Here is a 112,047-nt window from a genome sequence, read left to right as displayed (position 1 = left end):
ACACCAGCCGGCTGCTCAGGCGGTGCACGATCTCGTCGTTGGGCACGTCGAAGTTGACCACGGCGTCCACCTGCCGCCCCAGCGCGCGCAGGGCATCGCGCATCCCTTCGGCCTGCGGCACGGTGCGCACCACCCCGTCGAGGATCACGCCCTTGGCGTAGGCGGGGGCCGACAGCGCCTGTCCCACGATGCCCAGGATCACGGCGTCGGGCACCAGCGCGCCCTTGTCCATGTAACCCTTGGCCTCGAGGCCGAGGGGCGTACCCGCCTGGGCGGCCGCGCGGAGCACGTCGCCGGTGGCGAGGGTGGGCACGCCCAGCGATTGGGCGAGCCGGGGGGCTTGCGTGCCCTTCCCGGAACCGGGCTTACCAAACAGGACGATGTTCATGACTCGAAGAATGGCACAGAACACGCGCGGGGGGAATGGAACGCAAAACCCCGGCACGAGGTTGCTCGTGCCGGGGTTCGCGACTGCAGGATCTGGGGCGCACCGGCCGCGGCCTTAGAACCCGCCGCCCAGGTTCGACGCGCCGCCGCGGGATTTGACGCGGCCCTTCTTCATGAAGCCGTCGTATTTCCGCAGGAGCAGGTGCTGTTGCATCTGCTGCAGCGTGTCGAGCGCCACGCCGACCACGATCAGCAGCGACGTGCCGCCGAACACGAACGGGACGTTGACGAGTTGCGTGAGCCAGATCGGGAACAGCGCGATCGCGGTGAGGAACAGCGCGCCGGGCAGCGTGATCCGCGACACGACCGCGTCGATGTACTCCGCCGTCTTGGCGCCCGGCTTCACGCCGGGAATGAACCCGCCCTGCTTCTTCAGGTTCTCCGCCAGGTCCACCGGATTGAAGATGATGGACGTGTAGAAGTACGTGAAGAACATGATCAGGATGCCCGACGCGGCGTAGTACCAGCCCGAGCCCGGCGCGAACAGGTCCGCCATGTCCTTGAGGCGCTGGTTGCCCATGAACTGCGCGATCGCGGCCGGCACGACGATGACCGACTGGGCGAACACGATCGGCATCACGCCGGCCGCGTTGATGCGGAGCGGGATGTAACTTCGCGACGCCTCGCGCATGCGCCCGCGCGCCATCGTGCGCTGCGGAATCTGGATGAGCACCTTGCGGGCGCCGATCGTGACCAGCACCACGCCGGCCACCACGGCCACCATGATCACCGTGACCACGAGCAGCGAGAACGCGCCCACCGCGCCCGTAGTGAGGTAGGTGTACGTCTGGCCGATGCCCGGCCAGATGCGTTGGACGATCGAGAAGAAGATCATCAAGCTGGCGCCGTTGCCGATGCCGTTCTCGGTGATCTGCTCGCCCAGCCACATCACGAAGATGGCGCCCGTGGTGAGGAAGAACGTCATCTGCAGGCGGAAGAGCAGGCCCGGGGCCGCCACCACGCCCGGCAGCCCTTCGGCGAACATCGCGAACCCGTACCCCTGCACCGCGGCCAGGGCCACCGTGCCGTAGCGGGTCCACTCGTTCACTTTCTTCCGGCCCTCTTCGTCCTTCTGCATCTTCTCCACCTGCGGCACCACGGCGCCGGCAATCTGGAAGAAGATGCTCGACGAGATGTACGGCATGATGCCGAGGGCGAACACGGTGGCCCGCGACAGCTGGCCGCCGGTGAACAGGTCGTACAGGCCGAGCAGGCTGCCGCCACCGCCGGACTGATTCTTGAAGAAGTCCATCAGCCCCACCGGATTCACGCCGGGGGACGTCACGTGCGCGCCGATCCGGTAGATCAGCAGGCACAGCAGCGTGAACAGGATCTTCTCCTTCAGCTCGGGGGTGCGGAACAACCCCTGAACCGCCGCGACCGGGTTCGTCTGCGCCATGTTACTCCTCGACGCGGCCCCCGGCCGCGACAATCTTTTCGCGGGCGCCGGCGCTGACCTTGAGTCCGCGCACCGTCACCGCCTGCGTGATCTCGCCATTCGCCAGGATCTTGCCGGGGCCCTTCTTGGCCCGGATCAGACCGGCGACGACGAGCGTCTCGGTGGTGATCTCGGTGCCCGCCGGCAGCTGCGCCAGGTCGTTCAGCCGCACGATCTGCGACTCGACGCGGAACGGATTGGTGAACCCGCGCTTGGGCAGGCGCCGCGTGAGCGGCATCTGGCCGCCCTCGAACTGCGGCTTGCCGCCGCCCGGGCCGTGATGGCCGGCGCGCGCCTTCATGCCCTTGTGGCCCTTGCCCGATGTCTTGCCCGTGCCCGAGCCCGGACCGCGGCCCAGCCGCTTGCGGTCCCGATGCGCGGCCGGTGCGCCCGCCAGATTGTGCAGGCCGATCTTTTCCGAGTTGCTCACCTGATCACCCCTCCACCGGCGTCACTTCGATGAGATGACGCACCTTCTTGATTTGACCGCGCAGCGACGGGGAATCCTGGTGCACGACGGCATCCTGGTGGTGCTTGAGCCCGAGTGCTTCGAGCGTCAGGCGCATGCGCCAGGAATGGCCGATCTCGCTCCGCACCTGGCGGATGCGCACCTTCCCCTTCGTCATGTCGTTCTTCGCAGTGTGCTTCGGCCCCTTGGTGGGGTGCCACACGAACGTCCGCGGCATTAGACGGCCTCCTTCATCCGGGCCCGCGAACGGTACCCGAGGCTCGCCGGCTCCACACCGCGCTCGCGCGCGATCTGTTCCACGGTCGTCAGATGCTGCAGCCCGTCCATCGCCGCCCGCACCATGTTGTGCGGATTCGTCGAGCCGAGGCTCTTCGTGAGAATGTCGGACACGCCCGCGCACTCCATGACCGCGCGCACGGCGCCACCGGCGATCACGCCGGCACCGGGCGCGGCCGGCTTCATCAACACGCGGCCGGCACCGAAGTGACCCGTCACCGCATGCGGAATCGTCGCTCCCGTGAGCGGAATCTGCACCATGTTCCGGCGCGCCGCCTCGACGGCCTTGCGCACGGCCTCGGAGACTTCGTTGGCCTTGCCCGACGCGAAGCCGACCTTGCCCTGTCCATCGCCCACCGCGACCAGCGCGTTGAACGAGAACCGCCGGCCGCCCTTCACGACCTTGGCCACGCGATTGATCGCGATCACGTTCTCGATGAGATCGCTGCCCTCGCCGCGGTCGCCGCGGGCATCGCCGCCACGACCGCCGCCCCGCGCATCGCGACCACCACCTTCACGATTGCCGCCGGGACCGCGGCCACCGCCGGGTCCACGCGCGCCGCCGCCAGGGCCGCCGCGTCCGCGACCACCGCCGCCGCCGCCGGGCCCACCGCGTCCACCGGGGCCACCACCGCCGCCCGGGCCGCCACGGCCACGACCGCCGCCGCCGCCACCACCGCCGCCACCGCCGCCACCGCCGCGGCGCGGGGCCGGACTCGACTGGCCCGGCTGGGTATTCGTCTCGGGACTCTGATTCTGTTCCATGTTAAAACTCCAGACCGCCCTCGCGGGCGCCGTCGGCCACCGCTTTCACGCGGCCGTGGTACTTGTATCCGGCGCGGTCGAAGACCACGCGCGTGATTCCCGCCGCTTTCGCCTTCTCGGCGATCGTCTTGCCGACCGCCGCCGACCGCTCGGACTTCTTGCCCTCGCTCACCGCCTGGCTGGTCACCGTGACCAGCGTGCGGTTGGACGCATCGTCCACGAGCTGCGCATAGATGTGCTTGAGCGAGCGGAACACCACGAGCCGCGGCCGCTCGGCCGTGCCCGTGACCGTCTTGCGGACCCGAAGGTGCCGGCGGACGCGCTTCTCGGAGCGCGTCTTTGGAATGATTGCCATTACTTGCCTCCCGCCTTGCCGGCCTTCCGCCGAACCTGTTCGCCCGCGTACTTGATGCCCTTGCCCTTGTAGGGCTCGGGGGGACGCAGGTTGCGCAGTTCCGCCGCCACCTGGCCCACGATCTCCTTGTCCGCGCCGTCGATCAGGATCTGCGTGGGCTGCGGCGCGGTGAGCTTGATGCCCTTGGGAGCCTTGTACTCGATCTGGTGCGAGAATCCGAGCGCCAGCTGCAGGCCGTACGGGCGCACTTCGGCCTTGTAGCCGACGCCCGTGATCTCGAGCTGCTTCTGATAGCCCTTGGTCACGCCCTCGACCATGTTGAACACCAGCGTCCGCGACAGGCCGTGCAGCGCCTTGTGGCGCTCCTCGTCCGACGGGCGGGTGACCTTGAGCACATCCCCTTCCAACGTGATGCCGATGTCCCGGTGCAGCGTGCGCGACAGCTCGCCCTTGGGTCCCTTGACCTGAACCGACGAGCCGTTGAGCGTCACGGTGACGCCCTTGGGCACCGGGATCGGCAGTCTTCCGATACGCGACATGGTGCCCCCTACCAGACGAAAGCGAGGAGCTCGCCGCCGGTGCGCTTGGCGCGCGCCTGGCGGTCGGACATCAGCCCCTGCGAAGTGGAGAGGATGGCAACGCCCAGCCCGTTGCGCACCCGCGGGATCTCCGTCACGCCCACGTACCGGCGGAGGCCGGGCGTGGACACGCGCTGGAGATTGCGGATCACGGATTGGCCGCCCGCGTATTTCAACCGCACGCGCAGCAGCTTCTTGCCGTCCTCGGTCTCGATCGTCTGGTAATCCTGAATGAAGTTCTCCTCCTTCAGGATCCGCGCGACCTCGGTCTTCATCTTGGATACCGGCATATCGACGCGGCGGTGCTTCGATCCGCAGGCGTTGCGGATCCGCGTCAGCATGTCGGCGATCGGATCAGTCATGCTCATGGTGTTCGTCCTGTTCTTCCGTCGTATCCACTCGCGCGGACGTGCGGAAATTGAAATGTGAACGTTGCAGCAACAACCATAACGGTAGGACGGTAGGACTGAGTGACGGTTGGACGGTAGACTGCGTTTGCGGTGTTCCCGTCCTACCGTCCTACGGTCCTACGGTCCCATCGTCCTACCAGCTCGCCTTCCGCACGCCCGGGATCATCCCGTTCAGCGCCAGCTCGCGGAAGCAGATACGGCACAGGCCGAACCGCCGCAGGAACGCCCGCGACCGGCCGCAGCGCCCGCAGCGATTGTGCTGCCGCACCGCGAACTTCGGCTTCCGCTTGCTCTTCTCGATCATGGCCTTTCGAGCCATCGCAATCTCTCCAGGTTTGGACGGCGCCTAGAGCAGGCGCCCGCCCTTCTTGTCTTCGCCCTTGAAGGGCATGCCCAGTTCTTTCAGGAGGCCCAGCGCATGGTCGTCGCGCCCGGCGGTGGTCACGAACGTGATGTCCATGCCGTGGATCTGCTCGACGTCGTCGTAGTTGATCTCCGGGAAGATCATCTGCTCCTTGACGCCCAGCGAGTAGTTGCCGCGCCCGTCGAACGACCGCGTGGTGAGGCCACGGAAGTCGCGCACGCGCGGGATCGCCACCGAGACGAACCGGTCGAGGAATTCCCACATGCGCGCGCCGCGCAGCGTCACCGCCGCCCCGATCTCCTGGCCCTGCCGCAGCCCGAAGTTGGCGATCGACTTCTTGGCGCGCTTGCGCACCGGCAGCTGCCCGGTGATCGTCGCCAGTTCGTCCACCACCACGTCGAGCGCCTTGGGCTGCTTGATCGCCTCGCCCAGGCCGACGTTGAGCACGATCTTGGTGAGCGTGGGCACCTGATGCGGATTGGTGAATCCGAACTGCGCCATCAGCTTGGGCCGCACGGTGTCCCGATAATAGATGCGAAGCCGCGGCGGCGGCACCGGCAGTCCGGCGCCCGCGTGGGCCACGCGCGCCTTGGCCTCGCGCCCGCCGCCCTTCTTGCCGCTCTTCGCCTGCTTTTCCTTGGTTGCCATGGTCTATCGTCCTCGCTCAGCGCTTCGGATGTGGAATGGCATCCCCGCTCTTCACGCTGATGCGTTCCTTGGTGCCGTCGTCGTCCACGCGCACCCGCGTCCGCGTCGGATCGCCCGACTTGGGATCGAGGAGCATGACGTTCGACGCGTGAACCGGCGCCGAGATCTCCACGATGCCGCTCTGCTCGTCGGCGTTCCGGGCCCGCCGGTGACGCTTCACGATGTTGATGCCCTCGATCAGCACGCGCCCCGTCTTGGGGTACACGCGGAGCACCTTGCCTTCCTTGCCCTTGTCGTCGCCGCGCACCACCTGCACGGTGTCGCCCTTGACGACGCCGATCGGCGAGCGCTCGCGGTTGTCGGCGTGCCGCTTGCGGTTCACCGCGCGCGGCCGGTCCGTCTTCCGATACTGGTTGTGGCGCATGTTACAAGACCTCCGGCGCGAGCGACACGATCTTCATGTACCGCTTCTCGCGCAGCTCGCGCGCCACGGGACCGAAGATGCGGGTGGCCCGCGGTTCGCCCTGGTCGTTGATGATCACGACCGCGTTCTCGTCGAAGCGGATGTAGCTGCCGTCCTTGCGCCGCGTCTCCTTGACGGTACGCACCACGACCGCGCGCGCCACCTCCGCCTTCTTCACCGTGCCGTTCGGCAACGCGTCCTTCACGGCGACGATCACGACGTCGCCCAGGCCGGCGTATCGCCGGCGCGTGCCGCCCAGGACGCGGATCACGAGGGCCCGCTTGGCCCCCGAGTTATCCGCGACCCGGACCATGGATTCCTGTTGAATCATTGCCCGATCCTCTTAGCGCGCGCGCTCGACGATCTCGACCACACGCCACCGCTTGTCCTTTGACAAGGGCCGGGTCTCCATGATACGCACCGTGTCGCCCAGCTTCGCCGAGTTCTCCTCGTCGTGAGCCTTCACGTTCGTGGTGCGCGTTACCATCTTGCCGTAGACGGGGTGGGCCACGCGGCGCTCGAGCGCGACGACCACCGTCTTCTGCATCTTGTCGCTCACCACCAGGCCCACGCGCGTCTTTCGGGACGCGCGCACGATCCTCGCGGCGGTATTGGGATTCGTCATGTCAGCCATTCCGTTGGTCGCTCCCCACTAGCGCGCAGCATCAGGCTGCCGCCGTTCACGCAGGATAGTCTTGAGCCGCGCAATGTCTCGCCGGATTGCGCGAAGCCGGAGGGGTTCCTCCAGGGACTCCGATGCACTCCGGAACTTGAGGCGAAACCGCTCCTCCTCGAGGGCGGCGATCCGCGCCGTCATGTCCTCCGGCGTCAGCTCGCGAATCTCATCAGCTTGCATCGGTATGCGCCTCCTCGCGGATCACGAACTTCGTCCTGATCGGCATCTTCGCCGCGGCCAGCGCCATCGCCTTCTGCGCGATGTCCGGCGAGATGCCCTCCAACTCGAACATCACCCGGCCCGGCTTCACCACCGCCACCCACGATTCCGGCGACCCCTTGCCCTTGCCCATGCGGGTCTCGGCCGGCTTCTTGGTGATCGGCTTGTCCGGGAAGATCCGGATCCACACCTTGCCGCCACGCTTGATGTGCCGCGTGAGCGCCACACGGGCGGCCTCGATCTGCCGATTGGTGATCCAGCCCGGCTCCAGCGCCTGGAGCCCGTAGGTTCCAAACGCCACCGTGCTCCCACGCTGGGCCAGCCCCTTGGTGCGGCCCTTGAACATCTTGCGGAATTTTACGCGCTTCGGACTCAGCATTAGTCGTCGCCTCCTTTACATGCCGGAGGAGTAGGTGGTGCCACGACGGTCTTCCACGATCTCGCCCTTGAAGATCCACACCTTCACCCCGATCGTGCCGAAGGTGGTCTTCGCGGTCGACGTCGCGTAGTCGATGTCCGCGCGCAGCGTATGCAACGGCACCCGCCCTTCGTGATACCCCTCGACCCGCGCGATCTCCGCGCCGCCGAGCCGGCCGCCGCACTTGATCTTGATCCCCAGCGCCCCCATCCGCATCGCGCTCTGCACGGCCCGCTTCATGGCGCGCCGGAACGAGATGCGCTGCGCCAACTGACTGGCGATGTTGTCCGCTACCAGCTGCGCCTCGAGCTCGGGCCGCTTGATCTCCTCGACGTTGATCCCCACTTCCTTGCCCGTCAGGTGCGCCAGCTCGTCGCGCAGCTTGTCCACCTCGGCGCCCTTCTTCCCGATCACCACGCCGGGACGGCCCGTGTGCAACGTCACCACGACCTTGCCCGGCTTGCGCTCGATCACGATATCGGCGATCGCCGCGTGCCCGAGGCGCGCCTTGAGATACTTGCGCAGCAGCTCGTCTTCACGCAGCAACGCCGGCAACTCGCGACCCGCGTAGTAGCGCGACCGCCACTGCTTGGAGATGCCGAGGCGAAAGCCGATCGGATGTGTTTTCTGTCCCATTAGCGACCTTCCCTCTCGCCCACCACGATTTCCACGTGGCTGGTGCGCTTCTGAATTGGAGTGGCCCGCCCCATCGCCGCCGGCATGAACCGCTTGAGCTTCGGCCCCTCGTTGATCACCGCCCGCGTGATCACGAGCGTGTCCACGTCGAGCGACGTCCCTGCCGCCCGCGCCGCCTGCTCCGCGTTCGCCACCGCCGAGCGCAACACCTTCCCGATCTGATGCGCCGCGTGCTTCTTCGAGAACTGGAGCAGCCCCAGCGCCTCGTTCACGCTCTTGCCGCGGATCTGGTCGATCACCAGCCGCATCTTGTAGGGCGACTGCCGCGCCGTCCGCTGCACCGCCCGCGCCTGAGTGGCCATGTTACTTGCCTCCCTTGGCCGCCGGTGCCGCCGGTGCGGACGCCGCCGCCGGAGCCGGCGCCTTCTTGTCGGCCGCCTTCGCCCCGGTGTGCCCGCGGAACAACCGCGTCGGCGAGAACTCGCCCAGCCGGTGGCCCACCATGTTCTCGGTCACGTACACCGGCACGAACTTGTTGCCGTTGTGCACCGCGAACGTGTGCCCCACGAATTCCGGCAGCACCGTGCTCGCCCGCGACCAGGTCTTGATCACGCGCTTCTCACTCTTGGCGTTCAGGGCATCGACCTTCTTGGCCAGCGCTTCCTGAACGAACGGTCCCTTCTTTACGCTTCTTCCCATTAGTCTCGGCCCCGGGTTACTGCGTCGCCTTGCCGCGCTTCCGGCCGCGGACGATCAGCCGCTGCGACGACTTCTTCTTGTCGCGCGTCTTCACGCCCTCCGGCTTGCCCCACGGACTCACCACGTTCCGGCCGCCGCGCGTGCGGCCACCGTGCGGATGGTCCACCGGGTTCATCACTTCACCGCGCACCTTGGGACGACGTCCCTTCCAGCGCGTCTTGCCCGCCTTGCCCCACGACACCAGCTCGTGCTCGGCGTTGCCCACTTCGCCGATCGTCGCCATGCACCGCGCGTGCACCAACCGCGTCTCGGTGGAGGCCAGCCGCAGGGTCACGTACTCGCCTTCCTTGGCCACGACCTGGGCCGACGTTCCCGCCGACCGGCAGATCTGCCCGCCCTTGCCGATCTTGAGCTCGATGTTGTGCACCGCGGTGCCCAGCGGCACCTCGGCCAACGGCATCGCATTGCCCACCCGGATGTCGGAGCCCGGCCCGGCGACCACCGTGTCGCCCACCGCCAACCCCTTGGGGTGCAGCATGTAGCGCTTCTCGCCGTCGCCGTACTCCACCAGCGCGATGCGCGCCGAACGGTTCGGGTCGTACTCGATCTCGCGCACCACCGCCGGCATCCCGGCCCGGTTGCGCTTGAAGTCGATGATGCGATACATGCGCTTGTGGCCACCGCCACGGCGCCGCATCGAGATGTGCCCGTGATTGTCGCGCCCACCCGACTTCTTGAGCGGCTCGAGCAGCGACTTCTCGGGCGTCGTCCGCGTGATGTCCGAGAAATCGGAAACCGAGCGGAACCGCGTGCCCTTCGTCACCGGCTTGAACTGACGGATACCCATCGGGTCAGCCCTCGAAGATCTCGATCGTGTCCCCTTCGCGGAGCTTCACGATCGCTTTTTTCCAGTTCGGGCGGCGTCCGGCCGTCGTCCCGACGCGGCGAGTCTTGCCGCGCTGGTTGGACGTCCATACACCGGTCACCTTCACGCCGAACAACTTTTCGATCGCCGTCCGGATCTGCGGCTTGCTCGCCTTCGAATGCACTTCGAAGGTGTACTCGCCGCGCTCCTGGAACGCCGATGACGTCTGCTCCGTGATCACGGGGCGAACGATGGTCTCATGCGTAGTCGGCATCGCTTACTTCCCCTTCTTCTTGGGAGCCGATGGCTTCTTGGTCGCGGCCTTCTTCGCCGCGGGCTTCGCCGCCGCCTTCTTCGCCGCCGGCTTCGCCTTCACGGGCGCCTTCTTGGCCGCCGCCTTCTTGGCCGGCGCCTTGGCCGCCTTGGCGGGCTTGGCCTTCGCGGCCGGCTTCGCCGTCTTCACCCGCGGCTCGGCGGCCGTCTCGGCCACCGGCGCCAGCGTCTGGCCCAGCGCCCCCGCCTCCACCAGCACCACGTCCGACCACAGCAGGTGGTACGTGGACACGTCGGCGTACGGCAGCACGTGCACCGTCGGCAGGTTGCGCCCGCTCAGGAAGACGTTCGGCTTCACGCCGTCGGTGAGGATCAGCACCTTGCGATCCGTCACGTCCAGCCGGTCGAGCAGCGCCTTGAGGCGGCTCGTCTTCGGCGCGTCGTAGTCGAACCGGTCGATCACCAGCAACGCGTTCTCGCGCGCCCGCGCGTTGAACGCGCTCTTGCGGGCGAGGGCACGCACCTGGCGCGGCACGTACTGGGCGTAGCTGCGGGGAATCGGTCCGAACACCGTGCCGCCGCCCACCCACTGCGGGGCGCGCGTCGAGCCCTGGCGGGCCCGCCCGGTGCCCTTCTGCTTCCACGGCTTCTGGTTGCCGCCGATCACGTACTTGCGGATCTTCGTCGACGCGTTGCCCTGGCGCTGGTTGGCGAGAAACGCCTTCACCGCCTGGTGCATCACCGGCATGTTCACGGTGCCGTCGAACAGCGCCTCGGGGAGCGCGATCTTCTCGCGCGCCGTCCCCTGGGCCGTGTACGCGGCCGCTTCGAATGTCGTCTGCTCAGCCATGCCTCACCCCTGCTTCCGCACGACCACGATGCCGTTCCTGGGACCGGCCACCGAGCCACGGATGTAGATCAGATTGCGCTCGGCGTCGATGCGCTCGACCCGAAGGTGCGTCTGCGTATGCCGCTCGGCGCCGAAGTGGCCGGGCATCTTCTTTCCCTTGATCACGCGCGACGGATCGGTGCCGGGTCCGATGGAGCCCGGACGCCGGTGCTTGGTGTTGCCGTGCGTGTTGGGGCCACCGCCGAAACTCCAGCGCTTCACCACGCCCTGGAACCCGCGCCCCTTGGTCGTCCCCGTCACCTTCACGGTGTCGCCGGACTTGAAGAGGTCCACCGTGATCACGTCGCCCACCGCGTACGTCGGCACCTCGGCACCCTTGGTGCGCGCGTCGTCCAGACGCACGCTCCGCAGCACCGCCGGCGGCGCCTCGAGCCCCGCCTTCTTGGCGTGGCCGATCGCCGACCCGTTGGCGCGGCGGCCGCGCGGCTTGCCCTCGCCCTTGGCCGACGCGCGCGCCAGGCGCTGCCGTCCCATGCCCAGCTGCACCGCGGCGAAGCCCGCCGTGGCCGCGTCCGTGACGGCGACCACCGGATTCGGTTCCGCCTCGATCACCGTCACCGGGATCTGTTGGCCCTGTTCATTGAAGATCTGGGTCATGCCCAGCTTCTTCCCGATAATTCCGATCATGACACTCCTCTGCGTAGTCGCTGGCTGGACGCCAGTTGGACTGTGGAACGACAGCGCCCTGCCACCCGCGGACCGCCGGCTGCTTGCCGTCCGCTGCCGCTCCTGCGATGGAAAACGACCTGCGTTACTGCACCTTGATTTCGACGTCCACGCCGGCCGGCAGATCGAGCTTGGTCAGCGCATCCACCGTCTGGGCGCGGGAATCGAGGATGTCGATCACCCGCTTGTGCGTCTTGAGCGAGAACTGCTCCCGCGACTTCTTGTCCACGTGCGGCGACCGCAGGACGGTCCACAGCTGCGACTTGGTCGGCAGCGGGATCGGCCCCGACACCTGCGCCCCCGTCTTCTCCGCCGTCCGGACGATGTCCGCGGCGGCCTGATCGATGACCGCGTGATCGAACGCCTTGAGACGGATGCGAATTCTGCCAGTCATACTTTGCTCGTGAGTGAGTATTTCCGAACTATTCCTGCTGCGCCTGATCGCCTGCTCGATTCGACCCGCGGTAGAACGGTAGGACGGTAGGACGGAACGTGGTCCACAGTCATTCTGTCCTACCGTCCTACTCTCCTACCGTCCTACTTCAGAATCTTCGTGACCACGCCCGCGCCCACCGTACGGCCGCCTTCGCGGATCGCGAACCGGAGCTGCTCTTCCATGGCGATCGGCGTGATCAGCTCGATCGTCATCTGGATGTTGTCGCCCGGCATCACCATCTCGGTGCCGGCCGGCAACTCGATCGCGCCCGTCACGTCGGTCGTGCGGAAGTAGAACTGCGGGCGGTAGCCCTTGAAGAACGGGGTGTGGCGGCCGCCCTCTTCCTTGGTGAGGACGTACACCTCGGCCTCGAACTTCGTGTGCGGCGTGATCGTGCCGGGCTTGGCCAGCACCATGCCGCGCTCGATGTCCTTCTTGTCGACGCCACGGAGCAGGAGGCCGACGTTGTCGCCCGCCTGGCCGTCGTCGAGCAGCTTGCGGAACATCTCGACGCCGGTCACGACGCTCCGCTTGTCGGTGCCGAAGCCGACCATCTCGATCTCCTCGCCGACCTTGATCTTGCCGCGGTCGATGCGGCCCGTGGCCACCGTGCCGCGGCCGGTGATCGAGAACACGTCCTCGACCGGCATCAGGAACGGCTTGTCCACTTCGCGCACCGGCTCCGGAATGAACGTGTCGAGGGCGGTGTACAGCTCCTCGATCTTGGCGATCCAGACCGGATCGCCCTCGATGGCCTTGATCGCGGATCCGCGGATCACCGGCGCATCGTCACCCGGGTAGTCGTACTTGCTGAGCAGCTCGCGCACTTCGAGCTCGACGAGGTCGAGGAGCTCGGGGTCGTCCACGAGGTCGCACTTGTTGAGGAACACGACCACCGAGGGCACGTTCACCTGGCGGGCGAGCAGGATGTGCTCGCGCGTCTGCGGCATCGGGCCGTCCACCGCGCTCACGACGAGGATCGCGCCGTCCATCTGCGCCGCGCCCGTGATCATGTTCTTCACGTAGTCGGCGTGTCCGGGGCAATCCACGTGCGCGTAGTGGCGCTTCGCGGTCTCGTATTCCACGTGCGACGTGGCGATCGTCAGGATCTTGGTCGCGTCGCGACGGCCCTGCGACTCCGACGCCTTCGCGACCTCGTCGTACGCGATGTACTTGGTGCTGTAGCCCTTGTCCGCAGAGATCTTGGTGAGCGCCGCGGTGAGGGTCGTCTTGCCGTGATCCACGTGACCGATCGTTCCGACGTTCACGTGCGGCTTGGTACGCTCGAACTTTGCCTTGGCCATGGTACTGTTCCCGATGAGTTGATCTGCTGCGTCCTTGACAATGAAAGGATGGGACGTTGTGTCCCGCCTTCCGCTCCCGACGTACGACTTACGACTTCACCTTGCTGATGATCTCTTCCGCCTTCGACTTCGGTACTTCCTCGTAGTGGGCGAACTCCATCGAGTAGACGGCCCGCCCCTGCGACATCGAGCGCAGCTTCGTGGAATAGCCGAACATCTCGGAGAGCGGCACCGTCGAGGCGATCACCTGGGCCTCGCCCCGCTGCGTCATCCCCCCGATCTTGCCGCGCCGCGCTGACAGATCGCCGAGCACGTCGCCCATGTACGCTTCCGGGCTCACCACCTCGACGTTCATCATCGGCTCCAGGAGCACGGGCTGCGCCTTCTTCGCCGCCTCCTTGAACGCCATCGACCCCGCGATCTTGAACGCCATCTCGCTCGAGTCGACGTCGTGGTACGACCCGTACACCAGCGCCACCTTCACGTCCACCATCGGATAGCCGGCCAGCACGCCGTTCTCCAGCGCTTCCTTGATGCCCTGCTCCACCGGCCCGATGTATTCGCGCGGGATCACGCCGCCCACGATCTTGTCCTCGAACACGAAGCCCGCGCCCGGCTCGGACGGCTCCATGTTGATCACCACGTGGCCGTACTGGCCCTTGCCGCCCGACTGACGGATGAACTTGCCCTCGACCTTCTCCACGCGCTTGCGGATGGTCTCGCGATACGCCACCTGCGGGCGGCCGATGTTCGCGTCCACCTTGAACTCGCGCATCATCCGGTCGACGATGATCTCCAGGTGCAGCTCGCCCATGCCCGAGATGATCGTCTGCGACGTCTCGGAATCGGTGTGCACGCGGAACGTCGGATCCTCCTCGGCCAGCTTCTGCAGCGCGATCGCCAGCTTGTCCTGGTCCGCCTTGGTCTTCGGCTCGATGGCGACGTCGATCACCGGGTTCGGGAACTTCATCGCCTCGAGGATGATCGGATGGTCATCGTCGCACAGCGTGTCGCCGGTGCGCGTGTCCCGGAGCCCGATCGCCGCCGCGATGTCGCCGGCCAGCACTTCCTCGATCTCCTCGCGCTTGTTGGCGTGCATCTGCAACAGCCGCCCCACGCGCTCGCGCTTGTCCTTGGTCGAGTTGTACACGTACGACCCCGACTTCAGCACGCCCGAATAGACCCGGAAGAACGTCAGCTTTCCGACGAACGGATCGGTCGCGATCTTGAACGCCAGCGCCGCGAACGGCGCCTGGTCGTTGGTCAGCCGCGTCTCGAAATGCTCGTCGTGATGGGGCACGTGGCCCTGGATGGGCGGCACGTCCTCCGGCGACGGCAGGTAGTCGATCACCGCGTCGAGCAGCGCCTGCACGCCCTTGTTCTTGAACGAGGCGCCGCAGAGCACGGGCACGAACTGCATCGCGATCGTCGCCTTGCGGATCGCCCGCCGGATCTCGGGCACCGTCAACTCGGCGCCGCCCAGATACTTCTCCAGCAGCTCGTCGTCGTGCGCCACCGCGGCCTCGATCAGCTCGTGCCGCGCCTCTTCCATGCGCTCCGTGAACTCGGGCGGCACGTCCACCACGGCGAACGTCTTGCCCAGCGACTCCTCGTCGAACACGTACTGCTTGCGCTCGAGCACGTCGATGTGCCCCGTGAACAGCTCGCCCGAACCCACCGGCAGCTGGAGCGGATGCGCGTTCCGGGACAGCCGGTCACGCACCATTGTCAAACAGCGGTCGAAGTCCGCCCCCACGCGGTCCATCTTGTTGGCGAAGATCAGCCGCGGCACGTTGTACCGGTCGGCCTGACGCCACACCGTCTCCGTCTGCGGCTCCACCCCGGCCACCGAATCGAGCAACGTCACCGCGCCATCCAACACCCGCAGCGACCGCTCCACCTCGACCGTGAAATCCACGTGGCCCGGCGTGTCGATGATGTTGATGCGGTACAGCGTCTCGTTGCGGCTCCAGAACGCCGTCGTCGCCGCCGACGTGATCGTGATCCCGCGCTCCTGCTCCTGCTCCATCCAGTCCATCGTCGCGGTGCCTTCATGCACCTCGCCGATCTTGTACGCCTTGCCCGTGTAGTACAGAATGCGCTCGGTCGTCGTCGTCTTCCCGGCATCGATGTGCGCCATGATGCCGATGTTGCGATAGTGATCGAGCGGAGTGACGCGTGCCATAGTTCGGTAAGTCTCTTCCTTCAAGCCGCGCCGGCCCGCGCGCAGCGATTATGAATGCGTGGATATCGCGAATGACCAACTCTCACCAGCAAAAACGCGGGTGGACCGGGCGCTCCAGAGGAGCCGGTATCCATCCGCTGCCGCCGGGTGTGCTCGCCACTGCAGCGCGAGCCGGGACCCTAAGCGCGCCGAGCCGACAGGGCCCGACGTCAGATTGTCCTGCGTTGCTTTTCGGGAGCCGCGACGCCACGGGCGCCTTGGCCGGTCTGTAGTACCCTCGCTCCCAGCGGCGAGCCCATAAGGGTCGGCGCGCAGTCCGCCGACGAAATACCTGCCGCGAGGCGTCCAAAACCAAATCCCCGTAGCCCCTTGAATTTATTGGCAGTTGGACCGTTGTCAACGCCCCACGACCGACAACTTTCGGGCGCCGCGCCCACCCGGCCCCGGTCCCCGCGCCCCACCCCACCACAACGCCCTCTCGCCGGCGCGTTTCGACCCATAGATTGCCTCATCCCCCCGCTCTCCTGAGGATGCACCGCATGCTCCCCTGTCGCTCCGCGCGACGCACTCCCTCCGCCCCGCGCCGCATCCGCGCCATCGCGGCTCGCGTCGCCATGGCGTCGGGCTGCGCCCTGGCGTTCGCCCTGCCCGCCGCCGCGCGTGCCCAGAGCGCCGTGCAGACGGGATCGGTGGAGTCGCCGCCGGGCGGACAGATCTTCCCCATCCTCGGCGCGCGGTTCGGCGTGCCGCAGCGCGTCTCGGTCACCGCCGGCGTGGGCCTCGAGGTGGGAGGCGTGCCCGGGCAGCGCGACGCGTCGCAGGAAGTCCTCCTCGCGCTCGCCCCGGGACTGGGCGCCGAGCGCGCCTCGCTCACCTACGTCTATTCCACCGGCCGGTACGGCGGCGGCGTGGCCGTGGGCCCCAGCGTCCTGCGCACGGTGCGCCATCCGTGGAACGCCCCGGCCAACGCCACCTACGTGGGCATCGATCTCGCCGTGCTGCCGATCATCGCCATCGGCCCGCGCGTGGGCCTGTTCCGTCGCGTGAGCACGCCGGCCAGCGACACCCCGTGGCTCATGACGTTGGACTTCGGCTTCGGATTCTGACCCGAACGCACCGCGCCCCGTCCGGCGGAGCCGGACGGGGCGCGGGAGTGGTGGGCCGTCGCGACGCGAGCCGCGACGCCGCCGTCTACCAGCGATAGTGCGCGAACGCCTTGTTCGCGTCGGCCATGCGGTGCGTGTCTTCCTTCTTCTTCACCGCGTTGCCCTCGCCCTTCGCCGCCGCGATCACTTCGGCGGCCAACTTCTCGGCCATCGACTTCTCGCCGCGCTCGCGCGAGTAGAGGATGAGCCAGCGCATGGCGAGCGCCGTGCGGCGCTCGGGGCGCACCTCGACCGGCACCTGGTACGTGGCGCCGCCCACCCGGCGGCTCTTCACCTCGACCACCGGCTTCACGTTGGTCAGCGCCTGCTTGAACACGGTCACGCCGGGCTGGCTGGTCTTGGCCTCGACCACGTCCATCGCGCCGTAGAAGATCCGCTCGGCCGTGGCCTTCTTGCCGGCGAGCATCATCACGTTGATGAACTTGGAAACGGTCTGGCTGTCATAGCGCGCATCGGGCAGGACGCTGCGCTTCACGGCACTCTTGCGACGGCTCATGGCTTATTTCCCCGCCTTCGGCTTCTTGGTGCCGTACTTGGAACGGCTCTGGTTGCGGCCGTTCACGCCCGAAGCGTCGAGCGAGCCGCGCACGATGTGATAACGGACACCCGGCAGATCCTTCACGCGGCCGCCGCGCACGAGCACGATCGAGTGCTCCTGCAGGTTGTGGCCTTCGCCGGGAATGTAGGCGATGATTTCGAAGCCGTTGGTGAGGCGCACCTTCGCCACCTTGCGCAGCGCCGAGTTCGGCTTCTTGGGCGTCGTCGTGTAGACGCGCGTGCAAACCCCGCGGCGGAACGGATTCGACTTGAGCGCCGGGGACTTCTCTTTCTTGGCCACGTCGCGGCGACTGCGCCGGACGAGCTGATTGATGGTCGGCATGAAGGAGGACTGTTCGTGAATCTGCTTCTACGTGAATCGCCAGGAATAGGCGGCACGGAACAGAACGCGAAAGCTAGCCCGGGCGCTCGGGCAGGTCAAGGCAGCCAAGTGCCTGGCAGGCCATCGGTTTCCTCATAACGGCAGGCGGCCCGCCCGGAATCCATCCGGACGGGCCGCTGTCACTTCGCATCCTGCCCGCGCTGGTCAGAGCTCGTCGGGCACGCCGGGGCGCGCCAACGGCAGCTCCTCCTCTTCGGTCATCGCGAACACGCCCGGCAGAGTCTCCGCCATGGTCGGGAGCGGGCCGAATCCTTCCGGCTGCTCGACGTCCATCTCCACCTTCTGGTACCGGTACATGCCGGTGCCGGCGGGGATGAGGTGCCCGATGATGATGTTCTCCTTGAGGCCGAGCAGGTCGTCCTTCGCCCCGCGAATGGCGGCGTCGGTGAGCACGCGCGTGGTCTCCTGGAAGCTGGCCGCCGAGATGAACGACTGCGTGGTGAGGCTGGCCTTGGTGATCCCGAGCAGCAGCGGCTCGGCCACCGCGGGCTCGGCCTTCTTCTTCTTGGACCGGTCGTTCTCGCCGCGGAACACCTGCTTGTCCACGTGCTCGCCCTCGAGGAACTGGGTGTCGCCCGGGGTGAGGACGCGAACCTTCTGCAGCATCTGGCGCACGATCACGCCGATGTGCTTGTCGTTGATCTTCACGCCCTGCAGGCGGTACACCTCCTGCACTTCATTGAGCAGGTATTCCTGCACGGCGCGCGGACCCTTGATGCGCAGGATGTCGTGCGGGTTCACGGGGCCTTCGGACAGGCGATCGCCGGCGCGCACGCGGTCGCCCTCGTGCACCCGGAGGTGCTTGCCCGCGGGGACCTCGTACAGATGCGCTTCCTGCGTGTCGTCCACCACCCAGACGCCGCGATCGATGCGCACCGGCTGGACGTAGATCTCGCGCTTGCCGCGCTTGATCTCGCCGAACCGGACGAAGCCGTCGACCTCGGAGATGGTGGCGGGATCCTTGGGCCGCCGGGCCTCGAACAGCTCGGCCACGCGCGGCAGACCGCCGGTGATGTCGCGGGTCTTGTACGCCTCGCGGCCGACCTTGGCGAGGATCGTGCCGGCGAACATCTTCTGCCCGTCCTCCACCGTGAGCTGGGCGCCCACGGGGATGACGTAGTCGCGGATGCGCTTCTCCTTCCCGCCCTTCTCCTGCACGATCTCGATGTGCGGGTGGAGCTTCTTCTCGCGATCCTCGATGATCACGCGCTGGCGCAGGCCGGTGAGCTCGTCGAGCTCCTCGGCCACGGATTCGTCGTCGATGATGTCGACGAACTTCACCGTGCCCTCGCAATCGGCGATGATCGGGTTGGTGTACGGGTCCCAGCTGAAGATCACCTGGTCGCGCTTCACCTCGTCGCCGTCGTTGACCATGAGGATGGCGCCGAGCGGCACCTGCAGCCGCGCGCCGATGCCGGTGCTCTTGTCGCCGGCCGGCCGGATGATGATCTCGCCTTCGTACGAGGTGACGATGCGATGTCCCTCGGGATTCGTGACCGCGGTGAGCCGGTCGCCGTATTCGGCGATGCCCGCCACCTTGGACTTGCGCGCCGTCTGCTCGGCGATGCGCGACGCCGCGCCGCCGATGTGGAAGGTGCGCAGGGTGAGCTGCGTACCCGGCTCGCCGATGGACTGGGCGGCGATGATGCCCACGGCCTCGCCCAGGTCCACCATCTTCATGGTGGCCAGGTTGCGGCCGTAGCACATGCGGCACAGCCCGCGCTTGGCTTCGCAGGTGAGCACCGACCGGATGCGGATCATCTCGATGCCGGACTCCTCGATGCTCTGCGCCGTCTCCTCGTCGATCAGGGTGCCCGCCTCGACCAGCAGCGTGCGGCGCCCGGTCTCGTCGATCTCGTGCGGATCTTCCACGTCCTCGGCGGCCACGTTGCCGACGATGCGCTCCGAGAGCGGCTCGATCACGTCCTCGCCTTCCTTGAGCGCCGAGATCTCGAGGCCCTGGATGGTGCCGCAATCCTCCTCGGCGATCGTCACGTCCTGCGCGACGTCCACGAGGCGGCGGGTGAGGTATCCGGCGTCGGCCGTCTTGAGCGCCGTGTCGGCCAGACCCTTGCGGGCGCCGTGCGTCGAGATGAAGTACTCGAGCACGGACAGGCCTTCACGGAAGTTGGACTTGATGGGGCTCTCGATGATCTCGCCGATGCCGCCGGTGAGCTTCTTCTGCGGCTTCGCCATCAGGCCGCGCATGCCGGCCAGCTGGCGGATCTGATCGCGCGAACCACGGGATCCCGAGTCGAACATCATGTACACGGGATTGAACCCTTCCTTGGATTCCCGCATGGCGCGCACCATCGCCTCGGCCACATCGGAATTGGCGTGCGTCCAGGTGTCGATCACCTTGTTGTAGCGCTCGCCGTTCGTGATGTTGCCGGTCTGATAGGCACGCTGGAACCGCTCCACGCGCTCTTCCGCTTCCTGGAGGAGTTCCTTCTTGGCGGCCGGGATCTGCAGGTCTTCGATGCCGATCGAGACGCCGCCGCGGGTGGCGTTGAAGAAGCCGAATTCCTTGAGGCGATCGAGGAACTGGACCGTGGCGGCGAGTCCCGCCTTGCGGTAGCTCTCGAACACGAGTTCGGAGAGCGCCTTCTTCTTCATGTCGAAGTTCTTGTAGCCGAGCTCGGGCGGCACGATGGCGTTGAACAGCACGCGGCCGGCCGTGGTCTTCTCCCAGTGGCCGCCGGCGCCCTCGGCGATCCAGTACAGCACCGGGGTGTGGGTGTTCATGCGATGGACCGCGATCTCGGTCTCGACCTCACCCGCCGACGTGACGTGGGCGAGGTTCGTGGCCTTCTCGAAGTTCACCGGCGCCTTGGTGGCAAAGTAGCAGCCGAGCACGATGTCCTGGCTGGGCTCGGCCACCGGGCGGCCGTCGGACGGCTTGAGGATGTTGTTGCTCGACAGCATGAGCAGACGCGCCTCGAGCTGGGCCTCGAACGACAGCGGCACGTGCACGGCCATCTGGTCGCCGTCGAAGTCGGCGTTGAACGCCGCGCAGACGAGCGGATGGATGCGGATGGCCTTGCCTTCGACGAGCACCGGCTCGAACGCCTGGATGCCCAGGCGGTGTAGCGTGGGCGCGCGGTTGAGCAGCACCGGATGGTCGCGGATGATCTCCTCGAGGATCTCGTACACCTCGGGGCTCTCCCGCTCCACGATCTTCTTGGCGCGCTTGACCGTCTCGGCGATGCCCTTCTCCACGAGCTTGTGGATGATGAACGGCTTGAACAGTTCGAGCGCCATCAGCTTGGGCAGGCCGCACTGGTGGAGCTTGAGCTCGGGGCCGACGACGATCACCGAACGGCCCGAGTAGTCCACGCGCTTGCCGAGCAGGTTCTGACGGAACCGGCCCTGCTTGCCCTTGAGCATGTCGGACAGCGACTTGAGCGGGCGCTTGCCGCGGCCGCGGATGGCCTTGGACCGGCGGCCGTTGTCGAACAGCGCGTCCACGGCCTCCTGCAGCATGCGCTTCTCGTTGCGCAGGATGACTTCCGGCGCGCGATGCGAGATGAGCTTCTGCAGGCGGTTGTTGCGGTTGATGACGCGCCGGTAGAGATCGTTGAGATCGGACGTGGCGAAGCGCCCGCCGTCGAGCGGCACGAGCGGCCGCAGGTCGGGGGGAATGACCGGCACGACGTCGAGGATCATCCACTCCGGCTTGTTGCGCACGTCGCCGGCGTCGCCCGAATTCCGGAACGCGTCGACGATCTTGAGCCGCTTGAGCAGCATCTTCTTGCGATGCTGCGACGACTCGTCCACGACCTGCGAGCGGAGCTGGTCGGCCAGCTTGTCGACGTCGAGGCGGCGCAGCAGCTCGCGGGCCGCGGGCGCGCCGATGTCGGCCATGAAGGCGGTGTCCTTCTCCTCCTTGGCCTTCTGGCGCAGCGCCAGGAACTCCTCTTCGTCGAGCAGCTGGTTGACCTGGACGTCCTGGTCTCCCGGCTCGATGACGACGTAGTTGGAGTAATAGATGATCTTCTCGAGGTCACGGAGCGTGATGTCGAGGAGGTTGCCCATCGGGCTGGGCAGCGTCTTGAAGAACCAGATGTGGGCCACCGGCACGGCCAGCTCGATGTGGCCCATGCGCTCGCGCCGCACCTTGCTGAGCGTGACCTCCACGCCGCAGCGGTCGCAGATCACGCCGCGATACCGGATGCGCTTGTACTTGCCGCAATGGCATTCCCAGTCCTTGACGGGACCGAAGATGCGCTCGCAGAACAGCCCGTCCTTCTCCGGCTTGAACGACCGGTAGTTGATGGTCTCGGGCTTGGTCACCTCACCCCACGACCACCAGGTCCGGAGCCCCTGCATCTCGAGCCGTTCGCGCTCCTTGGGATCCTTGGGGCCGCGAATCTCCTCGGGCGAGGCGATACGGATATGGATGAAATCGAACGCCGATGCGCGGGTCTCGCGCACGCTGCGGAAATCAATCATCGCTTATTCCTCGCTACCGTCGTTGGACCCACCGCCGTTGCCGGCGAACGCGTCCACACTCTGACCCATCGTCACGCGAATGCCGAGGGCCTGCAATTCCTTCACGAGCACATTGAACGATTCGGGCGTGCCGGGCTCGGGCAGGTTCTGCCCCTTCACGATCGCCTCGTACACCCGGCTGCGGCCGTTCACGTCGTCGGACTTGACCGTCAGGATCTCCTGCAGCACGTGCGCGGCGCCGTACGCCTCCAGCGCCCACACTTCCATCTCGCCGAACCGCTGGCCGCCGAACTGCGCCTTGCCGGCGAGCGGCTGCTGCGTGACCAGCGAGTACGGTCCGATGCTCCGGGCGTGGATCTTGTCGTCCACGAGGTGCGACAGCTTGAGCATGTAGATCTCGCCCACCGTGACCGGCGACGCGAACGTCTCGCCGCTGCGGCCGTCGCGCAGGCGCACCTTGCCGAACGGCGTGAGACCGGCCAGCCGCATCAACTCCACGGCGGCGGCGTCGACGTCGGCTTCGGACTTCTTGCCGAGCATGCTGGCCAGGGCCGGCAGCTCGAGTTCGAGCAGGCGGTCGACCGGATCCTGCGCCTTGCGCTTCTCGAGGTCCTTGAGGGCGGACTTGAACGCCGCCTTCTTGGGCGCCGTGAGGTCCTCGTGCTCGGCCTCGTGGAACGCCACCTGATGGCCGATCTCCACCGTCTCCCGCTCGGCGAGCTCGGCGGCGGCGGCGGCCAGGAAGTCGCGCACCCGGTGGTGCACGTCGCGCGTGCCCTGCGACATCGCCCGTCCGCCCAGATCGTTCACGCTCGCTTCCTGCAGCAGCGAGAAGTGCGCCTCGGCCTGCGTGCGATCGGGCTTGACGTCGTTGAGGATGATCTTGACCTCGACATCGGAGATCGCCGGCGTCGCGGCGCGCAGCGACAGCGCGTCGCGTGACCAGGCGAGTCCGGACAGCTTGAGCAGCAGTCCGATCTCGTGCTCATTGGCGCCCTGGAACACCGGGGTCTTGGCGTAGAAGCCCAGGATGCGGGCCGCCCAGCCGAGGTGGGTCTCGAGGATCTGGCCCACGTTCATGCGGCTCGGCACGCCGAGCGGATTGAGCACGATGTCCACCGGCCGGCCGTCGGGAAGGAACGGCATGTCCTCCTCGGGCACGATGCGGGCGACGATGCCCTTGTTGCCGTGGCGTCCGGCCATCTTGTCGCCCACCGAGACCTTGCGCTTCTCGGCCAGGTAGACCTTGACCAGCTGGATGACGCCCGGCGGCAGTTCGTCGGGCTGCAGGATGCGGTCGATGCGCTCCTCGGCCTTCTCCTCGATCTTGGCCTTCTCGTCGGTGGACAGGTCGATCACCGCGCGCACGCGCTCGTTGACCTTCTTGTTCTCGACGCGGAAGGTCTTGAGGTCGACGTTCGACAGCTTCATCTCGCGCAACGCGCTGGCGGTGAGCTTGGTGCCGGCGGGCATGGCTTCCTCGACCGTGCCCGACCTGAGCGCCAGGGCCACCGTCTGCCCATCGAGCAGTTCGATCAACTCGACGTCGCGCACCTCGTTCACGCGCAGCTTCTCCTCGGCCTCGAGCCGGCGCACGTCGCCGATGCGCTCGCCGCGGTCCTTCTCCACCACCTGGTCTTCGATGCGCGAGAAGATCTTCACGTCGATGACCACACCTTCCATGCCCGGCGGCACCTTGAGGGACGAATCCTTCACGTCCTTGGCTTTCTCGCCGAAGATGGCCGTGAGCAGCTTCTCTTCGGGCGACAGCTCGGTCTCGCCCTTGGGCGTGATCTTGCCGACGAGGATGTCTCCCGGCTTGACGTGGGCCCCGATGCGGACGATGCCGCGCTCGTCGAGATCGGTGAGCGCTTCCTCGGCCACGTTCGGGATTTCCCGCGTGATCTCTTCCTGGCCGCGCTTGGTGTCGCGGACGTGCAGTTCGAGCTCCGAGATGTGGATGGACGAATAGACGTCGTCCTTGACCACGCGCTCGGAGAGCACGATGGCGTCTTCGAAGTTGTGCCCGTAGTACGGCATGAACGCCACGGTGACGTTGGATCCGAGCGCGAGCTGGCCGCGTTCGGTGCCGGCGCCGTCGGCCAGGACGTCGCCCACCTTGACCTTCTGCCCCTGCTTGACGAGGGGGCGCTGGTTGATGGCGGTGTCCTGGTTGGTGCGCCAGTACTTCTTGATCCGGTAGCGGTCGTGCTGGGTGAGACGGGCCAGCGGCCGGTCGTCGTCCAGCTTGCGGCGCTCGGTGGGGCCGGCGTCGACGATGATCTCGTCGGCGGTGACCCGGGTGACCGTGCCGGCGCGCTTGGCGATGACCACGGCGCCGGAGTCGACGGCCACCGTTTCCTCGAGCCCGGTGCCGACGAGCGGCGTGCGGGGGTTGAGGAGCGGGACCGCCTGGCGCTGCATGTTCGAGCCCATGAGGGCGCGGTTGGCGTCGTCGTGCTCGAGGAACGGGATGAGCGCGGCGGCGATGGACACGAGCTGTTCCGGCGCCACGTCCATGTAGTCGATGCGGTCGGGCGGCGTGAGCGGCACGTCGCCCTGCATGCGGCAGAGCACGAGCGAGTCGACGAACGTGCCGTCGGGGTTGAGGCGCGCGTTGGCCTGGGCGATGATCGCGTCCTCTTCCTTGTTGGCGTCGAGCCACGCGATGTCGCCGGTGACGCGGCCGTTCTTGACCACCATGTACGGCGTCTCGACGAATCCGAGGTCGTTCACCCGCGCGTAGCAGGCGAGCGACGTGATGAGGCCGATGTTCGGGCCTTCCGGCGTCTCGATGGGGCACATGCGGCCGTACTGCGAGTAGTGCACGTCGCGGACCTCGAACCCGGCGCGCTCGCGCGTGAGGCCGCCCGGTCCGAGCGCCGACAGGCGGCGCTTGTGGGTGAGCTCGGCCAGCGGGTTGGTCTGGTCCATGAACTGCGAGAGCTGCGACGAGCCGAAGAACGCCTGGATCACCGCCGAGACGGTGCGGGCGTTGACGAGGTCGTCGAGCGAGATCTTCTCGGGGTCGGTGTTGATCGACATGCGCTCCTTGACCAGGCGCGCCATGCGGGACAGGCCGACGGAGAACTGGTTGGCGATCAACTCGCCCACCGAGCGGATGCGGCGGTTGCCCAGGTGGTCGATGTCGTCCACGTGGCCGCGGCCCTCGTGGAGTTCCACGAGGTAGCGGACGATGGCCACGAAGTCTTCCTTCGTGAGCACGGTGTGGTTGGCGGGCGTGTTGAGGCCGAGCCGCTGGTTGATCTTGTAGCGGCCCACGCGTCCGAGGTCGTAGCGCTTGGGCGAGAAGAACAACCGCTCGAGCGCCTGCTTGGCCGTCTCCACGTCGGGCGCGTCGCCCGGACGGAGGAGCGAGTAGATCTGGCCCAGCGACTCCTTCTCGCTGTGCGTGGGATCCTTGGCCAGCGTGTTCTTGATGAGCGTGGACTCGGCGCGGCCCGACGCGACGAACACGTAGACCTTGTTGATCTCGCCGCGGCGGATCTTCTTGATCAGGGTGTCGGAGAGCGCCTGGCCCACCTCGGCGATCACCTCGCCGTCCCCGTCGACGACGTCGACGGCGAGCACGCGGCGCACGGGGCGTTCCCCGCGCTCGATGGCTTCCTGCTCGTCGCGGAGGTCGACGGCCATGTAGGACGCGAACACCTTGACGTGCTTGATGTTCTGGCGGCGGAGCCGGTTGTGCACCTCTTCGGTGAGCTCATCGCCCTCGCGCACGAGGAGGATGTTCTCGGCGCGCTCGCGCTCGGCGCGGGCCTTCTTGGTGCGCGCCTTGGGGGCGTCCTCGGCGGTCGCCTCGCCGGGCAGTTCGATGTCCTCGGCGATGATGGCGCCGATCACTTCACGCACGTCGGTGCGGCTCTCGCGCTTCTTGGTGAGGTCGAGGTCGCGGACGGCGAAGAAGAGCCGGAGGATGTCGGAGTTGGAGCCGTACCCGAAGGCGCGCAACAGCGCCGTGGCGGGGAACTTCTTTTTCTTGTCGATGTGGACGTAGATCACGTCGTGGATATCGACGGTGAACTCCACCCACGATCCGCGGAACGGGATGATGCGGGCCGAGATGAGGCGCTGGCCGTTGGGGTGCGTCGATTCCTCGAACACGACGCCCGGCGACCGGTGCAACTGGCTCACGATCACGCGTTCGGCGCCGTTGATGACGAACGTGCCGAGCGGGGTGAGCAGGGGCAACTCGCCGAGATAGACCTCCTTCTCGATGATGTTGCGGGGCCGCTTGGTGTTGTCGGGGAGCGTCTCGTTGATGACGAGCTGCAGCGTGGCCTTGAGCGGCGCCGAGTACGTCATGTCCCGTTCGATGCATTCCTCGACCGAGTATTTGGGCTCGCCGAGGTTGTAGCGAACGAATTCGAGGGAGAAATTCTCGTGCACATCGGCGATCGGGAACAGGTCTTTGAACACCCGTTCGAGGCCGATGTCCTCGCGGTCGTGCGAGGCCGCATCCAGCTGGAGCAGGGCGTCGAAGGCCCGCGTCTGGATGTCGAGGAGATGGGGCATATCCATCCCCTGCTCGAGTTTTCCGAAGGAAATCTGCTTGATCAATTCAGGCATGGCTCACCCGCGCGCAAACGAAAAACGACCGGAACCCCGGGACGCGCGAAAGGGCGCGGCCGGGGCAGGCCGTGAAACCGCGAAACGACGTATTGTGGTGCTGGTGGAGTACGAATTCACTAATGGCAGACCGGCGAAGGGAAAGAGGGGAGGGCCCGGGCGCAGCGGATTCGCCGCGCCCGCACCGACACGCCTCACTTCACTTCGACGGCTGCGCCCTGCTCTTCCAGCTTGGCCTTGACGGCGGCCGCTTCATCCTTGGACACGCCGGTCTTCACGGTCTGGGGCGCGCCGTCCACCAGGTCCTTGGCCTCCTTGAGGCCGAGTCCGGTGAGCTCACGCACGACCTTGATGACCTGGATCTTCTTGGCGCCCGCTTCCTTGAGGACGACATCGAACTCGGTCTGCTCTTCGACGGCCGCAGCCGCCGCACCGGCGCCGCCGGCGGCCGGCGCGCCGCCCACCGGGGCGGCGGCGATCGTCACGTTGAACTTCGTCTTGAAGGCCTCGATCAGCTCGGACAGGTCGAAGACCGACATGTTGCCGATCGCCTCGAGGATATCGTCCTTGCTCAGCGTTGCATTTGCCATGGTAGTGCTCTCCTCAGTAGTTCCCAGGGTACCCTGGGGCGTTAGTCAGGCGATACGCCTGGGAATCCTCAGGCGCCCTCGCGCTGCGTCTTCAGCGCGTCGAGCGCACCAGCGAACGAGTACAGCAGACCGTTCAGCGCGCCCACGAAGGCGGCGAGCGGTGACTGGAGGCCAGCGCCCAACTCGGCGAGCATCTGCTCGCGCGACGGCATGGCCGCCAACTTCTTGACCTGCGCCGAATCGAGGGCGCGGCCGTCCATCAGGCCGCCCTTCACGATCGGTCGCTGGTCGTTCTCCTTGGCGAAGTCGGTGAGCACCCTCGCCGCGGCGAGCGGGTCGTTGCCGACGACGAGCCCGGTGGGCCCGCGCAGCGGCTGGCTGACGAGCCCGGCTTCGTTCACGGCGCGGAGGGCCAGCGAGTTCTTGATGACGACGTACTCCACCTTGGCCCTGCGCAGGCGCCGGCGCAGTTCCGTCATCCGCTTCACGTTGAGCCCCGTGAAGTCGGTGTAGTAGAGGGAGGTGGCCCCCTCCAGCTTCGCTCGCAACTCGGCGACGAGCTGTTCCTTGTCGGATCGTTTCATCGCGCGTTACCGGTAGGGAGTGGTGTCGACGGTCACGCCCGGGCCCATCGTGCTGGACACGGCGACGTTGCGGACGTACACGCCCTTGGAAGCGGTGGGCTTGGCGCGCACGATCTGATCCATGAACGCCGAGAAGTTCTGCTCCAGCGCGTCGAGGCCGAACGACACCTTGCCGATGGCGGCGTGCACGTTGCCCGCCTTGTCGACGCGGAACTCGATCTTGCCGGCCTTGGTCTCGCGCACCGCCGCCCCGATGTTGAACGTGACCGTGCCCGCCTTGGGGTTGGGCATCAGGCCGCGCGGGCCGAGGATGCGGCCCAGCTGGCCCAACTGGCCCATCTGGTCGGGCGTGGCGATGAGCACGTCGAAATCGAGCCAGCCGTCCTTGATCTTCTGGACGAACTCCGCCCCCACGTGATCGGCGCCCGCGTCCTGCGCTTCCTTGGCCTTGTCGCCGACGGCGATCACCAGCACGCGCACCGCCTTGCCGGTGCCGGCCGGGAGCACGACGGTGCCGCGCACGACCTGATCGGCGTGCCGCGGATCGACGCCGAGGCGCACCGCGACCTCCACCGTCTCATCGAACTTGGCATACGCGCCCGTCTTCACGAGCTCCAGCGCCTGACGCGCCTGATACGACGTATTGATGTCGCGGCGCTTGGCCGCGGTCTGGTACTTCTTGCCGTGAGCCTGCATCAGTCGGACACCTCGAGACCCATCGAGCGCGCCGCCCCGGCGACCATCGCCATCGCGGACTCGATCGAGTCACAGTTGAGGTCCGGCATCTTGATCTCGGCGATCTTGCGGAGCTGGGCGCGGGTCACCGTGCCCACCTTGTTCCGGTTGGGCTGGCCCGAACCCTTCTCGAGGCCCAGTTCCTTCTTCAGCAGCACCGCCGCCGGCGGCGTCTTGAGAATGAAGGTGAACGACTTGTCCGCAAAGATCGTGACTTCGACCGGCAGGATGATGCCGTCCTGGTTCTGAGTTCTCGAATTGAACTCTTTGCAGAACGCCATGATGTTGATGCCCTGGGGGCCGAGCGCCGTACCGACCGGTGGCGCAGGGTTTGCGCGGCCGGCCGGGATCTGCAGCTTCACGAACCCGATGACTTTCTTGGCCATAGGACTCCTGTACGTTTGCCGCGACTCAGCGCGCGGCGAACTCCCACTGTTGTTTCAGACGTCGGAGTGGTGGCCGACGAACTGCAATGCTGCGTGACACGAGCTACTGCCCTGCCGCCGACCGCCGATGGCGCGCGGCCAGCGAACCGTCAGTACGCCTTCAACTGCAGGTAATCCAGCTCCACCGACGTGGGGCGTCCGAACAGCGACACCGAGACCCGCACCTTGCCCTTGTCGGGGATCACCTCTTCGACCGTGCCGTTGAAATCGGTGAACGGTCCTTCGGTGATCGCCACCGCCTGCCCGACGAGGAACGGAATCTCCTCCACCGGCTCCTGCGCTTCGACTTCCTCGGCGATGCCGAGCAACCGGTTGACCTCGTCCGGCCGCAGCGGCTGCGGAAGGCGATCCTGTCCCACGAACTTGATCACGCCCTGGATCGAGTTGATGACATGCAGGGTTTCCTGATTCATGTCCATCTCGACCAGCACGTATCCCGGGAACAGCTTGCGTTCCACATTGACCTTCTTGCCGTTCTTGATCTCCACCACTTCCTGCGTCGGCACCAGCGCCTGGCGGATCATCCGATCCACGGAGGGACGCGAATCCTGATCGATCTTGCGCTGGACCAGCGACCGGACCTTGTTCTCGTGCCCGGACGTGGTCTGGATGGCGTACCAGCGAAGCTCCATGCTCAATGGCCCAGGAACAACGACGGCAACAGCCGCACGAGCAGGCCGTTCAGGATGAAATCCAGGATCGTGATCACCATGCCGATGGCGAGCACGAAGATCACGATGGCCACGGTGGCCGACCGCACCTGCGGGAAATCCGGCCACGTGACCTTCTTCATCTCACCCACGACGGCATGGTAGTACGCGATGGTGCTGCGGATGGCGCCAACCTTCGGCTCACCCACTTCGTGCGGCACGTCGGCCATGATTACTTGGTTTCCTTGTGCACCTGGTGCTTATCGCAACGCGGACAGTACTTCTTCCACTCGACGCGCTCCGGATGGGTGCGCCGATTCTTCATGGTGAAGTAGTTCCGGTTCTTGCACTCGCTGCACGCGAGGATGATTTTTTCGCGAGGCATCTCAAGTTCTCGTGTTGACCGCGCCCAGCCGAGCCGGCCGCGGGTCCTGCACCCTGCACTGCGATCGTCCCAGAGCTCGCGATCGGGATTGAACCGATGACCTCACCCTTACCAAGGGTGTGCTCTACCGACTGAGCTACGCGAGCAATGCCTGTCCCACGCCCGCGCGAACGCGGGTCCCACCGAAACCACGAGCCGCCACGACTGCTGCGGCGGCCCGCCGAGCTCGTTTACCGCATCAGTTGTTCCGCCGCCCGAGGGCGACTCCCAGAGCGGGAGACGGGGCTCGAACCCGCGACATCAAGCTTGGAAGGCTTGCGCTCTACCAGCTGAGCTACTCCCGCGTTTCCCTTCTCCCGCATCGCCTCGCGCCCTCGGCGCTGATCGATGGTGGGGGAAGGATTCGAACCTTCGAAGGCATAAGCCGGCAGATTTACAGTCTGCTCCCGTTGGCCGCTTGGGTACCCCACCGCGCTACGCGCCCACACTCGCCCGCGCGCCAGACCTCGCGCACGACGTTCGATCCCAGAGCTGACGGCGAGAATCGAACTCGCAACCGCCTGATTACAAATCAGGTGCTCTGCCAATTGAGCTACGTCAGCAACCGGCCGTTTTGCGCGAGACTCGTACAATACCAGAGCGTGGCACAAGTGTCAAGCCGCGCTCCCGCGCTGACTTAGCCGGGCCGGCAGCAAACAGACGGCAACCGCCCCCAGCCGCCTCGGCTCACCCCTCCCGGCCGGCCGGAACAGGGGCCAAAATCCCCTCCCAAAATCCGCAAACACCTGATTCTGGGGTGGCTACCCCACACGCTTCCACTTGGTGCCCGACGGCGTATCCTCGATCGCGATTCCCCGCTCCGTGAGCTCCGAGCGGATCCGGTCGGCTTCCGCAAAGTCCCGCCGCGCACGGGCTTCCCGCCGCGCCACCAGTTGCCCCTCCACCCACGCCACCAGCGCCGGATCGTCCACGGTGCGGTCGGGAATGAGGTCGAGCACGCCGTTCATCCGGGCAAATGCCGCGCGGGCCACGCCCAGCGCCGCCGAGTCCGATCCGCGACGGTCGAGCTCGGCGTTGGCCGCGCTGATGAACGTGAACAGCGCCCCAACGGCCCGCGGCGCGTTGAGATCGTCGAACAGCGCCGCCTCGAACGCCGCCACGGCGTCGCCCGCCGCCGCGGCCAACGCCGGCGTGCCGCCCGCGGCCTGGGCCAACCGCTCCGCGAAATCGCCCACCCGCCGCACCGCTTCGCCGCTCGCGTCGAGCGCGTCGTCGGACAGGTTCAGCTCCTTGCGGTAGTGCGCGCTGAACACGAAGTGGCGGATGGCCGCCGCCGACACGTGCGCCTCGCGAAGCCCCTGCACGGTGCTCACGTTCCCCACCCGCTTGGCCATCTTCGTGCCGTCGGTGAGCAGGAACGCCCCATGGCACCAGAACCGCGCGAACGGCTTGCCGGTGGCGGCCTCGGACTGCGCGATCTCGTCCTCGTGGTGCGGGAACACGAGATCGACCCCGCCGGTGTGGATGTCGAGCGTGTCCCCCAGCAGATCCATGGCCATCGCCGAGCATTCCAGATGCCAGCCCGGGCGCCCGCGGCCCCACGGGGACTCCCACGCCGCGCCCACCCGCTCGTCCTCGTCCTTGGCCGCCTTCCACAGCGCGAAGTCCTGGGCGTTCTCCTTGGCGTAGTCGTCCTGCGCCACGCGCGCGCCGGCCTTGATCTCGCGCGTGTCGAGGCGCGACAGGCGGCCGTACTGCGGAAACCGGGCGATGGCGAAGTACACCGATCCGTCGTCGGCTTGATAAGCGACGCCCGCCTTCACCAGCCGTTGGACGAGCGCGATCATCTGCGGGATGAACTCGGTGGCTCTGGGATACGCCTCGGCGGGTTCGATGCGCAGGTACTCGCGGTCGGCCTGGAAGACGGTCGTGATCGGCCCCGTGATCTCGCCGATCGTCACGCCCTGCTCCGACGCGCGCTTGATGATCTTGTCGTCGACGTCCGTGAGATTCATCACCTGGCGCACCTTCCACCCGCGCAGCCTGAGCGCGCGGCGCAGCAGGTCGTTGAACAGGAACGTGCGGAAGTTGCCCAGATGCGCGGGGTTGTAGACGGTGGGTCCGCAGCTGTAGAAGCGTACGGTGTCCCCGTCGGCGGGCGCGAACGGCTCCACCTGTCGAGTGAGCGTGTTGTAGAGGCGGAATTCCGGCGCCGGCATGACCATCGTCACAATGTAGTGGAGGGCGCCAGCGGGATCGGCACGGTGGGCACCTGGTCGCGCGCGAACGCGGCCTGCACGCGGCGCCGCAGTTCGCCGGCCGTGGCGTCGAGATCCCCCGGCTTGACGCGCGTGGTGATGCCGAGCGTCACGGTGCCGGGGCCGAACTTCTCGATGCCGGTGACCGTGGGCGGGTCGAGCAACCGGGTCGCCCAGGCCGCGTCGCCGGCCAGCCCACCAGCCACGGCGCCCAGCGTCTTGGCCGCGGCTTCGGCGGCATGCCAGGGCACGTCCACGCTCACCGAGGCGCGGCGCCAGGCGCGCGACAGGTTGGTGACCTGCAGGATCTGGCCGTTGGGAATGATGTGCAGCGCGCCGGTGGCGGCGCGCACGTACACCAGACGCAGCGTGAGGTCCTCCACCGTGCCTTCCACGCCGCCGATGCGCACGGCGTCGCCGAGCCCGAACTGGTGCTCGAACTGGAGGAAGAACCCGGTGACGTAATCGCGCACGAGGCTCTGCGAACCGAACGAGATCGCGAGGCCGAGCACGCCCGACACGGCGAGCAGCGGGTTGGTGTCGACCCCGAAGGCGTGCAGCGCCATGATGCCGCCGACGACCACGACGAGGGTGCGCCCCGAATTGCGCAGCAGGAGGGCGAGCGTGCGGGCGCGCTGCTCGCGGGCCGGCCCCCATTCCTCGCCGCGCGCCGAGCGCGCCATCGTCTCGATGCGCGCGGCGACGACGCGCACGGCGATCCAGGCCACGGCGCAGGCCACGAGGATGACGCCGAGCTGCTTGGCCGACTCGGCGAGTTCGCCAAGCGTATACGGAACGTGCACGGGCCCCTGCAGGGCGACGACAGCCGGGAAAAGCACCCGGAGAAGCTAGGCGTTCTCCCGCGGCATGGTCAACGGACCTCCGGGCTGGCCGGCGCTTCGGCCACGCGCGCCGACGCCGGACGATGGCCGGCCTCGCCCATGGAATGCAGCACGCCGTCGCGGAGTTCGACGACGCGGTCCGCGAGCGCGGCTAGGGCGATGCCGTCGCGGCCGGCGAGGAGCACGGCGCCCCCGGCCGCCGCGTGTGCGCGCAGGCGATCGCGGACGGCGGCGCGGGACCCGGCGGCGAGGGCGTCGCAGGTGCCGTCGAGGAGGAGCAGGGCGTGTTGCGTGGCGAGTCCGATGGCGAGCGCCAGGCGCGCCCGCTCGTCGGTGGTGAGCGCCACCTGCGCCGTGTCGGCGGCCGCCGCCAACCCGAGCGCGCCGATCATCTCGGCCAAGCGGCAGGGATCGACGGCGGAATCGCTGGACGCCCGCTCGATCACGTCGCGCACGGTATCGAACGGATACGCGGCCGGCGACAGGGACACGACGCGGGGGCGCTGCGCGGCCGGCCCCCAGTGCAGGGCGCCGGCGTCGGGGCGCGCGAGTCCGGCCACGCAGCGGACCAGCGTGGTCTTGCCGGCGCCCCGCGCTCCGGCGATGCCGACGATGTCGGCCGGTGCGAGCTCGAGGTTCACGCCGCACAACACGCGCGCCACGGCCGAGCAGCCGGGTGTGCCTGCGGCATACTGCTTTCGGAGTCCTCGCGCGGAGAAGTGCATGGGCGGCGGTGTTGGCGGTGGGCGCGACGTGCGGTTGGCCCGGGGACTGTGCACCCTGGAGCCGGCCGGACCGCCATCGGAATGGCGCACCGAGGCGCAAAACGTCCGCGCGCGCGCCCGACCGCGGCGCCGTCGGCTCAGCGCGGACGCGTGCGGTGAAAGGCGTCGATGGCGTCGACCACCGGCGCCGGATCGAACCGCACCGGATCGGTGGTGGGGAGGCCGGTGTCGCGGGCCGTGCGCTCCACCGCCGCGCGCGCGGCGGCGTCGTCCATGTCGTACGTGTTGAGGGCGACGGCGATCACGGGAGCGGGGCGCAGCACCACGCGCTCGTGGAGCCGGATGAATTCGGGCAGCGGCGGAATGGCCATCCACTCGTTGTGGCGGATGGCGGTGCGCGACGGTTGCGCGCACATCACCTGCGCGTGGGGAAGCGCGCCGTGCAGGAGTCCGTACGTCACCCCGGAGTAGCTGGGATGGATGATCGAGCCCTGCCCTTCGACGAGCACGATGTCGGCGTCCCTGGCGGCGTCGAGCACGAGGCGTTCGGCGGCGCCGGCGATGAAGTCGGCGATCACGGCGTCCACCGAGATGCCCCGGCCGTCGACGAGGATGCCGGTCTGTCCGGTGCCGGCGAACGCGACGCGGTGGCCCTTGGCGCGGAGTCCGTCGAGGAGTTGGAGGGCCGCCGTCATCTTGCCGATGTTGCAGTCGGTGCCCACGGTGAGGACGACCGTGGCGGCCACGTCGCGCACGCGGCCGCGGGCCACCTCGAGATCGCGCGGCGGACGCCGCAGGTCGTGGATCGTGGCGCCGGACGACGTGGCGTGGGCGGTGAATTCCGGGTCGTCGCCGAGCAGGGTGTGGAGTCCGCTCCATACGTCGAGCCCGTCGTCGAGCACGCGGCGAATGATGCCGCGCCACTCGGGCGGGAGCTGGCCGCCCTGCGGGGCGATGCCGATGAGCAGCGCATTGGGGCGATGGGCGAGGCCCTCGTCCACCGAGCCGACCACGGGGATGGCGCCGCCGAAGCCGAGCACCTGCTGCGCGGTCTTGCCGCGCTGGGTGGAGTCGAGGACCGCGGCCACGCGGTCGGGGGTGTAGCGGATGCAGGCGTTCGCGGTCTTGGAGCGAACCGGATTGAACGCACCTTCGGCGAGGATCAGGAAGCGCGGACGGGGGGTCATGCGGCGTGGCGGAGCGCGGTCAGGGGGAAGCGGGCGGGAATCGCTCGGAGGTCAGGAGCGACGGGGCCGGCGTCGCCTCGGGATCGACCACCAGCCCGCCGTCGTAGATGCCGTGAATGAGGATCCGACGCATGAGCACCATGACGATGGCGAGCGTGGGCACGGCGATCAGCAATCCGACCGGCCCGAGGAGTTCGCCGATCACGAGCACGCCGAGGATGCACAGCACCGGCGGGAGATCGACTTTCTCGGACATCACCAACGGCGAAACGAGATTGCCTTCGATGAGGTGGATGACCACGCCCAGTCCGAGCACGAGCAGCGCGCGGGTGCCGCCGTCGGGCGTATTGAGCACGAACAACGCCGGCAGCGTGGTGGAGAGGAGCGTGCCGAAGAACGGCACGATCGCGGCCAGCCCAGTGAACACACCGAAGGTGAGGGCATAGGGAACGTTGAGGGCGTAGAGGCCGATGCCGGTGAGGATGCCGAGCACCGTCATCGTGAAGAGCTGGGCAACGATGAAGGCGCGGAGCGTATCGCCGAGCTCGCCGAGCAGGTGGCGGACGAACCGGCGCCGCACCGGCGGGAAGAGCGACACGGTCAGGTCGCAGTAGACCTCCGGGTGCACGGCGAGATAGATGGCCATCACGCCCACGGAGAAGATGCTGATGGCCACGTGGACGCCGGCGAACAGCTTGGGCACGACGTCCTGGAGGGTGTTGGTGAGCTGGTCGTAGAGCGCGAGCACGATGCTGTGCTGGCCCGGCTGGATGGTGTCGGCCAGGGCGGGAATGCGCGCGATGGTGGTTTCGAGGGTGGTCTGCCACGTGCTGATGTACTGGGGCAGCAGCTTGAGCAGTTCCTGCGTCTGCGTGACCACAGGGGGCACGAGCATGTTGGCGAGCAGGACGAGGGCCCCGATACTGACCAGGAGGGCCGCGGGGAACGCCAGGCGGGCCGGCAGACGCAGGTGCCGCCGCAAGGCACCGGCGAGCGCATTGAGATAGAGCGCGATGAGGATGCCCAGGAACAGCAGCATCAAGACATCGGCGACGGACCCGACCAGCCACAGGATGAGGACGGTGAGGACCGTCGCCGCGAGCGCGGGCGCGTATCTGAAACGCCGCTGGGTCTCGGCGCTCAAGTCGTCTTCTTCTCTTCCGGAAGCTCCTCGATTTCCGCCGCGACGGTCTCATCGCCGCCGGCGCCGATCTGTTTGGCCTGGCCACCCGATGCGGCGGGGAGCATGCCCATCTTCTGCTTGAGGGCGAACAGTTGCTGGTCGACGCTGCCGGCCACCGCGCCGCGCTCGAGTTGCTTGAAGTCGCGCTGCAGCGTGTCGCCGGAGAACTCGTCGTCGATCTCGGCGGCGGCCTTGAGTTGCCGCTCGTTGGTCTCGATGCGCTCCTCCATGCGATTGAACGCTTCGAACGCCGACTTCTCGGAGAGCGACGACATCGTCTCGGCAATGCGCTTCTGCGCCTGGGCGCGGCGCTGGCGCGCCACGAGCAGGTTCTTCTTGCGCTTGGCCTCTTCGATCTTGTCGTTGAGGTCGCGGAGCGAGTTCTTGAGCTTCTCGGTTTCCTGGCGATGCGCGTCCCAGGTCTGCTCCAACTGCTGGCCGTTGTTCTGGTGCTCGGCCTGGCGCACGAGGGCCTGCTTGGCCAGATCGTCGCGGTTCTCCTGCACGGCGAGCATGGCCCGGCGTTCCCAATCCTGGGCCTGCTTGTATTCGGTGTCGGCCTGATCGCGCAGACGCTTCTCGTCGGCGATGGCCGTGGCCACCTGCTGCTTGGCCTTGGCGAGCTGCGAGCGCATGTCCGCGAGAATCTGCGTGAGCATCTTCTCGGGATCTTCCGCCTTCGAGATCAGATCGTTGATGTTCGAGCGGAGGAGCGACGACAGTCGATCGAAAATACCCATGGGTCAGTGTGCCTCGCGGTACGAGCCCAGCTCGCGCATGTGCGACGCCAGCGCCAGGGTCATGCTCTCATAGCTCGCCAGAAATTCGTCGTAGTCCAGGTGTTCCAACTCGAGGGCTTCGGTGAGGACGACCGAATCGCCCTGGATGCCGTACGAGCCATGGAGCAGATCGCTGGCGTTCATCTCCAGCAGCCGGCGACTCAGCGTGGCGAGCGCCCCATGCTGGGTTGGCAGGGTCATCACCTTCACCCGCAGCAGGACCACCGGCGGGGAGTAGTGGACGACCACGTCAAAGTCCTGGGAGCCACCGGGCTTGACGACCCAGAGACCGGATTCGATCTCCTCGTGCGTCGCCCCGTCCACGCTCAGGCGGTCGAGAAAGCCTTCGATTTCGTCCTTGGTGACCATCGGCGCTATCCGTGTGATACTCTGGTAAGACCTTACGGAACCATCGCGGCGGCGTTTCAAGCACCCTGGGGTCAAGCTACCGCTGCGCCGGGGGGCGGGCAACGGCCCAGGGGGATCTGTTCTATAGAACGCGCCAGCCCCGGGGGCGCAATCGCGCGCGGGCGCGGTCGGGGTCGAGGGTGGCGAGGAAGCTGGGGCTCTCCCAGCTCGCCACGAGCGACGACCCACCGGGCGGACCCACCCGGGGGCCCCAGAATCCCGCCCCCACGGCCAGGATCCGATACCCGTGGTGCTCCAGCATGCGCGACACCGCGCTCGGATACCGCTCGTGGTCCTCGTACACCACGTCGCGCACCCGGTGCTCGGCGAGCAGCGACTGGCCGCCGCGCAGTACGGCGGGCTCGTGTCCCTCCACGTCCAACTTCATGACGCCCACCCTGGCGCCATCGAGGACGAATGTATCGAGGCGCGCGAGGTGGATGCGGCGGCGTTCGCCGCGGCCGGTGCTGCCCGGCCCGGCCACCTCGGCGACGCCGCGATTCCATTCATAGGACGGCGGGAGGAGGAGTTCGCCTTCGCCGTCGTGATCGGAGAGGGCGGCGGCCGAGATGTCGATGGCGGCCACGCCGGCGGCCGACCGCCAGAGTTCCACGTTGTGCGCGAGCTCGGCGCGAACCTCGTCGTTGGGTTCGAACGCCAACACGCGACCGGCCGCGCCCGTGCGCCGGGCGAGCAGCGCCGTCATCTGTCCGATGTTGGCGCCGACGTCGAGCGCCAGTTCCCCCGGATCGGCCAGCCGCCAGAGCACCTCGGCAACGCCGAGGTCGAACACGCCCAGCTGCTGCAGCGACAACCCGATCGCGTCGCCCGCGAAGCAGCGGATGGACATGCCCCAGGGCAGCCGCACCGTGACGCGGTCCACCGATTCGCGGCGCAGGCGCCAGGCGATCCGCCGCGCCAATTGGGTGGGACGGAAGAAGTAGTGCGGCTTGATCGTCCCGCGCGCCATTTCGGCGAATCGCATGTCAGGCGCCGGACCGCTTGATCTGCACCAGCCGTTCGCGCGCCAGGCGGCGCCCGGTCGGCGTGGCGGCCAGGCCGCCGCCCGCGGTTTCCCGATAGCGCACATCCATCTCGCGGCCGATCTCGCCCATCACGTCGATGACCTCGTCCGACGGGATGGCGAATTCGATGCCGGCCAGCGCCATCTCGATCGCGGCCAGCGCGATGGCGGCGCCGGTGGCGTTGCGGAACACGCACGGGAGTTCGACGAGACCGCCGAGCGGATCGCAGATGAGGCCGAGGGTGGCCTGCTGCGCGAGGGCGACGGCGTGGCCCACCTGGGCGGGGGAACCGCCGAGCATCTCGGTGGCGGCGCCGGCGGCCATTCCGGCGGCGGCGCCCGTCTCGGCCTGGCACCCGCCCTCGGCGCCGGAGAGCGAGGCCCGTTCCGCCACCACGGCGCCGATGAGGCCAGCGGTAGCGAGCGCGTCCACGAGTTGTTCGTCGGTGATCGGGCGGGCGGCGGCGAGTCCGGTGAGCACCGCCGGGAGGATGCCGGCGCCGCCGGCGGTGGGCGCCGCGACGATGACGCCCATGGCCGCGTTCACTTCCTGCACGGCGAGGGCGCGGGCGAGCACGTCGCGGAATGGCGTGCCCGACAGCGGACCGGCGGGCCCGGTGCGCAGCTTGGCCGCGTCTCCGCCCACGAGGCCCGACGCGGAGCGCAGGTCGCCGGCCATGCCGCGCGCCACGGCGTCGCGCATGACGTGGAGCGCGCGGCGCAGGGCGTCGCGGATCTCCTGCACGGGGCGTCCCTGATCGCGGGCTTCGGTTTCGAGGGCGAGTTGGGCCAGCGTCTTGCCCTGCGCCTCGGCGTCGCGAATGGCTTCCACGAGAGAGCGATACATGTCAGCCGCTCACTTTCTCGAGCCGGTGCGCCCAGCGCACCCAGGGGAGCGCGCGGATGTGCTCGCGCACGCGCTCGTCGGGCGGCTCGTCCACTTCGATGACCATGAGCGCGTCGCCGCCGCGGTGTTTCCGGCTGAGCCGGAGGGTGGCGATGTTGAGGCCGTCGTCGGCGAGGATGGTGGCGATGCGGGCCACGGAGCCCTTCACGTCCTCGGCCACGAGGACGATGGTGTAGTGGTTGCCGAGCACTTCCACGGGAAAGCCGTCGATCTCGGTGACGTGGATGCGGCCGGCGCCGAGCGACGACCCGAGCATGACGTGTGTGCGCTCGCCGCGTTCGACCGTGATGCGCACCGTATTGGGGTGGGCGTCGTCGGCGATGGTGGTCTTCTCGAAGCGGTACTCGAGGCCGTCGCGCTCGGCGATCTCGAGCGCGTCGCGCAACCGCTCGTCGTCGGGGCGGAAGCCGAGGAGGCCGCCGGCGATGGCCTTGTCGGTACCGTGGCCCTCGCCGGTGCGCGCGAACGAGCCGTGCAACTCGATGCGGGCGCGGTCGGGGGTGCCGCCCACGAGGCAGCGCGCGACGATGCCCAGGCGGCAGGCGCCCGCGGTGTGCGAGGACGACGGGCCCACCATGACCGGACCGATGATGTCGAGCAGAGAGACCATGGAAGTGGGCGGAGAGGGTCGGAGAGCGGGCACGGTGGGCGCGCCGCGCCCGATGGGCGCCGGCGCGAGGTTCACCGCGAGCGGCGTTTCTTTTCAGTACCCCGGTTACGCGACAAAAGGGTCCGCAGGTACTGGCCGGTGTACGAGGCGTCGACCCGCGCCACGTCTTCGGGCGTGCCCGCGGCCACGATCTCGCCGCCGCGGGTGCCGCCTTCGGGCCCGAGATCGAGAATCCAGTCGGCCGTCTTGATGACGTCCAGGTTGTGCTCGATGACGAGCACCGTGTTGCCGCGGTCCACGAGTCGATGGAGCACGTCGAGCAGGAGGCGGACGTCTTCGAAGTGGAGGCCGGTGGTGGGTTCGTCGAGGATGTACAGCGTGCGGCCGGTGTCGCGCTTGGAGAGCTCGGTGGAGAGCTTGACGCGCTGCGCCTCGCCGCCCGACAGGGTGGTGGCGCTCTGGCCCAGGTGCACATAGCCCAGGCCGACGTCGAACAGCGTCTGGAGCTTCTGGTGGATGCGGGGCTGGTTCTCGAAGAAGGCGAGGGCGTCCTCGACCGTGAGTTCGAGCACCTCGGAGACGCTGAGGCCGCGGAACCGCACTTCGAGGGTTTCGCGATTGTACCGCTTGCCCTTGCACACCTCGCACGGCACGTAGACATCGGGCAGGAAGTGCATCTCGATCTTCACGAGGCCGTCGCCCTGGCACGCTTCGCAGCGGCCGCCCTTGACGTTGAACGAGAACCGGCCCGGCCCATAGCCGCGGATCTTGGCCTCGGGCATCTCGGCGAAGAGTTCGCGAATGGGCGTGAACAGCCCGGTGTAGGTGGCCGGATTGGAGCGGGGCGTGCGACCGATGGGGCTCTGGTCGATGTCGATGACCTTGTCCACGTGCTCGAGCCCGGCGATGCGGCCGTGGCGTCCCGGAATGGTGCGGGCGCGGTAGAAGTGGCGGGCCAGGGCGCGATGCAGGATGTCTTCGATGAGCGTGGACTTGCCGGACCCCGACACCCCGGTGACGGCGACGAACAGCCCGAGCGGGATCTCGGCGGTGACGTGGCGGAGGTTGTGCTCCTCGGCGTCCTCGATGCGGATGAGCCGGTCGCGATTCACCGGGCGGCGCGACGCCGGCGTCTCGATGCGCATCTCGCCGCTCAGATACTTGCCGGTGAGCGAGCCGGGGGTGGCGATGACCTCGTCCACCGTACCCTCGGCGATGACGCGGCCGCCGTGCTTGCCGGCGCCGGGCCCGAGGTCGATGACGTGGTCGGCGGCGCGCATGGTCTCCTCGTCGTGCTCCACGACGATGACCGTATTGCCGAGGTCGCGCAGCTGCTCCAGCGTGGCGAGCAGGCGCGCGTTGTCGCGCTGGTGCAGGCCGATGCTCGGCTCGTCGAGAATGTAGAGCACGCCCACGAGGCGCGAGCCGATCTGGGTGGCGAGGCGGATACGCTGGGCTTCGCCGCCGGAGAGCGACTCGGCCGACCGGCTGAGCGTGAGGTAGTCGAGGCCGACGTCGACGAGGAAGCGCAGCCGCTCGCGCACTTCCTTGAGGATGGGGCCGGCGATGCCGGGGTCGAGGCCGGGCGTGCCGGGCGCGCGCAGCGGCAGCTGTTCGAAGAAGGCGCGCGCGGCGGCGATCGGCATCTCGACCACCTGGCCGATATGGCGGTCGCCCACGGACACGGCCAGCGACTCGGGCTTGAGGCGGTAGCCGGCGCACGCTTCGCAGGGCACCGAGAGCATGTACTCCTGCAGTTCCAGGCGCACGGCGTCGGAGCTGGTGTCCTCGTAGCGGCGCTCGACGTTGGCCAGGACGCCTTCCCAGGCGAGGTCCGCGCGGCGCGTGCCGCGCTTGCCGGTGTCGCCGTGGAGGAGGACGTCGCGCACCGGCTCGGGGATGTCGCCCCACGGCGCGTTGAGGTCGAAGTGATACTGGCGCGCGAGGGCCGGGAGGATGACGCGGCGGAGCTGTCCGGTGGGCTCGCCCCACGGCAGGATCACGCCCTCGAGAATGGAGATGCGGGCGTCGCCGAGCACGAGCGGCTCGGCCACGCGCCGGCGGGTGCCGAGGCCGCCGCACTCGGTGCAGGCGCCGAAGGGCGAGTTGAACGAGAACTGGCGCGGTTCGAGGTCGGGGAGCGAGAGGCCGCACACCGGGCAGCCGTAGCGCTCGGAGAAGATCTCGGCGGATTTGCGCGAGGCGTCGTGCACTTCGACGAGGCCGTCGGCGAGCTTGAGCGCGGTCTCGATGGAATCGGTGATGCGGGCGCGGTCGTCGGGGCGGACGGCGGTGCGGTCGACGACCACGGAGATCGTGTGATTCTGGCGGCGGTTGAGCTTGGGCGGGGCCGCCAATTCGATGAGTTCGCCGTCCACGTAGGCGCGGATGAAGCCCTGCTTGCGGACGGCCTCGAAGAGGTCGCGGAACTCGCCTTTGCGCCCCTGGACGAGGGGGGCGCGGATCTCGATGCGGGCGTCGGCCGGCCAGGTGAGGACGATCTCGGTGATCTGCGCGGCGCTCTGGCGCTCCACCGGGCGGGCGCAGTTGGGGCAGTGCGGCGTGCCGGCGCGGGCGTAGAGCAGGCGCAGGTAATCGTAGATCTCGGTGACCGTGCCGACGGTGGAGCGCGGATTGTGGCCGGCGCTCTTCTGCTCGATGGAGATGGCCGGCGACAGGCCCTCGATGGAATCGACGTCGGGCTTTTCCATGAGGCCGAGGAACTGCCGGGCGTACGCGGAGAGCGACTCCACGTACCGACGCTGGCCTTCGGCGTAGATCGTGTCGAACGCGAGCGAGGACTTGCCGGATCCGGAGAGCCCGGTGATCACGGTCAGACGGTCGCGGGGGATCACGACGTCGATGTTCTTGAGGTTGTGCTCCCGCGCCCCGCGGATGATCAACGCATCTTCAGCCATAGCCTGGGAAAGCTGGCCGGTCGGGCGGGAGGAGACAAGCCGGGGGGTTCGGGCGTTATCTTACGGGAACTTCTCTCCCGCCCGCCATGCCTCACACCGATGCCATCGTCGTCCTGACCACCGTCGCCTCCGACGAGGAGGGAGTGCGTCTGGTGCGCGCCCTCCTCGAACGCCGGCTGATCGCCTGCGGCACGCTCCTGCCCGGCGCCCGTTCCCTCTACCGCTGGCAGGGCAAGATCGCCGACGAGCACGAGGTCGTGCTGCTGCTCAAGACCCGATCGGCGCGCCTCGAGACCCTGCAGATGGCGTTTGGCGAGTTGCACCCCTACAAGGTGCCGGAACTGCTCGCCCTCCCCGTTTCCGCCGGATTGGCGAAATATCTGGAATGGATCAGCAGCGAAACCACGCTCGCGCTTGCGTGACGCGATGAGCCGCACGCACGATCGACTGGACCCGCCGGAGTCGGGCCGCCCCGGGGACCGCGGCGCCGGCCGGCCGCCGGTGGAACGCGAGGTGCCCGCGGGGCCCGTGGTGCCGAACGCCGACGCGCCGGGCGCGGCGGCGAATGCGGAGCGGGTCGACGGGCCGGCGCGGCGCGCCGCGCTGGACGAGGTGCGTGAGCGCCTGCAGCGCCGCGACGTGACGGGGGCGATCGCCCGCCTGGACAAGATGCTGGGCGAGACGCCCGACGACGTGGAGCTGCTGTGCGAGCGCGCCACGCTGCATGCGTCGGAGTCGCGGTTCGAGCGGGCGGGGGCGGATCTGCGGCGGGCGGGGCACGTGGCCGAGCACGACGTCCGCGTGTTGCTGGCCAGCGGGCTGCTGGCGTGCAAGCGGGCCCGGTGGCGCGACGCCATCGAGCCGTTGCGCGAGGCGGCCGCGCTCTCGCCGGCCGACGCCGCGGTGCAGTATTACCTGGGCGAGGCGTACAATCACGTGGACGACCTGCTCCCGGCGCTCACCGCCTACGAGCGCGCGGTGGAGTTGGAGCCGGCCAACTGGCGGGCCATGAAGGGCGTGGGCATGGTGCTCGACCGCCTGGGGCGGCGCGACGAGGCCACCGAAGCGCACCGCCGCGCCCGCGAGGCGCGCACCCCGTGATCGAGGTGCGGATCGACGATCTCGCGTTCTACGAAGGCGAGGCGATCGCCTGGCCCGTGGACGCCTCGCTCGGCGCCACCACGCCGCTGTTGCGCCGCGTGGAGCAGGCCGGCGGCGACGCGCTGGCCAAGCGCGCGCCGCTCGTCCAGCCGCTGCCGGTCGGGGCGGCGGTGGTCACGACGGCCGGCGATCTGGGCGTGGAACTGCTCATCCACGCGGTGGTCGGGAGCCACGAGGAGCGGATCACGCGGGACACCGTGCGCCGGGCGCTGGTGAGCGCGATGCAGCGGGCGGTGGATTTCCAGATCGGCGAACTGGCGGTGGCGCCGTTCGGCATCGGCGCCGGCAATCTGGACGTCGAGGACAGCGCCGACGTGATGGTGGGCGTGTTGCAGCAGCACGTGGCGCGGGCGCCGTACCCGCGATCGATCGTCGTGATCGTGGAGAATCCGGTGGAAGAGGCGGCGTGGCGGGCGGCGCTCGCCCTGACGCGGGGGACGCGGTGAGCCGGCGCGGTTGGGTGGGCGCGGCGATCCTGGTGCTGTGGGCCGCCGGCATGGGGGTGCTGATCCGGCGGGAGTACTTCCAGCCGAACGTGGAGCGGCTGGCCGAGGCGGCCACGCGCGTGACGCCGGGCGCGGTGTTCTTCGCGGTGATGCAGGGCGCGCGCCAGGTGGGGTTCGCGTCGTCGACCATCGACACGGTGCCGGGTGGGATCACGTCCACCGATTATCTGGTGGCCGATCTGACCGCGGGCGGCGCGGTGCACCGCCTGCAGGCGCGCACGACGGTGGAGGTGTCGCGCGCGCTGCGCGTGCGCCGGTTCGAGGTGGACGTGCAGTCGGATTCGGCGCCCTTCCATGCCGGGGGGCGGGTGGACGGCGACTCGGTGGTGGTGTACGCGCTGTCGTCGGGGGGCGCGCCGGCCACCGACTCGCAACGGGTGGCGATCGGGGGGCCGATCCTGCTGCCCACGCTCGTGCCGCTGGCGATCGCGCTGGGTGAGGAACCCAAGGTGGGCAAGTCGTACGTGCTGCCGGTGTTCGATCCGACCACGATGGCGCCCAAGGACGCGCGGATCAGCGTGCGCGCCGAAACGACGTTCGTGGTGAGCGACAGCGCGGTGCTCGATTCGACGACGATGCGGTGGCGTGGCGTGCAGCCCGATACGCTCCGCGCCTGGCGGTTGTCCAGCGAGGGCACGAACGGCATCGGCGGCTGGATCGACGATCAGGGGCGCGTGGTGGCGACGACGCAGCTCGGCCTGCGGCTGGAGCGGCGGCCGTACGCGGTGGCATTCGAGAACTGGCGTCTGGACGCCGAAGCGGGCGGCCAGGCGGCGCCCAACGCCGACCGGGACATTCTCGAGACGACGGCGATCGCGGCCAACGCGCGGGTGACGCGTGAGCTGCCGCGGCTCCGGGTGCGGCTGTCGGGCGCCGACCTCGCCGGCTTCGATCTGTCGGGCGGGCGGCAGACCCTGCACGGCGACACGCTGACGATCGTGCGCGAGGATCCGGACAGCCTCGCGCCGCGGTTCCTGCTGGGCACGACGCCGTCGTCGGCGTTGGGGCGGGAGATGCAACCGGCGCCGCTCATCGAGTCGGCCAATCCGCAGATCCACGCGCTGGCGCTGCGGATCCGCGGCGCCGACCGCGACGCGCGCTCGGTGGCCCGGCGCATCAACGCGTGGGTGTACGATTCCCTGGAGAAGAAGATCAGTCTGGGCGTGCCCGACGCGCTGCAGGTGTTGAAGACCCGCAGCGGGGACTGCAACGAGCACACGCAGCTGTACGTGGCGCTGGCGCGGGCGGCGGGCATCCCGGCGCGGGTCGCGGCGGGATTGGCCTACGTGAACGGCAAGTTCTACTATCACGCGTGGCCCGAGGTTTACCTCGGACGGTGGGTAGCCGTCGATCCTACATTCGGGGAATTCCCGGCCGATGCGGCGCACCTGCGGTTCGTGGTCGGCGGGTTCACGCGGCAGGCGGAACTGATCCATCTCATCGGGGTGTTGCGCATCGAGGTCCTGCCCGCCGGCACGCCGGCACGGTGATCGGGCACGCGCGCCCTCCGCTCCTCCACTCTCACACCCGGCCATGATCCGACTCAAGAGCCTCACCAAGCGGTACGGCAGCTTCACGGCGGTGGACGCGATCGATCTCGACGTGCCGCGCGGCGAACTGTTCGGCTTCCTGGGCCCCAACGGCGCCGGCAAGACGACCACGCTGCGCATGATCGCCGGCATCCTGCGGCCCACGGGCGGCACGGTGGAGATCGGCGGCGTGGACATCGACAAGGATCCGATGGCCGCGAAGATGAAGTTGGGGTTCATCCCCGACCGGCCGTTCATCTACGAGAAGCTCACGGGCGCGGAGTTCCTGCGATTCGTGGCGGGGCTGTACGATCAGGAGGGCCCCGAGGTGGAGCACCGGGCGCGCGAGTTGCTGGCGCTGTTCGATCTCGCCGAGTGGCAGGACGAGCTGGTGGAGAGCTACAGCCATGGCATGCGCCAGAAGCTGATCATCTCCAGCGCGTTCGTGCATCGCGCCGAAGTGATCGTGGTCGACGAGCCGATGGTGGGCCTCGATCCGAAGGCGGCGCGCATCCTCAAGGACCTGTTCCGCGAGTACGTCAACCGCGGCCACACGATCATGATGTCCACGCACACGCTCGAGGTGGCGGAGACGCTGTGCGACCGGATCGCGATCATCCAGAGCGGCAGGATCCGGGCGTGCGGGACGATGGCGGAGCTGCGGCAGGGCGCCGAGGGCGGCGCGTCGGGGCTGGAGGACATCTTCCTCAAGCTCACGGGCGAGAACGCGGCGCGCGAGCTGATCGAGGTGTTGAATGCCTGAGGCCGGCGCCGACGCGCTGGCGGCCACCGGCGTCGCCGACCCCTCGCTGTTCCACCTGCTGGAGCCCAAGTGGCTCACGGCGCGGGCGCGCCTGCTGGCCGACGAACGGGGACGGGGCGCGCGGTTCGCCGTGCTGGCGGTGTTCGGGGCGCTGTTCTGGGCGTTCGTGTATTTCCTGCTCTACCGGCTGTTGAACTACTTCCGCGGCGTGGAGGAGATCGGTCCGCTGCTCGCCGGCAAGCTGCTCGGTCTGATCCTGATCGGGTTCTTCTCGATCCTCGTGTTGTCGAACATCATCACGGCGCTGTCGAGCTTCTTCCTGGCGCGCGATCTCGACCTGCTCGTCTCGGGGCCCGTGGACTGGCTCAAGCTGTATCTCGCCAAGCTGCTCGAGACCACGGTCCACTCGAGCTGGATGGTGACGCTGCTGGCGATCCCGATGTTCGCCGCGTACGGGCGCGTGTACGAGGGCGGGTGGTGGTTCCCGCTGGTGAGCGCCAGCGTGTTCCTGCCGTTCCTCATCATTCCGGCGGTGGTCGGTTCGGCGGTGACGCTGCTGCTCGTCAACATCTTTCCGGCGCGCCGCACGCGCGACATCCTGAGCGTGATCGCGGTGCTGGCGGCGGGCGGCATCGTCCTCCTGTTCCGGCTGGTGCGGCCGGAGCGGCTGGCGCGCCCGGAAGGCTTCCGGTCGCTCGTGGACTTCGTGACCGTGCTCCGCACGCCGACGTCGCCGATGCTGCCCAGCGAGTGGGCGGCGCGCGGCGTGATGAGTTGGCTGCAGTACCGGTTGGACTACCTGCCGTTCTACCTGCTGTGGTCGTCGGCGGCGGCGGCGGTGGTGATCGGCGCGCTGCTGCACCGCGCGTTCTACCTCAAGGGGTTCAGCAAGGCGCAGGAGAGCGGCGCGCACTGGGTGCGGGGGACGGCGTTGCGGCGCTTCGGCGCGCTGGTGTTCCGTCCGCTGTCGGTGCTCAAGCGCGAACTGGTGCTCAAGGAGCTCCGGGTCTTCTTCCGCGACACGACCCAGTGGTCGCAGCTCATCCTGCTCGGCGTGCTGGTGGTGGTCTACGTGTTCAACATCAAGTACCTGCCGCTGCACGGCGACGGCATGACGTTCTTCCTCATCAACATCGTGCCGTTCCTGAACCTCGTCCTGGCGGGATTCGTGCTCGCGTCGATCGCCGCGCGATTCATCTTCCCGGCGGTGAGCCTCGAGGGGCGCACGCTATGGCTGCTGCGGTCCAGCCCGATGGAAGTGCGCGACCTGCTGTGGGCCAAGTTCTGGGTGGGCACGCTGCCGCTGCTCATCCTCGCGCTGGCGATCGTCTCGGTGACCGACTACCTGCTGGCGGTGAGCGACTTCATGTTCGCCGTCTCGGTGCTCACGATCACGCTGATGACGTTCGCGGTGGCCGGATTGGCCCTGGGGTTCGGCACCATGTTCCCGCAGTTCGACACCGAGAACGCGGCCCAGATCCCGACGTCATTCGGCGGCCTGCTGTTCATGATGGCGTCGGTGGCGATGATCGGCGGGGTGGTGATCCTCGAGGCCCGGCCGGTCTACTCGTATCTCTCTGCCAGCATGTACCATACGGACCCCGATCCGGTGGAGATGTGGCTCGGATTCGGCGCCGCCGCGCTGTTGTGCGTCGGATGCACATTGGTGCCCATTCGAATCGCGTTGACGAGGCTGTCCGCCGTCGAGCGCTGAGCCCTTCGCGGAATCTTTGCGTGAGCGACCGCCTGCGGACGCGGTGACGCCCGCGCGCCGCCCCGGGTCATTTACGTCACAAGACCGCAGCGGTGTGTCACGCTTCGGTAACCCAGGCTTCGCCCCATCCGGGCGAACGCAGGACCCAGCCCCCCATTTCGGAGGAAGTACATGATCCGCATGCGTTGGTTCGCTCTCGCACTCGCGTGCTGCATGGCTACGACCGTGCACGCGCAATCCACCCAGGACACCGCCAAGCCCAAGGCCGCGATGACCAAGGCCGGCAAGAAGAAGGCCGGCGAGAAGATGGAGAAGAAGGGCGAGAAGATGGAGAACAAGGGCGCCGCGACGTCCAAGGCCGGCGAGAAGCTGGAGAAGAAGGGTGCCGTGGCCTCCAAGGCCGGCGAGAAGGCCGAGGTCAAGGGCGCCGCGATGTCCAAGGCCGGCGAGAAGATGGAGAAGAAGGGCGCCAAGATGAAGAAGAAGGCCAAGAAGGGCGACACCGCAGGGACGAAGAAGGGCAGCTGACGTCGCCCGTGTGAACGAAGCCCCGGCATGCATCGCGCATGCCGGGGCTTTCTCGTTTCCGCATACCCGCGCTGCTCAGCCGGGAAGCGGCGCGCCGCAATTGGAGCAGAAGCGCGCGTCCGCTTCGGGGCGCGGGCCGCAGCGGGGGCACGCCGCGTGCGTGGCGCGATACGCGCGCAGCGCCGCTTCCACGGCATCGTCGTCGCGCGGCACCGCGCGTTCGCGCGCACCACCTTCGTCATCCGTCTTCGCCATCGGCAATCCCTCGCGCTCCGGTTCGTCCGGAGGGAAAAATAGCGGGTACAGCACGATGCCCAACGCCGCGAGCGCGAGGAGCGTGCCCAGGAGCAGCGCGGCGTTCATCGGCGGCTCCGGCCGGCGGGGTCCGCGGCCGTCTCGCGCGCCGGTTCGGCGCGCGGCCACATCACGATCAACCCGCCCAGCGCGATCATCACACCCGCCGCCCACACCCACGCCACGAGCGGGTTGAACGCGATATCCAGCCGGGCCGTGTCGCCGCTCGTGCCGGCGAGCACCACGTACGTGTCGAGCAGCGGCGACGTCCGGATGCCGGCCGACGGCATCGGGTCGGCCAGCGGCTGTCCCTGCGCATCGAGGTACTGGCGGCGCTCGCTCACGATCAGCCCGCGCGGCACGCCGTCGCGCGAACTCTCCACCGACACCGCCGACACGTTGCGGTCGTCGGCGCCGTAGCGCGACACGCCCTGACTCACGAACCGCCACACGTGGCCGTAGGGATCGCCGAGCGTGGCCGCCTCGCCCGCGCGCACGGTGACGGTGTGGCGCGACCGGAGGAACATCCCCGCGAACGCCGTCAGGGCGAGGGCCAGGCCGACGTGCGCCACGTATCCCCCATAGCGCCGGCGGTCGCCGGCGACCACGCGCGCCAACGCCCCACCCGCGCCCTCCCCGTGCTCGGCGCGCCGCGCGCGCGTGGCGGCCGCGAGATCCTGCGCGATCGCGCCGATGACGAGGCCGCCCGCGCACGCGGCGGCCAGCGATCCGGCGCCGCGCGCGCCCAGCACGGCGAGCGTGAGCACGGCCAGTATCGCCGCCGCCACCGGGCCGCGCAGCATGCGCGGCAGCGACGCCGCCGTGGTTCCGCCCCAGCGCAGCAGCGTGGCGAGCGCCATGGCCGCCACCGCCAGCAGCCCGAGCGCGAAGCCGGCGCCGTTCAGGAACCGCGCGCCGCCCGGAAGCGGTGAACCGCGCAGCCAGCCGAATGCGAGCGGCACCAACGTGCCCACGAGCAGCACCGCCGCGATCGCCGCGAGCAGCGCGCTGCCCCACGCCAGTCCTGCCTCGCGACCCAGCCGCGCGCCTATCGTCGCGTCGGGCGCCCCCTGGTGCAGCCGCGCCGCCACCAGGTACGCCGTCCCCCCGACGACGACCAATCCCACGCCGAGCCAGCCGACGAGCGACGAGCGGCTCACGCCGAGCATCGCGCCGCCGGTGCCGCGCCACGCCATGAACGCCCCGAGCAACGACAGCAGGAACGTGGCCGCCACGAGCACCACGCTCCACGCGCGGAGGGCGCCGCGCTTCTCGTACACGGCGAGCGCGTGCAGCACCGCCGAGGCGGCGAGCCAGGTGAGCAGCGACGCGTTCTCGGCCGGCCGCCAACTCCAGTAGCCGCTCTGCGTGGGGTCGCCGTACGTCCAGCGCATCCCGAGCACGATCGCAATCGTGAGCAAGAACCACGCGGCGAGCGTCCACCGCCGCGTGAGGCGCGCCCACGCGGCGTCGAAGCGCCGCGCCACGAGCGCGGCGACGGAGAATGCGAACGGGATCGCCGTCGCCACATAGCCCAGGAAGAGCAGCGGCGGTTGGATGAACAGGCGCGGATCGCGCAGCACCGGATCGAGCCCGCGCCCGTCGGTGGGCATCCACCCGAGCCGGTCGTAGGGGTTGGTGTCGAGGCAGACGATGAGCAACAGGAAGAGCAGCACGGCGCCCATCGTCCCGGTGGCCCACGGCATGAGGTCGCGGTCGCGCCCGCGGTGCGTGAACACGGCGACCGACGCGCAGCCGGCGAGCAGCAGCGACCAGAACAGCATCGCGCCCCCCTGCCCGCTCCACAGCGCCGCCACGGTGTACGCGCGCGGCAGGCTGAAGTTGGTCTGCAGCGCCACGAAGGCGAACGAGAAGTCGTGCGCCAGCAGCGCCGTCCACACGCCGGCGGCGGCCAGCAGCAGCGCGGCGAACGCCACGTAGACGGCCCGCTCGCCGCTGGCCGCGAGATCGCGCCGGCGCAGCGCGCCGCCGGCGAACGAGACGACGGCGCCCCATGCCGCCATCAGCAGCGCGATCCAGAGCGAGAGTTCGCCGATCAGGGTCATGCGATCATGGTCCGTGCCGGAAGGCGACGGCGACGGTGGTTCCACCGACGACGTCCCAGGTGAGATCCTTGAGCGAGAACTCGCCGCCGCCGCGGCGATCCATCCATTCCTTGGTCACGCCCGCCGCCATCGTGGCCACGCTCGCGGCCGCCAGGCTCTGCTGCCGCGTGGCGCGGACGCCGCGCATCATCGCGTAGCCGGTGAGTTCGATGGCGGCCGACGCCAGGAGGTGCTTGGCCTTATCGGCGGCGAACCAGCGGTCGCCGCCGCCGTGGTCGCCGGGCCCCACCCAGAGCGTCCAGACGAGCAGGATGCCGCGCATCAGACTTCCTCCTCGTCGCGCGCCCACGCGACCGCGGCGCGCACGGCCCGCGTCCAGCCGCGGCGCCATGCCGCCACCTCGGCGCGCGCCCGCGACGGATGGAACGTGGCCGCCGACTGGCTGGCGTGGAACTGCGCGGCGTCGGCCCACACGCCGGCCGCGATGCCGGCCAGGCCGGCGGCGCCGAACGCGGTGGTCTCCACGTTGGCGGGCCGTTCCACGGGCACGCCCAGCACATCGGCCTGGAACTGCATGAGCCAGTCGTTCTGGGCGGCCCCGCCGTCCACGCGCAGGCGCGCGAACGCGCCGCCCGACACGGCGAGCATCATGTCGAGCACGTCGGCCGTGCCGTAGGCCATGGCTTCGAGCGCGGCCCGCGCCACGTGGGCGCGCGTGGTGCCGCGCGTGAGCCCGACGATCGTGCCGCGCGCGTGCGGCTCCCACGCCGGCGCCCCGAGTCCGACGAGCGCCGGCACGAAGTACACGCCCTCGTTCGAACCGAGGGACGACGCGAGCGCTTCGGTCTCGCTCGCCTGCGCCACGATGCCCAGTCCATCGCGCAGCCACTGCACCGCGGCGCCGGCGATGAAGATGGCCGCCTCCACCGCATACGCGGGGGCGCCGCTGGCGTCGCATCCGATGGTGGTGAGCAGCCCCTCGGGCGCCGCGGGCCGGGCCGTTCCCGCGTTCACGAGCAGGAACGCGCCGGTGCCATACGTGTTCTTGCCGGTGCCGGCCGTCCAGCATCCCTGCCCGAACAGCGCCGCCTGCTGGTCGCCGGCCACGCCGAGGATCGGGATCTCGACGCCGAAGCACTCGGCGCGCGCGACGCCGAACGCGCCGCTCGACCGGCGCACCTCGGGCAGCAGGGCGCGCGGCACGCCGAACAGCGCGCACAGCTCGTCGCTCCAGGCGCGCGCGTCGATGTCGTAGAGCATCGTCCGCGACGCGTTGGTGTGGTCGGTGGCGTGCACGCGGCCGCCGGTGAGCCGCCACACGAGCCAGCTGTCCACCGTGCCGGCGGCCAGTTCGTCCGGCCGGTACCGCTCGAGCAGCCGTTCCTCGCGCAGCAGCCATTCGAGTTTGGTGGCCGAGAAGTACGGATCGAGCACGAGCCCCGTCCGTTCGCGGATCCACGCCGCCCGCGGCGCCAGCTCGGCGCAGCGCGCCGCCGTGCGGCGGTCCTGCCAGACGATGGCCGGGTGCACCGGCCGGCCCGTGGCCCGCTCCCAGATGATCACCGTCTCGCGCTGGTTGGTGATGCCGATCGCGTCGGGGGTGATGCCGGCCTGGGCGATGGCCTCGCGCCCGGCGGCGAGGGTGTGCGTGAACAGCTCCTCGGGATCGTGCTCCACCCAGCCGGGGCGCGGGAAGTGCTGCGTGATCTCGCGGTATCCGCGACCCGCGATGCGGCCGTCGGCGGCGATCACGAGACAGGTGACGCCGGTGGTGCCCTCATCGATGGCCAGGACGTGTCTCATGGCGCGGCGAAGTGAAACGGGGGACGGTGCACGCCGCGATCGCTGATGATCGCGGTGATCAGCGAGGCGGGGGTGACGTCGAACGCCGGATTGTACACCGGCACGCCGGCCGGCGCCGTGGCGACGCCGAATCCACGGCGCACCTCGTCGCCGTCGCGCTGCTCGATGGCGATCGCGTCGCCGGTGGGCGTGGCGGCGTCGAAGGTGGACGCCGGCGCCGCCACGTAGAACGGGATGCCGTGGTGGCGGGCGGCCAGCGCCAGCGCATAGGTGCCGATCTTGTTGGCTACGTCGCCGTTGGCGGCGATGCGGTCGGCACCCACGATGCAGAGGTCGACGTCGCCGCGGCGCATGACCGACGGGGCCGCGGCGTCGGTGATCAGCACGAGGTCGATGCCTGCGCGCTGCAGTTCCCACGCCGTGAGACGGCTGCCCTGGAGCAGCGGACGGGTCTCGTCCACGTACACGCGCACGCGGTCGCCGCGCTCGGCGGCGAGATACACGCCGGCCAGCGCCGTGCCGATGCCGCCCGTGGCCAGCGCGCCGGCGTTGCAGTGCGTGATCACGCGGGCGTCGCGCGGGAAGAGCGCCAGCGCGTGCTCGCCGATGCGCCGGCACATGGCGCGGTCCTCATCGAGGATCGCGGTGGCCTCACGCTCCAGCGCCTCGCGCAGCGGCGTCCCGTGCAGCGGCCCCTGTGCCACGCGGAGGACGCGGTCGAGCGCCCACGCGAGATTCACCGCCGTGGGCCGCGTGCCGCGCAGCGCGGCGGCCGCCGCGCCGGCGCGTGTCCGGCGCATCTCCGGCGGCGCGTCGACGTCCGGCGTCACGGCCACCGCGAGCGCCATCGCCGCGGCGATGCCGATGGCCGGCGCCCCGCGCACGGCCAGCGTGCGGATGGCGTCGCAGGCCTCGTCGAGCGTGCGGAGGTCGCACTCGACCTGGCGCTCCGGGAGCGCCCGTTGATCGATGATGCGGACGCTCCGGCGGTCGGGGCCCCACCGCACGGCCTCCAGAATTTCCATGCCGGGAATGTAGGCGGGCGGCGGCGGACCCGCAGCGCCGGCGTTAGATTCGACAGCGTCCTCTTCCCAGCCGCCATGTCCGATTCCGTGCTCACCTTCGACGTCGCGGACCGCATCGCGACGATCACGTTCACGCGCCCCGACAAGCTCAACGCCATCAACGACGCGACGATGGCCGCGCTCGGCGAAGCCGTCGATCAGGTGCGGGCCCGCGACGACGTGGCGGGCGCGATCCTCACCGGGGCCGGGCGCGCGTTCGTGGCCGGCGCCGACATCGCCGAGCTGCAGCGCAAGAGCGCCGTCGAGGCGCACGCGCTGTCGCGCCGCGGGCAGGCGATCTTCCGCCACATCGAACTGCTCGGCAAGCCCGTGATCGCCGCCGTGAACGGATTCGCGCTCGGCGGGGGATGCGAGTTGGCCATGGCGTGTCACGTGCGCGTGGCGTCGGAGCACGCCAAGTTCGGGCAGCCCGAAGTGAAGCTGGGAATCCTTCCCGGCTACGGCGGCACCCAGCGGCTGCCGCGCCTCGTGGGCACCGGGCGCGCGCTGCAACTGCTGCTCACCGGCGAGACGATCGACGCCGCCGAGGCGCTGCGCATCGGCCTCGTGAACGCCGTCGTGCCGGCGGGCGAGCTGCTGGCCGCCGCGCGCGCGATGCTCCTGCAGATGCTGGCCAACGGTCCGTTGGCCGTGGCCCACTGCATCGACGCCGTGCAGCGCGGCGCCGAGTTGCCGCTGGACGAGGCGCTGGCCCTCGAAGCGGCGGAGTTCGGCCTCCTCGCCGCGTCCTCGGACATGCACGAGGGAGCGGCCGCGTTCCTCGAGAAGCGGCCGCCGCGGTTCACCGGCCGGTGACCGTCCCGGCCGTCCGCCTGACGGCGCTCGCGCTGCGCGATTTTCGCAACTTCCCGCGGCTCGATCTCACGCTGCCCGACGAGGGCATGGTCGTGGTGGGCGAGAACGGCCACGGCAAGACCAACCTCCTCGAAGCGATCTACTACCTGCAACTCCTGCGCAGCGTGCGCGGGGCGCGGGACGTGGACCTCGTGCGATTCGGCGCCGCCGGGTTCCATCTCGACGGCGCGATTGCGAACGGGCGGACGATCAGCGTGGGATTCGAGCGCCAGTCGCGCCGCAAGCGCGTGACGGTGGACGGCGCGTCGGTCGCGCGCCTGAGCGACGGGATCGGGACGCTGCCGTCGGTGATGTTCTCGCCGGCCGACGTGGACCTGGTGGGCGGCGCGCCGGTGGCGCGCCGGCGGTATCTCGACATCCTGCTCGCGCTGGCGTCGCGGCCGTACCTGGCGGCGTTGCAGACCTATCGCGGCGCGCTCGTCCGGCGCAACGCGGCGCTGCGCGACGCGGCGCGCACGGGGCGCGCCGACGCGCGGGTGAGCGTGTGGGATACGCCGCTGGCGCAGGCGGGCGGCGTGCTCTGGCGGCAACGGCGCGCCTGGGTGGCGGCGGTGGCCGACCGCTACGCGGCCCTCTGCGCCGAGATCGGCGAGAGCGGACTGGGCGCGCTGCGCTACGCGACGTCGCTGGACGGCGGCAGCGATCCGGAGGCGGCGATCGCCGCCGCGCTCGAGGCCCGGCGCGCGCTCGACGTGCGGCGCGGGATGACGCAGGCCGGTCCGCACCGCGACGATCTGACGCTCACGCTCGACGGACGCGACCTGCGGACGTTCGGGTCGGCGGGCCAGCAGCGGTCGGCGGCGATCGCGCTGCGGATGCTGGAGTGGGAGACGCTGCGCGACGCGTGCGGCGCCGCGCCGCTGCTGCTGCTGGACGATCCGTTCGCGGAGTTGGACGCGCGGCGCGCGGCGCGGATCCTGGCGCTGCTCTCCGGCGCCGGGATCGGACAGACCGTGCTCACCGTGCCGCGCGAGACCGACATTCCGCGCGAGTTCACGCGGCTGGCGCGGACGCGGGTGGAAGCGGGGACGATGCGGTGCTGGGAGGCGGCGTGACGGAACGCAAGCGCGGCAAGCCGACGCGGCTGAGCGAGCTGTTGCCGGGCGTGCTCGACGAGAGCGGGCTCAAGGCGCGGCTGGAACAGGCGGTGGTGATCACCGACTGGGCGTCGATCGTGGGCAAGGACATCGCGAAGGTGGCGCAGCCGATTTCGATCTCGCGGCAGGGGGTGTTGACGGTGGCGGTCACCAACGCCGCGTGGATGACGGAGTTGGCGATGATGGAGCTGGAACTGCTGCGCGTGATCAACGAGAAATCGGGCCGAGCGAAGGTGGACCGGATCCGGTGGCGGCTGGTGCGCTAAGCAGTTGTGCCACGACGACTTAAAAGCGATGTTTTGAGTTGCGATCGGGGCCGAAATTCGTTAGATTTCGCGGATTGGAGAGCGGCCGGAGTTTCGGCCTTTGTTCGGGACACAATTCAGCGCGAAACCGAGGGGCCATGAGCACATCAGCGGACCAGTCCGGAGCGCGGTACGACGCCGGCCAGATTCAGGTTCTCAAGGGGCTGGAGGCGGTTCGCAAACGTCCCGGGATGTACATCGGTTCGACCTCGGAGCGCGGCCTGCACCATCTGGTCTACGAGGTGGTGGACAACTCGATCGACGAAGCGCTGGCGGGCTACGCGGACGACATCGCGGTGGCCATCCACGCCGACAACTCGATCACCGTGTCGGACAACGGGCGCGGCATTCCGGTGGACATCCATCCCATCGAGAAGATTCCCGGCGTCGAGTTGGCGATGACGGTGCTGCACGCCGGCGGCAAGTTCGACAAGAGTTCGTACAAGGTGTCGGGCGGCCTGCACGGCGTGGGCGTGTCGGTGGTGAACGCGCTGAGCGAAGATCTGAAGGTGTGGGTGAAGCGCGACGGGAAGGAGCACTACATGGACTTCCGGCGCGGCGACACGCACACCCAGCTCAAGGTGCTGCGCGACGTGCCCAAGAATGAGACGGGCACCACGGTGTGGTTCAAGCCCGACCCGCAGATCTTCACCGAACTGGTCTACCGCTACGAGACGCTGGCCCTGCGGCTGCGCGAGCTGTCGTTCCTGAACAAGGGCGTGGTGATCGCGCTCAAGGACGAGCGGCCGGGCCAGGAGCGCGCCGAGACCTTCCACGCCAAGGGCGGCCTCAAGGAATTCGTGCAGCACCTGAACGCGGCGCGCAAGAACCTGCACCCCGAGGTGCTGTACCTGGACACGAGCAAGGACGACATCGGGATCGAACTCGCGCTCCAGTACAACGACGGGTACAACGACACCACGTTCTCGTTCGTCAACAACATCAACACGCACGAGGGCGGCACGCACCTCACGGGGTTCAAGGCCGCGCTCACGCGGGTGATCAATTCGTACGCGCAGAAGGGCAACTTCCTCAAGAAGGCCGACTTCTCGCTGTCCGGCGAGGACGCGCGCGAGGGGCTCACCGCCGTGCTCTCGGTCAAGGTCCGCGAGCCGCAGTTCGAGGGCCAGACCAAGACCAAGCTCGGCAACTCCGAAGTGGAGAGCGCGGTGAAGACGGAGGTGGGCGAGTGGTTGTCCAACTACCTCGAGGAGCACCCGCGCACGGCCAACATCATCGTCGAGAAGGCGGTGTCGGCGGCCCGGGCGCGCGAGGCGGCGCGCAAGGCGCGCGACCTCACGCGCCGCAAGTCGGCGCTCGACGTGGGCAACCTGCCCGGCAAGCTCGCCGACTGCTCGCTCACCGACCCCGCGCTCTGCGAGCTCTACCTCGTGGAGGGCGACTCGGCCGGCGGCTCGGCCAAGCAGGGGCGCAAGCGCGAGTTCCAGGCCATCCTGCCGTTGCGCGGCAAGATCATCAACGTGGAGAAGGCGCGCATCGACAAGGTGCTGTCCAACGAGGAGATCCGGACCATCATCACCGCGGTGGGCGCCGGCATCAAGGAAGAGTTCACCCTCGAATCGGCGCGCTACCACAAGATCATCATCATGACCGACGCCGACGTGGACGGCGCGCACATCCGCACCCTGCTCCTCACCTTCTTCTACCGGCAGATGCCGGAGCTGATCGAGGCCGGGTTCGTGTACATCGCGCAGCCGCCGCTGTATCGCGTGGCCAAGGGCAAGGAGGAGTACTACGCGTTCGACGAGAAGGAGCGCGACGACCTCATCAAGCGGCTGGGCAACGGCGAGGGCAAGACGTCGGTGAACGTGCAGCGCTACAAGGGCCTGGGCGAGATGAACGCCGACCAGCTGTTCGACACGACGATGGATCCCGAGAAGCGCACGCTGCTCAAGGTCAACATCGAGGATTCGGTGCTGGCCGACCAGATGTTCCAGACGCTCATGGGCGACGAGGTCGAGCCGCGGCGCCTGTTCATCGAAGCGAACGCGAAGTTCGTGCGGAATCTGGATATCTGACCCTGGGACGGTAGGACGGTAGGACCGAGCGCGCGGGAGCCCTCAGGCGCCCGCGCGCTTCATTTCGCCGCCTCCGCCTGCCCCGTCACCGCGATCCCGCCCACCCGCAGCTCCAACGCCCGCTGCTCCAGCTTCTCCACCGGCAACGCGAGCAGCAGATCGATGCGCCGGCCCAGCACCAGCAACGTGTCGCGGAACGCGCGCGCGCGCGCAACGTCATCCGCCACGTCGGCGGGATCGGGCATCCCCCAGTGCGCGAACGCCGGATGCCCCGGAAATACCGGGCACGTCTCCTTGGCGTTGTCGCACACGGTGATCACGAGATCCCACGGCTCGTGCTGCACCTCGTCGATGGTCTTGGGCCGACGCCCCGTCCAGTCGATGCCGTGCTCGGCCAGGATCTGCACCGCGCCCGGATTCACCTGCGCCGCCGGTCTCGTCCCGGCGCTCCCCACACGGAATCGTCCGCGCCCCCTGGTGGTGAGCAGCGCCTCGGCGATCTGGCTGCGCGCCGAATTGCCCGTGCACAGAAAGAGCACGGCGAGCGGTCGCCCGGTGGTCATGCAACCTCCTGGATGAAGAAGCGCCGCCGCGCCCACAGCGACACGTACACCAGCCCGATGAGCGCCGGCACTTCGATGAGCGGCCCGACCACCGCGGCCAGCGCTTCGCCCGAACCGATGCCGAACGTGGCCACCGCCACCGCGATCGCGAGTTCGAAGTTGTTGCCGGCCGCGGTGAACGACAGCGCCGCCGTCTCCTCGTAGTTGAATCCGAGCTTCACCGCCAGCACGAACGCGAGCCCGAACATCACCGCGAAGTACACGACGAGCGGCGCCGCGATGCGCAGCACGTCCAACGGCAGACGCACGATGCGGTCGCCCTGCATGGCGAACATCAGCACGATCGTGTACAGCAGCCCGACGAGCGCCGTGGGCCCGATGCGCGGCATGAACACGCCGTCGTACCAGGCGGCGCCGCGGCGGGCCACCAGCACGCGCCGCGTGAGATACCCGGCCGCCAGCGGCACGCCCAGGAACAGCGCCACGCTCTTGGCGATCGCGCCCATCGATACGTGCAACGCCGCGGTATCGGCGCCGAACCACCGCGGCACCACGGCCAGGAACAGGTAGCCGAGCAGCGAGTAGGTGAGGATCTGGAACACCGAGTTGAGCGCGACCAGCACCGCCGCCAGCTCCCCCGACCCGCAGGCGAGCGCGTTCCAGATCAGCACCATCGCGATGCAGCGCGCCAGCCCGATCATGATCAACCCGTTGCGATAGTGCGGCAGATCGGGCAGGAGCGCCCAGGCCAGCGCGAACATCACGAGCGGCCCCACCACCCAGTTGAGCACGAGCGAGGTGCCGAGCAGCCGCCGGTCGGCCACGTGCCGGCCGATCGATTCGTAGCGCACCTTGGCGAGCACCGGATACATCATCCAGAGCAGCCCGACGCCGATCGGCACCGACACCCCGGCCACCTGCACGCGATCGAGCAGCGCGCCAAGGCCGGGAAACATCCGCCCGAGCAGCAGCCCGGCGCCCATCGCCGCGAAGATCCAGACCGGCAGCAAGCGGTCGAGCGTGGACAGGCGCCGGACGGTCACGCCGCCGGCTTCCGCGCCCGCACGAACGCCGCGCCCACGCGCCCCGCCACCTCGGCCGCGATCCGATCCACATCGAGGCCGGCGTTGGCGAGAAACGCCCGCGCGTCGTCGGCGGAATACGTGCGCGTCATCTCCACGCTCGGCGATTCGAACCCCGCGTCGCGCAGCAGCCCCACGAACTCCGTGTCCTCGAGCGCGCCGGCCACGCACCCCACCCACAACTCCATGCTGCGCTTCACGTCGGCGGGGAGCTGCCCCTGCACCACGACGTCGGACACGGCGAACCGCCCGCCGGGCTTGAGCACGCGGAACGCCTCGCGGATCACGCGCGCCTTGTCGCCCGAGAGATTGATCACGCAGTTGGAGATGATCACGTCCACCGAATTGCCGGGCAGCGGGATCTCCTCGATGCGGCCGCGCAGGAACTCGACGTTCGTCACGCCGGCCTCGGCGGCGTTGCGCCGCGCCAGGTCGAGCATCTCGTCGGTCATGTCGAGGCCGTACGCCTTGCCCGTGGGGCCCACGCGGCGGGCCGAGAGGAGGACGTCGATGCCGCCGCCCGATCCGAGGTCGAGCACCACCTCGCCCGCGTGCAGCTCGGCGAGCGCCGTGGGATTGCCGCACCCGAGCGAGGCGAGCACCGCGGCCTCGGGCAGCTCGTCCGTCTCGCCGAGCACGTAGAGGCCGGCTGTGATCGGATCCACGGTGCCGTCGAACGCGGCGCCCCCGCAGCACGAGTTCACGGGACCACAGCACGACGCCGCGGCGCCCGCATCGGCCGCGCGGTCGAGCACGCGCTTGGCGGCGGCGCCGTACTTCTCGCGCACGGTGGTCCGCAGGTCGTCGCCGGTGGGCGGCTCGGCGATCGTGGCCGTCTCGGGGCGGCAGCCGCAGTCGGGGCCGCAGCAGGCCGCGTCGTCCTGGGCGGCGCGTGGGGCAAGGGGCAGCGTGGGCATCGGTCCTCCTGGCATCAAAAACGGTTGATGAATATGAAACGGCCGGTGGCCGGGATCATGCGAGGGAATCAGGTACAGCAGCGTCCGCGGCGGAGCGTGGGGAGCCCGCCCTGCCTGGGCTCGAGCGACACCGCCAGGTCATGCACCTCGGCCACGGCGGCCGACGCGATGGCGTAGTACGCCCATCGGCCGTCGCGGCGGTCGGTGACCAGCCCCGCGTCCTTGAGCACGCGGAGGTGGAACGACAGCCGCGACTGCGCGGCCCCGAGTTCGTCCTGCAACTCGCACACGCACCGCTCGCCGCCGCGCAGCATCTCCATCACCGCGAGACGCGTGGGGTCGGAGAGCGCGTGGAAGAGTTGCGACGCGCGGTCGAGATCGTGGGCGACGGCCGTTGGCATGGCGATAATTATATCAACGGTTTTTGATTCGTCAAGTGGCCGAGCGGCCGCAGCCGGATGTGTGCGGTCAGCGGGCGCCGAGCGGCTGGGGCGCGTCGCCTTCGCGGGCGATGAGCAGGAACTGCCGGCCGATGACGTGATGCACGAACATGATGGCCAGCGTGACGCCGCCCAAGGCCAGCCAGGTCACGTGGGTCATGGTCACGTCCATGCCGCCGGTGGTCGTGTCGCGGCTCACGAACGCGACCATCACATAGATCGCCGCGATTCCGCCGCAGGCGATGTACGCCCCCAGTCCCAGCAGGCGGGCGATGAACTTCGGCATCGGCAACGTCTCCGTATTGAGCGTGTGGATCTGCCCCTAATCTGCCATACCCCGTGCGCAGCGTCGAGTGCCGTCAGTACCGGGCCACCACGACGTGCGGCGTGCCGGCGGCATCCCGCGCCACGTAGGCGCGATACCAGGTGCGGTCGCCGAACCGCGCGCGGAGCGCGGCATTGCGCTCGCCCAGGTCCACGGCGTAGATGACGTCGCCGGCGAGCCGGCCGTCGGGTCCGATGGGTTCGAGCAGCAGGCCGACGCCGAACGGCAGCGCGCCGTAGCGCGCGTCGGCGCCGAGTTCCTCCTTGCACGCCGGGGTGAGCGATTGGGGGGAGGAGATGTGGATGCTGGGATCCACGGCGTGGATGGCGTCGGCGCCCGGCGCATAGGTGGCGATGCGCTGCGTGGCCGCGGCCACGCGCGCGGCGGTCGGCGCGGCGGAGTCGGCCTCGGCGGCGCGGACGGCCTCGAGCACGGAGCACGCATCGTCGCGCGTCATCACCTGCGCGGCGGCGCTGCGCGTGAAGCCCACGCCCCACAGGCGGCGCACGAGCCGCCCGCTGAACGGTTCGTGCACGAAGACCAGCGCGTGGTGGGCGTTGGCGGCGCGCGTTGCGGCGGCGAGATCCAGCTTGAACGTGGTGCGCGCCTCGCGGACCTGGCCGGCGAGTCCGAGCGCGCCGTAGGGCAGCATGGGCACGAGCCAGCCCACGCCGATGCAGGCCAGCGCGGCGAGCGGCGCGGCATGGCGCCAGTAGCCGCCGTACCGATCGGCGACGATGAACGGCGCCCGGGCGAGGAGCACGACGAGCATCGGCAGCGCCGTGTAGAGAAAACGCGGCCCGAGGAACTCGCCGTCGTGCCAGTACAGGGCGTAGGCGAGCACCTGGGCGCCGAACAGCCCGAGCAGCAACGCATCCCACCGCGTGGTGCGCCGCAGGCTGACGAGCGCGATGATCGCCACGACGAGCGCCGGCACCGGCCATCCCATCACGAAGTTGTTCGTCTCGCTCACGTACTTGGCCGCCAGGGCGAGGGCGCGGAGCGGCGTATGCGCCACGCCCTGCGGATCGACGTGGAAGCCCAGCCGGTGCCCCGGCCCCCACAGGACTTCATACGCAAAATGGAACATCCCGTGGGTGGTGACCCAGTTGCCGTAGAGCAGCGGCGCCACGCCGACGGCGCCGGCCAGCGCCTGCACGCCGAGATCCCGCCACCGGGCCGGCGTCCGCCGGATGATCGCCAGCTGGAACACGCCGATCACCACCGACACCACCACGGCGTCGAGCGGACGGATGGTGGCCATGAATCCGAGCGCGAGGCCGATCAGCGCCGCCAGGCCGGCCGACCGGCGGCGCGACGCCGCGCGCTCCCACTCGGTGAGCAGGGCGAGCGAGAGCGCGGCGAGGAAGAGCACCGGCACGTGGTTCATGTAACTGGCCGACATCAGCAGCGCGACCGGCGTGAGCGCGAACAGCACGGCCGCGGCGCGGCCCTCGGTCTCGCCGTAGGCGCGGCGCGCGAAGTGATACAGCGCCACCGCGGTCAGCCCGCCGAGCAGCGGATCGAGCAGCCAGGGCGCGTGCATCAGGTACCCGAGCGTGAGCACCAGCGGGCCGCCGATCGGGTACTCCGAATACCACGCGCCACGATCGATGACGTTGTCCACCGAGAAGAACTGGGCATTGGGGTCGGCGGGCAGGACGAACCGGCCGTGCGCGAGGATGCGGGCGTGCCAGAGCTGGGCGATCTCGTCGGCCGTGGTGGGGGCGAAGTGATACGCGTAATGCGAGAGCGCGAGGGCGAAGCCGATGAACGCCGCGCCCACGAGCACGGCGAACGCGAGCGGCGACGGCCGCCGCAGCAGGGCCATCAGGCGCGCCGGCAGCGCGCGCAGCCAGGGCAGCGGCAGCGCGGCGAGGGCGAGCACGGGCCCCACCAGGAGCAGGGTGGCGCCCAGCCAGTAGCGCACCATCTCGCCCCAGTAGGCGCCGTTGTTGGGGATGATCATCGGCAGTGGGAACAGCCCGACGATCAACAGGAAGGCCGCGGCGGCGATCGCCAGCGGCGGCACCTCCACGCGGTCGCGGGTCTCGCGCGGCGTCATGGGTGGCCCGCCTTGAGTTCCGCCACGTACACGTCGCCGTCGCGCGCGTGCATGGCCGGCGCGATGGGGCCGAACCGGGCCGTGTCCACCATCCCGACGGCGACGGCCCACGGCACGGACTGTCCATAGTTCTCGTTCAACACGATGATCTCACGGGTGGTGGCGCTGTCGGGCGTGGACAGGAGGCTGGTGTCGGCGCCGGCGCGCAACATGTAATACTGCAGCGGCGCGTTGGACGGGATCCACGCCAGCACGCGGTCGCCCCGCTGCGCCCGCGTGGCGAGGGCCTGGGCCACGTCGTGCGCGCCCTGGAACACGCCGGTGTCGAGCGACCGGGCCACGGCGTGCGTCTCGATGCCCCACGCCACGGCGGCCAGGGCGGCCGCCGCCGAGATCGCCGGCACGTGCGATGCCGCACGCGACAGCCAGGGCAGGCGCAGCACGCGATCGCCCGCCACGCCCACGAGCAGCGCGGCCACCGGCACCAGCCAGAGCCAGGTGCGCGGAAAGGGCGCGCGGTGCGTGGCGATGAGCAGCGCGGCGCTCCACACGTACGCGGCCAGCAGCACCGACACGCCCTCGCGCGTGATGCGCATGGACCCCGCGGCGCCGGCCGCGGCGGCCAGCGCGAGGAGCACGGCCACGGGAAGCGGGAATGGCTGCCCCCAACTGGCGAGGGCGTCCGCGATTCCGGGAAGCAGTTCCCGATAGAAATGCGGCCACGACGACGCGGCCACGAACTTGTTGGCGGTGAGCGCCGCCAGGCCATTGGCGCCGAGGATCGGCGCGTAGGCGACGAGCGCCACCAGCCCCGCGCCGGCGAGCGCCGCGGCCAGCCCCGCCAGCGTGGGCCCCGCGGCCGCGCCGCGCTCCACGACGAGCGCGAGCGCCAGCCAGAGCGCCACCGCGCCCAGCGGATACAGCATCACGGGGATCGTCGCCAGGCCCGCGCCCCCGACCAGCGCGAACGCGATCCACCGCCGCCGCGTGGCGCCCGCGTCGCGGATGCGCGCCGCGATGAGCAGCAGCCCCAGATACGCCGCGACCACGAACGCATACCCGCGCGCGTTGGCCGAATACAGGATGAGCGGCGTCGAGCCGGCCGCGAGCGCGGCGCCGATGAGGCCCGACGCTCTGGTGAACAGCGCGCGCCCCACCGCGTACGTGAGCGGCACGATCGCCACGCCGGCCACGAACGCCGGCAGCCGCAGCGCCCAGGCGGCCCCGCCGCCGAGCAGGGACGTCAGCTTGGCGGCCACGGTATAGAGCAGATGGTTGTTGGGAAACTGATACGAGCTGATCGCGGTGCCCCACGGCCGGCCGATGAAATAGAGAAACGTGACCGACTCGTCGTAGCGCATGGGTTGGCCGAGCGATGCCGCGCGCGCCACCGCGGCGGCGAGCACGATCAGCACCAGGGCGCCGCGGGCGGCGGCGTCCTCGCCCTCCCACCACGCGCGCAGCGCGGCGATCATCGCGACGCGTACCGCTCGACGCCCGCCTGGCTCACGCGGTGCGAGATCAGCGGCAGCGGCGGCTCGGCGTCGTCGGCGATGACGATCGCCCCGGCGAGGCACGCGCGGCCGGCCGCCACGCCGCGGGCGTCGCGCGCGAATACGGTGGCCAGCGCCTCGCCGGCCTCCACCCAGTCGCCGGGCTTGGCGGTGATCACGAACCCCACCGTCGGATCGATCACGTCGGCCACCGTCGTGCGGCCACCGCCCAGCGTGGTCACGCCGTACCCGATGGCGCGCGGCTCGATGCGGGCCACGAATCCCCGTCGCGGCGCCGCGAACAGTTCGCACTCGCGGGCCTGCGGCAGCAGCGCCGGATCGTCCACCACGGCGGGATTGCCGCCCTGCGCCTCGATGATCCGCTGGAACTGCCGGGCGGCCTGCCCGCCCGCGATCGCGCCCTCGAGGCGGCGCCGCGCGTCGGCGCCGTCGGCGGCGGCGCCGGCCAGCAGCAACATCTCGGCGCCCAACGCATACGTCACGTCCATGAGGTCCGGCGGTCCCTCGCCGCGCAGCGCGTGGATGGCCTCCTCGGTCTCCAGCGCGTTGCCGCAGGCGCGGCCCAGCGGCCGGTCCATCGCCGTCAGCAGCGCCACCACCGGGCACCCGTGATCCGCGCCCAGCGACACCATGGTGCCGGCCAGTTCCAGCTCGGCATCCAGCTCGGGCAGGAATGCCCCCGACCCGCGCTTCACGTCGAGGACCAGGCCGGTGAGCCCTTCGGCGAGCTTCTTGCTCATGATGCTCGCCGAGATGAGCGGGATGGACTCCACCGTGGCCGTGGCATCGCGCAGCGCGTACATCTTGCGATCGGCCGGCGCGATCTCCTCCGTCTGGCCGATCAGCGCGCACCCGATGGCCTCCAGCTCGGCGCGGGCTTCGGCCAGCGACAGGCGGGTGCGGAATCCGGGAATGGCCTCGAGCTTGTCGAGCGTGCCGCCCGTATGGCCCAGTCCGCGCCCCGACATCATCGGCACGGCAACCCCCAGGCACGAGACCAGCGGAGCCAGGATCAGCGACACCTTGTCGCCGACGCCGCCGGTGGAGTGCTTGTCGATGCGGGCCTTGCCCAGGTGGCCGAGTTCGAGCCGGCCGCCGCTGCCCAGCATGGCGTCGGTGAGGGCCGCCGTCTCGCCGCGATCGAGGCCGCGGATGAAGCACGCCATGAGGAACGCCGACATCTGATAGTCGGTGATCTGCCCCGCCGCGTACGCGCGGATGAAGGCGGTCCATTCGTCGGGCGCGAGGCGGCCGCCGTCGCGTTTGCGTTCGATGAGCTGTCGTGCGTCCATTGACCGTTCTACGGGGTATTCCTAACGTTGACGTGAGACGCGGGACACCGTTCGCCACGAGGCGGGCGGAGATCGGAGTCCCGCGTCCGACCCCCTCAGGAGTGGTCCTCATGAGAATCCACATCGCGGCCATCGCCGCCGTGCTCTGCGTCGCCCGCGTCGCGTCGGCCCAGTCGGCGGCCGTCGAGATCGCCCGCGGCGACAGTGCCTTTGCCTCGCTCAACGCGACGAGCGCGTTGGCGCACTATCAGGAAGCGATCACGCTGGACTCCACCAATGCCGAAGCGCTGTGGAAGGCGTCGCGGGAAGCCGTCGATCTGGGGGAGGCCGCCGGTTTCTCGAACCAGAACCAGGCCCGCGACAGCCTGTTCAAACTCGGTGAACAATACGCCACGCGCGCCGTGCAAGCGAACCCCAATCTGTCGGTGACCCACTTCACGCTGGCCCGCGCGCTCGGGCGGGCGGCCCTCACCCAGGGCCCGAGCGGCCGGGTGAAATACGCCAAGCAGGTGCGGGAGCAGGCGCTCGAGGCCCTGAAGCTCGACTCGCTCGACGACGGCGCGTGGGACGTGATGGGGGTGTGGAACGCCGAGATCATGCGGCTCAGCGGGTTCACGCGGTTCATCGCCAAGAACCTGCTCGGCGGCCAGGTGTTCGGCCAGGCCAACTGGGCAAACGCCCAAAATGATCTGGAGCACGCCGTGGCGCTGCAGCCCAACCGCATCGTGCACCACCTCAACCTGGCCGGGGTGTACGCCGACGTGGGCGACAAGGCCAGGGCCCGTGCCCAGTACGATCTGGCGCTCAAGCTGCCGGCCACCGAGTACAACGACAGCCACTACAAGCACCAGGCCGAACAGGCGCTGGCCAAGCTCCAGTAACACGGACGGCATCTCATGGATTCGAGCATCGACAACGCCCCCGCGGCCGCGCGCGACGACGGGAACGAGCCGGCGGCGCAGGAAGTCGAACGTCTGCGCAGCCGCATCGCCGACCTGCAGCGCGAACGCGACCACCTGATCGCCGTCGTGGACATCCTGCAGGAGATCTCCTCGTCGCTCCACTTCGTGGACATCCTGCAGGCCATCGCCCGCAAGCTCGGCGAGGCGTTCGGGCTCGACCGCTGCGCGATCTTCCTGTCGGGCAACAAGGACGAGGTGCGGCTGGTGGCCAGCTACGAGGACCCGACCATCCGCAACCTCGTCGTGGATCTCAAGCGCTATCCGGAGTTGCAGCGGGCGTTCGAGTCGGGGGAGACGGTGTTCATCCCCGACGCGGCCAGCGACCCGATGTTCCGGGCCGTGAAGCCGGCGCTGGATACGCGCAACGTGCGGTCGATCATCGTCGTGCCCATCCAATGGCAGGGCGCGGTGATCGGCGCGATCTTCCTCCGCACCGAGCGCGACGCGCAGCCGTTCAGCGACGCCGACGTCCACTTCTGCCAGGTGGTGGCGTCGCTCACCGCCAAGGCGCTGCGCAACGCGCATCGGTTCGAGGCGGCCATGCGCACGCAGAAGGACACGTCGCAATCGGAGCGCCGGGCGGAGGTGCAACGCATGGCCCTGCTCGCCTTCCTCCGCCGGCTGCTCGACCGGCACGCGGCCGGCGAGGCCGAGGTGTGGTCGGGCGCCGCCCTGTCGCGCGCGTCCGACGACGAGATCGATCGCCTGGTCTCGGTGGCCATGCAGGTGCTCGACGAAGAGGCCAAGGGGTGAGTGGCGTCCCGGCGGAAGCCGCGGCGCGCGCCGCGACCCTCCGCGAGCAGCTCGAGCGCGCGAGTTACGAGTACTACGTCCTCGATCGGCCCTCGATCGAGGACCGGGCGTTTGACGCCCTGTTCCGCGAGTTGCAGGCCCTGGAGGCCGCGCATCCCGCGCTGCGCACGCCCGACTCGCCCACGCAGCGCGTGGGCACCGCGCCGCAGAGCCAGTTCCGCAAGCACGCGCACCTGGTGCCGATGATCTCGCTGGGCAACGCGTTCACCGAAGCCGAGCTCGCGGCATGGGAGGAGCGCATCGCGCGGGTGGTGGCCGACGACGTGCGGCGCGGCGGGTACACCTGCGAACTCAAGATCGACGGCGCCGCGGTGTCGCTCACCTACCGCGACGGCGTGCTCGTCACCGGCGCCACCCGCGGCAACGGCGCGGTGGGCGAGGACGTGACGCCCAATCTGCGCACCGTGCACGACATCCCGCTGCGACTGCGCGGCGACCGGCATCCGGCGCTGGTCGAGGTGCGCGGCGAGGTGTACATGCCGTTCAGCGGGTTCGAGCGCATGAACGAGGAGCGCGTGCGCGCCGGCGAGCCGGTGTTCGCCAACCCGCGCAACTCCGCCGCCGGCGCGCTGCGGCAGCTCGACCCGGCCGTGTCGGCGCAGCGGCCGCTGCGCTTCTTCGGCTACTCGGCGGCGCTCCCCGACGGCGCCGCGCTCCCGGTGGCGACGCAGTGGGAACTGCTCGACCTGCTCGAGACGTGGGGCTTTCCGGTGGCGCCGCGCCGCGCCCGCGGCGCGACGCTCGACGACGTGCACGCCTGGGCCCGGCACGTGGAGCACGAGGTGCGCGCCGAACTGGACTTCGCGATCGACGGCGGGGTGGTGAAGGTCGACGCGCTCGCCCTGCAGGAGGAGCTGGGGGTGATCGGCGGGCGCGAGCCGCGCTGGGCGATCGCCCGCAAGTTCGCGCCCGACATCGCCGAGACGCGCCTCGTCCGCATCGGCGTGAACGTGGGACGCACCGGCTCGCTCAATCCGTATGCCGAGCTCGAACCGGTGGAGATCGGCGGCACGACGGTGCGCATGGCCACGCTGCACAACTTCGACCGCATCCGCGACAAGGATCTGCGGGAGGGCGACCGCGTGCAGGTCAAGCGCGCCGGCGACGTGATTCCCCAGGTGATCGGGCCGATCCCGGAGCAACGCGACCCCGACCATCCGCCGGTTCCGTTCGTGCCCCCGGCGGCGTGCCCGGTGTGCGCCACGCCGGTGCGCCGCGACGAGGAGGAGGTGGCCATCTACTGCCCCAACGTCGGCTGTCCGGGCCGGCGGCTGGAAGGGCTCGCGCACTTCGCGTCGCGCGAGGCGATGGACATCCGCGGCCTGTCGTACGCGCGCCTGGAGCAACTCGTGCGCGCCGGACTGGTGCGCGACGCCGCCGACCTCTACACGTTGCGGGCCGATCATCTCACGGCGCTGGAGCGGTTCGCCGCGAAGAGCGCCGAGGGGTTGGTGGCGGCGATCGACGCATCGCGCGCCCAGCCCCTGTCGCGGCTCCTGTTCGGGCTCGGCATCCGCCACGTGGGCGCGGGGGCGGCACAGCTCCTGGCCCGGCACTTCGGCACGCTCGGCGCCCTGCAGGACGCCGCCCGGCGCGAGGCCGGCGCCGAGGAGATCGTGGCCGTGCGCGGCATCGGCCAGACGATCGCCGATTCGGTGGTGGCGTACCTGCGGGATCCCGCGGCCGACCACCTGCTGGAGCGGCTGGCCGCGGCCGGGGTCAATCCGAGCGAACCCACGCCCGCCGGCTCGGGGAGTGCCCTCGCGGGGCAGACGTTCGTCATCACAGGAACGCTCCCCACGCTCTCGCGCAGCCAGGCCCGGGAACTGATCGAGGCCAATGGCGGACGCGTGACGGAGAGCGTCTCGAAGAAGACCACCGCGGTGGTGGCCGGCGACGAGGCGGGCGGGAAGCTCGAGAGGGCGGTGGCCCTTGGTGTGGAAGCGATCGATGAAGCGGAGCTGTTGCGACGCGTAGCCCCGTAACCGGAGACCAACGATGACCCAATCCATCCCGCTTGCCGGCAGTGGCATGATCGCGCTCACGCGCGACGCACTGGCCGCGTTGCGCGCCGCGCTGTTCCGCGACCTGGGGGCCGACGCCGCCAACTATCTCCAGGAGGCGGGCTATGCCGGCGGCGGCGCGCTGTTCTCGGCATTCGGCGAATGGAGCGTGCGCAACGGCTACGGACCGGCCGCGTCCATCGCCGCCGACGACTTCCAGCGCTGCGCCAGCGAGTTCTTCCGCGACCTGGGCTGGGGCTCGATCGCCCTCGGCACGCTGCACGGCGCCGTGGGCACGCTCGACAGCGCCGACTGGGGCGAGGCCGACCCGCAGGCGGCCATGGAATTTCCGGGGTGCCATCTGACCACCGGCATGTTCGCCGACTTCTTCGGCCGGCTGGCCGACACGCCGATGGCGGTCATGGAAGTGGAGTGCCGCTCGATGGGCGCCCCGCGCTGCCGGTTCCTGCTCGGGAGCACCGACGCCCTGCACCACGTGTACGAGGAGATGAGCCGCGGCGTCGCCTATGAAGACGCCGTCGCCGCCTCGGTGTAGCTAGCCCAGCTCTTCGAGCGCCTCGGCGTACCGCGGGTTGGGCACGAGCTCGCCGTCCACCAGGACCTCGCGGTCCCAGGGCAGGATGACCGTGCTCTGCGTGGCGATGGCGTGGAAGTCTGGCACGTAATCGCCGGTGCGGAACGCCACCGCCGTGCGCACCTCCGCGGCGCCGGCGTTCACCACCGCCGACACGGCCAGGCGCATCGTGGCGCCCGAATCGCAGGTCTCGTCCACGAGCAGCACCTTGCGGCCGCGCACCTCGTGCGGCACCTGCCCGAACACCGCCGGCGTCTCGCGCACATGGTCCGAGCGGTAGCGGCGGCTCACCAGGATCGAGTGGAACTCCACGTCGAGGATGGCGGCGATCACGGCGCCGGGCACCACCCCCGCCGTGGCCACCCCGATGACGATGTCCGGGGCGTAACCGCGGGCTACCTTGAGGGCCAGGCTGCGCGACAGCTCCCCGAACAGCGGCCATTCGACATTGAACACGCCCTGTGAAGGTTCGACCGTGGTCTTGCGCGGCGACATGGGTCCTCCTGGGGCGGGGAGCAGACGGTTCTTTGGGAAGGTACATGGCAACAGGCGGCGCTGGAAGCATGCGGCGCCACGCCACCACCGTTGCTCCGGGTGGTCACACTCGGTAGCTTTGCGCTCGGGCTGCGCACGTCGGCGTGCGTTCGCCATACATCCCTCATCCGCCTCATCAATCGCCGAATGTCTTGGTGGAGCCGCCTACTCGGCGGCAAGTCGAAATCTGACCTCAAGCCGCAGCGCCTCGACTATCTGAACGAAGCGCTGGCGCTCGAGCGCCAGGGGGATTACGACGCCGCGCTGACGTCGTACCGGCTCGCGTTGCGCGATCACCCGAACGACCCCAAGATCCTCCAGAACATGGCCATCGCGTACTCCCGCACCTCGCGGCTGGAGGACGCGGTCCGCTGCTACCGCCGCGCGCTCGAACTCGCGCCGGAACTCGGCGGCGCGCACTACGGACTGGCGTTCCTGCTGCTCAAGCGCGACGACCGCGCCGGCGCCATGGAGCACCTGGATGCGTTTCTCGGCATCGCGCCCTCCGGCGGAGACACCGAGCGCTGGGTGCAGCACGCCCGGCAGACGCTGTCCGAACTGCGGTCCGGCGCCGACGCCACCCCCCCGGAACTCGAGCCATAAGTGCAGCGCATCCTGGCCGTGGTGAGTCAGAAGGGAGGCGTGGGCAAGACGACGACCGCGATCAACGTCGCGGCCGCGTTCGCCCAGCGCGGCGTGAAGACGCTGCTCGTGGACATGGATCCGCAGGGCTCGGTGCGGTTCGGCGTGGGGCTGCAGGGTCCCGGCACCGGACCCGGCATCGCCGACTACCTCACCGGGGCCCGCGAGCTCAAGGACATCGTGCGCGGCACGGCGCTGCCCTTTCTGCGCGTGCTCCTCGCGGGCTCGGTGGCCGACAGCGGCGATCACGGCGCCTATCAGGCGCTGGTGGCCAGCTCCACCCGGCTCGGCGAACTGCTCGCACTCGCCCGTGATCGCGGCTACCTGGTGATCGTGGACACGCCGCCCGGCCTCGGACCCGTGGTTCATCGCGTGCTCGGCGTGGCGGATCGCGTCCTCGTGCCGCTCCAGTGCGAGCCGTTGGCGCTCCAGACCACGTCGCAGATCCTCAAAGGCATCCGGACCGCCGTGGCCGAGCATCCAAAACTCAAGCTCGAGGGTATCATCCTCACGATGTTCGAGGAACACAATGCCCTCTCGACGCGGATCGCCGCCTATGTCCGCCAGCATCTGCCGGCCGATCTCGTGTTCGACGTGACGATTCCGCGCACCGCCGCCACGGTGGAAGCGTTCGCCGCCGGCCAGCCCGTGGTGGTGCGCTCCCCGGCCGATGAGGCGTCGGTGGCATACACCGCCCTCGCCGACGTGCTCGCCACACGGATGGCCGGATGAGGTATCGTCTCGTGGCCCTGGCAGCCGCGGCGGCGGCGATCGGCATCGGCTGCCGCGCCATCCCGGCGCCGGTCGACGGCGTGCTGGCGCTCTCGCCGATACTGCTCCCGTCGCCCGGCGTCGTGGCGGGCGACACCCTGCGGGACAGCACGGGACGCGCCGCGCCGCTGCGCGTGGTGGCGTTCGGACTGCACGGCGAGGGCGACACGATCACGACCGTGGTGCCCACGTACGTGGTGCTCGATCCGGGAGCCCATGTGACGCCGGACGGCTACGTGATCGGCGACAGCGTGCGCCCGTCGCCGGTGCGCATCGTGGCCACCGTCGGCACGCTGCAGACCTCGGCCGCGAATCTGAGCGTCACGCCGCTGCCCGATTCGATCGGGCCGACCGGCGCGACGACCCTCGCGACGGTCACCTGGGCGCCCACCGATACGACGGCGAGGAGTGCCGCGCTGGGCGCCACCGTGCTGGCCACCGGACTCGTCCCACCGCAAGGCGTGCAGGCGGTGATCGTCCGCTACGCCATCGTGAGCGCGCCGCCCGGCTTCAACAACGCCGTCACCGGCATCCTGCTGGGCGCGTCGGGCACGCCCACCACCGCGGATACGACCAACACCAGCGGCCAGGTGGCGCCCACCATTCGCGTGCGCCCCGCCGCGCTGGCCGTCCCGTCGGCCCCCGACAGCTTCGTGGTCACCGCCACGGCCAGCTACCGGGGAGTGCCGCTGCGGGGCAGCCCCATCCGGTTCGTCGTGCCGATCAAGTCAACCGTGGCGTCGGGCTCCAGGATTCGCTGAACGGAATCCCGACCGCGGGCGTCCCTTCATCCGTTGGTGAACTCGGCGTAACTTGGGGAGAGCGAGCAGCAACCCGCCCGCTCATCAACTCTGCTGGAGGCGTCGATGATCGCGACCGGAGGCCCCCGCAATTCCCAACCGGGCACGCTGAATCACCTGTTCTTTGACGCCGTCACGCGATACGACAAGCCCGACGCGCTGCAGGTGAAGGTGAACGGGCGCTACGAGCCCATCTCGCACGGCACGCTGTTCAGCCGCGTGCGCCACGCGGCGATCGGACTGGCCGAGCTGGGCGTGCGCCACGGCGACCGCGTGGTGCTGCTGTCCGAGAACCGTCCCGAGTGGGCGATCGCCGACTTCGCCTGTCTGGCCAGCGGCGTCACCGACGTGCCGATCTATCCCAACGAGACGCCAGAAGCGGCCGCCTACATCATCCAGGATTCCCGCGCCGTGGCCGCGTTCGTCTCCACCGCCGAACAGGCGGCCAAGATCGCCGCCGTCCGCCAGGAATGTCCCACGCTCCAGCACGTGATCGGGTTCAACGACGTGCGGGAACCCGGAGTGGACCACACACTGCTCGAACTCGAAGCCAACGGGGCCGCGGCGTTGACCCCGGCGCGCGAGGACGCGTTCCGCCGCGGCGCGATGGCGGTGGAGCCCGATCATCTGGCCACGATCATCTACACCTCGGGCACCACCGGCAAGCCCAAGGGCGTGATGCTGTCGCACGACAACCTGTACTCCAACGTGATGGCCGCCAGGGAGGTCATCCCGTTCACGGGGCACGATACCTGCCTCAGCTTCCTGCCGCTGTCGCACGTGTTCGAGCGCATGGCCGGCCACTACCTGATGCTGGCCACCGGCACGTCGATCGCATACGCCGAGTCCATCGACACGGTGCCGATCAACCTCGCCGAGGTGCGCCCCACGCTCGTGCTCTCCGTGCCGCGGCTGTACGAGAAGATGTACGCCCGCGTGCTCGAGAACGCGCTCGCCGGCGGCGGCGCCAAGAAGCAGATCTTCTTCTGGGCGCGGCGCGTGGCGGACCGATGGGCCGACCAGAAGCTGGCCGGCCGCGAGCCCGGTGGCCTGCTGGCGCTGCAGTACACCATTGCCCAGCACCTCGTGTTCTCCAAACTGCAGGCCCGCACCGGCGGGCGCATGCGCTACTTCGTGTCCGGCGGCGCGCCGCTGGCGCCCGAGATCAACAAGTTCTTCTACGCGGCGGGCCTCGTGATCCTCGAGGGCTACGGGCTCACCGAGACGTCGCCAGTGATCTGCGTGAACACGCCCAAGGACTTCCGCATCGGCTCGGTGGGCAAGCCGGTGCCCGGCGTGGAAGTGCAGATCGCGGCCGATGGCGAGATCCTCACCCGCGGCCCGCACGTCATGAAAGGCTATTTCGGCCAACCCGACGCCACCGCCGAAGTGCTCGACAAGGACGGCTGGTTCTTCACCGGCGACATCGGGCTGCTCGAGAACGACTTCCTGCGCATCACCGATCGCAAGAAGGACATCATCGTCACCGCGGGCGGCAAGAACATCGCCCCGCAGCCGATCGAGAATGAGATCAGGACCAACAAGTACATCTCGCAGGTGGTGATGATCGGCGACAAGCGGAAGTTCCCGATCGTCCTCGTCGTCCCCAACTGGGAGCAGCTCGAGAAGTGGGCCAAGTACAAGAACCTGCTCTGGACCGATCGCGCCCAACTGCTCACGATGCCCACCGTGCAGGCGAAGATGGAGAAGGAGGTCTTCTCCAAGACCGCGCACCTGGCGCGCTACGAGCAACCCAAGAAAGTGGGCCTGCTCGAGCACGACTTCAGCCTCGAGCGCGGCGAGTTGACGCCCACGCTCAAGGTGAAGCGCCGCGTGGTGGACCGCGCGTACAAATCGGTGATCGACGAGTTGTATCGCGAGGAACCTGAGCCCGGCGACCCGGCCTGAGCGGTCAGCGGCCGCCGCGGCCGAGCGACACGAGGCCGCTCGGCTCCGGGGCCCGCTCCGCCACCCACACCGCCGCGTCGCGGGCGAGTTCGGTGACGCCGCTGGGCAGCGGCATCGTCGCCGGCGCGACCACGCGCCCGCCCGCCTGCACCCCGGCGAGCGCCGACGCGAGCCAGTCCGCGCCCACGTCCTGATCCACCGCCAGGCCGCGCGCGCTGCCGGCCGCCACGGGCAGCCGCGCGTCGGCGAGCAGCCCCGACGTTCCGGCGGCGATCGTCAGGCCGGCCGGCGGATTCACGAGCAGGAGATGCGTCTCGGCCACCGTCTGGATGTCCGGCGCATGCGCCGTCCATTCGCCCACCAGCGCCGCGTAGCCGCGGCCGTCGCTCAGATGGAGGAACGCCGCCAGCCGCATGGCCTGCTCGGGATCGCGCGCGACGGCCGGCGCGGCGGCGCGGCGGGGGCCGGGCGTCACGCGCAGATCCGCCACGCCCTGGGTGATGCGGAACTGCGCCTTGCACACCGGACAGCCGAGCACGCCCTCCATGATGTTGCGGCCGTCCATGCGATCGGCGGCCGCCACGAGCCACGATTCCTCGTGCGGGTGCGGGCAGCGGAGCGAATCGACCAGCTCGATGAACATCAGCTGTGCGACAGGCGCAGCTCGTCGATGTTGACGGCCGCCGCCTGCGTGACCGCGAACAGGACCGCGTCGGCCACGGCCTGCGGGGGGAGCATCTCGGGGCGCGCCGGGATGCCGGGCCGCGCGCCGAGGTTGGCCGGTGTCCAGAGATCGGTATCCACCGGGCCCGGCGACACGAGCGTGGCCCGGACGCCGGTGCCGCGGAGCTCCACGCGCAGCACTTCGTGCAGGCCGCGCACGCCGTACTTGCTGGCCGCGTACGCGGCGTTGCCCGGGAACGCCGCGTGATCGGCAATCGAACCGATGGTCACGATGTGGCCGCTGCGGCGGGCCTTCATGCCCGGCAGGAGCGCGCGCGTCAGCAGGAAGGGCGCCACGAGGTTCACCCCCAGCGCGCGGGCGAAGTCCTCGGGCGAGGTCTGCTCCAGCGGCTGCACCGAGAAGATCCCCGCGTTGTTCACGAGGATGTCGGGGGCGTCGGCGCCCAGCGCCTCGCGAAGGGCGCCGAGCGCGGCGTCCACCGCGCCCGCGTCGCCCACGTCGCAGGGCACGGCGAACGCGTCACCGCCCAACTCCGCCGCCATGCGCCGCAGCGGTTCGGCCGACCGGGCGACGAGGGCCAGGCGGGCTCCGGCGCGGGCGAGCGTCGCGGCGCACGCCATCCCGATGCCCCGGGAGGCGCCGGTAACGACCGCCGTGCGACCCGCCAGCAGGCCGGCCATGGTTCAGCTCGCGGCCACGGGCGTGTGGGCCAGACGGAGGAACTCGTCGCGCGTCATCGGGTTGTCGCGGAACGAGCCGCGCAGCGCGCTGGTGATGGTCTTGGAGTTCTGCTTCTCCACGCCGCGCATCATCATGCACAGGTGGTACGCCTCGATGACCACACCCACCCCCACCGGCTCGAGCACGCGCTCCACGGCCAGCGCGATCTCCTCGGTGAGCCGCTCCTGCACCTGCAGCCGGCGCGCGAACACCTCGACGATGCGCGGCAGCTTGGACAGTCCCACGATGCGGTCGTTGGGGATGTACGCGATGTGCACCTTGCCGAAGAACGGCAGCAGATGGTGCTCACACAGCGAGTACAGCTCGATGTCGCGCACCATCACCATGTTGCGGTGGCCCTCGGACGCGAACAGCGCGTCGCCCACCACGTCCTCCACGCGCTCGTGGTAGCCGCGCGTGAGCCAGGCCAGCGACTTGGCCACGCGTTCCGGCGTCTTGGCCAAGCCTTCGCGCTCGACGTCCTCGCCGAGCAGCTCGATCTGCCGCCGCACCAGTTGGGCGAACTCGGGGTCGGCCGTCTCGTGCGACACGCGCCGCGGCAGCCCCGTGGAGGCCTCGAGGATGGACATCACCGTCGCCCCCGGGGGGCGCCTACTGCCCTTGGTATTCGACATAGTTGTTCGGCGTCTCCCAGAGCACGAGTCGCGTGAGCGTCGCCGGCGCCACCGCCGGCGCGAGCCGCCGCCAGAAGGCGACGACGATGTTCTCGCTCGTCGGAATCGTGCCCCGCATGAAGTCCACGTCGAGGTTGAAGTTCTTGTGATCGACCTCGTCGATCACCTGCGTCTCGACGATCCGTTTGAGCGCGGCCAGATCCATCACGTACCCCGTGCGCTCCGAGATGGCGCCGGCGACCGAGACGTCGAGCACGTAATTGTGCCCGTGCCAGTTCGGGTTGTTGCACTTCCCGAACAGCGTCCGGTTCTCGTCGTCCGACAGCGCCGGATTGTGAACGCGGTGGGCCGCGTTGAAGTGCAGCCGCCGCGTGACCGTTACCTGTGGCATCTGGTCCTCGCCTGGTGCATCAACCCCGTGGGGCCGCCGGCGGTTCCCTGCGCGCTACTGCCCGCGCCGGCGGAGACGACGAGCCCCGCGGTTGCCCGCGGGGCTCGAAGGAGACGGAACGAAGAGGGTTTTCTGAAGCCCAGTCGAATGTATGAGGTCCTCACCACACTTTCCGCCTTCCCCCGCACTGGGGGCGTGACGTCAGTATAGATTATCGAACCCACTCGGAGGACTTGTTGGCTCAAAAACGATGCTCTTCGCCCGTGGGTGTTGTACTCTGGGAATTGAATCTATCCCTCATCTAGCGACGGGGCAATTCATGGATCTCGGTATCCTGGCGGCACTCGGACTGATTGTCGTGTGGGCGGTGGTGGCGCTCGGATTCAACGGGCCGGGGTGGATCCACCTGCTGCTCACGGTGGGCGTGACGATGCTGATCTGGCGCGTCGCGGTGCGCGACAAGACGCCCAAACACCAGTAGCGCCGGTCAGATCTCCCAGTTGGACAGCACGAGGCCGCGGGCCGGCGCGCGCTCCTCGTAGCCGGCGAGCGACATCCGCAGGTCGCTCCATCGCACCCGCCCTCCGAGCGCGATCAGCCGCGAATACACCGCGGCGTATTCGCCCTGCACGCGAACGGCCACCCGCCGGGTGCCGCTCCGCCGCGCGAAGTCGCGGAGCACCGCGATCATCGCCTCCAGGTGGCGCTCGTCGTCGAGCGCCAACTTGAGCACGCGCAGCTCCTCGCGCGGCCGCCCCTCCACCAGCGGGATGGTGTGGCAGAGCGCGAACCCCACCAGCCGGTCGCCCTCGCGCAGGAGGACCGTGTCGCCAAGCGACAGTTCGTCGGTGAGCACGAGTTCGCGCGTGTGGTCGTAGCCGGGCAACATGGCGTCGAGCAGCGCGCGGCATTCCTCGAGCACGTGGTCCTGTTCCGCCGCCGAGAGCCGGCCGAACAGGCGCGGCGGATTGGGCGCCGAGGCCGCCTCGAGGGTGGTCGTGAGCGTGAGCCGTCCGGGAATGAACCCCAGCGACGAATAGAACCCGATGTTGTCGAGCGTGCGCGGCATCGTCTCCAGTCCGATCACGGTGGCGCCGGTGGCTCGGAGCCACTCCACGCCCTGGCGCACGATCTCCTTGCCCACGCCGCTGCCCTGGTAGTCCTGCCGCACGGCCAGCGGGCCCATCCACCCTTCGGCGCCCGACCGGTGCACCATGTTGAAGGCGGCGATCTCCCCACGCGGGTCGCGCCAGCAGAGCGCGCCGTCGGCCGCGTCGTCGATGGCGTACCGCCAGACCACCGGATTGAGATACGGCACGCGCACGCCCACCATGCCGTCGCGCCGATAGCGCTCGGTGAACGCGTCGCTGAACACCTGATTGAGCCCGGCGATGTCGTCCCGTCCAGCGCGGAACGGCCCCTCCACGGGCACCCCCGACTTCCACGCGCGCGACGCGGCGGTCATTCCTCCACCCCCGCCGCCATCGCGGCCTCCAGCACCGGGCCGCCTTCGCCGGGCCGCTCCAGTCGCACGCGCGACTCGCCCGCCTCCTCGTCGTAGCGCACGTTGAGCACGCGGTCCAACCCCTCGCGCACGGATTCGATGTGGGTGATCACGATCACCTGCTCGAACCGGTCGTGCAGACGGCGCAGCAGTTCGACCACGTTCTGGCGCCGCACCTCGTCCAGCGAGCCGAACACCTCGTCGAGCACGAGCAGCGAGAACGGCTGGCCGGCGCGATCGGCGATCATCTGCGAGATCGCCAGCCGGAGCACCAGATTGGCGATGTCCTCCTCGCCCCCCGAGATGGCCGGCTTGCGGATGCCATCCTCGAGCACGCAGATGGCGTAGTCGTCGTCCAGTTCCAACTCAGTGTAGCGGCCGTCGGTGAGGTCGGTGATCAGCGTGCTGGCCAGCGCCGAGATCTCGGGGCGGAGTTGCTCGTTGAGCCGGAACCGCAGGTCCTCGAAGGCGTCGTCGAGTTCGTCGTGCAACCGGCGTTCGGCGGTGAGAGCGTCGGCTTTGGCGCGCTGGGCGTCGAGATCGCGCTGGGCGGTGCGGGCGCGCTCGTCGTCCAGACCGGCGGTGGCTACCTCGCCGTCGGCGGCCACCGACGCCAACTCGGCGACGCGGAACTCGGCCGTCGCCTCCTCGTAGCGGCGGCGCAGCTCGGCAAACGAGTCCTCGGAGAAGTGCAGCGCAACGCGCTCGGCCGAGCGGGCCGCCACCTGGTCGCGCACCTGCTCCAGGCGCGTGGTGGCCTCGAGCATCGCGCGGCGCACCGGCTCCTCGCGTTCGATGAGCGCGCTGAGCTTGGTGGCCCGGGCGTCGAGCGGCTGCAGGCGCGCGCGCTCGTCGAGCAGCCCCTGGTGCGCGGAGGCGTCGTAGCCGCTGGGCACCGCCGCCAGGTCCTGCTGCAGCGTGGCGTGGCGCTGCTCCTTCTCCGCGATGTCGCGGCGCAGCTGCGCCAGTTCCTGCACGGCCAGCTGCACCTTGGCCAGCCGGCGCTCGAGCTTGCCCACCTCCTCGAACTCGCGCCGCCGCTGCTCGTCCAGCGCCTTGACCTCCTCGGGCATGTCTTCGAGCTGGCCGATGCGCTGCCGGTAATAATTGCCGTCCACCTGCACCGTCTCGATCTGCGCGTCGACCAGATCGAGCACGTTGCGGTAGTGGTCGCCGAGTGGCCGCGCACAGGTGGGACAGATGCCGTTCTCGCCGAGGTTCACGAGGGTGTCGCGTTGCTGCTTGAGTTCAGTGTACTGTTGGCGCAGCGCCTGGATCTTGGTCTCGGCTTCCTGGCGATCGCGCACCCACTCGGTGCGCTGCGCCTCGAGGGTGCCCTCCACCGACTGCAGTGATTCGCGCTGCTGTTCGAGCGCGACCGTGACCTCTTCCTCGAGCGTCGGCGACGATTCGACGCGACCCAGCCGCTCGCGGAGTCGCGCCAACTCCTCGGTGAGCACGCGGTCGTTGTCGAGCAGCGTCTGCCGGCGCCCCTCGGCGCGGTACAGCTCCTCCATGCCCTGCAGCTTGAGCGCCAGATCGGCCAACGGCATGAGCTCCACGGCCAGGCGGTCGAGCTCGCCGCGCGCGGCCGCGATCTCCGCCGTCTCGCCTGCCAGCCGCTCGGCGTCGCGGGCCAGATTCGCCTGCTCGTTCTCGAGCACGCGGAGCTCGCTCACCACCCGCTGGATGGCGTCGCGCTCGTGCTGGATGGTGGTCCACCGCGGCTCGAGTTCGGCGACCGCGGCCCGCGCCGATGCCGTGCGCGCCGCCGCCTCGGCGGCGCGCGCCGTGGCCGCGACCAGCCGCTCCTGCGCCTGCCGGAGCATGCGTTCCACGCTCTCTGGGTCGGGCATGGCGCTGCGCAGGCCGTTGAGCTGCGCGGTCACGAGGCGGCGGCGCTCGCGCGCCAGCTCCTGCGCCGCCCGCAGCCGGTCGTAGCCGAGCACGCGCGACAGGAAGTGCTTGCGCTCGGTGGGACCCATGGCGTTCATCACGCTCAGGTCCTTCTGGCCGGTGAAGTAGGTGTTGAAGAATTCCTGCCGCGTCATCCGCATCCGTCGCCGCAGGAAGTCGGTGACGGCGGTGACGGAGTTGGCCACCGGCTCGAGGCCGCCGTCCAGGAAGAGCTCGGCGCTGGTGAGCCCGCGCTCCACGCGGTAGCGGTGGCCACCCAGTTCGAAGTCCAGTTCCACCTTCACCGGCGCGCGGCCGGCAGCGCGGATGGTGCGCACGCTCTCCTTGTCGGTGCGCAGCGCCAGCGAGCCGTACAGCGCCCAGGCGATGGCCTCGAGGATCGTGGACTTGCCGGCGCCGTTGGGCCCGATGATGCCGGTGAGCCCGGACTCGAACTCCATGCGCGTGTCCACGTGCTGGCGGAAATTCGTCATGCGCAGCGAGTTGAGGCGCATCAGCCCTCCGCCTCGCCGGCCGCCAGCTCGGCCGCCGTGGCCTGATCGAGATACTCGAACACGCGCTCGATGAGCTGCGCGCGGTCCACCTCGGGTGGCACGGTGCGCGTGAGCAGCCGCTCGCGCACGAACTCGGCCAGCGACTGCGGATGACCCGGCGCCGCCTCGCCGCGCAGCGGGCGCACGTCGGGCCGCAGCGTCTCGAGCTGGAAGTGGAACGCCCGCCGCTTGTACTCGCGCAGCGCCTGGTGGTCGAGGTCGTTGTTGATGTGGCGGGCCACGTCGCGCACCACGAGGCGCACGATCTTGTCGGCGATGCCGCCCGGGCAGCCGTCCACGGCGTCGCGGATCGCCGCGTCCACCTCGCCGCCCGTCATGCCGCGCGCGCTGAACGACGGCAGGTCCACCAGGCCGCGCGACGGCGGCAGGGGATGGAAGGTGTGCACCCCCGTGTCGAGATCGTACTCGATGAACCCCTTGCCCGGCAGCCCGGCCGCCCGCTCTTCGGCCAGTTCCCCCCACGCGTTGGCGCTCGAGTAGTCGATCGAGCCGCTGTAGTACGCGTTGGGCGCCACTTCGCGGTGCACGTGGTAGTGGCCCAGCGCCACGTAGGTCCAGCGCGGGGCGCCCAGCTCCTCCTCGGTGATCTCGAACGTGGCGCGGTCCATCGCCGCGGCCCGCTTGGGCAGCAGCCCCGCCACCTCCCCATGGATCACCAGCACGTTGCGCCGCGCCGCCGGATCGGGGGTCAGCTCGGGACGCCCGCCCACCACGTCGGGCACGGCCAGCACCGACAGCCCCTGCTCGGGAAAGGAGAACCGGCGGGCCTCGAAATCGGCGACGTACACGTTCTCCTGCTCGAACAACCGCAGGATGCACCCCGTCTCACTGGATCGCGGCAGGTCGTGGTTGCCGGCCACGATGATCACCGGCACTTCGGGCAGCGCCTGGGTGAGCCGGTTGAATTCGTGATAGGCGTGGAGGATGGCCGGGTTCGCCGGCCGGACGCTGTGGAACACGTCGCCGGCGACCACGATCAGCTCGGGCGCCAGCGCGATCACCCGGTCCACGGCGCGCCTGAACGTCACCGCAACGTCGGCTTCCCGCTGGTTGGCGCCGAACGGCGTCAATCGCTGGTACTGGCGAAAGCCAAGGTGCAGGTCCGAGAGATGGACGAGGCGCAAACCGGTCCGGGGTCGAGGGGAGAATTCCCGCGCGGGGGCGTGGAATCCCTAATCGCTAACCGCCACTCTGCTGCTTGTCCATACCGCGCCGCCCCGCGGCGCGCCGAATCGTCGGGCGGCCCGGCCTCAGAACGGCGGCTCCTCGGGCGGCTCGTCGTCGCCATAAGGATTGCCGCCCCGCGGCACGCGGATGTTGCGCGGGTTGCGGGGCCGTGGCGCTTCCGGCGGCACGACGCGCTTGAACTGCGCCGCGAAGTACGCCTTCACGTCGTCGGGCCTCGTGCGGAGCGTCGCGTCGCGGGCCCGCAGCACCACGACCTCGTCATGGAGCGCCGCCACCTCCTGCACCCACCCCACGGTGATCGAGGCGTCGAGCGTCCGCAGCGCCCGCGCCACGGCCGCCTCCAGCGTCATCTCCTGCGCCTGCGGATACCGCTCCACGCCGTCGCGCCCGCGCATCACGGCCGGCCGAGGGAACCGCACGAACACCGGCTGCGTGAAGTGGGGATGCCGCACCATCAACTGCCCCTTCTCCAGCGTCGCCAGCTTGGTGCGCGTGGCCGGACTCAGCACCGCGTACCCCGGCGTGGCCAGCTCGTCGGCGTCCATCCGGCCGTACAGCGACGTCCCCGAATTGCCCACCACGCGCCGGTGCACCTGCGATCGGAACTGCTGCGCGCTGAACAGCACCAGCCCCAGATACCGTCCCCGCTCGGCGATGTCGAGCAGCATCTTGCGCACGTACGTGTCGGCGCCGTCGGCCGGCGCGTACTTGTTGAGTTCGTCCACGAACACCATCACGTGGTTCACGCCCAGATCGCGCCGCTCCAGATGCTCGCGCAGCTTGGTCACCACGCGCGCGAACACCAGATCCTGGGCGTCTTCCTCCAGCCCCGCCACGTCCACCACGTACACGGCGCGGTCGTCGAACGCGCCGAACGGGAGATCGCTCACCGTCCCCTCGTCGGTCACCAGGCCGGCGCACCGCATGGAGATGTTGGACAGCCGGTTGCGCACCTTGCGGATCGTGGCCACGTGGTGCGTGCGCCAGTGTTCGCCCCGGTTCTGCTGCTCCACCGTGCGTAGCAGATCGCGGAACCAATCCTCCAGATCGGCGAACGACTGCACCCGGTGCGTCTTCGCGAATCCGTCATCGGTGAACTCGCGGTCGAGCACCCGCTCGCGGATGAAGTCGATGAACGCGTCGGCCTTGGCATCCACGTCCTCCTTGTTGAGCAGCACCTCGGCGTACTGCATCACCTCGCGCAGCCCCCACGTGAGGGGCCACACGTTCTGCGACAGGGCCTCGTTGGAGCGCAGCGTGTTGAGCGTGAAGCCCTTGGCCGTGTACGGTGCGAAGTACTGCACGTTCGCAAAGGGCGCCGCCGGCACGCCCATCGCCTGGTACAGGGCGCGGTCGGCCTCGTCCAGCTCACCCGGCTGGTCCAGGAAACAGAGGTCGGGCCCCTTCACGTTGAAACACACCGCAGCCACCGATCCCTTTTGCGGAGGGAAGTGGGCGAACGTCGACGCGAGCAGCCACTCGATGGCGCTGGTCTTGGTGGCCAGCCCCGACACGCCGGTGATGTTGAGATGCGCGGCCTCGGGCCCCACCAGAAAGTCGGCGTCGAGGTAGATCGGCGCCTCGATGCCACCGGCGCGGTAGATGCCCACCGGGATGCCCGTGTTCGCGCCCGCTCTGAGATAGGCATCCATGCGCAACGCCACGGCCACGTCGTCCACGTCCGCCAGGTACACCTCGCCCATCGGTACCGGCTGCAATGGCTCCTCCGGCAGGTGGCGCAGAACGGCCGCCGTGTAGAGCCGGATCTCCGTGCGCCGCGTGGCGGAGAGCGACTCGGCCGACGGCCGCCCGTCGTGCCCCAGCACGTCGTGCAACGGCGTCTGCAGATCGGTGTAGCTGAATCCTTCGGTCACCACGCCATACACGCGCGGAATCACCCCGTTCACGGGGTCGGGACCCTCGACGCGCACGATTGTCCCGATTCCAACCGGCGAGTCGAGCGCCGTCCAGAACGAAAATTCATGCGGGGTGTTGGGCTTCCGCTCGGTGGCGACGACGCGCCCGAGCACCAAGGCTGCGGTCATTGCGTGGCCCTGAGAAAGACTTCGCAGTCGCGGATGCCGTACGCCATCGTGTCCCATCGCGCGTCGGGATGCGCGGTGGGCGTCCGCTCGGCGAGAATACGGGCCGAAATGCCGTCGGCCCGGGAGCGGAGTGCGGCGCGCGGGGCGTCGGGTTCGTGGCGCACCTCCACCCGGACCAGCCCCCACAGGGGGTCGCGTCCCGCGCGCTCGTGGAGTCGCAGGTACCAGCTGGCCACCGGCACCATACTGGGCGAGGCCACCGCGAACACGCTCGTGCGCTCGCCAGCGGCGAGCGCGAAGATCACGCGCCGCGCCGCCCGGTCGCCGAACAGCGTTCGGTGACTCTTGATCACCCCCACCGTCTGCGACGCGCGGGCCAGCACCACCGAGCCGCGCAGTCCGCCGTCCACGTACAGCGCCTCGGCGCGCTCGGCGCACCACCGTTGAGCCAGCCGCTGCTCCAACTGGCCGCGGTCGCTCTGGATCTGCTGGATGGCCGCATCGCGGTGCGCCGCCGGGTGCGCCTCGGCCAACCCAGCGTCGTTCGCCGACGTGTCGATGGCCGTGAGGCCAAGCGACGTCACCGCGTCCCACTCGGCGGGCAGCATCGCGGCGCGCGGCGCATACAGGCGCTGCTGCCGACCGTGCGACCAGGTGGCGCCGCGACCACCCGTCCACTCGCGGATCACGGCCCCCACCACGCCTAACACGATCGGCGCCCCGTCGTTCGTATGGGCCACCAGATCGCTGCGCTGCGTCCCGTCGAGAAACGCCAAGAAAGGAGCTTCTGGCGCACCGGCCACGCGGTGCACGCGCAGGGCGTCGTCCTCGATCACGTCAGCGCGCGCGAGCACGGGCGGGTCGGTGGCCGGGGACAGTTCGAGCGGCGGCCCGCCCTCCGTGGTGAGCGACGCCGAGGGCAGCGCTCGCGCCAGCGCTCGCTGCAACTCATCGAGGCGGAGATTCGCGGTGTCAGCCGCCGCTACGATCATGCCGAAAGGTATTCGGCGATGCAGCCGGGCGTCACTCGACGCCGATGTCCCACGCCTGCTGCAGGTCGCCCTTGGAATAGGCCCGGAACGCCGTCAGCGTCTGCGTGCGCTGGATGCCAGGCACCGTCGGGAACACCTCCGTCACCACGCGGGCGATCTGGTCGTATTCCGGCACGCGGACGATCGCCACCAGGTCCCAGTCGCCTGAGACCGAGTAGACCTCCGCCACGCCGTCCACGCCGGCCAACATCTTGGCGGCGTTGGGAATCTGGGTGGGCTCCACGCGAATCAGTACGATGGTGGTGATCACGGCTCTCTGGGAAAGGGTGGAACATTGAGCAGCCACAACCCGGCAACGTGATTCGTGGCATCGACTTCCAGCAAGAGATCGCTCGCGAGCCGCACCGCGGTGGACTCGCGTAGCGAACCGATCCGGAAATGAAAGATACGCTGTTCGGCGTCCGATTCGGCGGCTATCGAGGTCTCGACCTCATTGGCGGTCACCTCCGGAATCGAACCGTGCGACGGAAGTTGCACCGACCCTTCGGCCACCTTGGCTGGCAGGGCCAGCACGGCCCGCTTGTGGACCTCGGGCCATACCACGATCTCCAGCCCGTTGATGTGCCCGTCGGCCACGTCGAAGATGAGCCACGATCCGTCGGCCCCCTCCACCTCGATCGATCCCGACCCACGGTTCGGCGCATGCGCGGGGCGCAGTTGCGCCGACAGGATATCCGTGTCCGGATCCCATCGGTACGCCACCTTTGGTGCCGCCCCGGTGCGGGGCCCGATCTGCACGACGATGTCCACCAATCCTCGCACGCCAGCGTCGGGCAAACATACCGCACGATCGGGCCGCCGGAAGCCGGTTCGCCCGACGCTGGCCCCCGTTTCGTGGTAATTTTCCGCAACGATATTTTGACAACGCGGCGCCAGGCCGCTCCATCACGGGCAAGGTCGAGTGGAACAGGACGGTGTGCAGGCCGCGGGCATTACCCGCAGCCAGAATGTGGTGTTCGTGCTCCCCCCGGATTGGACGCGCTCCGCGACCTTCCTCACGCCGGTGCTGGACCGATTGGAGTCCCCCGATCCGTCGACGCCGGGTGCCCAGGTACTGGTGATCGCCGCCGACGCCGACGCCGCCATGGCTCTCGCCCGCTCGGCCAACGCGCTCGGCGCGGCGCGCGGGCTCACGGCGCTGGCCGCGACGTCGGCTCGTCGCGGCGCACGCGCCCTCCGCGCCCGGGGAGTGGCCGTCGTCGCAGGAGACCCGCGCACGCTCATCGCCCTGCTCCAGAGTTCCGCCCTCAAGCTGTCCGGCGTGCAGCACGTGGTGATCGCCTGGCTGGACGACGCGCTCACGGCGTCCGAGGGCGCGCTCGAAGTGCTCCTGGCCGAGGTGCCCAAGGAAGCCCCCCGAACCATCGTGACCCGCGCGATCACGCCCGCCGTGGAGGCGCTCATCGAGCGGTACGCCCGGCGCGCACGGCGCGAACTGCCGGCGGTTGCCGAAGAGACGGCGGCCGTTCCCGTGCAATACCTGGCCGTACATGAGGCAGTGCGCCCCATCGCACTGCGCCGGGTGCTCGATGAATTGGATCCGGCGACGGCGTTCGTGTTCGCGCCCGATCCGCGCGGGCGCTCCGAGGTCCAGACCACGCTGGCGACCATGGGGTACGCCGCGGACGGGCCGATGCGAGTGGGCGACGCGATGGAGACCGACGCCGACGCCCTCGTGCTGTACGAGCTGCCGGCCACACGGGCCCAGCTCCACGCCGTGCTCGGCGGCCGCACGCCGCGCCAGGTGATCGCCCTCGTGGCGCCGCGCCAGGTGGCCGCGCTGCGCGACATCACGGGCGGGATCGTGAATCCGTTCGTGCTCCCCGAATCGCTGCAGCGCGCCTTGGCCGCCGAGGAGCAGATGCGCGACTCGCTGCGCGAGGTCCTGGCGTCGGGCGCGTTCGCCCGCGACCTGCTGGCGCTCGAACCGTTGCTCGCCGAGTACGACGGCGTCGAGATCGCCGCTGCGGCGCTGCGGCTGCTCGAGGCGGAGCGGCTCCGCGCCGCCACCGCAGCGCCAGTCCATGCGCCGGCCATGGCGCGGCTGTTCGTCAACGTCGGCGAGACCGACGGCTTCCGGGCCAGCGATCTGGTGGGCGCCATTACCGGCCATGCCGGGCTCACGGGTCGCGATGTGGGGCGCGTGGAGGTCCGCGACCGGCATTCCCTGGTGGAGGTGCCAGCGGCGGCGGCGGAAGCCGTGGCGGCGCGCATCACCGGCGTCACGATCAAGGGGCGGCAGATTGTCGCACGGCTGGACCAGGAGCGGCCGGAGGGTGGGGCGCGCGGCCCCCGTCGTCCGCCGGGCGACCGCGACGCGCGCTCCGCGCCGGGTGGACGCTCAGGCCCCCGCCGGGACGACCGAGGGGCTCCCCGCGATGATCGCGCACCCCGCAGGGACGATCGCGGCGGCCCGCCGCGTAGACCTCGACGACCGGAGGGTGGCGAGCGGTGACGTCGGATACGTATTTCACAGCGCGCAGTGGGTGGATCGAGGTCATTGCCGGCGTGATGTTCAGCGGCAAGAGTGAGGAACTGCTCCGCCGCGTGCGTCGCGCCACGATCGCCAAACGCCGCGTTCAGGTGTTCAAGTCGCACCTCGATGAGCGGTACGCCGGCGTTTTCAAGGTGTCGAGTCACGATGGGCGTACCACCGAGGCCGTGCCGGTGGACACGGTCGCGCAGATCGCCGAGCGCGTGCGCGCCGACACCCAGGTGGTGGCGATCGACGAAGCGCAGTTCCTCGACGAGCGCATCGTGTCCCTGGCCACCGACCTCGCCGACCGCGGCCTGCGGGTGATCCTCGCCGGCACCGACACGGATTTCCGCGGCGAGCCCTTCGGCGCCATGCCGCAGTTGATGGCGATTGCCGAGATCGTGGACAAGCTGCACGCCATTTGCGTGCGATGCGGCAACCCGGCCAGCCGGAACCAGCGGCTGGTGGGGGGAAAGCCGGCGCTTTATTCGTCACCGACGATTATGGTTGGGGGCGCTGAGACTTATGAGGCACGTTGTCGCGCCTGCCACGAGCTACCCGGACCCCACGCAGGCCAGGGAGACCTTGCCTTGTAGGGTCATGGCTTCGATTGACCAACGGAGTTCAAGGTTTGCGTGCACCGGCGAACGGAGGATTGGTGAAGACCTCATCCGGTGACTTGCCGGCTAGAATCTCCTTAGTCGCAAGCGTGAGTTCGGAATCGCTCGGAGGCCTATAGAATCGCCAACCGTTGATCAAGACAGTTGGGGTTGCGTTTACGCCGAGTTGACTGGCTACAGCGCGTCCTGCGCTAACAAGCGCACTGACGTCCGGTGCATTCTTGAGGCATCGCATGAACCGCGCCGTATCCGGCACACCGGCCTGATCGGCATACGAACCCCAGGACTTAAGCCCAAGCGAGTCTTGCTCATCGTACAGTGCATCGTGAAACTCGGCAAAGCGCCCCTGAGCGAGCGCGCAACTTGCGGCTCGGTCCGCGGGCGCAGCGAATCGATGAACATTCGTGAGGGGATAGCTAACGAAGACAAGTGCTACAGAGCGTCCAAACCGTGCCTTGACGGATCGATAGGTCATCTCGAACCGGCGGCAGAACGGGCATTCAAAATCTCCGAATTCCACGACTTTGACCGGGGCTGCCGAGTCGCCAATCAGTACCCCGGCTCTCACGACATCCGACCAGTGCGCGACGACCTCTGGCGGAGAAGTAGCGCCTCGAGCGGCGAGCGCACGTTTGGAAGCGAGTTCGTCATGTACGAGCGCCGCTGCGATGACGACCGCTGCGACGGTCAGGGTCGCAGACATCGCACGCTCAAGAGTCTCTGGCTTCATCGGTCCTCGCACCCAGGCATCCGAAGATCCGTTGGACGGGTTCGGCCCTTACGATGTCACACCGGCGCACGGGCCTAGGAACAACCGACCATGATCACGTCTTGCCCGCAGTCCCACACGTCGTTCTCAACGCAGGAGCTGGGAGGCACCCCGCAAGCTTCCATGCACGTGTCCCAGGCGTCCACCCCCCAACACGTCTCTCCTGGGTAACCGCAGACGCAGCACCCTTCAATGCAGCTCGTGTTCGCGCCTTGGGTCACGACAACGCCAGCCCGAGGATGTATGGCGAGCGCAGCCAGCGCGAGTGCTGCGACCAACCCGCTCTTCATGATGAGCCGATGCGCTTTCATCGAAACGCGCCCTCCATTTCGAGTCTGCTCCTTGCTCACCAAGTAGCTACGTCGGCGGTGAGCCTGTCTTCCGAGGACCTTCGTACGGCTATTGCGTAGCCGCACGTGCGCGAAGATGCACACGGCATCACCTGCGGACCAGAGGGCATCCGCGCATTTTCCGTACATTTCGCGTACCTACCTGACGTTATGCGCAAGTCCACTGCCGTATGCCTTACTTCTGCCCACCCGTCTGCGAGAGTCGGAGGACGACGAGTGTCGCGGGGGCGCCGGCAACGGCGACCACGCGCTGCGATGCCGACCGGTCACTTCGGGCCCCAAGCACTGTGACGGGCTGCCCGCGGGGCACGCGGCAGAAGATGACTCGGCCATCCTTGTCCGCGCGCGCGGTTTGGCCACCGGGGCGATCCGGGAACCGCCACTCAACCAGCGCGCCTGCGGCGGCTCCATCATCCGTGACGAGCCACACCGCGAGCCTTCCCGAGTCGTCGCCCCGCGTCGCGTCGTCGCAGTATGTTTGAAACGCCCGTTCGAGGGGAGCCATCTCGATCCTAATGTTCGGGCTTCCTTCCGACCCCAGCGCAAGCCAAACTGTCGGAGCCTGTCCCGGCCGGTAGCGTACGCCCAACGCACGGTCCCCCAACTCTGGTGCAGGAACAAACCCGCTTGCGCGCGCGTCTGGAGCACCGAGCATGTCGTGGAACATCGCGAACATGGTGTCGGGAATCGCCAGTAGATAGGGCCCCGGCATTAGCTCGCCGAATTCAAACCTTCCAGAGCTGTCGGTGATCGTGCGACGCGACGCATTCAAGAGCACGATAGGTACCCCGTACCGTCCGCGCCCGGTGTTCGGATCGATGACACGTCCGGCAATAGCGGGCATCACGCTCGCATATCTGCTGCCATCGGGCCACTGTGCCCATGCGACTTGTGCACCCTCTTCCACCGCGAGTCGGATAACCTGTCCCAGTCCCTTCCCGTACCCTTCAGGCGTCGTGTGCCGGAACAAGACGACGTCTTGCTGTGGAGGCTCCTTCAACCACCACGATGACCGAAACGGCACTCCGTTCGCTGTCGTCGAAAAGACGAATTCGCCCCGAGCGGCCGCAACATCCACTCCAGCAACCCCAGGACCGGCAAACGAAAACCGGAGCGTATCAAGCGCCTGCAACGTGGTATCGATCCACAGCACTCCCTCAAGCTCCGTCAGTCCCGCTCTTGACGGCACCGGGGCAAAGGAGACGCCGACGTCGGCGGGATGCGTTCGTCCACCATCGGCGATGTGAAAGCAGTGCGTTTCGATGAACGAACTATCGAGCAACGCCTCCTCGTCGGGTATGTATAGCTCGACGGAGCTTCCGCTGCCTGCCAGATACCCATTGCGGGCCAAGAACTCCGGCGATCGACCGCTCCCGAACGCCCGCGTGCCTTCGCCGTCCACGGTCTCGAGGGACTGGGCAACGATCCGTGCACCGGCGCCCTCGCCTTCGACCTGTCGGCGGTATCGGACAATTCGCATCAGGGCCGCGTCGGACGACCGGCCGGCGACTATTGCCGCGAGCGCTCCACGCGCTTGATCCCATAGCTGCGCAGCCCGCCCCTGATCATCGCCGCGCGGACATTCGACACGAGCAATCGAATGGACGGCGCTCAGCCCGACGGGAAATGCGCTCAGCACGACCGCATGGGAGGTCAGTTCCTCGAGTGTCACATCCCGCGGAAGATACCCCAATCGCGCAACACGCAATTTCACAATTCTCGAGCGCTCGTCTGCCATATGAAATACACCCCGGAGGTCGGTCAAGGTGCGCATCACGACGCCATCGGAGTTGTCCAACCCTGTCACCACGGCTCCTACTATCGGGGTCCTCGAGACGCTGTCCACCACGACGCCCCCCACCTCCTGAGCCTGAAGGCGGTGGCCTCCGCCAAGCAGCACGATAGCGACGACCGCGGCTTCGAGGGCCAGCGCGCCCCCCATCCTACGCAGAGTGCGACCCCTGGCTTCCGTCGCGGTCCGACCTCCGGACGGCGGGCGGAAGATCCTTATTACCCAGGACGGGACGAGGGCCCAAAGTCGCATTGCACGCCGGATTTGAAGGCGGCTGGCAGTCAATGCCGGAACGGGGAATGTTCTGATCCGAGGCATCTCTATCCTCGCCTCACGGGCCGGTTACATCACAATACATATGGTCGTATTAACGACGACGCAGACGATGCGCTATAGGTATTATGATGGGCGACAACAATCGCAAGTTGACCGGCGACGCCGCTGTCGTATGCCTCTCAGGCCTACCCACCGGTGCACGGCATGTCCTCGAACCCATCGGCGCTGGCGCGGCATGTGCTCGCGTGCGTAAACGGAGCGGCGGACAGAACCGCAATCCTCGACGCGGTCCCTCCATCCCATGGCGTAACTTTCTTTTCCGAAACACGGGACCTTGTATCGGCGGCGATACTTCGGCCGCCGGCGGCAACCATATTGGAATTAGATGGCGAATCGGCCAGCGACGTCACTCTGGGGGTGGCCGAATTGGCCAAATGTCCGTTGCGGCTGCCGATCCTGCTACCCACCAAACTGGACCGGATTGCGGCGGCGGCGATCGGGGATATCGCGCGCACTACCACTCACGTGACAATCGGCTTGAGTGGATTCGATGAGATCGGAGCATCCCTCCGAGCACTGGTCGGTCTGCGTTCTCAACGCCCCGCAACACTTCGCATCATTCGAACACTTCCGCTACCCCGAAAGTCGCGTGAGCAACTCATTGTGACTGCCGCGGTGCTCCTCGGCTGCAAGCACGCTTCGGTGCCCACTTTGGCAGCCGCGTGCGGCTCCTCCACGCGCAATCTCCAGTTGTTCCTGACCCGGCGGCAGCTGCCTCCACCAAAGCAACTCCTCGGTTGGGCGCTCGCCCTCCACACCGTCTGGAGCCTTGAGGTCGAGAGCCGGACCCTGAAAGACGTGGCGGCGCAGGCAGAGTTTTCTTCACCAGAGGCGCTTGCCAACGGTGTCGAACGGCACGTCGGAAGCCGCCCGGTTAGGATTCTGCGAGAAGCCGGTTTCGAACACCTGCTCGAACGGTTCGTCAGCACCATGGCCCCCAAAAGGCCTGATCCACGGACACCCATGGAGGCACACTAGCGTATCAACCCGTTGGGTTGGCAAGACATCGGGGCCGATCTTGGCACCGCATTCTAAGTGCCGTAGGATGAGGGCCTCAATCCGACCACGGGGAGCGCTCCGTTCCCGCCGCCCGTCCGGCGGTTACGTAAGTCCTTGATCCGTAGCGCATTGGACCGGGCGTCAATCTCCCATCACCCTCCGAACCATACTATTTATTGACGCTTTTCCCCGCCGTCCCTACCTTGGCGACAGCGCTATTTCTCCATCCGAAAATCACCGACTCATGCTACTCGTAGGACTCACGGGCAACATCGCCAGCGGCAAGTCAACCGTGGCCAGACTGCTGGCAGAGCGCGGCGCGACGATCATCGACGCCGACGACCTAGCCCGGCGCGCCGTGGAGCCGGGCAGCCCCGCCCTCAAGGCGATCGTCACGCGGTGGGGCCCGCAGATCCTGCTCCCCGATGGCGCGCTCGACCGGGGCGCGTTGCGCCACATCGTGTTCAATGATCCCGATGCGCTCGTCGCTCTCAATCGGATCGTGCACCCCGAAGTGGAGCGTCTACGCGCGGCCGCCGTCGCCGAGGCACGCGACCGGGGCGATCGGATTGTGGTGTGCGACATTCCGCTGCTGTTCGAAAAGAAGATGGTCGACGAGTTCAATATGGTGTTGCTGGTCGATGCCCCACGCTCTCTGCGGTTGGAACGCGTGGTGACCGAGCGGGGCCTGAGCGCCACCGAAGGCATGGCGATGATCGCCGCGCAGATGCCGTCGGAGCTCAAGCGGGCCCGCGCCGACCTCGTGATCCACAACGCCGGCAGCCGTGAACAACTACTGCAACAGGTGAACGCGGTGTGGGAGTCGCTGCAGGGCGCGGCCGACGCGCACGAGGCTGCCGGCGTTCCTTGACAACGCGCTGCGCCGCCGGGTAGACTGCCCGCACCGACATCCCCGTTCCTGGAGTTCCCGTGTCCGAAATTCCGCAGGACCTGCTCTATACAGAAGACCATGAATACGTGAAGCGCGGCAGCGACCCGACGGTCGTCGTGGTCGGCATCACGGATTACGCCCAGGGTGAGCTGGGCGACGTCGTGTACGTCGAGTTACCCAAGGTTGGCGCCAAGTTCGGCAAGCACGACGTGTTCGGGACGATCGAGGCCGTGAAGGCGGTTTCCGAGTTGTTCAGCCCCGTAGCCGGCGTGGTGCTGGAGGTCAACGGCCGGCTGGACGGCGAGCCAGCGCTGGTCAACACGGCACCGTATACCGACGGCTGGATGGTGAAGCTCAAGATCGCCGGCTCCGCCGAAACGAGCGGGTTGCTCAACGCCGCTGCATACACGGCGCAGCTGGGCGAATAGGCAGCACCAACGGCAAACCGTAGGCTGGGAGCCGTCAGTGACGGTTCCGAGCGGCCAGAAACAGCACCGGGACGCATCTCGGAGAATCAGGGATGCGTCCCGGTGTCGTTGCAGGCAACTCGCCCCTGACCGCGCAGAGCGCTGAGCCTGCCGTCGGGGTGCGGGCCAGTGCCCCCCTTATCCCTTCGTGGTCGCCTCCAGGGCGTACTCCTCCATCGGCGGACAGGCGCACACCAGATTCCGGTCCCCATATGCGCTCTCCACCCGCGCCACCGCCGGCCAGAACTTGTGCTCGCGCACCCAGGCCGCGGGATAGGCCGCCTGCTCGCGTGAATACGCGTGCGGCCACACGTCGGCCACCACGCGGTGCGCCGGATGCGGCGCGTGCTTGAGCACGTTGTCGGCGCGGTCGGCCACGCCGTTCTCGATCTCGCGGATCTCCTCACGGATCGAGATGAGCGCGTCGCAGAACCGGTCGAGTTCGCCCTTGGGCTCGCTCTCCGTGGGCTCGATCATCAGCGTGCCGGCCACCGGGAACGACAGCGTCGGCGCATGGAACCCGTAGTCCATGAGCCGTTTCGCGATGTCTTCGGCCTCGACCCCGCTCGACGTCTTGAGCGCGCGCGGATCCACGATGCATTCGTGCGCCACGCACCCGTTGGCGCCCTTGTAGAGTACCGGATAGTACGGCTCGAGTCGCTTGGCCACGTAGTTCGCATTTAGAATCGCGATCTTGGTGGCCATCGCCAGCCCCTCGCCGCCCAGCATGTCGATGTACATCATCGAGATCGGGAGGACGCTCGCGCTGCCCCACGGGGCCGACGAGACGGCGCCGCCGGTGCTCCCGGTGTCGACCACCACGTGGCCGGGCAGGTGCGGTACGAGGTGCTTGGCCACGCCGATCGGCCCCATCCCCGGCCCGCCGCCGCCGTGCGGGATGGCGAACGTCTTGTGCAGGTTCAGGTGGCAGACGTCAGCGCCGATGTCGCCCGGCCGGGCCAGCCCGACCATCGCGTTCATGTTGGCGCCGTCGAGATACACCTGGCCGCCGTGTTCATGCACGATGCGGCAGATGTCGGTGATCGCCGTCTCGAACACGCCGTGCGTGGACGGATACGTCACCATGAGCGCGGCGAGATTCGGCGCGTGCTCGCGAGCCTTCGCCTCGAGATCGGCGACGTCGATGTTGCCGTTGTCGTCGGTGTCCACGACCACGACCTGCATGCCCGCCATCACGGCGCTGGCCGGATTGGTGCCGTGCGCCGAGTGCGGAATCAGGCAGACGGTGCGGTGCGCCTCGCCGCGGGCCGCCTGGTAGCGGCGGATGACCATCAGCCCCGTATACTCGCCCTGCGAGCCCGCATTGGGCTGCAGCGACATCCCCGCAAAGCCGGTGATCTCGCACAGCGCCGCCTGGAGCCGCGCGAACATCTCCGTGTAGCCCGCCGCCTGCTCGCGCGGCACGAACGGGTGTAGCTTGCCGAATTCCGGCCACGTGATCGGGATCATCTCGGCCGTGGCGTTGAGCTTCATGGTGCACGAGCCGAGCGGGATCATCGAGTGCGTGAGCGACAGGTCGCGCGACTCGAGCTTGCGCATGTAGCGCAGCATCTCGGTCTCGCTGTGGTGCGCGCTGAACACCGGGTGGGTGAGGAACGCGCTCGTGCGCGCGAACCGCTCGTCGTACCGGTCGTCCACCGCCGCGGCGAGCGCCGCCACGCCGGGAGCCGCCTTGTCTCCGGCGAAGATCGCCAGCAGGTCAGTGACGTCGGCTTCGGTCACCGTCTCGTCGAGCGCGATGCCGACGGACGTCTCGCCGAGCTTCCGCAAGTTGATTCGCTTGGCCGACGCCCGGTCGAGCAACGCCTGCGCGCTCCGCGACCCCGTCTCCACGCGGATCGTGTCGAAGAACTCGGCGTGCGCGATGCCGTACCCGAGCTGCTCCAACCCCGCAGCCAGCATCGCCGCGTAGCGATGCACGCGCCGCGCGATGTTCGTGAGCCCCGTGGGGCCGTGCCACACCGCGTACATGCCGGCGATCACCGCCAGCAGCACCTGCGCCGTGCACACGTTGCTCGTCGCCTTCTCGCGACGGATGTGCTGCTCGCGCGTCTGCAGCGCCATGCGCAGCGCGGGCTTGCCGTCGGCGTCGCGCGAGACGCCGATGATGCGGCCCGGGATCTGTCGCTTGAACTCGTCGCGCGTGGCGAAGAACGCCGCGTGCGGCCCGCCGTACCCCATCGGCACGCCGAACCGCTGCGAATTCCCCACCACGATGTCCGCCCCCCATTCTCCCGGAGGCGTGAGCAGCACCAGGCTCAGGAGGTCGGTGGCTACCGTCACCATTGCCTGCGCCGCGTGCGCGCGGTCGCAGAACTCGCGGTAGTCGTAAACCGCCCCGTCGGTGGTCGGATACTGGATCAACCCGCCGAACACCGTTCCGTCGAACGCGAACGTGCGGAAGTCGCCCACCACGACCTCGATGCCGCGCGCCCCCGCCCGCGTCTTCACGACGTCGATCGTCTGCGGATGACACTCCTGCGACACGAAGAACCGGTGCTTGCCGTCGGCGCCCCGGATCCCGTTCGCCATCGTCATCGCTTCGGCCGCCGCCGTGCCCTCGTCGAGTAGCGACGCGTTGGCGATCTCCATCCCCGTCAGGTCCATCACCATCGTCTGGTAGTTGAGCAGCGCCTCCAGACGCCCCTGCGCCACTTCGGCCTGGTACGGCGTGTACGCCGTGTACCAGCCCGGATTCTCCAGGATGTTGCGCTGGATCACCGGCGGAATGAGCGTGTCGGCGTAGCCCATGCCGAGGTAGGACCGGAAGATCTGGTTCTTGTCCGCCATCCGCCGCATGGAGGCCAGCGCCTCATGCTCGCTCCACTCGCCGTGGATGGCCAACGGCTTTCGCAGCCGGATGTTCTGTGGGATCACCGCATCGATGAATGCGTCCAGCGAATCGTAGCCCACGACGGCGAGCATCTCGTCGATGGCGGCGGCGTTCGGTCCAATGTGACGCGGTATGAAGCTGTCGGCAGCCGCAGGGGGCGCCAGTCTGGTAGTCGGAGTCATGGTCCTGGTGGTGAAAGTTCGTGCGAAGAAACCTACGCGGGGGAGCGGCTCCGCGCCCCTCCCCCCGCCGCCCCCACCGGGCGAAGTTACAGATCGTGCCCACCACGCCCGACCGGCGCCCCGTCCCGTGGCGCTACCTCATCTCCCCGGCTCTTCCGGGGGCCGCCAACATGGCCTGGGACCAGGCGCTCATGGCCCGGGCCCGCCGCACCGGAGAGGCGGTGCTCCGCGTGTACGCGTGGGACGCCCCGACGCTGTCGCTGGGCCGCAACCAGACCGCCCGCGGCGCCTACGACCTCGACCGCGCCAAGGACCTTGGCGTGCGGTTCGTGCGCCGTCCCACCGGCGGCCGCGCCCTGCTGCACCACCACGAGGTGACCTACAGCGTCACCGCCCCCGATGCGTTCGATCCGTCACTGGGCGGCGCCTATGCCCGCATCAACACGCTGCTCCTCCGCGCCCTCGGCGCGCTGGGCGTTGGCGCCCAGTTGGCCACGGTGCACTCCCGGACGCCGAGCCCCGGACTCGCCCCCTGCTTCGACGAGCCGGCCTCGGGTGAGATCGTGGTGAACGGCCGCAAACTCGTGGGTAGCGCGCAGTGGCGCCACGAGGGCGCGTTGCTGCAGCACGGATCCATCCTGCTGCGCGACGATCAGGCGCTCATCGGCCGCCTCCTTCGCCAACCTCGCGACGTGCCGACGCCGCAAGCCGCCACGCTCACCGAAGCGCTGGGCCGAGCGCCCGACTTCGCCGCCGTGGCCGATGCCCTCGTCGGTGCGTTGCGCGCCACGGAATCGGGCACCCGGGCCCTGCCCGAGGACCGCGACCTGCACCGCGACGTCGAAGCGCTGACGCGTGAATTCAGCAGTGAGGAATGGACGTGGAGACGGTAGATTGGATTGACGGGCCCTCGGCCCCGCGCAATCGTTCCACGCGCGTCCCGCCAACCTACCACTCCATGCGATTTTCGCGCCTCGTCGCCTGCCCCCTCGCCATCCTGCTGGCCGCTTCCTGCGGTCGAGGCGAGCTGCCGGCGTCGCCCGCCGCCGCCGGCCCCGATGGTGGGACGCTGGTCATTGCCTCGCCCGGTGACGCCGACAACCTGCTGCCGCCGCTCGCCGTGACCATCGTGAGCCGCGAGGTCACCGACCTCGTGTTCGATCACCTCGCCGAGATCGGCGACGACATGAATACCTTCGGCGACGCGGGCTTCACGCCTCGTTTGGCCCGCAGCTGGACGTGGGCGCCGGATTCCCTCTCCATCGTCTTCCACCTCGACCCCCGCGCGCGCTGGCACGACGGCCAGCCGGTGCGGGCCAACGACGTCCGTTTCTCGGTGGCGCTCTACAAGAATCCCAAGCTTGCATCGCCCATCGCAGCGGCACTCGCCAATGTGGATTCGGCCACCGTGCTCGACTCGCTCGACGCCGTCGTGTGGTTCCACGCTCGCGAGCCGGAATCGTTCTTCGACATCGCGTATCAACTGTGGGTCATGCCCGAGCACGTGTACGGCGCGGTGCCGCCCGAGAAGCTGGCCACGTCGGAGTTGGCCCGTCATCCCGTGGGTTCGGGGCGGTTCCGCTTCGTGAGCTGGCAGCCCGGCTCGCGGATCGAGATCGAAGCCGACACGGCCAACTACCGCGGCCGCGCCAAGCTCGATCGCGTCATCTGGGCGATCTCGCCCGACAACGACGCCTCCTTTGCCCAGGTCATCGGCGGTCAGGCCGATCTGTTCGAGAGCGCCACACCCGGACAGCTCAAGGCCATTAGCGGACACTCCAATGTCCGGGCGTTCCCCTGGCCCACGCTGCAGTACGGCTTTCTGGGGCTGAACTTCCGCGACCCCAAGCACCACGCACAGCCCAATCCGGTACTCCACGACGTGCGCGTACGGCGGGCGTTGTCGATGGCCCTCGACCGGCATGCGATGCTGCAGAACGTGTTCGGCGGCTTCGGCGCGATCGGCTACGGCCCCTTCCCGGCCGGTCTGGCCACGGCCGACACCACGCTCCGCATTCCGCACCACGACCCCGGGTTCGCTGCGGCCCTGCTCGATTCGGCGGGGTGGACGGCCGGCCCCGACGGCATGCGGCGGCGCGACGGGGTTCCGCTGGCCATCCGGCTCATCGTCCCCACGTCGAGCGCGTTCCGGATGCGCTATGCCGTGCTCATCCAGGAAGCGCTTCGCAAGGTGGGGATCAGGGTGGACCTCGACGCGGAACCGTTCCCGGCATTCTTCGCCAAACAGACGGCCGGAGATTTCGACGCCGCGTTGATCACCTACAGCACCGACCCCAATGCGGGCGGCGCCGCGCAGAGTTGGGCGGCGTCATCGATGATTCCGGCGGGCGGCAACTACCTGTCGTATGCCGATCCCAGGTTCGACGCCCTGCTCGACAGCGCCACCGCGTCGTTCGATCCGGCAGCGGCCAAACGCTACGCGGTGCGCGCCTATCAGGTGATCGCCGACGACGTGCCCGCCGTGTGGTTGTACGACCTCACCTCGCTCGGCATCCTCAACGCCCGGTTTCACGTCACCGCCCTCCGTACCGACGGGTGGTGGGCGCATCTCGCCGACTGGACGATCCCGACGGCCGACCGCATCGATCGCGACCGGATCGGGCTCGGCGCGGCCAAGCCCTAGCGCGTGGGGCGTCGCATCGCGGCCCGGTTCGGGCAGGCCATCGTCGTCCTGTGGGTCGTGACGACTCTGGCCTTCGTGCTGATCCACGCCGCGCCCGGCGACCCGTTCGGATTCGACGCGCCCAACGTCACGCCCGCCGTCCGCGCCCAGTGGCGCGCCCAGTTCGGGTACGACCGTCCCCTGCCGGCCCAGTACGGGCTCTGGCTGCGCAACCTCGCGCGCGGGGACTTCGGGTATTCGACGTCGCTCCACGAGCCGGTGCGAGCCGCGATCGCCGACGCGCTCCCCCGCACCCTCCTCCTCATGGGCGTGGCCGTGGTCGCATCGTTCGCGCTCGGCATCGCGCTGGCCCTGTTCCAGGTCCGCCACCGCGGGACACGCCGTGGCCGCTGGGCCGGCCACGTGGCACTGTTCTTCTACTCGTTGCCGGACTTCTGGCTCGCCCTCGTCCTGTTACTCGCGTTTGCGTTCTGGTGGCCGGTCCTGCCGCCTGGCCATCCCGTGAACATGGTGATGCACGACTATATGGCGCCGCTCCCGGCGCTGCTCGACCGGCTGCGCCATCTCGTGCTGCCCGCCGCCACCCTCACCCTGCTCACCACGGCCGGGGTGGCGCGGTTCCAACGGAACGAGTTGCTCGACGTGCTCCCGCTCGACTTCGTGCGCACGGCGCGCGCCAAGGGACTCGACGACCGCACCGTCCTGCGCCGCCACGTGCTCCGCAACGCCCTCATTCCCACGATCACACTCGTCGGCCTCGCCCTGCCCGCCATGTTGGGCGGTTCGGTGTTCGTGGAAAAGGTGTTCTCGTGGCAGGGCATGGGATGGCTCACCGTGAACGCCATCGGCATGCGCGACTACCCGCTCGTGCTGGCGGGCGTGATGGTGGGCACGGTGATGGTGGTCGCCGGCAGTCTGGTCGCCGATCTCGCCTACCTCGTTGCCGATCCGAGGCTCCGTGTCGGCTGAACGAGGCCTCGGGTTCGCGCGGTCGTGGCGCCGCCTGCCACCAGGCGCCCGTGTCGCCGCGGGGGTCATCGCGCTGTTCGTGCTCGGGGCCGTGTTCGCCCCCTGGCTCACCCGCTACCGCCCCTGGGAACAGCTCGGCATCGTGACCCTCCAGAGCCTGCCGCCGTCATGGGCGCACCCCTTCGGCACCGACCGCTACAGCCGCGACGTGCTCACCCGGATCCTCTACGGGGCCCGCGTGTCGCTGGCCATCGCCACGCTCGCCGTGTTCGTCTCGTCCACGGTCGGCACCCTCTATGGCGCCGTGGCCGGATACGCCGGCGGCGCGGTGGACGCGGTGATGATGCGCATCATCGACGCCTTCCTCTCCATTCCCCGTGTGCTGCTGCTCATCGCCGTGCTCGCGCTCTGGTCGCCGCTGCCGCTCGCGGCGCTGGTGCTGCTCATCGGCCTCACCGGATGGTTCGACGTCGCGCGCCTCGTGCGCGGCCAGGCGATGGCGCTCCGCCAGCGGGAATTCGTGGTCGCCGCGCGTTCGCTCGGCGCCCGCCCGGCGGCCATCGTCTGGCGCCACATCATTCCCAACGTACTCTCCCCCGTGGTCGTCGCCGGCGCGCTCGCCGTGGGCAACGTGATCATCCTCGAGGCGGGGCTCTCCTTTCTCGGCATCGGCGTGCACGAGCCGATAGCCAGTTGGGGCACGATGTTCCAGGACGCCGCCGAGCAGTTCGTGTCCACGTGGTGGGCGGTGATCTTTCCCGGTGTGGCGATCGTGGCCACCGTGCTGGCGTTCAACACACTGGGCGACGCCTTGCGAGACGTGCTCGATCCGCGTCAGCTTCCCGGACGTCCCGCCCTCGACCCGCAGGAGCGTGCTCATGGCTGAGCCACTGCTCGCCATCGAAAATCTTCGCACCTACTTCTACACGACGGCCGGTGTGGCACGCGCCGTCGATGGCCTGTCGCTCACCGTCGCGCCGGGCGAGACCGTGGGCGTCGTGGGCGAGTCGGGCTGCGGAAAGTCGGTCACCGCGCTCTCCATCCTGCGGCTGGTCGCACCACCCGGCCGCATCGAAACCGGCAGCCGCATCGTGTTCGAGGGCCGCGACCTGCTGGGGCTCGACGAGCGCGGCATGCGGGCCATTCGCGGCAACCGCATCGCGATGGTGTTCCAGGAGCCGATGACGGCGCTCAATCCCGTGTTCACGGTGGGTGACCAAGTGGCCGAAGTGGCGCGCATCCACGCCGGCGCGTCGCGCGCCGCCGCATGGAAACGCGCCGTCGAGATGCTCGACCGCGTGGGAATCCCGGCCCCCGACGAGCGAGCGCGCGAGTATCCGCATCAACTCTCGGGAGGCATGCGGCAGCGCGTCATGATCGCCATGGCGCTCGTCATGCAGCCGGCGCTCCTCATCGCCGACGAGCCCACGACCGCGCTCGACGTCACCATCCAGGCCCAGATCCTCGAGTTGCTCACGGAATTGCAGAACCAGTTCGGCATGTCGGTGCTGCTCATCACGCACGATCTCGGCGTGGTGGCCGAGACCGCCTCGCGGGTGGTGGTGATGTACGGCGGCGAAGCTGTGGAGGAGGCACCGGTCGTAGACCTGTTCGCGCACGCGCACCACCCATATACCCGCGGGCTGCTCGCCGCCATGCCCCGCTTGGGCACGTCGCGCGGGCGGCTGCAGACCATTCCCGGCACCGTACCGGCGCCCACCGACTGGCCCGCCGGCTGCCGATTCCGCGACCGCTGCGCGTCGGCGTGGGAGCGGTGCGAGCGCGAGCATCCCGATCTCTCCGCGGTGGGCGAGCGGCAATTCTCCCGCTGCCACCTCGCCGCCGAGCCGGCGCGCCGCGCAGCGGGTTCCACACCCGCGGCGCGCGAGGTGCCGGCGTGACGGCGCCCGCGGAATCCGCCGCCGCGGCGTTGCTCGAGGTCCGCGACCTCACGAAGTACTTCCCGCGTCGCGGCCGCACGTTCGGCCGGGCCCCCGATCCTGTTCGCGCCGTGGACGGCGTTTCGTTCCACGTCATGCCCGGTGAGACGCTGGGCCTGGTGGGCGAGTCGGGGTGCGGCAAGACCACCACGGGTCGTACCATTCTCCGCCTCATCGAGCCCACCAGCGGCAGCGTGCGCTTCGATGGCCGGGACGTACTCGCGCTGCGCGGTGGCGATTTACGCCGGCTGCGGCGGCGCATGCAGATCGTGTTTCAGGATCCGTTCTCGTCGCTCAATCCGCGCATGACCGTGGGCGCCATCGTGCGTGAGGGCCTCACGATCCACCGCGTGGCCGAAGGCGCCGAGGCCGACCGCCGGGTGCGGCAGCTGCTCGAGGAGGTGGGGCTCCGTGCGGAGTACGCGACCCGCTATCCCCATGAGTTCTCCGGTGGCCAGCGACAGCGCGTCGGCATCGCGCGCGCGCTCTCGGTGGAGCCGTCGTTCATCGTGTGCGACGAACCGGTGTCGGCGCTCGACGTGTCGGTGCAGGCGCAGGTGATCAACCTGCTCAGCGATCTGCAGCGCGACCGGGGGCTCGCCTACCTGTTCATCGCGCACGATCTGGCGGTCGTGGAACACATCGCCGACCGCGTGGCCGTGATGTACCTGGGGCACATCGTGGAGTCCGCGGCGGCGCAGGATCTGTACCGGGAGCCGCTCATGCCGTATACCCAGGCGCTCCTGTCGGCGGTGCCCGTGCCGGACCCCGCGGCGTCGCGCGAGCGGATCATTCTCCAGGGCGACGTCCCGTCGCCCGCGCACCCGCCGACCGGCTGCGTGTTCCACCCGCGCTGCCAGCACCCGGCAAAGGACGCCGCCTGCGCTCGCCTCGTGCCGCCCCTCGAGGAGAAAGCGCCCGGCCACTTCGTGGCGTGTATCAAGCAGACGCCCACGGCCGTGTCGTGGGAGCAGCAGCAGGAGGCGGGTGGCACTCGCCCGCCGGAACGGTTTCTTCCCCTCGCGGCGCTCCACACCACGCCGCCCCGAACCGCCGCACCGTAAGTCCTCCGTCGGGCCGTCCTACTGTCCTACCGCTTTCCCGGCGCTTCCTGCTCTGCGCTGTCTCTCGATCATGGCCAATTGAACAGACTCGCCGGCACGCTTCGCTCCCGTGCCATCGCTACGTCGCGCGGCTCCCGCCAGAATATGATCGTCCCATCTTCGTAAGACAGCCGGAGCGCCATCCGCACCCCGTGCCCCGGCACGTTCGGAAACGCCAGGTCCAACCGCCACATTCGGGCCGATCGCGCCGGTACCGCGGCCAACAGACTGATCCCGACCGACGACCGCACCGGCGTCGTCACGCCGAACGGCACGTCCCCCGCCCACAGCCGCCCCGCGTCGGCGAACACCGCCAGCCCGAACGCGGCCGTGGACCCCGACGGCGATCCCAGATCGAAGCGGTCTTCCATGCGCAAGACGGCGCGGCGCCCTCCCTGCTCAGTGCCCTGGGCCATGCCCCGCACGCCGCCGTCGGTGCCGGCCAGTGTCATCCGGAAGGGCACGCGCACGCGCCAGCCACCGCTCCATTCCAGCGACGTGAGGAACAATTGCCGTGCGCCAAGCTTCTGGTAGTCAGCCAGCCGGCCGCTCCCCAGGAGCCCGTCCCAGGTCGTGCTGTCCAACTCGCGCCGTACCTCGCCGAGCGTCTCGAACCGCACCGCCGAGTGCGTCGACGCGGCACTGGCGTAGACGTCGGCACCTATCAACATGTCGTGGTCGCGCGATCCCAGAAACGGTGCGCTCTTGCCGACCATCGTGCCCACCTGGAGGCCCACTGGAATGTCCTGCGTATTGTGCAGCGCGTCGAACCCCGTGTCCCGCACGAACTTCAGATTGCGGTAGCCGAGGAGCAGATTGAGGCGCGACGCCGAGTGGGCCGCATAGCGACCGTCGAGCGTGGCCGTGGGATCGGGCAACACCCCGGACGGCGTGATGAGAATCGGGGCCGCATCCAATCGCTCCGCCTCGTGCGACACCGACAGCCCGACCAGGGCCAGCCGCCCGGGCGCGCCGATCCGCACCAGGCCACCGATGTCGCCGTACGTGCGGCCCAGCCGGTCGGCATGGACCGTCCCCGCGTTATCCACGAACCGCACGTAGTCGTCCGCCTCGCCCTGCTGCACGCGCCACGCGACGCGCTGCACGTCCGTCAGGAACGGGCGCTGGATGCCTAGGTGGTACCGTCCGCCCAACGGATCGCGCGCCACGGTCGCCGTGGCCTGGTACGGACGGCCAAGAAACTGATAGTCCGTGACGTGAAACGCGTATCCGTCGCGGAGGCCGGCCTCGTGCCACCAGTCGCCCTGCGCGTATACACCCTGGCCTCCCAGGTTCCCGTCGCCGAGCCGGGTTCGGGTGAGCAATTGCCCCTTGGAGTTCGCCGTCGCACTGAATAGGAGCGCCACTTCGTCGATGGTCCGCACGTCCAGCACCACACCGCCGTTTCCGCTCGGCACGACCGTGATCGTGGCGTCGGCCAGGAAGGGCTGGGCGCGCAGCACGCGCTCGGACTCGGCCCGCCGGCGCTCCGAGCAGGGGTCGCCCACGTGCAGCAGAAGGAAGCGACTGATCACGTCGGCCTGCGTGGTCACGTGGGCGGCCCGCGCGATGTCCGAGACAACCGCCAGGCGGCGCACGCCAGTGACCGACGGCGCTTCCGATACGATCCGGATCGCATCTACCCGTTGGCCCCGGCAGGGCACGCTGTGTGGCGCGGCCTGCGCGTTCGCGGCCCCCACCCATGCAACGCACAGCACCCCGGCCGCGAAGTACGAAGGCCCGCGCATCCTAGGGCGACTTCCCCATCCGCCGCTTCAACTCCTCGAGCCGGCGCGCGGCGTCCTCGTCGCGCACCGCTCGGTCGCGGGCCCGCGCCAGCGCGTCCAATTCGTCGCGTGCGGCCTCGCCCGTCTCGGCGGCCAGCGGATCGGGCGGCGGGCCCGCTGTCGAGGCGGGGGGCACCGCGCCGATCGAGTACCGCCGGAACTCCCCGTTCATCTCCTCGAGCTCGCGCTCGGCCAACTCCAACTCCCTTTGCTGCGCGTCGAGCTTGCGCTCCAACACCTCCACACGCTCCGCGTAATGGCCTTCGTACTTTGCCGCGAGCCCTACCGTCTCCTCGTCGTGGATGCCCTCGGCCAGCGTCTTGCGACGGCGCACCGTTTCCAGTTCGCGGCGGTCCTGATCGAGGCGTTCGCGGGTCTTGGCCAGGCCGCCCCGAAGGTCCTCGACCCCGAGCTTCGCGTGAACCAGGGAATCCTTCATGCGGGCCAGCGCGTCGCGCCGTTCCTCGGGCTTCGTGGCGCGCGCCATGAGATCGTTCAACGACTGACGGAGATTCTCGAACACCATTCACCTACGAAGTGGGCGGCGGAGGCGTTTCGACCGTAGCCGCGGCAGGGGAACCGCTAGCGCGACGGCTGGCCGACCCGGTACGATACCGTGGTCCGCTGCGCCGTCGCAACCACACCACCGCTCTCTTCTCACTCCATGGCCCCGCTGCTTCCCGTCGTCGCTGTCTCCGCCACCAGCGAGGTCGTCCGCGACCGCCCGCAAGTCCGCTTGAACCAGCGGTACGTCGACGCGCTCCAGCGCGCCGGCGTGATCCCCGTCGTCGTTCCCCCGTTGAGCGCCGCGGCGATCGAAGCGCTCATCGAGCGGGTGGACGGGCTCGTGCTGACCGGCGGCGAAGACGTGGACCCGAGTCTCTACGGACAGGCGCCCCACCCCCGGGCCGAATCGCCCAATCCCGCGCGCGACCGCTCCGAACTGGGCCTCATCCACGCCGCGCATGCGCGCCGTCTTCCCACGCTCGCCATCTGCCGCGGCGCCCAGATCCTCAACGTCGCGTTTGGCGGCACGCTCATCCAGGACATTCCGTCCCAGGTCCCCGGCGCGCTGTCGCACGCCTGCGGACCCGAACGCGCCGCCCGCGTCCACGCCGTGGCGCTGGAATCCGGAACCACCTTGCAGCGCATGCTGGGCGGCGAGCGCATCACCGTGAACTCCCTGCACCACCAGGCCGCAGATCGACCGGGCCACGGCCTACGCGCCAGCGCCCGCTCCAGCGACGGTATCATCGAGGCGTTGGAATGGGGCAGCGACGATTGGTGGATGGTCGGCGTGCAATGGCATCCGGAAGAGTTGGATCAGTCGCCCGAAACCTGGGACCGTACCCTGTTCGGCGGCTTCGCGGCCGCCGTCAGCTCGTCCACCGCCAGCGGGCCTCGTCGCGCACCTGGCGCATGAGTCGCTCGGGCGTGTGCACGTTGGGAAACAGAAGCGTATCGCTGAACCCGGTGAGCGCCACGCGCAGCGTCACGAACCGCTCGGCCACCGCGGCGAACAGGTCGGCCATTCCCTGCTCGCGCGCCGTGGGATGCTCGGCAGCCATCGCGAATCCCCGACGTCCGAGTTCCTCGTAGTACGACACGTGGGGGCCGCCGCGGCGCCACCGCCGGTACTCGATGTGGTCGGGAAACAACCCGCTCAACCAGAGCGCGTAGTTGCCGAGATGCGCGCGCACGTGGTAGTTGCGGCGCTGGTCGCGCCCCTCGGCGTCGCGCAGCAACGCGGCCAGCGTGTCGTATATCTCGTCGTCGTCCTCGCTGCACCGTTCCGCGCGCCCCCGTGCGCCGAACTCCAGGACGAGCGCCGCCATGTAGTCGCTGATCACGTGATCGGCCTCTCCCAGACGCAACAGGGCGGCCCGCACCAGCACGTAGGTGAACAACCGCAGTGACGCGATCGCGCCCAGCGGCTGCTGCAGCAGCGCCCCCGGAAGCCGTGGATCGTCGAGCACCGCGTCCAGCCCCTCGTTGGCGAGACGCTGCTGCAGCGCACGCTCCTCCTCGCCCCCTGCCTCGCCGGCCATGAGCCGGATGGCCAGTTGCGCGTCGCCGCGCGTCATCCCACGCCGAGTGTCCGGTTGAATCATGCCGCCTCCGTTCGACCGTGCATTCGTTGATCCTGATACCGGTCCCTACCCCACATCGCGCGGGGCGCCTAGCTTTCCCCGGGCCTTCCCCAACCGGTCTCCGATCCGTGCTCTACGTCTGCATTCCCTCGTACAACGAAGTCCCGACTATCGGACTGCTGCTCTGGCGCATCCGCAACGTGTTCCAGGAGTATTCGCGCGAGTACGAGATCGTAGTGTACGACGACGGGAGCACCGACGATACGGCCGAGGTGCTGAAGCCGTACCACAAGGTGATCCCGCTCACCGTGCTCGGGGGCAAGACGCACGTCGGCTACGCGGCGGCCCTCGACGCGCTGGCCCGCACGGTGTCGCAGCGCACCCGCTATCCGCGCCGCGACGCCATGATCACCATGCAGGGAGACTTCACCGACGTGCCGGAGCACCTGCCGGAACTCATCAGGCGCTTCGAAGGGGGCGCCGACCTGGTCGTCGCCGAGCGGTCGCCGGCCGCGCTGCCCACGCCGGCCCGCCGGCTGCGCCGCGTGGCCCCGTGGATCCTGCGCCCCTTCTCGAGCGTCCCCGGCGTCCAGGACCCGTTCGGCTCGCTCAGGCTGTACCGCATCGCGGTCATCCGTGATCTGATCAAGGCGTCGGGCGACCGTCCCATCGTCGAGGCTGAGGGTTGGGCGGCCAACGTCCAACTGCTCGTGCGCGCCGCCCCGTTCGCGCGGCGCATCGAGACGGTATCGCTCGACGCGCGCTACGACCTGCGGCCGCGGGAGAGCCGCGTGCGCCCGTGGAACGACGCGTTGAATCTGTTCCGCATGGCCCGTACCCTGCGCGCGCGCGGCCCGGCCACGCCGTGAAGTACGACGAGGCCGATCTGCACGCCGTGCACACCGTGCCGGTGGCGCGCCGCCCCAACAAAGTGGATGCTTCGGAGTTCGCGCACCCGCCGGGCAACGACCGGTCGTTCCGCGCGTTCCTCGACGCCCTCCCCGATGTGCTCGTGGCGCGCGACTTCAAGCGCGTCGTGCAGGCCATCGCCGATGCCAAGCGTCGCGACCGGGGCGTGGTGGCCATGCTCGGCGGCCACGTGGTGAAGACCGGGCTGGCGCCGCTGCTCATCGAACTCATGCGACGCGGCGTCGTCACGCACCTCGCGATGAACGGGTCGGCCGCCATCCATGACTACGAGATCGCGCGATTCGGCGCCACGTCCGAAGATGTTGCCGCCGGTCTCAAGGACGGCACGTTCGGGATGGCCGAAGAGACCGGGCGCGGCATGAACGACGCATTCGTGGCCGGCATGGAGGCCCGCATGGGTATGGGCGAAGCGCTCGCCGTGGCGCTCGATGCGGAGCAGAAGCTCGCCCATCCCGAACTCTCGGTGCTGCTCGGCGCGCACCGGCTCGGCATACCGGCCACGGTGCACGCCGCCATCGGCGCCGAGATCATCCACCAGCATCCGGCGGCCAACGGCGCCGCCATCGGCGACACCAGCCACCGCGACTTCCGCCGACTGGCCGCCTCGGTGCTCCACCTCGACGAGGGCGGCGTCGTGCTCAACCTGGGCAGCGCCGTGATCATGCCGGAAGTATTCCTGAAGGCGCTCACCATCGCTCGCAACCTGAACGGCGGCAGGCCGCAAGGGTTCGTGAGTTGCGATCTCGACATGCAGCGCCACTATCGGCCGCGCGTCAACGTCGTCCAGCGGCCAACGCTCCAGAGCGGCGCCGGCTATGAGATCACGGGGCATCATGAACTCATGGTGCCACTGCTCGTGTGGGCGGTGCTGGAAGCGCTGAGAGAAGGAGAGTAGGACGGTAGGACGGCGTGCCGCAGTTTTCCGTCCTACGCTCCTACCCAAAACAGGAACGGCGGATGCGGCAACACTCGCCACATCCGCCGCCCCCACACACGCTGCGCGATTTCCGGGCGCGCCGCGCGTGTCGTCTAGCTCACCGAAGTCCCCGACCAACGCTCGCGCAGCTTGCGCGCCGTGGCGGGACTGAAAATCCGAAGGAGCAGATACACGACCACGCCCACGATCGCGATCTTGACCGCCAGCCCCAAGAGCATCAGCAACATCGCGAACAGCGTGCCAAACAGCCCGAACGCCAGCCGGAGCACGAACAGCCCCGCCAGCGCGAACAACCCGATGGTAAAGATGGTGCGGATCATGAACCCTCCCCTTGGCGCGGCGCCCGCAGGCTCCGGTAAACCATAACACGTCGAACGCACTCCATGCCACCTGCGTTCCCCCCCTCTGCCCCTACGCAAGCGCCTCGGTCGAGTTTCGAGTGCCCTGCCCGGCTCGGTAACCTTCTAAAGCTATATTTAATGGTTACTAAGCGCTACCATTGAGCCGCCCCAGACCCTAAATTCAGCCCGGCACTCAACCAGACCGATCCAATGGGCGAAGCCCTTTATCAGATCATGGGGCGGCACCGCGCCGATCCCCTCCCCGACCGCAAGCCATCCTGGCTCAAGGTTCGAGCCCCGGGGGGCAAGAACTACGTGCACTTGAAACATCTGATGCGCGACCTGGACCTCCACACGGTGTGCGAGGAGGCCCACTGCCCCAATGTCGGCGAATGCTGGGATCACGGCACCGCGACCTTCATGATCCTGGGCGACGTGTGCACGCGGAACTGCGCCTACTGCGCCGTCGCTCACGGCCGCCCTCCCAAGTACGACACCACCGAGCCCGAGCGCGTAGGACAGGCCGCCAGCAACATGCACCTGCAGCATGTCGTCCTCACCTCGGTGGACCGCGACGACCTGCCGGACTTCGGCGCCTGGGCGTTTGCCGAGACGATCCGTCAGATCAAGACCGTCTCCCCCGACACCTCCGTCGAAGTGCTCGTACCCGACTTCCAGGGGCGCGAGGAGTCCATTCGCACCGTACTCGAGGCGGAGCCGGACATCTACAACCACAACACCGAGACCGTTCCGCGACTCTACAAGCGCTGCCGCCCCGGCGGCCGCTACGAACGCGTGATGGAGATCTTTCGCACCAGCAAACGCCTCGCCCCCCACATTCCCACGAAGACCGGGATCATCCTTGGCATGGGCGAGACGAACGAGGAGGTCGTGGCTGTCATGCAGGACCTGCGCGCCGTAGACGTCGACATCCTCACGCTGGGGCAGTATCTCCGCCCCTCCGACGGGCATATCGCACTCGACCGCTACGTGACGCCCGCCGAGTTCAACCAGCTCCGCGACGCGGG

General features: G+C 69.1%; 116 protein-coding genes and 4 tRNA genes (1 of these 120 only partly in view). 36 read left to right on the top strand and 84 right to left on the bottom strand.

Annotation, left to right across the window (positions count from 1 at the left end; translation table 11 throughout):
- The 26 genes from VNE60_05520 to fusA all read right to left on the bottom strand — a co-directional run.
- Positions 1–388, bottom strand: partial view of an adenylate kinase gene (locus VNE60_05520; protein ID HVB30968.1) — the 5' portion only. It extends 245 nt beyond the left edge of the window; 388 of the gene's 633 nt are visible here — the first part of the coding sequence; its start codon is at positions 386–388; its stop codon lies off the left edge, out of view.
- Between the two features lie 114 nt (positions 389–502).
- Complete coding sequence (secY, locus tag VNE60_05515; protein HVB30967.1) at positions 503–1,846, bottom strand: preprotein translocase subunit SecY; 1,344 nt, start codon at positions 1,844–1,846, stop codon at positions 503–505.
- Position 1,847: 1 nt separating this feature from the next.
- A complete protein-coding gene (rplO, locus tag VNE60_05510) occupies positions 1,848–2,297 on the bottom strand; it encodes a 50S ribosomal protein L15 (GenBank protein ID HVB30966.1) in 450 nt (149 codons plus the stop codon).
- A 22-nt stretch (positions 2,298–2,319) separates the two neighbouring features.
- Positions 2,320–2,496, bottom strand: coding sequence for a 50S ribosomal protein L30 (gene rpmD / locus VNE60_05505; protein HVB30965.1), 177 nt, complete (start codon positions 2,494–2,496; stop codon positions 2,320–2,322).
- Between the two features lie 74 nt (positions 2,497–2,570).
- Positions 2,571–3,068 (bottom strand): 30S ribosomal protein S5, encoded by a 498-nt coding sequence (rpsE, locus tag VNE60_05500; GenBank protein HVB30964.1) that lies wholly within the window; start codon positions 3,066–3,068, stop codon positions 2,571–2,573.
- Positions 3,056–3,325 carry a hypothetical protein gene (locus tag VNE60_05495; GenBank protein ID HVB30963.1) on the bottom strand — a complete coding sequence of 90 codons (270 nt, stop codon included), beginning with the start codon at positions 3,323–3,325 and terminating at the stop codon, positions 3,056–3,058. The genes rpsE and VNE60_05495 overlap by 13 nt, the downstream gene beginning before the upstream one ends.
- 71 nt (positions 3,326–3,396) lie before the next feature.
- Positions 3,397–3,750, bottom strand: a complete 354-nt coding sequence (gene rplR, locus VNE60_05490) for a 50S ribosomal protein L18 (protein HVB30962.1) — start codon at positions 3,748–3,750, stop codon at positions 3,397–3,399.
- Positions 3,750–4,289, bottom strand: a complete 540-nt coding sequence (rplF, locus tag VNE60_05485) for a 50S ribosomal protein L6 (protein ID HVB30961.1) — start codon at positions 4,287–4,289, stop codon at positions 3,750–3,752. The genes rplR and rplF overlap by 1 nt, the downstream gene beginning before the upstream one ends.
- Positions 4,290–4,297: 8 nt before the next feature.
- Entirely contained in the window at positions 4,298–4,696 is a 399-nt protein-coding gene (gene rpsH / locus VNE60_05480) for a 30S ribosomal protein S8 (GenBank protein HVB30960.1), read from the bottom strand.
- A gap of 175 nt (positions 4,697–4,871) precedes the next feature.
- Positions 4,872–5,057, bottom strand: a complete 186-nt coding sequence (locus VNE60_05475; GenBank protein ID HVB30959.1) for a type Z 30S ribosomal protein S14 — start codon at positions 5,055–5,057, stop codon at positions 4,872–4,874.
- Positions 5,058–5,084: 27 nt separating this feature from the next.
- Positions 5,085–5,750: a 50S ribosomal protein L5 gene (gene rplE / locus VNE60_05470; GenBank protein ID HVB30958.1), complete on the bottom strand. Its 666-nt coding sequence runs from the start codon at positions 5,748–5,750 to the stop codon at positions 5,085–5,087.
- 16 nt (positions 5,751–5,766) lie between these two features.
- On the bottom strand, positions 5,767–6,090 hold the full coding sequence (gene rplX / locus VNE60_05465) for a 50S ribosomal protein L24 (GenBank protein HVB30957.1): 324 nt from the start codon (positions 6,088–6,090) through the stop codon (positions 5,767–5,769).
- 85 nt (positions 6,091–6,175) lie between these two features.
- Positions 6,176–6,544: a 50S ribosomal protein L14 gene (gene rplN, locus VNE60_05460; GenBank protein ID HVB30956.1), complete on the bottom strand. Its 369-nt coding sequence runs from the start codon at positions 6,542–6,544 to the stop codon at positions 6,176–6,178.
- A gap of 12 nt (positions 6,545–6,556) precedes the next feature.
- Positions 6,557–6,838 carry a 30S ribosomal protein S17 gene (gene rpsQ, locus VNE60_05455; protein HVB30955.1) on the bottom strand — a complete coding sequence of 94 codons (282 nt, stop codon included), beginning with the start codon at positions 6,836–6,838 and terminating at the stop codon, positions 6,557–6,559.
- Positions 6,839–6,865: 27 nt separating this feature from the next.
- Positions 6,866–7,069, bottom strand: a complete 204-nt coding sequence (gene rpmC / locus VNE60_05450; protein ID HVB30954.1) for a 50S ribosomal protein L29 — start codon at positions 7,067–7,069, stop codon at positions 6,866–6,868.
- On the bottom strand, positions 7,059–7,487 hold the full coding sequence (gene rplP / locus VNE60_05445; GenBank protein HVB30953.1) for a 50S ribosomal protein L16: 429 nt from the start codon (positions 7,485–7,487) through the stop codon (positions 7,059–7,061). The genes rpmC and rplP overlap by 11 nt, the downstream gene beginning before the upstream one ends.
- A gap of 15 nt (positions 7,488–7,502) precedes the next feature.
- Positions 7,503–8,162 carry a 30S ribosomal protein S3 gene (rpsC, locus tag VNE60_05440; GenBank protein HVB30952.1) on the bottom strand — a complete coding sequence of 220 codons (660 nt, stop codon included), beginning with the start codon at positions 8,160–8,162 and terminating at the stop codon, positions 7,503–7,505.
- The gene (gene rplV, locus VNE60_05435) at positions 8,162–8,524 is read right to left on the bottom strand and encodes a 50S ribosomal protein L22 (protein ID HVB30951.1); all 363 of its coding nucleotides are present in this window, start codon (positions 8,522–8,524) and stop codon (positions 8,162–8,164) included. Before rplV ends, rpsC begins: the two co-directional genes overlap by 1 nt.
- A 1-nt stretch (position 8,525) precedes the next feature.
- Positions 8,526–8,861: a 30S ribosomal protein S19 gene (gene rpsS / locus VNE60_05430; protein HVB30950.1), complete on the bottom strand. Its 336-nt coding sequence runs from the start codon at positions 8,859–8,861 to the stop codon at positions 8,526–8,528.
- Between the two features lie 16 nt (positions 8,862–8,877).
- A complete protein-coding gene (rplB, locus tag VNE60_05425; protein ID HVB30949.1) occupies positions 8,878–9,708 on the bottom strand; it encodes a 50S ribosomal protein L2 in 831 nt (276 codons plus the stop codon).
- 4 nt (positions 9,709–9,712) lie between these two features.
- The gene (locus tag VNE60_05420) at positions 9,713–10,000 is read right to left on the bottom strand and encodes a 50S ribosomal protein L23 (protein ID HVB30948.1); all 288 of its coding nucleotides are present in this window, start codon (positions 9,998–10,000) and stop codon (positions 9,713–9,715) included.
- Positions 10,001–10,003: 3 nt separating this feature from the next.
- A complete protein-coding gene (gene rplD / locus VNE60_05415) occupies positions 10,004–10,849 on the bottom strand; it encodes a 50S ribosomal protein L4 (protein ID HVB30947.1) in 846 nt (281 codons plus the stop codon).
- 3 nt (positions 10,850–10,852) lie between these two features.
- Entirely contained in the window at positions 10,853–11,536 is a 684-nt protein-coding gene (rplC, locus tag VNE60_05410) for a 50S ribosomal protein L3 (GenBank protein ID HVB30946.1), read from the bottom strand.
- A gap of 124 nt (positions 11,537–11,660) precedes the next feature.
- On the bottom strand, positions 11,661–11,969 hold the full coding sequence (gene rpsJ, locus VNE60_05405) for a 30S ribosomal protein S10 (GenBank protein HVB30945.1): 309 nt from the start codon (positions 11,967–11,969) through the stop codon (positions 11,661–11,663).
- Between the two features lie 143 nt (positions 11,970–12,112).
- Positions 12,113–13,315, bottom strand: coding sequence for an elongation factor Tu (gene tuf / locus VNE60_05400; protein HVB30944.1), 1,203 nt, complete (start codon positions 13,313–13,315; stop codon positions 12,113–12,115).
- An 88-nt stretch (positions 13,316–13,403) separates the two neighbouring features.
- Positions 13,404–15,500, bottom strand: coding sequence for an elongation factor G (fusA, locus tag VNE60_05395; protein HVB30943.1), 2,097 nt, complete (start codon positions 15,498–15,500; stop codon positions 13,404–13,406).
- Positions 15,501–16,114: 614 nt separating this feature from the next.
- Between fusA and VNE60_05390 the strand changes: the two genes are divergently transcribed.
- Positions 16,115–16,606, top strand: coding sequence for a hypothetical protein (locus VNE60_05390; GenBank protein HVB30942.1), 492 nt, complete (start codon positions 16,115–16,117; stop codon positions 16,604–16,606).
- 85 nt (positions 16,607–16,691) lie between these two features.
- On the opposite strand, the gene rpsG is transcribed toward VNE60_05390, so the two are convergent.
- From rpsG to uvrA, 26 genes are all read right to left on the bottom strand, one after another.
- The gene (gene rpsG, locus VNE60_05385) at positions 16,692–17,162 is read right to left on the bottom strand and encodes a 30S ribosomal protein S7 (protein HVB30941.1); all 471 of its coding nucleotides are present in this window, start codon (positions 17,160–17,162) and stop codon (positions 16,692–16,694) included.
- 3 nt (positions 17,163–17,165) lie between these two features.
- Complete coding sequence (gene rpsL, locus VNE60_05380) at positions 17,166–17,546, bottom strand: 30S ribosomal protein S12 (protein HVB30940.1); 381 nt, start codon at positions 17,544–17,546, stop codon at positions 17,166–17,168.
- A 204-nt stretch (positions 17,547–17,750) separates the two neighbouring features.
- The gene (gene rpoC, locus VNE60_05375) at positions 17,751–22,058 is read right to left on the bottom strand and encodes a DNA-directed RNA polymerase subunit beta' (GenBank protein HVB30939.1); all 4,308 of its coding nucleotides are present in this window, start codon (positions 22,056–22,058) and stop codon (positions 17,751–17,753) included.
- Positions 22,059–22,061: 3 nt separating this feature from the next.
- The gene (gene rpoB / locus VNE60_05370; GenBank protein ID HVB30938.1) at positions 22,062–26,648 is read right to left on the bottom strand and encodes a DNA-directed RNA polymerase subunit beta; all 4,587 of its coding nucleotides are present in this window, start codon (positions 26,646–26,648) and stop codon (positions 22,062–22,064) included.
- Positions 26,649–26,842: 194 nt separating this feature from the next.
- Entirely contained in the window at positions 26,843–27,238 is a 396-nt protein-coding gene (gene rplL, locus VNE60_05365; protein HVB30937.1) for a 50S ribosomal protein L7/L12, read from the bottom strand.
- 68 nt (positions 27,239–27,306) lie between these two features.
- Positions 27,307–27,822, bottom strand: coding sequence for a 50S ribosomal protein L10 (gene rplJ, locus VNE60_05360; GenBank protein HVB30936.1), 516 nt, complete (start codon positions 27,820–27,822; stop codon positions 27,307–27,309).
- 6 nt (positions 27,823–27,828) lie between these two features.
- Positions 27,829–28,518, bottom strand: coding sequence for a 50S ribosomal protein L1 (gene rplA / locus VNE60_05355; protein ID HVB30935.1), 690 nt, complete (start codon positions 28,516–28,518; stop codon positions 27,829–27,831).
- Entirely contained in the window at positions 28,518–28,943 is a 426-nt protein-coding gene (gene rplK, locus VNE60_05350; protein ID HVB30934.1) for a 50S ribosomal protein L11, read from the bottom strand. The genes rplA and rplK overlap by 1 nt, the downstream gene beginning before the upstream one ends.
- 149 nt (positions 28,944–29,092) lie before the next feature.
- Entirely contained in the window at positions 29,093–29,635 is a 543-nt protein-coding gene (gene nusG / locus VNE60_05345) for a transcription termination/antitermination protein NusG (GenBank protein HVB30933.1), read from the bottom strand.
- 2 nt (positions 29,636–29,637) lie between these two features.
- Positions 29,638–29,883, bottom strand: coding sequence for a preprotein translocase subunit SecE (gene secE / locus VNE60_05340; protein ID HVB30932.1), 246 nt, complete (start codon positions 29,881–29,883; stop codon positions 29,638–29,640).
- Positions 29,884–29,885: 2 nt separating this feature from the next.
- A complete protein-coding gene (gene rpmG, locus VNE60_05335) occupies positions 29,886–30,038 on the bottom strand; it encodes a 50S ribosomal protein L33 (GenBank protein HVB30931.1) in 153 nt (50 codons plus the stop codon).
- Positions 30,039–30,111: 73 nt separating this feature from the next.
- Positions 30,112–30,184, bottom strand: a tRNA-Thr gene (locus VNE60_05330).
- Between the two features lie 125 nt (positions 30,185–30,309).
- A tRNA-Gly gene (locus tag VNE60_05325) sits at positions 30,310–30,382 on the bottom strand.
- A gap of 44 nt (positions 30,383–30,426) precedes the next feature.
- Positions 30,427–30,509 (bottom strand) — tRNA-Tyr (locus VNE60_05320).
- Between the two features lie 58 nt (positions 30,510–30,567).
- Positions 30,568–30,640: transfer RNA gene (locus tag VNE60_05315), tRNA-Thr, on the bottom strand.
- Between the two features lie 198 nt (positions 30,641–30,838).
- Positions 30,839–32,263: a cysteine--tRNA ligase gene (gene cysS / locus VNE60_05310; protein ID HVB30930.1), complete on the bottom strand. Its 1,425-nt coding sequence runs from the start codon at positions 32,261–32,263 to the stop codon at positions 30,839–30,841.
- Between the two features lie 2 nt (positions 32,264–32,265).
- On the bottom strand, positions 32,266–33,135 hold the full coding sequence (locus VNE60_05305; protein ID HVB30929.1) for a mechanosensitive ion channel family protein: 870 nt from the start codon (positions 33,133–33,135) through the stop codon (positions 32,266–32,268).
- Between the two features lie 32 nt (positions 33,136–33,167).
- Positions 33,168–33,863, bottom strand: coding sequence for an ATP-binding cassette domain-containing protein (locus tag VNE60_05300; protein ID HVB30928.1), 696 nt, complete (start codon positions 33,861–33,863; stop codon positions 33,168–33,170).
- Between the two features lie 137 nt (positions 33,864–34,000).
- Positions 34,001–35,050, bottom strand: coding sequence for a DUF1611 domain-containing protein (locus VNE60_05295; protein ID HVB30927.1), 1,050 nt, complete (start codon positions 35,048–35,050; stop codon positions 34,001–34,003).
- Positions 35,051–35,069: 19 nt separating this feature from the next.
- Positions 35,070–36,194 carry an AI-2E family transporter gene (locus VNE60_05290; GenBank protein HVB30926.1) on the bottom strand — a complete coding sequence of 375 codons (1,125 nt, stop codon included), beginning with the start codon at positions 36,192–36,194 and terminating at the stop codon, positions 35,070–35,072.
- Positions 36,191–36,973, bottom strand: a complete 783-nt coding sequence (locus VNE60_05285; protein ID HVB30925.1) for a PspA/IM30 family protein — start codon at positions 36,971–36,973, stop codon at positions 36,191–36,193. Before VNE60_05285 ends, VNE60_05290 begins: the two co-directional genes overlap by 4 nt.
- A 3-nt stretch (positions 36,974–36,976) precedes the next feature.
- Complete coding sequence (locus VNE60_05280; protein HVB30924.1) at positions 36,977–37,381, bottom strand: YbjN domain-containing protein; 405 nt, start codon at positions 37,379–37,381, stop codon at positions 36,977–36,979.
- A 121-nt stretch (positions 37,382–37,502) separates the two neighbouring features.
- Complete coding sequence (locus tag VNE60_05275; protein HVB30923.1) at positions 37,503–38,405, bottom strand: FkbM family methyltransferase; 903 nt, start codon at positions 38,403–38,405, stop codon at positions 37,503–37,505.
- A gap of 1 nt (position 38,406) precedes the next feature.
- The gene (gene sdaAA, locus VNE60_05270; protein ID HVB30922.1) at positions 38,407–39,291 is read right to left on the bottom strand and encodes an L-serine ammonia-lyase, iron-sulfur-dependent, subunit alpha; all 885 of its coding nucleotides are present in this window, start codon (positions 39,289–39,291) and stop codon (positions 38,407–38,409) included.
- A gap of 1 nt (position 39,292) precedes the next feature.
- On the bottom strand, positions 39,293–39,961 hold the full coding sequence (sdaAB, locus tag VNE60_05265) for an L-serine ammonia-lyase, iron-sulfur-dependent subunit beta (protein HVB30921.1): 669 nt from the start codon (positions 39,959–39,961) through the stop codon (positions 39,293–39,295).
- A gap of 71 nt (positions 39,962–40,032) precedes the next feature.
- The gene (uvrA, locus tag VNE60_05260; protein ID HVB30920.1) at positions 40,033–42,879 is read right to left on the bottom strand and encodes an excinuclease ABC subunit UvrA; all 2,847 of its coding nucleotides are present in this window, start codon (positions 42,877–42,879) and stop codon (positions 40,033–40,035) included.
- A gap of 86 nt (positions 42,880–42,965) precedes the next feature.
- Between uvrA and cutA the strand changes: the two genes are divergently transcribed.
- The 7 genes from cutA to VNE60_05225 all read left to right on the top strand — a co-directional run bounded on the left by cutA (position 42,966) and on the right by VNE60_05225 (position 49,080).
- On the top strand, positions 42,966–43,301 hold the full coding sequence (gene cutA, locus VNE60_05255; protein ID HVB30919.1) for a divalent-cation tolerance protein CutA: 336 nt from the start codon (positions 42,966–42,968) through the stop codon (positions 43,299–43,301).
- 4 nt (positions 43,302–43,305) lie between these two features.
- Positions 43,306–43,980, top strand: coding sequence for a tetratricopeptide repeat protein (locus VNE60_05250; protein ID HVB30918.1), 675 nt, complete (start codon positions 43,306–43,308; stop codon positions 43,978–43,980).
- A complete protein-coding gene (locus VNE60_05245) occupies positions 43,977–44,486 on the top strand; it encodes a macro domain-containing protein (protein ID HVB30917.1) in 510 nt (169 codons plus the stop codon). The genes VNE60_05250 and VNE60_05245 overlap by 4 nt, the downstream gene beginning before the upstream one ends.
- Positions 44,483–46,036 carry a transglutaminase-like domain-containing protein gene (locus tag VNE60_05240; GenBank protein HVB30916.1) on the top strand — a complete coding sequence of 518 codons (1,554 nt, stop codon included), beginning with the start codon at positions 44,483–44,485 and terminating at the stop codon, positions 46,034–46,036. The genes VNE60_05245 and VNE60_05240 overlap by 4 nt, the downstream gene beginning before the upstream one ends.
- Before the next feature lie 43 nt (positions 46,037–46,079).
- Positions 46,080–46,838 carry an ABC transporter ATP-binding protein gene (locus VNE60_05235; protein ID HVB30915.1) on the top strand — a complete coding sequence of 253 codons (759 nt, stop codon included), beginning with the start codon at positions 46,080–46,082 and terminating at the stop codon, positions 46,836–46,838.
- Positions 46,831–48,552: a hypothetical protein gene (locus tag VNE60_05230; GenBank protein HVB30914.1), complete on the top strand. Its 1,722-nt coding sequence runs from the start codon at positions 46,831–46,833 to the stop codon at positions 48,550–48,552. The genes VNE60_05235 and VNE60_05230 overlap by 8 nt, the downstream gene beginning before the upstream one ends.
- 213 nt (positions 48,553–48,765) lie before the next feature.
- Complete coding sequence (locus tag VNE60_05225) at positions 48,766–49,080, top strand: hypothetical protein (GenBank protein HVB30913.1); 315 nt, start codon at positions 48,766–48,768, stop codon at positions 49,078–49,080.
- 75 nt (positions 49,081–49,155) lie between these two features.
- On the opposite strand, the gene VNE60_05220 is transcribed toward VNE60_05225, so the two are convergent.
- Genes VNE60_05220 through mtnA form a run of 5 tightly spaced genes read right to left on the bottom strand, consistent with a single transcriptional unit; the run spans position 49,156 to position 54,268 of the window.
- Positions 49,156–49,443, bottom strand: coding sequence for a zinc ribbon domain-containing protein (locus VNE60_05220; protein ID HVB30912.1), 288 nt, complete (start codon positions 49,441–49,443; stop codon positions 49,156–49,158).
- Positions 49,440–51,440 (bottom strand): cytochrome c-type biogenesis CcmF C-terminal domain-containing protein, encoded by a 2,001-nt coding sequence (locus VNE60_05215; protein HVB30911.1) that lies wholly within the window; start codon positions 51,438–51,440, stop codon positions 49,440–49,442. The genes VNE60_05220 and VNE60_05215 overlap by 4 nt, the downstream gene beginning before the upstream one ends.
- A 4-nt stretch (positions 51,441–51,444) precedes the next feature.
- On the bottom strand, positions 51,445–51,762 hold the full coding sequence (locus VNE60_05210; protein ID HVB30910.1) for a hypothetical protein: 318 nt from the start codon (positions 51,760–51,762) through the stop codon (positions 51,445–51,447).
- Positions 51,762–53,243: a glycerol kinase GlpK gene (gene glpK, locus VNE60_05205; protein HVB30909.1), complete on the bottom strand. Its 1,482-nt coding sequence runs from the start codon at positions 53,241–53,243 to the stop codon at positions 51,762–51,764. Before glpK ends, VNE60_05210 begins: the two co-directional genes overlap by 1 nt.
- Positions 53,240–54,268, bottom strand: a complete 1,029-nt coding sequence (mtnA, locus tag VNE60_05200; protein HVB30908.1) for an S-methyl-5-thioribose-1-phosphate isomerase — start codon at positions 54,266–54,268, stop codon at positions 53,240–53,242. The genes glpK and mtnA overlap by 4 nt, the downstream gene beginning before the upstream one ends.
- Before the next feature lie 75 nt (positions 54,269–54,343).
- Between mtnA and VNE60_05195 the strand changes: the two genes are divergently transcribed.
- The 4 genes from VNE60_05195 (at position 54,344) to gyrB (ending at position 58,624) form a co-directional block, all read left to right on the top strand.
- Entirely contained in the window at positions 54,344–55,123 is a 780-nt protein-coding gene (locus VNE60_05195; protein ID HVB30907.1) for an enoyl-CoA hydratase-related protein, read from the top strand.
- Positions 55,120–56,238, top strand: coding sequence for a DNA replication and repair protein RecF (gene recF / locus VNE60_05190; protein HVB30906.1), 1,119 nt, complete (start codon positions 55,120–55,122; stop codon positions 56,236–56,238). The genes VNE60_05195 and recF overlap by 4 nt, the downstream gene beginning before the upstream one ends.
- On the top strand, positions 56,235–56,546 hold the full coding sequence (locus tag VNE60_05185) for a DUF721 domain-containing protein (GenBank protein ID HVB30905.1): 312 nt from the start codon (positions 56,235–56,237) through the stop codon (positions 56,544–56,546). Before recF ends, VNE60_05185 begins: the two co-directional genes overlap by 4 nt.
- A gap of 137 nt (positions 56,547–56,683) precedes the next feature.
- Positions 56,684–58,624, top strand: a complete 1,941-nt coding sequence (gene gyrB, locus VNE60_05180) for a DNA topoisomerase (ATP-hydrolyzing) subunit B (protein HVB30904.1) — start codon at positions 56,684–56,686, stop codon at positions 58,622–58,624.
- Between the two features lie 59 nt (positions 58,625–58,683).
- Here the strand turns inward: gyrB and VNE60_05175 are convergent, their stop codons facing one another.
- The 8 genes from VNE60_05175 to VNE60_05140 form a co-directional block, all read right to left on the bottom strand.
- Positions 58,684–59,187 carry an arsenate reductase ArsC gene (locus VNE60_05175; protein HVB30903.1) on the bottom strand — a complete coding sequence of 168 codons (504 nt, stop codon included), beginning with the start codon at positions 59,185–59,187 and terminating at the stop codon, positions 58,684–58,686.
- A complete protein-coding gene (gene arsB, locus VNE60_05170) occupies positions 59,184–60,230 on the bottom strand; it encodes an ACR3 family arsenite efflux transporter (protein HVB30902.1) in 1,047 nt (348 codons plus the stop codon). The genes VNE60_05175 and arsB overlap by 4 nt, the downstream gene beginning before the upstream one ends.
- Positions 60,227–61,186 (bottom strand): arsenite methyltransferase, encoded by a 960-nt coding sequence (locus tag VNE60_05165; GenBank protein HVB30901.1) that lies wholly within the window; start codon positions 61,184–61,186, stop codon positions 60,227–60,229. Before VNE60_05165 ends, arsB begins: the two co-directional genes overlap by 4 nt.
- Positions 61,187–61,254: 68 nt before the next feature.
- A complete protein-coding gene (locus VNE60_05160) occupies positions 61,255–61,587 on the bottom strand; it encodes a metalloregulator ArsR/SmtB family transcription factor (protein ID HVB30900.1) in 333 nt (110 codons plus the stop codon).
- A gap of 67 nt (positions 61,588–61,654) precedes the next feature.
- Positions 61,655–61,912, bottom strand: coding sequence for a hypothetical protein (locus VNE60_05155; GenBank protein HVB30899.1), 258 nt, complete (start codon positions 61,910–61,912; stop codon positions 61,655–61,657).
- A 73-nt stretch (positions 61,913–61,985) separates the two neighbouring features.
- Positions 61,986–64,016, bottom strand: coding sequence for a glycosyltransferase family 39 protein (locus VNE60_05150; GenBank protein ID HVB30898.1), 2,031 nt, complete (start codon positions 64,014–64,016; stop codon positions 61,986–61,988).
- Positions 64,013–65,491 carry a glycosyltransferase family 39 protein gene (locus VNE60_05145; GenBank protein HVB30897.1) on the bottom strand — a complete coding sequence of 493 codons (1,479 nt, stop codon included), beginning with the start codon at positions 65,489–65,491 and terminating at the stop codon, positions 64,013–64,015. The genes VNE60_05150 and VNE60_05145 overlap by 4 nt, the downstream gene beginning before the upstream one ends.
- Positions 65,488–66,822, bottom strand: coding sequence for a thymidine phosphorylase (locus tag VNE60_05140; GenBank protein HVB30896.1), 1,335 nt, complete (start codon positions 66,820–66,822; stop codon positions 65,488–65,490). Before VNE60_05140 ends, VNE60_05145 begins: the two co-directional genes overlap by 4 nt.
- 110 nt (positions 66,823–66,932) lie before the next feature.
- Here VNE60_05140 and VNE60_05135 point away from each other — a divergent pair, with 110 nt between their 5' ends.
- From VNE60_05135 to VNE60_05120, 4 genes are read left to right on the top strand one after another with little or no spacing between them, the layout of a single operon-like run.
- Positions 66,933–67,703, top strand: a complete 771-nt coding sequence (locus VNE60_05135; GenBank protein HVB30895.1) for a hypothetical protein — start codon at positions 66,933–66,935, stop codon at positions 67,701–67,703.
- Between the two features lie 15 nt (positions 67,704–67,718).
- On the top strand, positions 67,719–68,537 hold the full coding sequence (locus VNE60_05130; GenBank protein HVB30894.1) for a GAF domain-containing protein: 819 nt from the start codon (positions 67,719–67,721) through the stop codon (positions 68,535–68,537).
- Positions 68,534–70,582 carry an NAD-dependent DNA ligase LigA gene (gene ligA, locus VNE60_05125; GenBank protein HVB30893.1) on the top strand — a complete coding sequence of 683 codons (2,049 nt, stop codon included), beginning with the start codon at positions 68,534–68,536 and terminating at the stop codon, positions 70,580–70,582. The genes VNE60_05130 and ligA overlap by 4 nt, the downstream gene beginning before the upstream one ends.
- A gap of 13 nt (positions 70,583–70,595) precedes the next feature.
- Positions 70,596–71,156, top strand: coding sequence for a V4R domain-containing protein (locus VNE60_05120; protein ID HVB30892.1), 561 nt, complete (start codon positions 70,596–70,598; stop codon positions 71,154–71,156).
- Here the strand turns inward: VNE60_05120 and VNE60_05115 are convergent, their stop codons facing one another.
- Entirely contained in the window at positions 71,157–71,690 is a 534-nt protein-coding gene (locus VNE60_05115) for a phosphoribosyltransferase family protein (GenBank protein HVB30891.1), read from the bottom strand.
- A 186-nt stretch (positions 71,691–71,876) separates the two neighbouring features.
- Here VNE60_05115 and VNE60_05110 point away from each other — a divergent pair, with 186 nt between their 5' ends.
- From VNE60_05110 to VNE60_05095, 4 genes are all read left to right on the top strand, one after another.
- Positions 71,877–72,332 carry a tetratricopeptide repeat protein gene (locus tag VNE60_05110; protein ID HVB30890.1) on the top strand — a complete coding sequence of 152 codons (456 nt, stop codon included), beginning with the start codon at positions 71,877–71,879 and terminating at the stop codon, positions 72,330–72,332.
- Positions 72,333–73,103, top strand: coding sequence for a ParA family protein (locus VNE60_05105; protein HVB30889.1), 771 nt, complete (start codon positions 72,333–72,335; stop codon positions 73,101–73,103).
- Positions 73,100–73,903 carry a hypothetical protein gene (locus tag VNE60_05100; protein ID HVB30888.1) on the top strand — a complete coding sequence of 268 codons (804 nt, stop codon included), beginning with the start codon at positions 73,100–73,102 and terminating at the stop codon, positions 73,901–73,903. Before VNE60_05105 ends, VNE60_05100 begins: the two co-directional genes overlap by 4 nt.
- Before the next feature lie 105 nt (positions 73,904–74,008).
- Complete coding sequence (locus tag VNE60_05095; protein HVB30887.1) at positions 74,009–75,850, top strand: long-chain fatty acid--CoA ligase; 1,842 nt, start codon at positions 74,009–74,011, stop codon at positions 75,848–75,850.
- A gap of 4 nt (positions 75,851–75,854) precedes the next feature.
- On the opposite strand, the gene VNE60_05090 is transcribed toward VNE60_05095, so the two are convergent.
- From VNE60_05090 to VNE60_05075, 4 genes are read right to left on the bottom strand one after another with little or no spacing between them, the layout of a single operon-like run.
- Positions 75,855–76,493, bottom strand: coding sequence for a hypothetical protein (locus VNE60_05090; protein ID HVB30886.1), 639 nt, complete (start codon positions 76,491–76,493; stop codon positions 75,855–75,857).
- On the bottom strand, positions 76,493–77,215 hold the full coding sequence (locus VNE60_05085; GenBank protein HVB30885.1) for an SDR family oxidoreductase: 723 nt from the start codon (positions 77,213–77,215) through the stop codon (positions 76,493–76,495). The genes VNE60_05090 and VNE60_05085 overlap by 1 nt, the downstream gene beginning before the upstream one ends.
- 3 nt (positions 77,216–77,218) lie before the next feature.
- A complete protein-coding gene (gene folE, locus VNE60_05080) occupies positions 77,219–77,845 on the bottom strand; it encodes a GTP cyclohydrolase I FolE (GenBank protein ID HVB30884.1) in 627 nt (208 codons plus the stop codon).
- A gap of 22 nt (positions 77,846–77,867) precedes the next feature.
- A complete protein-coding gene (locus VNE60_05075; protein ID HVB30883.1) occupies positions 77,868–78,281 on the bottom strand; it encodes a 6-carboxytetrahydropterin synthase in 414 nt (137 codons plus the stop codon).
- A 319-nt stretch (positions 78,282–78,600) separates the two neighbouring features.
- Between VNE60_05075 and VNE60_05070 the strand changes: the two genes are divergently transcribed.
- Positions 78,601–78,762, top strand: coding sequence for a hypothetical protein (locus tag VNE60_05070; GenBank protein ID HVB30882.1), 162 nt, complete (start codon positions 78,601–78,603; stop codon positions 78,760–78,762).
- A gap of 6 nt (positions 78,763–78,768) precedes the next feature.
- Here the strand turns inward: VNE60_05070 and VNE60_05065 are convergent, their stop codons facing one another.
- From VNE60_05065 to VNE60_05035, 7 genes are all read right to left on the bottom strand, one after another.
- Positions 78,769–79,746 carry a GNAT family N-acetyltransferase gene (locus VNE60_05065; GenBank protein HVB30881.1) on the bottom strand — a complete coding sequence of 326 codons (978 nt, stop codon included), beginning with the start codon at positions 79,744–79,746 and terminating at the stop codon, positions 78,769–78,771.
- Positions 79,743–82,196: an SMC family ATPase gene (locus VNE60_05060; protein ID HVB30880.1), complete on the bottom strand. Its 2,454-nt coding sequence runs from the start codon at positions 82,194–82,196 to the stop codon at positions 79,743–79,745. The genes VNE60_05065 and VNE60_05060 overlap by 4 nt, the downstream gene beginning before the upstream one ends.
- Entirely contained in the window at positions 82,196–83,380 is a 1,185-nt protein-coding gene (locus tag VNE60_05055) for a metallophosphoesterase (GenBank protein HVB30879.1), read from the bottom strand. The genes VNE60_05060 and VNE60_05055 overlap by 1 nt, the downstream gene beginning before the upstream one ends.
- Positions 83,381–83,506: 126 nt before the next feature.
- Complete coding sequence (locus VNE60_05050) at positions 83,507–85,489, bottom strand: hypothetical protein (GenBank protein HVB30878.1); 1,983 nt, start codon at positions 85,487–85,489, stop codon at positions 83,507–83,509.
- Entirely contained in the window at positions 85,486–86,481 is a 996-nt protein-coding gene (locus VNE60_05045; protein HVB30877.1) for a hypothetical protein, read from the bottom strand. The genes VNE60_05050 and VNE60_05045 overlap by 4 nt, the downstream gene beginning before the upstream one ends.
- A 31-nt stretch (positions 86,482–86,512) precedes the next feature.
- The gene (locus tag VNE60_05040; GenBank protein ID HVB30876.1) at positions 86,513–86,791 is read right to left on the bottom strand and encodes an Lrp/AsnC ligand binding domain-containing protein; all 279 of its coding nucleotides are present in this window, start codon (positions 86,789–86,791) and stop codon (positions 86,513–86,515) included.
- Positions 86,788–87,303: a hypothetical protein gene (locus VNE60_05035; protein HVB30875.1), complete on the bottom strand. Its 516-nt coding sequence runs from the start codon at positions 87,301–87,303 to the stop codon at positions 86,788–86,790. Before VNE60_05035 ends, VNE60_05040 begins: the two co-directional genes overlap by 4 nt.
- Before the next feature lie 139 nt (positions 87,304–87,442).
- Between VNE60_05035 and VNE60_05030 the strand changes: the two genes are divergently transcribed.
- Both VNE60_05030 and VNE60_05025 read left to right on the top strand, forming a co-directional pair.
- The gene (locus VNE60_05030) at positions 87,443–88,996 is read left to right on the top strand and encodes a DbpA RNA binding domain-containing protein (protein ID HVB30874.1); all 1,554 of its coding nucleotides are present in this window, start codon (positions 87,443–87,445) and stop codon (positions 88,994–88,996) included.
- Positions 88,993–89,613 carry a thymidine kinase gene (locus VNE60_05025; protein HVB30873.1) on the top strand — a complete coding sequence of 207 codons (621 nt, stop codon included), beginning with the start codon at positions 88,993–88,995 and terminating at the stop codon, positions 89,611–89,613. The genes VNE60_05030 and VNE60_05025 overlap by 4 nt, the downstream gene beginning before the upstream one ends.
- Positions 89,614–89,641: 28 nt before the next feature.
- On the opposite strand, the gene VNE60_05020 is transcribed toward VNE60_05025, so the two are convergent.
- Positions 89,642–90,367, bottom strand: coding sequence for a thioredoxin domain-containing protein (locus VNE60_05020; protein ID HVB30872.1), 726 nt, complete (start codon positions 90,365–90,367; stop codon positions 89,642–89,644).
- 564 nt (positions 90,368–90,931) lie between these two features.
- The gene (locus VNE60_05015; protein ID HVB30871.1) at positions 90,932–92,698 is read right to left on the bottom strand and encodes a carboxypeptidase-like regulatory domain-containing protein; all 1,767 of its coding nucleotides are present in this window, start codon (positions 92,696–92,698) and stop codon (positions 90,932–90,934) included.
- 330 nt (positions 92,699–93,028) lie between these two features.
- Here VNE60_05015 and VNE60_05010 point away from each other — a divergent pair, with 330 nt between their 5' ends.
- The 3 genes from VNE60_05010 to gcvH all read left to right on the top strand — a co-directional run bounded on the left by VNE60_05010 (position 93,029) and on the right by gcvH (position 95,203).
- A complete protein-coding gene (locus tag VNE60_05010; protein HVB30870.1) occupies positions 93,029–93,862 on the top strand; it encodes a hypothetical protein in 834 nt (277 codons plus the stop codon).
- A 265-nt stretch (positions 93,863–94,127) separates the two neighbouring features.
- A complete protein-coding gene (gene coaE, locus VNE60_05005) occupies positions 94,128–94,754 on the top strand; it encodes a dephospho-CoA kinase (GenBank protein ID HVB30869.1) in 627 nt (208 codons plus the stop codon).
- Between the two features lie 59 nt (positions 94,755–94,813).
- A complete protein-coding gene (gene gcvH / locus VNE60_05000) occupies positions 94,814–95,203 on the top strand; it encodes a glycine cleavage system protein GcvH (GenBank protein ID HVB30868.1) in 390 nt (129 codons plus the stop codon).
- A 177-nt stretch (positions 95,204–95,380) separates the two neighbouring features.
- On the opposite strand, the gene gcvP is transcribed toward gcvH, so the two are convergent.
- Positions 95,381–98,278 carry an aminomethyl-transferring glycine dehydrogenase gene (gene gcvP / locus VNE60_04995; GenBank protein HVB30867.1) on the bottom strand — a complete coding sequence of 966 codons (2,898 nt, stop codon included), beginning with the start codon at positions 98,276–98,278 and terminating at the stop codon, positions 95,381–95,383.
- Positions 98,279–98,373: 95 nt separating this feature from the next.
- Between gcvP and VNE60_04990 the strand changes: the two genes are divergently transcribed.
- From VNE60_04990 to VNE60_04965, 6 genes are all read left to right on the top strand, one after another.
- Positions 98,374–99,171 (top strand): hypothetical protein, encoded by a 798-nt coding sequence (locus tag VNE60_04990; protein ID HVB30866.1) that lies wholly within the window; start codon positions 98,374–98,376, stop codon positions 99,169–99,171.
- A 65-nt stretch (positions 99,172–99,236) separates the two neighbouring features.
- A complete protein-coding gene (locus tag VNE60_04985; protein ID HVB30865.1) occupies positions 99,237–100,922 on the top strand; it encodes a peptide ABC transporter substrate-binding protein in 1,686 nt (561 codons plus the stop codon).
- 3 nt (positions 100,923–100,925) lie between these two features.
- The gene (locus tag VNE60_04980) at positions 100,926–101,891 is read left to right on the top strand and encodes an ABC transporter permease (protein ID HVB30864.1); all 966 of its coding nucleotides are present in this window, start codon (positions 100,926–100,928) and stop codon (positions 101,889–101,891) included.
- Entirely contained in the window at positions 101,881–102,777 is an 897-nt protein-coding gene (locus VNE60_04975) for an ABC transporter permease (protein ID HVB30863.1), read from the top strand. The genes VNE60_04980 and VNE60_04975 overlap by 11 nt, the downstream gene beginning before the upstream one ends.
- Positions 102,770–103,792, top strand: coding sequence for an ABC transporter ATP-binding protein (locus VNE60_04970; GenBank protein HVB30862.1), 1,023 nt, complete (start codon positions 102,770–102,772; stop codon positions 103,790–103,792). Before VNE60_04975 ends, VNE60_04970 begins: the two co-directional genes overlap by 8 nt.
- Positions 103,789–104,895 carry an ABC transporter ATP-binding protein gene (locus tag VNE60_04965; protein ID HVB30861.1) on the top strand — a complete coding sequence of 369 codons (1,107 nt, stop codon included), beginning with the start codon at positions 103,789–103,791 and terminating at the stop codon, positions 104,893–104,895. Before VNE60_04970 ends, VNE60_04965 begins: the two co-directional genes overlap by 4 nt.
- 68 nt (positions 104,896–104,963) lie before the next feature.
- Here VNE60_04965 and VNE60_04960 read toward each other — a convergent pair whose 3' ends face one another.
- Positions 104,964–106,532, bottom strand: a complete 1,569-nt coding sequence (locus VNE60_04960; protein HVB30860.1) for a hypothetical protein — start codon at positions 106,530–106,532, stop codon at positions 104,964–104,966.
- 151 nt (positions 106,533–106,683) lie between these two features.
- Entirely contained in the window at positions 106,684–107,247 is a 564-nt protein-coding gene (locus VNE60_04955; GenBank protein HVB30859.1) for a hypothetical protein, read from the bottom strand.
- Between the two features lie 138 nt (positions 107,248–107,385).
- Here VNE60_04955 and VNE60_04950 point away from each other — a divergent pair, with 138 nt between their 5' ends.
- Positions 107,386–108,144, top strand: coding sequence for a gamma-glutamyl-gamma-aminobutyrate hydrolase family protein (locus VNE60_04950; protein ID HVB30858.1), 759 nt, complete (start codon positions 107,386–107,388; stop codon positions 108,142–108,144).
- On the opposite strand, the gene VNE60_04945 is transcribed toward VNE60_04950, so the two are convergent.
- Positions 108,098–108,832, bottom strand: coding sequence for a hypothetical protein (locus VNE60_04945; GenBank protein HVB30857.1), 735 nt, complete (start codon positions 108,830–108,832; stop codon positions 108,098–108,100). The genes VNE60_04950 and VNE60_04945 overlap by 47 nt on opposite strands.
- Positions 108,833–108,939: 107 nt before the next feature.
- Here VNE60_04945 and VNE60_04940 point away from each other — a divergent pair, with 107 nt between their 5' ends.
- Together VNE60_04940 and VNE60_04935 are read left to right on the top strand one after the other, a co-directional pair.
- Positions 108,940–109,680 (top strand): glycosyltransferase family 2 protein, encoded by a 741-nt coding sequence (locus tag VNE60_04940; protein ID HVB30856.1) that lies wholly within the window; start codon positions 108,940–108,942, stop codon positions 109,678–109,680.
- A complete protein-coding gene (locus tag VNE60_04935; GenBank protein ID HVB30855.1) occupies positions 109,677–110,636 on the top strand; it encodes a hypothetical protein in 960 nt (319 codons plus the stop codon). The genes VNE60_04940 and VNE60_04935 overlap by 4 nt, the downstream gene beginning before the upstream one ends.
- Positions 110,637–110,770: 134 nt before the next feature.
- Here VNE60_04935 and VNE60_04930 read toward each other — a convergent pair whose 3' ends face one another.
- The gene (locus VNE60_04930) at positions 110,771–110,998 is read right to left on the bottom strand and encodes a hypothetical protein (GenBank protein ID HVB30854.1); all 228 of its coding nucleotides are present in this window, start codon (positions 110,996–110,998) and stop codon (positions 110,771–110,773) included.
- 231 nt (positions 110,999–111,229) lie between these two features.
- Here VNE60_04930 and lipA point away from each other — a divergent pair.
- Positions 111,230–112,047 (top strand): lipoyl synthase (gene lipA / locus VNE60_04925; GenBank protein HVB30853.1); only part of this gene is annotated, 818 nt, incomplete at its 3' end.

Source organism: Gemmatimonadaceae bacterium (genome assembly GCA_035533755.1).
Lineage (GTDB): Bacteria > Gemmatimonadota > Gemmatimonadetes > Gemmatimonadales > Gemmatimonadaceae > JAGWRI01.
Note: the sequence above shows the minus strand (reverse complement) of the source record. Positions and strands in the feature narration are given on the sequence as shown.

What these genes read in the sequence shown, in the direction of transcription:
- cysS (HVB30930.1), bottom strand. Translation starts at nt 32,263, where the DNA reads ATGGTCATGCCGGCGCCGGAATTCCGCCTCTACAACACGCTCACTCGA.
- VNE60_05100 (HVB30888.1), top strand. Translation starts at nt 73,100, where the DNA reads ATGAGGTATCGTCTCGTGGCCCTGGCAGCCGCGGCGGCGGCGATCGGC.
- VNE60_05420 (HVB30948.1), bottom strand. Translation starts at nt 10,000, where the DNA reads ATGCCGACTACGCATGAGACCATCGTTCGCCCCGTGATCACGGAGCAG.
- rplJ (HVB30936.1), bottom strand. Translation starts at nt 27,822, where the DNA reads ATGAAACGATCCGACAAGGAACAGCTCGTCGCCGAGTTGCGAGCGAAG.
- rplD (HVB30947.1), bottom strand. Translation starts at nt 10,849, where the DNA reads ATGGCTGAGCAGACGACATTCGAAGCGGCCGCGTACACGGCCCAGGGG.
- VNE60_05235 (HVB30915.1), top strand. Translation starts at nt 46,080, where the DNA reads ATGATCCGACTCAAGAGCCTCACCAAGCGGTACGGCAGCTTCACGGCG.
- VNE60_04985 (HVB30865.1), top strand. Translation starts at nt 99,237, where the DNA reads ATGCGATTTTCGCGCCTCGTCGCCTGCCCCCTCGCCATCCTGCTGGCC.
- VNE60_05195 (HVB30907.1), top strand. Translation starts at nt 54,344, where the DNA reads ATGTCCGATTCCGTGCTCACCTTCGACGTCGCGGACCGCATCGCGACG.
- cutA (HVB30919.1), top strand. Translation starts at nt 42,966, where the DNA reads ATGCCTCACACCGATGCCATCGTCGTCCTGACCACCGTCGCCTCCGAC.
- VNE60_05050 (HVB30878.1), bottom strand. Translation starts at nt 85,489, where the DNA reads ATGACCGCAGCCTTGGTGCTCGGGCGCGTCGTCGCCACCGAGCGGAAG.
- VNE60_04955 (HVB30859.1), bottom strand. Translation starts at nt 107,247, where the DNA reads ATGGTGTTCGAGAATCTCCGTCAGTCGTTGAACGATCTCATGGCGCGC.
- VNE60_05210 (HVB30910.1), bottom strand. Translation starts at nt 51,762, where the DNA reads ATGCGCGGCATCCTGCTCGTCTGGACGCTCTGGGTGGGGCCCGGCGAC.
- VNE60_05250 (HVB30918.1), top strand. Translation starts at nt 43,306, where the DNA reads ATGAGCCGCACGCACGATCGACTGGACCCGCCGGAGTCGGGCCGCCCC.
- VNE60_05095 (HVB30887.1), top strand. Translation starts at nt 74,009, where the DNA reads ATGATCGCGACCGGAGGCCCCCGCAATTCCCAACCGGGCACGCTGAAT.
- uvrA (HVB30920.1), bottom strand. Translation starts at nt 42,879, where the DNA reads ATGGCTGAAGATGCGTTGATCATCCGCGGGGCGCGGGAGCACAACCTC.
- VNE60_05150 (HVB30898.1), bottom strand. Translation starts at nt 64,016, where the DNA reads ATGACGCCGCGCGAGACCCGCGACCGCGTGGAGGTGCCGCCGCTGGCG.
- VNE60_05295 (HVB30927.1), bottom strand. Translation starts at nt 35,050, where the DNA reads ATGACCCCCCGTCCGCGCTTCCTGATCCTCGCCGAAGGTGCGTTCAAT.
- rplL (HVB30937.1), bottom strand. Translation starts at nt 27,238, where the DNA reads ATGGCAAATGCAACGCTGAGCAAGGACGATATCCTCGAGGCGATCGGC.
- gcvP (HVB30867.1), bottom strand. Translation starts at nt 98,278, where the DNA reads ATGACTCCGACTACCAGACTGGCGCCCCCTGCGGCTGCCGACAGCTTC.
- sdaAB (HVB30921.1), bottom strand. Translation starts at nt 39,961, where the DNA reads ATGGTCTCTCTGCTCGACATCATCGGTCCGGTCATGGTGGGCCCGTCG.
- VNE60_05120 (HVB30892.1), top strand. Translation starts at nt 70,596, where the DNA reads ATGACCCAATCCATCCCGCTTGCCGGCAGTGGCATGATCGCGCTCACG.
- VNE60_05145 (HVB30897.1), bottom strand. Translation starts at nt 65,491, where the DNA reads ATGATCGCCGCGCTGCGCGCGTGGTGGGAGGGCGAGGACGCCGCCGCC.
- VNE60_05045 (HVB30877.1), bottom strand. Translation starts at nt 86,481, where the DNA reads ATGATCGTAGCGGCGGCTGACACCGCGAATCTCCGCCTCGATGAGTTG.
- rplV (HVB30951.1), bottom strand. Translation starts at nt 8,524, where the DNA reads ATGGCCACTCAGGCGCGGGCGGTGCAGCGGACGGCGCGGCAGTCGCCC.
- VNE60_05065 (HVB30881.1), bottom strand. Translation starts at nt 79,746, where the DNA reads ATGACCGCCGCGTCGCGCGCGTGGAAGTCGGGGGTGCCCGTGGAGGGG.
- VNE60_05130 (HVB30894.1), top strand. Translation starts at nt 67,719, where the DNA reads ATGGATTCGAGCATCGACAACGCCCCCGCGGCCGCGCGCGACGACGGG.
- VNE60_05220 (HVB30912.1), bottom strand. Translation starts at nt 49,443, where the DNA reads ATGAACGCCGCGCTGCTCCTGGGCACGCTCCTCGCGCTCGCGGCGTTG.
- VNE60_05135 (HVB30895.1), top strand. Translation starts at nt 66,933, where the DNA reads ATGAGAATCCACATCGCGGCCATCGCCGCCGTGCTCTGCGTCGCCCGC.
- VNE60_05275 (HVB30923.1), bottom strand. Translation starts at nt 38,405, where the DNA reads ATGCGATTCGCCGAAATGGCGCGCGGGACGATCAAGCCGCACTACTTC.
- VNE60_05285 (HVB30925.1), bottom strand. Translation starts at nt 36,973, where the DNA reads ATGGGTATTTTCGATCGACTGTCGTCGCTCCTCCGCTCGAACATCAAC.
- VNE60_05280 (HVB30924.1), bottom strand. Translation starts at nt 37,381, where the DNA reads ATGGTCACCAAGGACGAAATCGAAGGCTTTCTCGACCGCCTGAGCGTG.
- VNE60_05115 (HVB30891.1), bottom strand. Translation starts at nt 71,690, where the DNA reads ATGTCGCCGCGCAAGACCACGGTCGAACCTTCACAGGGCGTGTTCAAT.
- VNE60_05390 (HVB30942.1), top strand. Translation starts at nt 16,115, where the DNA reads ATGGCGTCGGGCTGCGCCCTGGCGTTCGCCCTGCCCGCCGCCGCGCGT.
- VNE60_05085 (HVB30885.1), bottom strand. Translation starts at nt 77,215, where the DNA reads ATGGCCGGCCTGCTGGCGGGTCGCACGGCGGTCGTTACCGGCGCCTCC.
- rplR (HVB30962.1), bottom strand. Translation starts at nt 3,750, where the DNA reads ATGGCAATCATTCCAAAGACGCGCTCCGAGAAGCGCGTCCGCCGGCAC.
- VNE60_05110 (HVB30890.1), top strand. Translation starts at nt 71,877, where the DNA reads ATGTCTTGGTGGAGCCGCCTACTCGGCGGCAAGTCGAAATCTGACCTC.
- rpoB (HVB30938.1), bottom strand. Translation starts at nt 26,648, where the DNA reads ATGCCTGAATTGATCAAGCAGATTTCCTTCGGAAAACTCGAGCAGGGG.
- rplC (HVB30946.1), bottom strand. Translation starts at nt 11,536, where the DNA reads ATGATCGGAATTATCGGGAAGAAGCTGGGCATGACCCAGATCTTCAAT.
- VNE60_05475 (HVB30959.1), bottom strand. Translation starts at nt 5,057, where the DNA reads ATGGCTCGAAAGGCCATGATCGAGAAGAGCAAGCGGAAGCCGAAGTTC.
- secE (HVB30932.1), bottom strand. Translation starts at nt 29,883, where the DNA reads ATGGCCGACGTGCCGCACGAAGTGGGTGAGCCGAAGGTTGGCGCCATC.
- mtnA (HVB30908.1), bottom strand. Translation starts at nt 54,268, where the DNA reads ATGGAAATTCTGGAGGCCGTGCGGTGGGGCCCCGACCGCCGGAGCGTC.
- rplP (HVB30953.1), bottom strand. Translation starts at nt 7,487, where the DNA reads ATGCTGAGTCCGAAGCGCGTAAAATTCCGCAAGATGTTCAAGGGCCGC.
- rpsQ (HVB30955.1), bottom strand. Translation starts at nt 6,838, where the DNA reads ATGACGAATCCCAATACCGCCGCGAGGATCGTGCGCGCGTCCCGAAAG.
- rpoC (HVB30939.1), bottom strand. Translation starts at nt 22,058, where the DNA reads ATGATTGATTTCCGCAGCGTGCGCGAGACCCGCGCATCGGCGTTCGAT.
- rpsJ (HVB30945.1), bottom strand. Translation starts at nt 11,969, where the DNA reads ATGACTGGCAGAATTCGCATCCGTCTCAAGGCGTTCGATCACGCGGTC.
- tuf (HVB30944.1), bottom strand. Translation starts at nt 13,315, where the DNA reads ATGGCCAAGGCAAAGTTCGAGCGTACCAAGCCGCACGTGAACGTCGGA.
- rplE (HVB30958.1), bottom strand. Translation starts at nt 5,750, where the DNA reads ATGGCAACCAAGGAAAAGCAGGCGAAGAGCGGCAAGAAGGGCGGCGGG.
- rpsS (HVB30950.1), bottom strand. Translation starts at nt 8,861, where the DNA reads ATGGGAAGAAGCGTAAAGAAGGGACCGTTCGTTCAGGAAGCGCTGGCC.
- VNE60_04970 (HVB30862.1), top strand. Translation starts at nt 102,770, where the DNA reads ATGGCTGAGCCACTGCTCGCCATCGAAAATCTTCGCACCTACTTCTAC.
- rplA (HVB30935.1), bottom strand. Translation starts at nt 28,518, where the DNA reads ATGCAGGCTCACGGCAAGAAGTACCAGACCGCGGCCAAGCGCCGCGAC.
- glpK (HVB30909.1), bottom strand. Translation starts at nt 53,243, where the DNA reads ATGAGACACGTCCTGGCCATCGATGAGGGCACCACCGGCGTCACCTGT.
- VNE60_05090 (HVB30886.1), bottom strand. Translation starts at nt 76,493, where the DNA reads ATGTTCATCGAGCTGGTCGATTCGCTCCGCTGCCCGCACCCGCACGAG.
- VNE60_05225 (HVB30913.1), top strand. Translation starts at nt 48,766, where the DNA reads ATGGCTACGACCGTGCACGCGCAATCCACCCAGGACACCGCCAAGCCC.
- rpsH (HVB30960.1), bottom strand. Translation starts at nt 4,696, where the DNA reads ATGAGCATGACTGATCCGATCGCCGACATGCTGACGCGGATCCGCAAC.
- sdaAA (HVB30922.1), bottom strand. Translation starts at nt 39,291, where the DNA reads ATGTATCGCTCTCTCGTGGAAGCCATTCGCGACGCCGAGGCGCAGGGC.
- rpsG (HVB30941.1), bottom strand. Translation starts at nt 17,162, where the DNA reads ATGAGCCGTCGCAAGAGTGCCGTGAAGCGCAGCGTCCTGCCCGATGCG.
- VNE60_05070 (HVB30882.1), top strand. Translation starts at nt 78,601, where the DNA reads ATGGATCTCGGTATCCTGGCGGCACTCGGACTGATTGTCGTGTGGGCG.
- VNE60_04930 (HVB30854.1), bottom strand. Translation starts at nt 110,998, where the DNA reads ATGATCCGCACCATCTTTACCATCGGGTTGTTCGCGCTGGCGGGGCTG.
- rplB (HVB30949.1), bottom strand. Translation starts at nt 9,708, where the DNA reads ATGGGTATCCGTCAGTTCAAGCCGGTGACGAAGGGCACGCGGTTCCGC.
- nusG (HVB30933.1), bottom strand. Translation starts at nt 29,635, where the DNA reads ATGGAGCTTCGCTGGTACGCCATCCAGACCACGTCCGGGCACGAGAAC.
- VNE60_05160 (HVB30900.1), bottom strand. Translation starts at nt 61,587, where the DNA reads ATGCCAACGGCCGTCGCCCACGATCTCGACCGCGCGTCGCAACTCTTC.
- VNE60_05155 (HVB30899.1), bottom strand. Translation starts at nt 61,912, where the DNA reads ATGCCGAAGTTCATCGCCCGCCTGCTGGGACTGGGGGCGTACATCGCC.
- rpmG (HVB30931.1), bottom strand. Translation starts at nt 30,038, where the DNA reads ATGCCTCGCGAAAAAATCATCCTCGCGTGCAGCGAGTGCAAGAACCGG.
- rplK (HVB30934.1), bottom strand. Translation starts at nt 28,943, where the DNA reads ATGGCCAAGAAAGTCATCGGGTTCGTGAAGCTGCAGATCCCGGCCGGC.
- VNE60_05020 (HVB30872.1), bottom strand. Translation starts at nt 90,367, where the DNA reads ATGAAGCCAGAGACTCTTGAGCGTGCGATGTCTGCGACCCTGACCGTC.
- VNE60_05075 (HVB30883.1), bottom strand. Translation starts at nt 78,281, where the DNA reads ATGCCACAGGTAACGGTCACGCGGCGGCTGCACTTCAACGCGGCCCAC.
- VNE60_05230 (HVB30914.1), top strand. Translation starts at nt 46,831, where the DNA reads ATGCCTGAGGCCGGCGCCGACGCGCTGGCGGCCACCGGCGTCGCCGAC.
- VNE60_05015 (HVB30871.1), bottom strand. Translation starts at nt 92,698, where the DNA reads ATGGGGGGCGCGCTGGCCCTCGAAGCCGCGGTCGTCGCTATCGTGCTG.
- folE (HVB30884.1), bottom strand. Translation starts at nt 77,845, where the DNA reads ATGTCCATCCTCGAGGCCTCCACGGGGCTGCCGCGGCGCGTGTCGCAC.
- VNE60_04950 (HVB30858.1), top strand. Translation starts at nt 107,386, where the DNA reads ATGGCCCCGCTGCTTCCCGTCGTCGCTGTCTCCGCCACCAGCGAGGTC.
- rpsL (HVB30940.1), bottom strand. Translation starts at nt 17,546, where the DNA reads ATGCCGACCATCAATCAGCTCGTCCGGCGCAGTCGCCGCGACGTGGCC.
- VNE60_05060 (HVB30880.1), bottom strand. Translation starts at nt 82,196, where the DNA reads ATGCGCCTCAACTCGCTGCGCATGACGAATTTCCGCCAGCACGTGGAC.
- fusA (HVB30943.1), bottom strand. Translation starts at nt 15,500, where the DNA reads ATGGCACGCGTCACTCCGCTCGATCACTATCGCAACATCGGCATCATG.
- rpmC (HVB30954.1), bottom strand. Translation starts at nt 7,069, where the DNA reads ATGCAAGCTGATGAGATTCGCGAGCTGACGCCGGAGGACATGACGGCG.
- VNE60_04945 (HVB30857.1), bottom strand. Translation starts at nt 108,832, where the DNA reads ATGATTCAACCGGACACTCGGCGTGGGATGACGCGCGGCGACGCGCAA.
- gyrB (HVB30904.1), top strand. Translation starts at nt 56,684, where the DNA reads ATGAGCACATCAGCGGACCAGTCCGGAGCGCGGTACGACGCCGGCCAG.
- VNE60_05010 (HVB30870.1), top strand. Translation starts at nt 93,029, where the DNA reads ATGTCCTCGAACCCATCGGCGCTGGCGCGGCATGTGCTCGCGTGCGTA.
- rplF (HVB30961.1), bottom strand. Translation starts at nt 4,289, where the DNA reads ATGTCGCGTATCGGAAGACTGCCGATCCCGGTGCCCAAGGGCGTCACC.
- secY (HVB30967.1), bottom strand. Translation starts at nt 1,846, where the DNA reads ATGGCGCAGACGAACCCGGTCGCGGCGGTTCAGGGGTTGTTCCGCACC.
- rplN (HVB30956.1), bottom strand. Translation starts at nt 6,544, where the DNA reads ATGATTCAACAGGAATCCATGGTCCGGGTCGCGGATAACTCGGGGGCC.
- coaE (HVB30869.1), top strand. Translation starts at nt 94,128, where the DNA reads ATGCTACTCGTAGGACTCACGGGCAACATCGCCAGCGGCAAGTCAACC.
- rpsC (HVB30952.1), bottom strand. Translation starts at nt 8,162, where the DNA reads ATGGGACAGAAAACACATCCGATCGGCTTTCGCCTCGGCATCTCCAAG.
- VNE60_05175 (HVB30903.1), bottom strand. Translation starts at nt 59,187, where the DNA reads ATGACCACCGGGCGACCGCTCGCCGTGCTCTTTCTGTGCACGGGCAAT.
- VNE60_05165 (HVB30901.1), bottom strand. Translation starts at nt 61,186, where the DNA reads ATGCCCACGCTGCCCCTTGCCCCACGCGCCGCCCAGGACGACGCGGCC.
- VNE60_05140 (HVB30896.1), bottom strand. Translation starts at nt 66,822, where the DNA reads ATGGACGCACGACAGCTCATCGAACGCAAACGCGACGGCGGCCGCCTC.
- VNE60_05215 (HVB30911.1), bottom strand. Translation starts at nt 51,440, where the DNA reads ATGACCCTGATCGGCGAACTCTCGCTCTGGATCGCGCTGCTGATGGCG.
- VNE60_05300 (HVB30928.1), bottom strand. Translation starts at nt 33,863, where the DNA reads ATGCACTTCTCCGCGCGAGGACTCCGAAAGCAGTATGCCGCAGGCACA.